General features: G+C 38.1%; 90 protein-coding genes (2 of these 90 running past the window's edge). 43 read left to right on the forward strand and 47 right to left on the reverse strand.

The features are described from left to right. From BUA60_RS17415 to BUA60_RS17430, 4 genes are all read left to right on the forward strand, one after another. Positions 1-806 carry the end of a multicopper oxidase family protein gene (locus BUA60_RS17415; protein WP_245802577.1) on the forward strand. 1,375 nt of this gene lie to the left of the window's left edge, so only the last 806 of its 2,181 coding nucleotides appear in the window; the start codon falls outside the window, past its left edge; it ends in the stop codon at positions 804-806. A gap of 198 nt (positions 807-1,004) precedes the next feature. Beyond that, positions 1,005-1,586 (forward strand): GNAT family N-acetyltransferase, encoded by a 582-nt coding sequence (locus tag BUA60_RS17420; protein WP_072863913.1) that lies wholly within the window; start codon positions 1,005-1,007, stop codon positions 1,584-1,586. 149 nt (positions 1,587-1,735) lie between these two features. Continuing rightward, positions 1,736-2,593 (forward strand): sugar phosphate isomerase/epimerase family protein, encoded by an 858-nt coding sequence (locus BUA60_RS17425; protein WP_072863915.1) that lies wholly within the window; start codon positions 1,736-1,738, stop codon positions 2,591-2,593. A gap of 20 nt (positions 2,594-2,613) precedes the next feature. Further along, a complete protein-coding gene (locus BUA60_RS17430; RefSeq protein ID WP_072864104.1) occupies positions 2,614-3,612 on the forward strand; it encodes a phosphotriesterase family protein in 999 nt (332 codons plus the stop codon). A 102-nt stretch (positions 3,613-3,714) separates the two neighbouring features. Here BUA60_RS17430 and BUA60_RS17435 read toward each other — a convergent pair whose 3' ends face one another. The 4 genes from BUA60_RS17435 to BUA60_RS17450 all read right to left on the reverse strand — a co-directional run bounded on the left by BUA60_RS17435 (position 3,715) and on the right by BUA60_RS17450 (position 7,404). Next, a complete protein-coding gene (locus tag BUA60_RS17435; protein WP_072863917.1) occupies positions 3,715-5,199 on the reverse strand; it encodes a cryptochrome/photolyase family protein in 1,485 nt (494 codons plus the stop codon). Further along, on the reverse strand, positions 5,186-5,332 hold the full coding sequence (locus BUA60_RS17440; protein ID WP_072863919.1) for a DUF2256 domain-containing protein: 147 nt from the start codon (positions 5,330-5,332) through the stop codon (positions 5,186-5,188). The genes BUA60_RS17435 and BUA60_RS17440 overlap by 14 nt, the downstream gene beginning before the upstream one ends. Positions 5,333-5,514: 182 nt before the next feature. Next, entirely contained in the window at positions 5,515-6,603 is a 1,089-nt protein-coding gene (locus tag BUA60_RS17445; RefSeq protein ID WP_245802574.1) for an FAD-binding domain-containing protein, read from the reverse strand. Positions 6,604-6,660: 57 nt separating this feature from the next. Continuing rightward, the gene (locus tag BUA60_RS17450) at positions 6,661-7,404 is read right to left on the reverse strand and encodes an SOS response-associated peptidase (protein WP_072863921.1); all 744 of its coding nucleotides are present in this window, start codon (positions 7,402-7,404) and stop codon (positions 6,661-6,663) included. Between the two features lie 107 nt (positions 7,405-7,511). On the opposite strand from BUA60_RS17450, the gene BUA60_RS17455 reads away from it, so the two are divergent. From BUA60_RS17455 to BUA60_RS17465, 3 genes are all read left to right on the forward strand, one after another. Next, entirely contained in the window at positions 7,512-7,769 is a 258-nt protein-coding gene (locus BUA60_RS17455) for a hypothetical protein (RefSeq protein ID WP_031443259.1), read from the forward strand. Positions 7,770-8,633: 864 nt separating this feature from the next. Further along, complete coding sequence (locus BUA60_RS17460; RefSeq protein WP_072863923.1) at positions 8,634-10,094, forward strand: hypothetical protein; 1,461 nt, start codon at positions 8,634-8,636, stop codon at positions 10,092-10,094. A 943-nt stretch (positions 10,095-11,037) separates the two neighbouring features. Next, entirely contained in the window at positions 11,038-12,276 is a 1,239-nt protein-coding gene (locus tag BUA60_RS17465) for a PAS domain-containing sensor histidine kinase (RefSeq protein WP_218587943.1), read from the forward strand. Between the two features lie 164 nt (positions 12,277-12,440). On the opposite strand, the gene BUA60_RS17470 is transcribed toward BUA60_RS17465, so the two are convergent. From BUA60_RS17470 to BUA60_RS17485, 5 genes are all read right to left on the reverse strand, one after another. After that, positions 12,441-13,163, reverse strand: a complete 723-nt coding sequence (locus tag BUA60_RS17470; RefSeq protein WP_084532658.1) for a head GIN domain-containing protein — start codon at positions 13,161-13,163, stop codon at positions 12,441-12,443. A gap of 159 nt (positions 13,164-13,322) precedes the next feature. Then, on the reverse strand, positions 13,323-13,448 hold the full coding sequence (locus BUA60_RS23405; protein WP_262483043.1) for a hypothetical protein: 126 nt from the start codon (positions 13,446-13,448) through the stop codon (positions 13,323-13,325). A gap of 183 nt (positions 13,449-13,631) precedes the next feature. Further along, positions 13,632-15,713: a right-handed parallel beta-helix repeat-containing protein gene (locus BUA60_RS17475; protein WP_072863927.1), complete on the reverse strand. Its 2,082-nt coding sequence runs from the start codon at positions 15,711-15,713 to the stop codon at positions 13,632-13,634. 121 nt (positions 15,714-15,834) lie between these two features. Continuing rightward, complete coding sequence (locus tag BUA60_RS17480; RefSeq protein WP_072863929.1) at positions 15,835-16,467, reverse strand: response regulator; 633 nt, start codon at positions 16,465-16,467, stop codon at positions 15,835-15,837. Positions 16,468-16,538: 71 nt separating this feature from the next. Continuing rightward, the gene (locus tag BUA60_RS17485) at positions 16,539-19,595 is read right to left on the reverse strand and encodes a ligand-binding sensor domain-containing protein (protein WP_072863931.1); all 3,057 of its coding nucleotides are present in this window, start codon (positions 19,593-19,595) and stop codon (positions 16,539-16,541) included. Positions 19,596-20,141: 546 nt separating this feature from the next. Between BUA60_RS17485 and BUA60_RS17490 the strand changes: the two genes are divergently transcribed. From BUA60_RS17490 to BUA60_RS17545, 12 genes are all read left to right on the forward strand, one after another. Further along, the gene (locus tag BUA60_RS17490; RefSeq protein WP_072863933.1) at positions 20,142-21,563 is read left to right on the forward strand and encodes a S41 family peptidase; all 1,422 of its coding nucleotides are present in this window, start codon (positions 20,142-20,144) and stop codon (positions 21,561-21,563) included. A gap of 61 nt (positions 21,564-21,624) precedes the next feature. After that, entirely contained in the window at positions 21,625-22,182 is a 558-nt protein-coding gene (locus BUA60_RS17495) for a GNAT family N-acetyltransferase (protein WP_084532659.1), read from the forward strand. A gap of 49 nt (positions 22,183-22,231) precedes the next feature. After that, complete coding sequence (locus tag BUA60_RS17500; RefSeq protein ID WP_072863935.1) at positions 22,232-22,774, forward strand: dihydrofolate reductase family protein; 543 nt, start codon at positions 22,232-22,234, stop codon at positions 22,772-22,774. 106 nt (positions 22,775-22,880) lie between these two features. Next, positions 22,881-23,759 carry a hypothetical protein gene (locus BUA60_RS17505; RefSeq protein ID WP_143153222.1) on the forward strand — a complete coding sequence of 293 codons (879 nt, stop codon included), beginning with the start codon at positions 22,881-22,883 and terminating at the stop codon, positions 23,757-23,759. 206 nt (positions 23,760-23,965) lie between these two features. Beyond that, a complete protein-coding gene (locus BUA60_RS17510) occupies positions 23,966-24,811 on the forward strand; it encodes an alpha/beta hydrolase (RefSeq protein WP_072863939.1) in 846 nt (281 codons plus the stop codon). 67 nt (positions 24,812-24,878) lie between these two features. Next, the gene (locus tag BUA60_RS17515; RefSeq protein WP_072863942.1) at positions 24,879-25,205 is read left to right on the forward strand and encodes a DMT family transporter; all 327 of its coding nucleotides are present in this window, start codon (positions 24,879-24,881) and stop codon (positions 25,203-25,205) included. Positions 25,206-25,271: 66 nt separating this feature from the next. Continuing rightward, entirely contained in the window at positions 25,272-25,610 is a 339-nt protein-coding gene (locus BUA60_RS17520) for a hypothetical protein (protein WP_072864109.1), read from the forward strand. A 150-nt stretch (positions 25,611-25,760) separates the two neighbouring features. Next, complete coding sequence (locus tag BUA60_RS17525; protein ID WP_072863943.1) at positions 25,761-26,699, forward strand: SGNH/GDSL hydrolase family protein; 939 nt, start codon at positions 25,761-25,763, stop codon at positions 26,697-26,699. A 21-nt stretch (positions 26,700-26,720) separates the two neighbouring features. After that, on the forward strand, positions 26,721-27,227 hold the full coding sequence (locus BUA60_RS17530) for a YqiA/YcfP family alpha/beta fold hydrolase (protein ID WP_072863945.1): 507 nt from the start codon (positions 26,721-26,723) through the stop codon (positions 27,225-27,227). 100 nt (positions 27,228-27,327) lie between these two features. Then, positions 27,328-28,710, forward strand: a complete 1,383-nt coding sequence (locus tag BUA60_RS17535; protein ID WP_084532660.1) for an exonuclease domain-containing protein — start codon at positions 27,328-27,330, stop codon at positions 28,708-28,710. A 382-nt stretch (positions 28,711-29,092) separates the two neighbouring features. Continuing rightward, on the forward strand, positions 29,093-30,112 hold the full coding sequence (locus BUA60_RS17540) for a zinc-binding dehydrogenase (protein ID WP_072863949.1): 1,020 nt from the start codon (positions 29,093-29,095) through the stop codon (positions 30,110-30,112). 19 nt (positions 30,113-30,131) lie between these two features. Then, positions 30,132-31,010 carry an SDR family oxidoreductase gene (locus BUA60_RS17545; RefSeq protein WP_072863951.1) on the forward strand — a complete coding sequence of 293 codons (879 nt, stop codon included), beginning with the start codon at positions 30,132-30,134 and terminating at the stop codon, positions 31,008-31,010. A gap of 122 nt (positions 31,011-31,132) precedes the next feature. Here the strand turns inward: BUA60_RS17545 and BUA60_RS17550 are convergent, their stop codons facing one another. The 5 genes from BUA60_RS17550 to BUA60_RS17575 form a co-directional block, all read right to left on the reverse strand. Further along, entirely contained in the window at positions 31,133-31,735 is a 603-nt protein-coding gene (locus BUA60_RS17550) for a c-type cytochrome (RefSeq protein ID WP_072863953.1), read from the reverse strand. A gap of 424 nt (positions 31,736-32,159) precedes the next feature. Further along, complete coding sequence (locus BUA60_RS17560) at positions 32,160-33,281, reverse strand: ThuA domain-containing protein (protein WP_072863956.1); 1,122 nt, start codon at positions 33,279-33,281, stop codon at positions 32,160-32,162. Positions 33,282-33,328: 47 nt separating this feature from the next. Continuing rightward, positions 33,329-34,171 (reverse strand): sugar phosphate isomerase/epimerase family protein, encoded by an 843-nt coding sequence (locus BUA60_RS17565; protein ID WP_072863958.1) that lies wholly within the window; start codon positions 34,169-34,171, stop codon positions 33,329-33,331. 20 nt (positions 34,172-34,191) lie between these two features. Then, entirely contained in the window at positions 34,192-35,460 is a 1,269-nt protein-coding gene (locus BUA60_RS17570; protein ID WP_072863960.1) for an MFS transporter, read from the reverse strand. A 537-nt stretch (positions 35,461-35,997) separates the two neighbouring features. Further along, positions 35,998-36,882, reverse strand: coding sequence for an AraC family transcriptional regulator (locus BUA60_RS17575; RefSeq protein ID WP_072863962.1), 885 nt, complete (start codon positions 36,880-36,882; stop codon positions 35,998-36,000). A gap of 308 nt (positions 36,883-37,190) precedes the next feature. Here BUA60_RS17575 and BUA60_RS17580 point away from each other — a divergent pair, with 308 nt between their 5' ends. The 8 genes from BUA60_RS17580 to BUA60_RS17615 all read left to right on the forward strand — a co-directional run bounded on the left by BUA60_RS17580 (position 37,191) and on the right by BUA60_RS17615 (position 47,767). Beyond that, positions 37,191-38,384, forward strand: coding sequence for a ThuA domain-containing protein (locus tag BUA60_RS17580; protein ID WP_084532661.1), 1,194 nt, complete (start codon positions 37,191-37,193; stop codon positions 38,382-38,384). Between the two features lie 23 nt (positions 38,385-38,407). Beyond that, on the forward strand, positions 38,408-39,457 hold the full coding sequence (locus tag BUA60_RS17585) for a sugar phosphate isomerase/epimerase family protein (RefSeq protein ID WP_072863964.1): 1,050 nt from the start codon (positions 38,408-38,410) through the stop codon (positions 39,455-39,457). 69 nt (positions 39,458-39,526) lie between these two features. Further along, positions 39,527-40,681 carry a Gfo/Idh/MocA family protein gene (locus BUA60_RS17590; protein ID WP_072863966.1) on the forward strand — a complete coding sequence of 385 codons (1,155 nt, stop codon included), beginning with the start codon at positions 39,527-39,529 and terminating at the stop codon, positions 40,679-40,681. A 100-nt stretch (positions 40,682-40,781) separates the two neighbouring features. Continuing rightward, the gene (locus BUA60_RS17595) at positions 40,782-41,894 is read left to right on the forward strand and encodes a zinc-dependent alcohol dehydrogenase (protein ID WP_072863968.1); all 1,113 of its coding nucleotides are present in this window, start codon (positions 40,782-40,784) and stop codon (positions 41,892-41,894) included. Positions 41,895-41,955: 61 nt separating this feature from the next. Then, entirely contained in the window at positions 41,956-42,975 is a 1,020-nt protein-coding gene (locus tag BUA60_RS17600; RefSeq protein WP_072863970.1) for an NAD-dependent epimerase/dehydratase family protein, read from the forward strand. After that, on the forward strand, positions 42,972-43,943 hold the full coding sequence (locus BUA60_RS17605; protein ID WP_072863972.1) for a Gfo/Idh/MocA family protein: 972 nt from the start codon (positions 42,972-42,974) through the stop codon (positions 43,941-43,943). The genes BUA60_RS17600 and BUA60_RS17605 overlap by 4 nt, the downstream gene beginning before the upstream one ends. 18 nt (positions 43,944-43,961) lie before the next feature. Beyond that, positions 43,962-47,168, forward strand: coding sequence for a PVC-type heme-binding CxxCH protein (locus BUA60_RS17610; protein WP_072863974.1), 3,207 nt, complete (start codon positions 43,962-43,964; stop codon positions 47,166-47,168). A 392-nt stretch (positions 47,169-47,560) separates the two neighbouring features. Next, positions 47,561-47,767: a hypothetical protein gene (locus BUA60_RS17615; protein ID WP_031443295.1), complete on the forward strand. Its 207-nt coding sequence runs from the start codon at positions 47,561-47,563 to the stop codon at positions 47,765-47,767. A 238-nt stretch (positions 47,768-48,005) separates the two neighbouring features. On the opposite strand, the gene nhaD is transcribed toward BUA60_RS17615, so the two are convergent. From nhaD to BUA60_RS17665, 10 genes are all read right to left on the reverse strand, one after another. Further along, the gene (nhaD, locus tag BUA60_RS17620; protein ID WP_218587944.1) at positions 48,006-49,271 is read right to left on the reverse strand and encodes a sodium:proton antiporter NhaD; all 1,266 of its coding nucleotides are present in this window, start codon (positions 49,269-49,271) and stop codon (positions 48,006-48,008) included. A gap of 614 nt (positions 49,272-49,885) precedes the next feature. After that, positions 49,886-51,250, reverse strand: coding sequence for an aldehyde dehydrogenase (locus tag BUA60_RS17625; protein ID WP_072863978.1), 1,365 nt, complete (start codon positions 51,248-51,250; stop codon positions 49,886-49,888). Positions 51,251-51,368: 118 nt separating this feature from the next. Next, positions 51,369-52,274 (reverse strand): PKD domain-containing protein, encoded by a 906-nt coding sequence (locus BUA60_RS17630; RefSeq protein ID WP_084532662.1) that lies wholly within the window; start codon positions 52,272-52,274, stop codon positions 51,369-51,371. Positions 52,275-52,292: 18 nt separating this feature from the next. Beyond that, positions 52,293-53,768 carry a SusD/RagB family nutrient-binding outer membrane lipoprotein gene (locus BUA60_RS17635; protein ID WP_178347024.1) on the reverse strand — a complete coding sequence of 492 codons (1,476 nt, stop codon included), beginning with the start codon at positions 53,766-53,768 and terminating at the stop codon, positions 52,293-52,295. Positions 53,769-53,779: 11 nt separating this feature from the next. Next, positions 53,780-56,866: a SusC/RagA family TonB-linked outer membrane protein gene (locus tag BUA60_RS17640; RefSeq protein ID WP_072863983.1), complete on the reverse strand. Its 3,087-nt coding sequence runs from the start codon at positions 56,864-56,866 to the stop codon at positions 53,780-53,782. A gap of 71 nt (positions 56,867-56,937) precedes the next feature. Continuing rightward, positions 56,938-58,446, reverse strand: a complete 1,509-nt coding sequence (locus BUA60_RS17645; protein WP_072863985.1) for a parallel beta-helix domain-containing protein — start codon at positions 58,444-58,446, stop codon at positions 56,938-56,940. A gap of 18 nt (positions 58,447-58,464) precedes the next feature. After that, entirely contained in the window at positions 58,465-59,655 is a 1,191-nt protein-coding gene (locus tag BUA60_RS17650) for a cytochrome-c peroxidase (protein WP_072863987.1), read from the reverse strand. Between the two features lie 235 nt (positions 59,656-59,890). Continuing rightward, a complete protein-coding gene (locus tag BUA60_RS17655) occupies positions 59,891-60,748 on the reverse strand; it encodes a LytR/AlgR family response regulator transcription factor (RefSeq protein WP_072863989.1) in 858 nt (285 codons plus the stop codon). Between the two features lie 437 nt (positions 60,749-61,185). Continuing rightward, positions 61,186-64,194 carry a DNA polymerase III subunit alpha gene (locus BUA60_RS17660; protein WP_072863991.1) on the reverse strand — a complete coding sequence of 1,003 codons (3,009 nt, stop codon included), beginning with the start codon at positions 64,192-64,194 and terminating at the stop codon, positions 61,186-61,188. A gap of 331 nt (positions 64,195-64,525) precedes the next feature. After that, on the reverse strand, positions 64,526-67,231 hold the full coding sequence (locus tag BUA60_RS17665; RefSeq protein WP_072863993.1) for a putative LPS assembly protein LptD: 2,706 nt from the start codon (positions 67,229-67,231) through the stop codon (positions 64,526-64,528). 129 nt (positions 67,232-67,360) lie between these two features. Here BUA60_RS17665 and BUA60_RS17670 point away from each other — a divergent pair, with 129 nt between their 5' ends. The 13 genes from BUA60_RS17670 to BUA60_RS17730 all read left to right on the forward strand — a co-directional run bounded on the left by BUA60_RS17670 (position 67,361) and on the right by BUA60_RS17730 (position 84,091). Then, complete coding sequence (locus tag BUA60_RS17670; RefSeq protein WP_072863995.1) at positions 67,361-68,659, forward strand: N-acetylmuramoyl-L-alanine amidase family protein; 1,299 nt, start codon at positions 67,361-67,363, stop codon at positions 68,657-68,659. A 56-nt stretch (positions 68,660-68,715) separates the two neighbouring features. After that, the gene (locus BUA60_RS17675) at positions 68,716-69,672 is read left to right on the forward strand and encodes an MlaD family protein (protein ID WP_072863997.1); all 957 of its coding nucleotides are present in this window, start codon (positions 68,716-68,718) and stop codon (positions 69,670-69,672) included. Positions 69,673-69,683: 11 nt separating this feature from the next. Next, the gene (locus BUA60_RS17680) at positions 69,684-71,009 is read left to right on the forward strand and encodes a 4Fe-4S dicluster domain-containing protein (protein WP_072863999.1); all 1,326 of its coding nucleotides are present in this window, start codon (positions 69,684-69,686) and stop codon (positions 71,007-71,009) included. A 16-nt stretch (positions 71,010-71,025) separates the two neighbouring features. Then, entirely contained in the window at positions 71,026-71,817 is a 792-nt protein-coding gene (locus BUA60_RS17685; RefSeq protein WP_072864001.1) for a (Fe-S)-binding protein, read from the forward strand. A gap of 181 nt (positions 71,818-71,998) precedes the next feature. Continuing rightward, positions 71,999-72,481 (forward strand): ABC transporter ATPase, encoded by a 483-nt coding sequence (locus BUA60_RS17690; RefSeq protein WP_072864002.1) that lies wholly within the window; start codon positions 71,999-72,001, stop codon positions 72,479-72,481. A 104-nt stretch (positions 72,482-72,585) separates the two neighbouring features. Then, a complete protein-coding gene (locus BUA60_RS17695; protein ID WP_072864113.1) occupies positions 72,586-75,498 on the forward strand; it encodes a serine hydrolase domain-containing protein in 2,913 nt (970 codons plus the stop codon). 176 nt (positions 75,499-75,674) lie between these two features. Next, on the forward strand, positions 75,675-76,823 hold the full coding sequence (gene bshA / locus BUA60_RS17700) for an N-acetyl-alpha-D-glucosaminyl L-malate synthase BshA (RefSeq protein ID WP_072864004.1): 1,149 nt from the start codon (positions 75,675-75,677) through the stop codon (positions 76,821-76,823). Continuing rightward, the gene (locus BUA60_RS17705) at positions 76,823-77,287 is read left to right on the forward strand and encodes a hypothetical protein (protein WP_072864006.1); all 465 of its coding nucleotides are present in this window, start codon (positions 76,823-76,825) and stop codon (positions 77,285-77,287) included. The genes bshA and BUA60_RS17705 overlap by 1 nt, the downstream gene beginning before the upstream one ends. A 289-nt stretch (positions 77,288-77,576) precedes the next feature. Next, the gene (locus tag BUA60_RS17710; RefSeq protein WP_072864008.1) at positions 77,577-78,746 is read left to right on the forward strand and encodes an OmpA family protein; all 1,170 of its coding nucleotides are present in this window, start codon (positions 77,577-77,579) and stop codon (positions 78,744-78,746) included. Between the two features lie 176 nt (positions 78,747-78,922). Continuing rightward, positions 78,923-80,104, forward strand: coding sequence for a GNAT family N-acetyltransferase (locus BUA60_RS17715; RefSeq protein ID WP_072864010.1), 1,182 nt, complete (start codon positions 78,923-78,925; stop codon positions 80,102-80,104). Positions 80,105-80,315: 211 nt separating this feature from the next. Next, positions 80,316-81,485, forward strand: coding sequence for a GNAT family N-acetyltransferase (locus BUA60_RS17720; RefSeq protein WP_072864013.1), 1,170 nt, complete (start codon positions 80,316-80,318; stop codon positions 81,483-81,485). Positions 81,486-81,697: 212 nt separating this feature from the next. Next, positions 81,698-82,876 (forward strand): GNAT family N-acetyltransferase, encoded by a 1,179-nt coding sequence (locus BUA60_RS17725; RefSeq protein ID WP_072864015.1) that lies wholly within the window; start codon positions 81,698-81,700, stop codon positions 82,874-82,876. A gap of 60 nt (positions 82,877-82,936) precedes the next feature. Next, positions 82,937-84,091 carry a GNAT family N-acetyltransferase gene (locus tag BUA60_RS17730; RefSeq protein WP_072864017.1) on the forward strand — a complete coding sequence of 385 codons (1,155 nt, stop codon included), beginning with the start codon at positions 82,937-82,939 and terminating at the stop codon, positions 84,089-84,091. 84 nt (positions 84,092-84,175) lie between these two features. Here BUA60_RS17730 and BUA60_RS17735 read toward each other — a convergent pair whose 3' ends face one another. Together BUA60_RS17735 and BUA60_RS17740 are read right to left on the reverse strand one after the other, a co-directional pair. Next, positions 84,176-85,393 carry a hypothetical protein gene (locus BUA60_RS17735; protein WP_072864019.1) on the reverse strand — a complete coding sequence of 406 codons (1,218 nt, stop codon included), beginning with the start codon at positions 85,391-85,393 and terminating at the stop codon, positions 84,176-84,178. 34 nt (positions 85,394-85,427) lie between these two features. Beyond that, a complete protein-coding gene (locus BUA60_RS17740; protein WP_072864022.1) occupies positions 85,428-86,033 on the reverse strand; it encodes a DUF7151 family protein in 606 nt (201 codons plus the stop codon). Positions 86,034-86,440: 407 nt separating this feature from the next. Between BUA60_RS17740 and BUA60_RS23320 the strand changes: the two genes are divergently transcribed. Further along, on the forward strand, positions 86,441-88,546 hold the full coding sequence (locus tag BUA60_RS23320; RefSeq protein ID WP_084532664.1) for a fibronectin type III domain-containing protein: 2,106 nt from the start codon (positions 86,441-86,443) through the stop codon (positions 88,544-88,546). 16 nt (positions 88,547-88,562) lie between these two features. Further along, positions 88,563-89,981: a tyrosinase family protein gene (locus BUA60_RS17750; RefSeq protein WP_072864025.1), complete on the forward strand. Its 1,419-nt coding sequence runs from the start codon at positions 88,563-88,565 to the stop codon at positions 89,979-89,981. 210 nt (positions 89,982-90,191) lie between these two features. Here BUA60_RS17750 and BUA60_RS17755 read toward each other — a convergent pair whose 3' ends face one another. Both BUA60_RS17755 and BUA60_RS17760 read right to left on the reverse strand, forming a co-directional pair. Then, positions 90,192-90,557: a heavy-metal-associated domain-containing protein gene (locus BUA60_RS17755; RefSeq protein WP_072864027.1), complete on the reverse strand. Its 366-nt coding sequence runs from the start codon at positions 90,555-90,557 to the stop codon at positions 90,192-90,194. Between the two features lie 9 nt (positions 90,558-90,566). After that, on the reverse strand, positions 90,567-92,828 hold the full coding sequence (locus tag BUA60_RS17760) for a TonB-dependent receptor (RefSeq protein ID WP_072864029.1): 2,262 nt from the start codon (positions 92,826-92,828) through the stop codon (positions 90,567-90,569). A gap of 325 nt (positions 92,829-93,153) precedes the next feature. Between BUA60_RS17760 and BUA60_RS17765 the strand changes: the two genes are divergently transcribed. Continuing rightward, a complete protein-coding gene (locus tag BUA60_RS17765; RefSeq protein ID WP_072864031.1) occupies positions 93,154-93,513 on the forward strand; it encodes a hypothetical protein in 360 nt (119 codons plus the stop codon). 116 nt (positions 93,514-93,629) lie between these two features. Here the strand turns inward: BUA60_RS17765 and BUA60_RS17770 are convergent, their stop codons facing one another. The 19 genes from BUA60_RS17770 to BUA60_RS17865 all read right to left on the reverse strand — a co-directional run. Then, positions 93,630-94,637, reverse strand: a complete 1,008-nt coding sequence (locus BUA60_RS17770; RefSeq protein WP_072864032.1) for a GNAT family N-acetyltransferase — start codon at positions 94,635-94,637, stop codon at positions 93,630-93,632. 9 nt (positions 94,638-94,646) lie between these two features. Next, positions 94,647-95,666 carry an ATP-grasp domain-containing protein gene (locus BUA60_RS17775; protein WP_072864034.1) on the reverse strand — a complete coding sequence of 340 codons (1,020 nt, stop codon included), beginning with the start codon at positions 95,664-95,666 and terminating at the stop codon, positions 94,647-94,649. Positions 95,667-95,682: 16 nt separating this feature from the next. Next, on the reverse strand, positions 95,683-96,699 hold the full coding sequence (locus tag BUA60_RS17780; RefSeq protein WP_072864035.1) for a GNAT family N-acetyltransferase: 1,017 nt from the start codon (positions 96,697-96,699) through the stop codon (positions 95,683-95,685). Next, positions 96,699-97,568 (reverse strand): 1-aminocyclopropane-1-carboxylate deaminase/D-cysteine desulfhydrase, encoded by an 870-nt coding sequence (locus BUA60_RS17785; protein ID WP_072864037.1) that lies wholly within the window; start codon positions 97,566-97,568, stop codon positions 96,699-96,701. The genes BUA60_RS17780 and BUA60_RS17785 overlap by 1 nt, the downstream gene beginning before the upstream one ends. Before the next feature lie 79 nt (positions 97,569-97,647). Then, positions 97,648-98,259 carry a sugar transferase gene (locus tag BUA60_RS17790; protein WP_072864039.1) on the reverse strand — a complete coding sequence of 204 codons (612 nt, stop codon included), beginning with the start codon at positions 98,257-98,259 and terminating at the stop codon, positions 97,648-97,650. Positions 98,260-98,473: 214 nt separating this feature from the next. Beyond that, a complete protein-coding gene (locus BUA60_RS17795; RefSeq protein ID WP_072864040.1) occupies positions 98,474-99,631 on the reverse strand; it encodes a glycosyltransferase family 4 protein in 1,158 nt (385 codons plus the stop codon). 212 nt (positions 99,632-99,843) lie between these two features. Beyond that, complete coding sequence (locus BUA60_RS17800; RefSeq protein WP_245802575.1) at positions 99,844-100,692, reverse strand: ATP-grasp fold amidoligase family protein; 849 nt, start codon at positions 100,690-100,692, stop codon at positions 99,844-99,846. Between the two features lie 149 nt (positions 100,693-100,841). After that, entirely contained in the window at positions 100,842-101,963 is a 1,122-nt protein-coding gene (locus tag BUA60_RS17805; protein ID WP_072864044.1) for a glycosyltransferase, read from the reverse strand. Next, positions 101,960-103,030, reverse strand: coding sequence for a glycosyltransferase (locus tag BUA60_RS17810; protein WP_072864045.1), 1,071 nt, complete (start codon positions 103,028-103,030; stop codon positions 101,960-101,962). The genes BUA60_RS17805 and BUA60_RS17810 overlap by 4 nt, the downstream gene beginning before the upstream one ends. After that, positions 103,014-103,973, reverse strand: coding sequence for an ATP-grasp fold amidoligase family protein (locus BUA60_RS17815; protein WP_072864047.1), 960 nt, complete (start codon positions 103,971-103,973; stop codon positions 103,014-103,016). The genes BUA60_RS17810 and BUA60_RS17815 overlap by 17 nt, the downstream gene beginning before the upstream one ends. Before the next feature lie 29 nt (positions 103,974-104,002). After that, positions 104,003-105,085: an O-antigen ligase family protein gene (locus tag BUA60_RS17820; protein ID WP_072864049.1), complete on the reverse strand. Its 1,083-nt coding sequence runs from the start codon at positions 105,083-105,085 to the stop codon at positions 104,003-104,005. 282 nt (positions 105,086-105,367) lie between these two features. Next, positions 105,368-106,771: a murein biosynthesis integral membrane protein MurJ gene (murJ, locus tag BUA60_RS17825; protein WP_245802576.1), complete on the reverse strand. Its 1,404-nt coding sequence runs from the start codon at positions 106,769-106,771 to the stop codon at positions 105,368-105,370. Continuing rightward, entirely contained in the window at positions 106,734-107,837 is a 1,104-nt protein-coding gene (locus BUA60_RS17830; RefSeq protein WP_072864053.1) for a glycosyltransferase family 4 protein, read from the reverse strand. The genes murJ and BUA60_RS17830 overlap by 38 nt, the downstream gene beginning before the upstream one ends. Continuing rightward, on the reverse strand, positions 107,837-109,120 hold the full coding sequence (locus BUA60_RS17835; protein ID WP_072864055.1) for a nucleotide sugar dehydrogenase: 1,284 nt from the start codon (positions 109,118-109,120) through the stop codon (positions 107,837-107,839). Before BUA60_RS17835 ends, BUA60_RS17830 begins: the two co-directional genes overlap by 1 nt. 9 nt (positions 109,121-109,129) lie before the next feature. Beyond that, entirely contained in the window at positions 109,130-110,458 is a 1,329-nt protein-coding gene (locus BUA60_RS17840; RefSeq protein ID WP_072864057.1) for a UDP-glucose dehydrogenase family protein, read from the reverse strand. 13 nt (positions 110,459-110,471) lie between these two features. Continuing rightward, positions 110,472-111,470 (reverse strand): SDR family oxidoreductase, encoded by a 999-nt coding sequence (locus BUA60_RS17845; protein ID WP_072864058.1) that lies wholly within the window; start codon positions 111,468-111,470, stop codon positions 110,472-110,474. Between the two features lie 205 nt (positions 111,471-111,675). After that, the gene (locus BUA60_RS17850) at positions 111,676-112,707 is read right to left on the reverse strand and encodes an NAD-dependent epimerase (protein WP_072864060.1); all 1,032 of its coding nucleotides are present in this window, start codon (positions 112,705-112,707) and stop codon (positions 111,676-111,678) included. 117 nt (positions 112,708-112,824) lie between these two features. Continuing rightward, a complete protein-coding gene (locus BUA60_RS17855; RefSeq protein WP_072864062.1) occupies positions 112,825-113,841 on the reverse strand; it encodes a sulfotransferase in 1,017 nt (338 codons plus the stop codon). Between the two features lie 523 nt (positions 113,842-114,364). Then, positions 114,365-115,343: the 3' portion of an arylsulfotransferase family protein gene (locus BUA60_RS17865; RefSeq protein ID WP_178347025.1), read on the reverse strand. The gene runs 188 nt beyond the window's last position; the window shows 979 of its 1,167 coding nt (coding positions 189-1,167); its start codon lies off the right edge, out of view — the gene reads right to left on this strand; it ends in the stop codon at positions 114,365-114,367.

The following is a 115,343-nucleotide window of genomic DNA, read 5'->3' on the forward strand; positions in this document are numbered from 1 at the left end:
TGATGAGACACCCCATGCACTTGCACGGGCATGATTTTAGAGTGCTGAACGGGCAGGAGGAATATGCGCCTTTAAAGAACGTCCTGGATATTATGCCTATGGAAACGGACACCATAGAGTTTCTGGCAAATGCCGAAGGGGATTGGTTTTTTCACTGCCATATACTTTATCATATGATGGCAGGAATGAATCGCGTTTTTTCATATGAAGAGCAAGAACCCAATCCATATCTACCCAATAAGGCATGGGCCTACAAAAAGTTGCAAAAGGAAAGTAACCAACTCCATTTTATGGCAGAAAACGACTTCGCATCCAATGGCAATGATGGTAGGGCCATGTTGCAAAATACCCGTTGGAGTTTCGGGACGGAATGGCGTTTGGGCTATCATGATGACCATGGCTATGAAAGTGAAACCCATATTGGAAGATACATAGGAAAGAACCAATGGTTTATGCCTTTTGTTGGGTTCGATTGGCGTTATCGAAAAACAGACGGAATTGTTGAGAAGAACATTTTTGGTCAAGGAAATACCAAAGATTCTAGGGCTGTGTTAAGTCTTGGTGCCGAATATACCCTACCTCTGTTGGTAACCTTACAAGGAGAGGTCTTCTCGGATGGGAATGTACGATTTCAATTGATGCGCGAAGACATTCCAATTAGTCCTAGAATACGATGGGCTTTTATGCTAAATACGGATAAGGAATATATGACGGGCCTTAAGTATATTGTAACCCGGAATCTAGGGATTTCTACCCATTATGATAGTGATATGGGATTAGGATTTGGTGCTACCTTAAACTATTGAGTTTAAAAATCGTATTAATAATGAAGATTTTAAAACAAGACTAAGCCCAGTGTTTCTATTAATAAGAGAAGAAGCCCTATTTGCTTTCTGAATGTACCATTGGGAAAAAAATAGGGCTTTTAATGTAGGCTGGCATATCTATAAATTTTCAAATGAGAACGCTGTCCAAATTTGAACGGTTGATCGTATATTTAAGAAATGAACTCAAATGTTAATTTTCAGGAATTGGAAACTGACCGACTCCATTTGCGGTGGTTGGTGGATGCTGATTGGCCTATGATTCTTTACCTGCGTTCAGATAAGGAGGTAAACAAGTTCGTTAAAAGGAAGAGCGCAGAAACCAAAGAAAAGGCACTTGCCTTTATAGCCAAGACCATCAACGATGTAAACAAGGGACAGTTGTACCAATGGTGTATTTCTACAAAAAGTAGTCCTACAATGATTGGAAATATCTGTCTTTGGAATTTTTCCCAAGATTATAAAACGGCGGAAATGGGATACGACCTAAGTCCGGAATTTCAAGGCCAAGGCATTATGAACGAGGCAATGAAAGCTGTGCTCTACTTTGGGTTCAATACATTGCATTTGGATAAAATTGAGGCTTTTACCAATTATCAAAATGAAAGCTCCAAAAGATTGCTGTTGAAAAATCGATTTATTTGGAATGGGCAAAGGAACGATCCGGAAGATATGGAGAATATGATATTTGAGATTTTTAAAGAGAATTACCGGAGTAATACTTCAGTGCCAGATATTACTTTAAATAATAATCCGCTGTGAGATTAACTGATGGGACACTGGGAATGTTCGTAAGTGTTACTTATGTGCAAGCACTTCTTTTTTTTCGCCTTTAAATACGCTAAAGATTTTATATCTTACGGTAATATTAGGGCATGTACTAAAAACCACATTCTTTAAAACCACATCCAATGCAATACTCAAGAAATTCATTTTTAAAAACCCTCGGCCTTGGTGGCTTAATGGCCACAAGTTCGGTTCTGACCGCAAGTCCGTTCAGGGATATTTTAGGGGCAAGTAATCTTGGCACGGAAGCAAGAAGCCTTACACTGGGATTGGCATCCTATTCCACTCGAAAATTTAGTGTGGACGAGACATTGGCAATGGCCAACCGGTTGAATCTAAAACAGATTGCGCTCAAGAGTATGCACATGCCTTTGGAGAGTAGTGACGAAGAGATTCAAGAAATAACAGCAAAATTTGAGAAGGCAGGAATAGGTCTTTATGGTGGAGGGGTCATTTATATGAAAACGGCCCAAGAAGTGGAAAATGCCTTTAGGTATGCCAAAGCGGCCAAAATGAAGGTGATCATAGGGGTGCCCAATCACGACCTATTGCCTTTGGTTGAAAAGAAAGTAAAGGAGACCAATATTAAGTTGGCCATTCATAACCATGGCCCAGGAGATGAGGTATACCCAACACCCGAAGTGGTTTATGATAAAATTAAAGGGCTCGACACCCGCATTGGACTTTGTATAGATATTGGTCATGTACAAAGATTGGGATTGGATCCCGTGAAAAACATTAAGAAATATGCAGACCGCCTTTATGATCTCCACCTTAAGGATGTGGACAAGTCGGAAGCCGATGGAGCGTCGGTCGAGTTTGGCAGAGGGGTCCTGGATATCCCAGCGGTTCTCAAAGCCTTGAAAGCGATTAACTATACCGGTGTAATGGCGATGGAATTTGAAAAGGATACCGAGGATGTTTTTGCTGGCCTTGCGGAATGTGTGGGCTATGTAAACGGGGCATTGGATGCCATAAAATAGGTGATGTAAAAATGGGTGCAATGCTAAGATGTCATTTGTTGCTCTTACTTATAGCGATTATTTACACCGTTACTTTGAGTGGTCAAGAAGCATTTATTCAAGATGTTCAAGGGGGGCACCAAGTGGATGCCGATGGCATTTGGCTGTCCCATGAGCATATTTTGGTCGATTTTATTGGGGCCGATAGTATTCAGCCCCATACTTGGGATCACGATGCCGTAATTGCTGAAGTAACACCTTATTTGGAAGAATTAAAGGCATATAAGGTTGAATATTTTGTGGATGCCACTCCGGCTTTTTTAGGTCGGGATGTATTGCTTTTAGAAAAATTGGCCAATAAAACTGGTTTGAAGATGATTTCCAACACTGGCCTATATGGTGCCCGCAATAATAAGTTCCTCCCTAAATATGTCCAAAATATATCAGCCGAAGATCTGGCGCAAAAGTGGATTGCCGAATTTGAGTATGGCATAGACGGTACCGTCATCAAGCCAGGCTTTATCAAGATTGGAGTTGATACGGCCGACCCTTTGGATATCCTACATCAAAAGTTGGTCAAGGCAGCTGCCATAACTAGTTTAAAAACGGGTTTGACCATTGCCTCACATACTGGAAAAGCTAAGGGCCTATGGCCCCAATTGAAGATTCTTCAAGAAATGGGAGTCTCCCCAAACTCATTTATTTGGGTACACGCCCAGGCGGAGGAGGATAATAACAATTATTTAAAGGCAGCCGAGGCAGGCTGTTGGATTAGTCTGGACGGACTGGGCTGGGATGTGGAAAAACATCTGGGAAAATTGGTGTATGCCAAAGAGCATGGCATTTTGGACCATATACTAATATCGCACGACGCTGGTTGGTACGATCCCCAAAAGGAACAGCAAAACATTACGCCTTATACCGATATTTTTACCAAACTCCTGCCAGAACTCAGGGCCAAAGGTTTTACAGAACATGAAATTAAACTATTGTTGTCCAAAAATCCGGCTAAAGCTTATGCCATATTGGGCAGTAATTAATCCGTTAATTTACCTGTGAGTAATTGTATATGGTTGGAAATTTTTAAATACAATTTCTACGTCCAATGGAAGGCTTTGGTGCAGGAATAACAGTCGGTTTTCCTAATCAGCACTCATTATTTTTTCAATAAATTCTTCGGCATTTTTGATATGAAGGCTTTTTTTATCTTCTGTCATACGGTTATAGGAATGATACAGCATTGAGGTTCGTGGATTTGATTTAAAAAAATCCTGATGTTCAGCTATAAAACGCCAAAATAAGCCATCCCAAATTTTTTCCCAATTACCTTTCGGGTAATTTCCCATTTTGTTGATATAGTTGGAAGCTCCTATATAAGGTTTGGTAGCAAAGGTGCCACCATCTGAAAACTGACTCATACCATATACATTGGGTACCATTACCCAGTCATAGGCATCAATAAATAGTTCCATAAACCATTTGTACACTTCATCTGGATCAAATTCGCACAATAGCATAAAATTACCCAGGATCATCAATCGTTCTATGTGGTGACAATAGCCGGTTTTTAATACTTTTTTAATGGTCTCGTCAATTGGTGCCACCCCAGTGCTTCCATCGTAAAAGCACTTGGGTATTTTTCTTTCAAAACCCCAAAAATTATTAGTTCTGGAGTAACTGCCCTTGCATTCATACATTCCTCGGATAAACTCCCTCCATCCAATGAGTTGCCTTATAAATCCTTCGGTAGAATTAATTGGGATATTCTCTTTTTCGGCATAGGACAGACTTTGGGTAACAACATCTTTTGGTAAAATAAGGCCCACATTTAGAAGTGGTGAGAGAATACTGTGGTTTAAAAACGATTCCTGCCTTACAATGGAATCTTCATAAATACCAAAATCAAAGAATCGATACTCTAAAAATTGAACAAACCAATTCTCGGCTTGATTATGGTTTATGGGATAAATGGGTTCTTTTGATAATAGCCCTGGATTGTTCTTAAAGTGTTTTTCCGTATAGGATACGGACTCGGTCCAAAAAGGGGTGACCTCTGGAAAATGGATGCTCGGGGGTATTTTTTCCTTAGGATATTTTTTTCGGTTATCCTTGTCGTAGGTCCATTTTCCGCCTTTGGGTTGCTTCCCATCCAACAATAGGATATCCAATTTTTTACACTGTTGTTTGTAAAAAGTAGTTTGAAAAAATGATTTTTTATCGGCCCTGAAAAAAGGGGAAAGCTCTTCCTTGCAATTGATAAACAACGGACTGTCAAAGATATTCAGCTTATAGTTTGTGGCAACAGCTTTGATTCTTTTTTCGAGCCAATTATCAACAGGGTCAATAATGTTTATTTCGGTTATTTTTTTATTTTTTATTTCTTCATGAAATAAACTGATGTCGGATAATTTGTTCTTGGATGCTATATAATTGACCTTAATTCCTTTTTTTTCCAAAAAATGCTGATAATATTTCATGGAGGCCCTATGGAAAGCTATTTTCTGTTTGTGGAAGAGGTATTGTTTGAAGAAAAGATATTCTTCAATTAAATAAACTTCATTGCCATTTGTGGTGAGTGTGCTTTCTTCGAAAAGCTGATGTGGAAATATGAGGTTAATGGCTTTCATAATTGTTTTTATTTCGTCTACACCTTTCGCTACAGTATTTTACATCTTCCCAATTTTCTTTCCATTTCTTACGCCAAGCAAATGGTCTTTTGCATACCGGACATATTTTTATGGGCAGATCACTTTTTTTCATTGTAGTAATAGTTCATGTTCTTTTGTTTTCAACGCAAAATCTCCCATAGGCAATGTTCTAGGCTACTAAAAATAGGTCAAAACTCCAAGGGGTGTTGCCTTTCCTCTTTATGAATTCCAGGATCTAAATTATGAAGTCCCGCACACCTATAAACTATGGCTCCGGCAATTATTTTTTGCAGCCTACAATTCCTTTTTGCATTTTTTCCAGAAAGAGAAAAATGAAGGGTAAAAACCTGTAATTGAACTCATCCATTCCCTGGGTACTTCCTTACCTTGGTAATAACGGTTACAAGGGTGTTCTTTAAAAATGATATGGTCGGGATCTACAAACTCGGTTAATTTGGAAAATTCCCCAACAAACATTTTTATGTCCTCTATATTTTTTGTGAGCTGTATGGCAAAATTAATACATTTTTGATTCACCGGGTTCTTGGCGAAAAAGGAGGGTTCCAACAAAAAAATCCGTTGAACCTCCTGGTCTTTATGCCAATAAGGATCAATATTGTAGTAGTTATAGATTAAAGTTGTTTTTTTCTTTTCCAGCTTCGGGTTTCCAGTATCCGGAAGCTTCATATCAAACTCAAAAGGAACGGTTTCCTTTAATATCTCGGGGATGTCAAGGTTTTCAAATGCGCTATATTCAACATCCAAAAAAGTATTTTGCTGTGTACTATTAAAAAAGTTGTTGATGTTGTTTTGGTTGGCATAATATTTTTTGTTGGAAAATGCACCTGACACCCATTGCCAACTTAAAAAATTACTGGCCAGATCACCATCAAGTAGATGACTATACATCCATTTGGCAGGCTCTAACCAATGTGAATTGGCAATGTTGCAACAAATGGATGCCACATACATGCGCATATGGTTATGCATATATCCCAAAGTGTAGAGATGTTTTATGGCAATGTCTATCTCTTCAATACCGGTGTTGGCATGTAGAATAGCCTTTGGTATTTGATAATTTGATATGGGAGTTTGTATGTTTTTTAAATCTTGCCTGATACCCTCTTTTTTTGCTATCCAAACTTGTTGCCAATAATCTCTCCAAGCCAACTCTTGAATTAGTTTTTCCGTTTTGTGCCAAGGTAGATCCAAGGTTTGTATGTGTTGATAGACCTGTCTTGTTGATATTACACCTCTGGAGATATAAGGGCTCAAGTGGGTTACCGCTCCATCTTTATGATTTCGGGTGTTGGAATATTTTACAGGATCTATTTGTCGTATCCTGTTTTCTATTGCCAGTATATCTGTAGGAAAGTTTATCACTGCGGTATTTTGGTTTTTGTAAGATTCAGGTGCCTATCTATCTTTTGTAGAGTAATCCTAATACTCAATCTCCAATTCCTCATATTTTACTTCCTCAATAATATTGGCTCTGTTGGAATCTACTTTTGGATTATATAGGTCCTTGCTTATTGGATAGGCGTTGATGGCTTCATCTTCCATATCGTCTTCCATGACATTACGGATTTCATTTTCGTCGAGTTCGTTGTTCAGCCATAGCTCAATATCCTCATCCCTTAAAATAATGGGTCTCCTATTTTTGGTATTGTGTATTTTTTTAAAAAGGGGAGTAGCTGCCTTGGTCAAGATGGTAAAAGTGTTGTAACCGTCCTTAGTAATCGTATAGAGTCCGGCTAGGCTCATTAGGGCTTCATTTTTTCGTTCAAAATAAAACGGAACCTTAAACTTCTTGGGAGCCGTATGCGGTTCGTAAAATCCGTTTACGGGTATTACACAGCGCTTGGTCATGGCACTGAACCTATAGATAAAATGATCAAAGAGTTTTTCTGACTGGGCGTTGAGTCCCGCCCCAAACTTGGCGGCCTCCTTGTAATAATTTTTGTAATCGGCCCCAATGGAGTTCTGTGGCATTATGCCCCACATGGAAGGGGTAATATGATTGCTTTTTTCTTGTGGAATGATCCATAATAAGGGGTGTGCCCATCCATTGGCGTGGTGATAGGTAAGTTCGCCCTCAATAGGGTTTTTGCCCATTAATTTGGAAACATTGTAAAATTTCTCCACGTCCTTGGCAGAAGTGGTTACCCTAGTACCGAAACACATAATAATAGTTTTACCCTAATTTAAGAATTTAACTTTTTTGGATTGACTTCAAAATCAAAAAATTGTAATTTTGGAAAATATCCATAAAATAGGATTATTTCCAAATAATGAAGAATATTGTGTACAGAAATCATGATCGATATGCCATTAAACGCCTTTTAATGGAGATCGGTGCACACCAATTGAACAAGGAATGTGAGTTGATGAAACTTCCATTTCCAAAACGCCTTGGTCTATTTTATATAGAAAGTTCCGATGACTGTGTGTACCTGGTGTATAAATATTATGATGGGACTAGAAAGATCATGAAATTGGACCGTTATGAACTTCCAGAAGCCGGATGGGAGCGGGTTTCTTTGGAGTAATGCTTACTTGGTGTTGGATGGTATTGAGAAGTGAAAAGTAAAAAAGGGAGAGATTAGAATAGATACTAGAGTCTTGACCAAAGGCTTATGTTGAAAGTGTAAAAGTCGGAAGTTGCCGAAACAGTTATTTCGAACGAACGATAGTGAGGAGAAACCGAAGCTTGAGCGAAGGTTCACGAATACCCGTAAAATAGAAATGTCATGAGCTAAATCACAAAAGTAGCTCCTGCCTATTTTGTGCGACTTATCTCGCCCCGAAAAGGGACTCTGTCGAAGTGACTTACATTGTCCGTTTGAATGCATTCGGATATCTATCGGGAGAGAACTTCCTGGGTGTAAATCCGCTAACGGCTCCCCTCTTGTAAAGAAAGGGGAGTTTGGAATCCCGAACCCTAAACCAATCCTCTATATATTTTCCTAATCCCAAGGCCCGCACTTTCAACCCTTTCCGTCTTCGCTTATGGCGAAGCCACCTTCCCTTAACCAAGGGAAGGAGCCCTTGCTGTCGTCGTTGCGAGCGCAGCGCGGCAATCTGTTTGTTGTCAGAACGCAACAAATTCCACTTTTAATAGAACATGTACCGTTTTTTTAGTGGAACTACCTGCCCCGTATTTTGGCTGGGTTCGGGAGTGTTCAGTAGTCAATATTCTTCTAAGGTATGTTCATAAGTAGTTTTGACCCTTGATGGAAACGATAACTGACTTAAATTTTGTTATACGTTGTTTCACTAAAACAACGTATGTTTACGTTCGTATAAACCGCCATCAACTTTAAACCAAATATGACCCCAATATTCCAGGGATATAATGGAATTAATTCCATTTTCGAAACTATCCCATATAGGGTGACGCACCCACCCTGTCAATGAAAAAACCACTTCTTTGTTTAATTTTTTTATTGATAATTGCCTGTACTTCGGACAATGTTGTTCCAGTAACAAATGTTGAAGTAATTCCAACAGTGGAAGAGACTTTGCCAGAAGTAGTGGAGGAGGAGGAGCCTGTGGAAGAGGTATTAATGCCTGAGGAGGTTTTTCCGGTTGGGAGTTTGAATAGTTTTTTCTCCAACTGTCTAATCTCCGACAGATCCAGTAACATTGCCAGAAAGAATCCGATACAGATCATAGAATATGATCAGGTCAATAACAGGATCAAAACCAATTATTCATATTTGGAAAACCTATTGGTGCAGGGTACCAATAATCAAAGTTGGTTTGTAACCCAAAATGGTGAAGCTTCTACGGTAGTTGAAATTGTAAGTGTTAATATAACTGAGGGTTGGATCTACCTAGGCAATACTTATCTAGGAAGTCTAAATGCCAGAATTGGTGCGACCGTGGAATTTTTTAATCCTTTTATCAACTACGAAATAATCAATGATAGGCCTTTATTTAGTCCTTATCCTACCGTTGCATCCGAAGAAAACCTTCATTATATACAACCAGGCGGTATGATTGAAAAATCTGATGGTACCTTTATTCTATTGACCCCTGTAGTATTCGGTCCACATACCAAAAGAAGTATTTATTATGCCAGCAGTACCAATTTGGAAGATTGGACCTTTCATGATGACTTGGTATTGGAGACCATGACCATTCCCTTTGCCAAAGCAAATGGTAACGTGTTTTCCACGGGGAATCCGTTTAGGTTGGATGATGGTAGTTTACTGGTGTTGCTAGGGGTACAGCAGCCGAACAATAATTATACTTCGGCCTATATGATTTTGGATGAAGATTTGAACATTTTGCAACAGCCAACCGAAATTATGATTCCGGAATGGAACGGCTTGGACCAAAACAGTTTTCCTTTGTCCATAACAAAATTTAACAATCAGTACAGGATATTATTTCACCGAAGAAATCCAAGTTTTATTGATCGGGAAATCCATGAGATCGTAGCTTCAAATTTGTTCGATGCCCTGAATTTTAATCAAAGTATTATCTCTTCCAATATTATCCACAAAGGAAATATCAGTAGTGGCTATTTACGGGGAAAAGCGGATGATGCGGCATATATGGAATTTAATTCGGAACTCTATATACTCCTCGGGGGAGAAGAGTTGGGATCTACCTATTTAACCTCTAGGAACAGGCAATACGGACTGGTGAAATGGAATGGAGGTAGTTGGGACCATGATAGTAGAAGTCCATTATTGGTAAACCCAGTGCAATTGCACAAGAAGTACCCTGAATATGATTGGGCTTGGGATCACTTAGGGGCCTTTGTCTCGCCAATTATCAAGAATAATACGCTATATATTTTTATGGCTTTTGGGACGGATAATCCAGATTATTTTATTTCTGGCATTAAAGTGTCCTTAAATTAATGATTCCAAATAGTTGCTATTTAATTCTTAATAGGTACGCTTCTATAATTAAGTCGTAGGTTCAGTATAGCATAAATCGCAGGTGTGAGGCTTTAGAAAGAAGTAATCAGTGAACAGTTTTTGGCAAGCAGATGCTGAAACAATTTAAAGTTCAAAGTTTAATGTTCAAGGTCGAATGCCCGTTACTTTGAATGATCGGACGAAGGAGGAATGTATAGAAAAGTAGACGGCGTGCACTTGACCAATTCTCGATACAAAATGGCTATCACCATTTCACTCGAATTGACGATTGAAACTAAAGCTTAGAAAATAGAAGTTCAAAAGTTTTTGACTCAGGTCAGTCTCTTTATTCTTTCCTCTTTTTTCTATAGTCTATTCCTTTTACCTTGTGGCTAGTCCGTCATTGCGAGCCTGCCCGGCCGTCAGGCGGGTGCAGCGAAGCAATCTGCCTATTCTTTAATGAGATTGCTTCGTCCCTATAACTTCTCGCAATGACGATTACATCTTAAGACCCTCTCCTCGGGGGAACATCCTGCTTTAAAAATCATCACTAGCCAACAACCAAATGCCCATTTTTAAATTAACTTTTTAACTCTAGACTTTTGGCTATTCTGTCGTTGCGAGCCTGCCCGGCGGTCAGGCGGGCCCAGCGAAGCAATCTGTTTATTCTTGTTTTGAGAATACTATATTGCTATTTCACCTCACATTGTCGAATCCGTTTTAAAGAACTTCCTTAGATCAATGGGACTTTTACGAAGTGATAAGCTTATCCCTGTAATTTGCCCGCCCATTATGGAACCTTTTATTGAATTTAGGAATAACCCCATCCAAAACTTTGAGTTGAACTTATTTTTACTGTTAAAGTAGAAATCTATGATAATTTGGTATCATTATAATTTATGAAAATCGTAGCTTTACAGTCTTAGCCTAAAATAGTAATAATTTGATTTGGTATAGTTTATATAACCGTTTTAAGCGCATTAAAAGAGTTAAGGAAAGGACACGTCGCGAACTGGAAAATCAAATTGCCGAACTTCAAAAACAAAATGAAATCCTTAAATCGCTTTTGGCCTTTCAAAATGGCGAGGAAAAGGATGAAACGGAGAAATATGCCAATACCATTCTCAATAATATGGGGGATGCCGTATTTGTAAAGGATAACGGCAGTAGGTTACTTTTGGTCAACGATGCCTTTTGCAATCTTTTCAATCTTCCAAGAACCAAAATAATAGGCAAAACCCTTGCTGAGAATGTTCCTCCCGATGAGCGGGAAAGTTTTTTGAGAATAGATAAGCAGGTACTGTTGGATGGCATAGATAATATCAATGAAGAGCCCCTAACCTTGGGGGAAGGCCAAAAGAGAATTATCTCAACCAGGAAGTCGAGGTTTATAGATGAAGACGGAAAGAAGTTTTTGGTCGGGGTAATACGCGATATTACCGAACGTATTAAGGCGGAGGAGGATTTAAGGGAGAGTGCAATTCAATTGAGGGAACTGAATGCAACAAAAGACAAGTTGTTTTCTATCATTGCCCATGATCTAAGAAGTCCGTTTAATAATATTTTGGTGTTGATCGATATCTTAAAGGCACAATTATCCAAATCAGAAGATTCAGATACCCAAGTGTATTTGGACCTTATACATTCTACGGCCAAAAACACTTTGGTGTTGCTTGAAAATTTATTGGATTGGGCAAAATCGCAATCCGGTCAAATCAGTTTTAAAAACGAAAAAATAAATATTTCTACTGTTGTCAATGAAATATTGGAACTTTCAATATCCATTGCCCAGACAAAAGGCATTTCAATTAAGGTAAATGTAACAGAGGAAGTTGAAATTAATTCCGACAAGAAAATACTGAAGACCATCATCAGAAACCTTATGTCCAATGCCATTAAGTATAGTAGGCCAGGCGATAAAATAACGATTTCTACAGTTGAGGAAGAGGATCTAGTTAAGGTTGTTATTTCTGATTCAGGTGTGGGAATGGACGATGATACCCTTGAGAATTTGTTCAGTATAACTACCAATACCCCATTGCCCGGCACCCTTAACGAAAAAGGTTCTGGCTTTGGATTGGTATTGTGCAAGGAATTTATTGAAAAACTGGGCGGTAAAATATGGGTTGAAAGCGAGAAAGGAAAGGGAAGCGATTTTATATTTACAATACCAAGGAATTGACTATCAGGTAAATTTGTTAATTGATTTGGAATATTTATCGTCTTGGTAATCTGTCATTTAAAGGAAATACATAAAAGAAGAAGCCTATACACTTAGCTGAAATCAGCAAAATGCATAGGCTTTCTTTTTAGAGAGTTCTATGGGTGTTCTATTGAGCCCACTAATTACCCTTTTTTTACAATTTTGGAACCCGATGAAAGTTTTTGATGTGCAATGGTGGCACTTCCCTTGTACGATAACACACTATTGCCACTAGCATCGATCGAAATGGAATTGTTTACGGTAAGATAAGCATTGCTATTACCGGAAAGGTCAATTTTTAAGGTGTCAACGCTTAGTTCGTAATCCGATAGTTCACAATTGCCGTCAAGTTCTATGTCCATGTTTTTTACAGTCCCAGAGAAATCCAGCATACAATTTCCGCTGGAGACGAGATCTAGCTTCTCAGCGGCCAATTCACCTGAAAAGAAACTATTTCCACTTAGATAGATCTTTAAGTTATCGGTTTCCAAAGGGTCTTCCAGTTCCAATTTGGCATTTCCCTTAACCATAAAATTGTCTATACTTTTGGTGGTAATAAACACATTTAAGGTTTCCTTACCTTTTATCCTCCCAACCTTGTCCAGTTTTACGGTTAACTTATTGCTTTCCTTGTTTACCTTGATATACTCATGGAGGTTATCGTTGGCCTGAACCCTGAATTTTTCTTCAGTGTCCGAGAAGTTAATATAGACCTTAAAATTATCGTTTACCTCAAGGGCAGAGTAGCCAGAGATTTCATGGTCTTTGGTAGTTATATCCTCTGAAGCGGTTATAGTGTCCTTTTCGCAGGACATTAGCAGTATTGTTGAGGCTATTGCTAAACTTATTTTTGATATTTTGTTCATTCTTTTGTTTTTTATTAATGATTATTTTTTCGCTGAGACCAACAGATAAATTAGGAAAATGGTATATATGACATATACACATCTTCTGTAAAATTCAATACCTAGATTTTTCATTTTTCATTTGTTTTAGTGAATTTTAAGATGCCTTGCCTATTCTTTTTATTGGCTTGCCGTAAAGCGTCTCAAGGCCAGCCATTGACTTCTTTTTCCATATTTCATTTGTGAAAAGAAGACATGTTTATTGGATTCTGAAGGTATTCTTCGGTAATTATCAAATGCTTTCATGACTATATTTTTTTTGATTAATAATGGTAACAAAGATCGTTTGGGGATCAACTGCCCACAATCGCATAATTATGTGGAAGTTGATTGCTTCCCCTGTTCCGATTAGATCTTTAATCACATCTTTGGTCAGTTAAATAACTTATGGTTAAAATTATAATAGGATGTTATGCCCATTGTAGTCTTCTAGGGTAGGGAAATGTCTCCAAGACTTAGGTCCTCAAAAAGGTTTACCATGTTAAAATCCGGGTTTATAGAGGTGTTACGGTTTTCAAAAGCAATTCCGTAGCCATGACCATGCGCAATTTTTGAATTTTTAATGGTTAAATTACCCATGTAATCCCCATCCAGTCCAATACTGGTTATTTTCGAAACCCCGGGCATTTCGGTCTTTCCTGCATAAAGTACTTCCGTATATTCCATTATGTTTTTGGCGCTGTCCGATTGAATTCGGATTCCGTTCCAAAATCCCTTGGATGCAGTGGCCCCTGTAAAGACAATCTTATTGTTTGGGGTGCCTTGGGCAATTAAATATCCATATGGAAACACTCCAAACATCTTGTCCTCGGCAAATTTGAAAACCGCTCCGGGAAGTATCTTTAATCCAGATTGGATTCCTAAATTGCCACTTACCAAATAGGTGGCACCAAAATGTAGTGCTGGCCAAGTGGTCTCAACATTGGGCTCGAACAAGGCAGATCCTAAAATTTCAACTCCATTATGTCCGTTGCCTATAAATTCCATTCCTGTGGCATCGTTAAGCTTTTTTACCTGATTGGCGGCCATGGAAATGGCCGAACCTTTGTTTTCATGAAACCTAATTTCGTCTATGCGTACCAGTTCGGCTCCGTTTTCAACGTAAATTCCATTGCCACCACTGCCTACTATTTTGGAACTAAATAACTTTAATTTAGCCTCATTGGCCCCTCCCAAACCGACGGCAGTCTTATTCTGCAATCCGTCCATGATTTCGCTTCCGGCATTATGTATTTCTACGTTGTCCAATTCGTTTTTCATATCGTTGGACATTATGGAAATACCTTTCCAGTACCCTCCGTCAAAGAATTCCCTACTATGGAACTTAATGGGATATTGAGGACTCCCAAGAGCTATTATATAACCCTTTTGTGTAATGTTTATTTCTGAATCCCTGTCCATGTATAATTCAAGGCCTTCCAAAATCCTAAGCCCAGAAACCACCTCTATGGTTCCTTTTACCACATATTTCATGTTTTCTGAGCTATTGTATAGATCGCTCCAAACAGTTTCTTGGGTTGTAGAGATTCGGTCACCTATAACATCGATAATGTTCTCTGCATTATTTTGGAATTCCGATAAACTGGATAAACTCCCCAATTGCGATGCCGGTAACTGAATGCTTTTGTTATTGTTCCTGTACACATTGAAGGATTCCGTATTCCATTTTGCTCCTACTTCAATCGCTACTGCATATGCAGCACTGTTCTGGATAATGGATGAAACTAGGGTAAGTTGTCCTCGTCCATCGTTGTCCAAGCCTAAACTAGTGGCAACTTCCATTCCTTGGGCAATGGCGCCACCTGCATATTCAATGGTTACCCTGTCCAATTTATTTAAAGGACTATTGGAATTTATGATCAAACCCTTCCAATATCCGGGAACCTTATTCTTGCCAGTGAAGGTGATAAAGGAACTGGCGGCGGCTGTGGTAATAATGGCCCCGGGATTGTCTATGTACATGGCCGTATTTTCATCAAAGGCAATAACCACGTTTGGATCTATAGTAAGTAGTGCTGATACGTGAATATCGCCTGTTACCAGATAATCAATTTTACTAGGGTCGTCAAAGACATTGGCCAAGTGGCGACGTGCCGTGATATTTTCAGAAATAATAATGGTTTCCTGTTCAGGTGGGTTTTCATCCTCCTTTACCAAAATGGTCAATTCGTCCGTATCATAGAACTCGGTATTGAAAATCTTTAGTTCCACCGAATAGTTGCCCACCTTATCCGGAGTAAATTTTGGCTTGGCCGTGGTTTCTTCCGTCAATTCGGTTAAACTACCACTGGGTTTGGCCTTGAATCTCCAGAGGTATTGAAAAGGTTTTCCTTCCTTGTCCGTGGATTTGGAACCGTTGAGGATAACAGCTTGACCTGTATAAATATCTCCTTGGTTCTCACAGAAGGCGTCCGCCTCCAAAGTATTGGAGGGAATTTCTGTATTGTCATCATCGGAACATCCAATGAACATTAAGAAGAAGATTGAAAGAATAATAATTTTTGTTTTCATTGCCTGATATTGAGTTTTAGTTTCAAATTTTTCAGGACAAAGGAAGTGCGTTAGGGCAGTTCTTACAATCGCATAAGTATGTGAAATCCGAGGATTTTTAAATGGTTTTGAAGGAAATATGTTATAGCAATTTATCCTTAAAGGCCTTGGCAACGGCTTCGCTCTTGCTGTTTACGTGTAGCTTTTCGTATATTTTTTTGATATGTGATCGAACGGTATCAATAGCAATAAAAAGTTCCGAAGCAATCATTTTATAGCTAAAGCCATCCACAAGAAGTTGTAATACTTCTGTTTCCCTTTCACTTAAGCAATAGTCCTGGTTCTTGGACTGCGGTATAACTTGGAACATTTTTAACACTTGGGTAGCAATCGAAGATGTCATGGGGGCTCCACCCAAGGTGGCGTCTTGTATATATTCCAATAATTTGGCCGGTGGGGTTTTCTTTAGCAAATATCCATTGGCCCCGTTCCTTAGCGCTTCGAAAACATTTTTATTGTCGTCAAAGACGGTAAGCATCAATACTTTGACTTCGGTGTTTACTTCCCTTATTTTCTTTAATCCTTCCAGGCCGTCCGTTCCAGGCATGTTGATATCCATCAGAATGACATCTGGCGACCATTTTTCCACTTCCTCCGCAACATTGTTGCAATTCTTGTACGATGCCAAAACGGAAAATCCATCGCTGCCATTGATCAACATGGTAAGCCCTTCGCGAAATTGGGGATTGTCCTCATATATAACTACCCTAATCATAATTGTCTCTTTTTGTAAAGTTAGATAGGAAATCCATAGGGAAAAATCACATAAATATGTTAAAATGTCCTTTAACGTACAGGGACGTTCAAGCAAATTTCGGTGCCCAGATCTGGATTACTGTCAATTTTTAATTTTCCTTTCATTTTGGAAGCCCTTTTAACCATATTGTCCAGTCCATTGCCACTGTCTACCTTTTCAATATCAAACCCGATCCCGTTGTCCATAATCTGCATTTGGAGCCATTTATCCTTATAGGTTAGTTGCACTTCTGCGCGCTTGGCATGGGAATATTTGGCAATGTTGTTGATCGCTTCCTTGAAAATAAGGAAGAGGTCCCTACGGGCTTCCATATCCGGTTTTAAGTCGTTTATTTTATCCTCTACCTGAAAATCGAACTCTATGTTCTTGGCTTCCAGGATACCGGTAGCGTATTCCCTCATTCTGGCAATAACCCTGTGCATGTTATCGTTGTCCGGTTTAATGCTCCAAACAATATCATCCATTGCCTCCATCATTCTTTGGCTGTAGTCGGTAATCTTGGTAAGGTAGTTACTGCTGGTTACGGTATCACTATTCATTTTACTCTTGGCCATGGAACTAAGAATGTTTATAGTGCTCAGGGTAGAGCCCATATCATCATGCAGGTCCCTGGCCACTTTGATCCTCAAATTTTCAACGGCCAGGATACGGTTTACCTTAAGTCTGTAGATAAAATAGGCCATACCTATCCCGGTAAAGAGAATCAAGGCAATAAACCACCATGTACGATAGAAGGGAGGGCGTATCCTAAAGTCGATACTGGTAATTTCGTCCGGTTCCAGTCCCTGTAGGTTCATGCATTTTACCTGAAAAGTATATTTTCCGGAGGGCATGGTGGTGTAGGTGGCGGCCATATCCCTTTCGGCCTTGACCCAATCTTTGTTCACGCCGGGAATGCGATAGTAGTATTGTAATTTTCTTTGTTGGGAAAAGCTAAGGGCGGAAAAATAAAAAGTAAAGGAGTTTTGATAATGGTTGAATACAATTTCCTTTTGTGCCATGATCGAATCGAGCGGCATATAAGTATTGAAGAGCTTAAAATCTGTAATGTTTACCTTGGGAGGTTTTTGTTTAAAATTTAGTTTTTCGGGCGAAAAGCCAAAAACTACATCCTCACCGCCAAACCATATTTCCCCGTTCTGCATCATCCATTTGGCGCTGTAGGTCTTTTCCGCATAGATAACACCATGTAGGTTGTTGTAGGAGCTTATTATATTCTTGTCATAATTATAACTGCTGAGGCCATTGCTGGTTATCATCCATGCTATTCCTTCCCTATCCATCATTAATTGCAAAACTCTAGACCCATAAAGCCCTTCATAGGAAGTAATTTTTTTTACTTCAGAGGTGTTGATGTTTAGAATGTTCAAAGCTTCGGCACCCACAAAAAAAATACTGTCGTTATATTGCTGAATATCAGAAATGGTATTATCCATTATTCCATAGCTATCATTAAACTCGGTATTAAAATGAAAAAGGATTTCGTTGGTATCCACATCCAATACGTATACCCCTTGCTTATGGGTCCCTACCCATAAACGCCCCTGCAGATCTATATAGAGCCTGTAAATAATGGTGTTGAAATGGTGAATTTCTTCAAAATAGTTATCGTCAATAGGGTTGTTCTTTTTCCATTTAATCAAACGTCCACTTTGCGTACCAAACCAAAGATTTCCATTTTCATCTTCCTTCACCTGACGTACGGTAGATTTTTTAAAGACTGGAGGGTGAAGCCAATGTAATGCCTTTTTCGTATTGGCATCAAAAACGGCCAGTCTGCCCCCCTGACAGGAAGACCATACATTTCCCGATTCACTGTGTTGTTGAAGGTCCCAAATGGAAGTATACAATTTGAAGGAATCGGCCCTCAAACCGGCATAAGGGTTTCCTTCCAATTTTTTGAATTTCTGGTCATAAAATAGAATGCCCTTGCCCCATGTACCAATCCAATTTTCCTTGGTCTTGGTTTCCAGTATGGCATTTACAGGAGAGTCCAGGCCTAGGCCATCTATTACCACAAGGCTATATACGTCCTTTTGGTTGGGATTCATTACAAAAAGTCCATTTTCCGTACTCAACCAAATATTGCCTTCCCTGTCTTCAAAGAGATGTCTGGCTTGATTACATTTTATATCGAATTCCAAAGGGTCGGCTTTGAAATGTTGATAAAAACCTTGAAGATCATTGTCATAGCTCAACAGGGAATTTTCTCCCCCGATCCAGATCTGCCCACTACTGGTTTCCAAAATTTGTCTTAGAACCGTATATTTTTTTGTGGATGAAAGGCTTCTTAGGGTATCTGTCAGAAATTGATTTGATTTGGGGTCATAATGCAGTAGAACCGGATGTTCTTTATGTGGATTATAATCCCAATAGGTTAACCACCAAGTGCCGTTTTTGTCCTTGATAAAATCTCCGGAATTGTTAATGTCCTTGTTGTTCAGCAAGGGAATGTTATCGGGATTGTTGAGCCGGTGAAAGACCTCGCCTTTGGTACTCATATATACTGCCAGCCCCTGTTCACTGCAGATCCAATATTCTCCCGACAGTTTATCTTCATAAAGGGAACTTACGCCCCAACCCCTAGGTATTTTGATAGGTAGATTGGACTCTACAAAAGCATTGGATTTGGCATCGTACCATAATAGACCATATTTGGAAGCGCAGAGAAATACCTGCTTTTTACTATCTATGAACAATTTGAATTCGGACCTTGGGGGTATACTTCCATAACTCCTGATAGGTACAGTTGTATAATGAAAATCCACGGTGTTGAATTTCCCTATTTGGCCTCCCTGCAATAACCAAAGATTGCCATTGCCGGCATCCAAAATTTGGTCAACCCCTATGCTTGGCGGAAGCTGGTAATTTTCGGGACCGACGTAGGAAATGAATTTTCTCCCATCAAAACGTTGTATGCCCACCTCGGTGCCTATCCAAAGAAATCCAGTGGAGTCCTGCCAAACACATTTCACCTTATTGGTATTTAAACCATCCGCGGTAGAAAATCTATTGAAGACGTACGAATTCTGTCCAAATAGATAGGCTTGGAAACATAGCAAACAACAAAGAATCCTTATGCGCATGCAGCCAGGTGGTTTAGATTAAAATTACGCAAAGATTGGACATCCCATGCACTAAAAATTCGAAATTTTAAGTAGCAAAGTAAGTCCTTTCCTAGGGCGTGGATTCCATATGCCCCTTATAATATAACTGTAATCCAAAGCTCTATTAAAAGGTCGATTAGAATTTGAAATAATGTTATCATGATTGATCTTGTTTATTTGATTTTTGTTGATTGATGAATAAACCCTATTTGTTTTTGATTCAGGACCCATTTAGTTCCTAACACCTAAAACTTTGATATTAAATAACAGGACAAATTTAGATATGGACTTTCATCCCTGAAATAGCATAAACATGTGAAAAATTGTGCTTTTATAAAGGTTGGTGGATTTTAAGGATGCAACATGGGCCTTGTGAAAAATATCACATTCTTATGTGATTGTAAGGTTCTTCTAATCACTTGATCTTTGTATTTAAACAATGTCCTTATCGACTTACAAAGTTGAATACAAAAGTTTCCCAGAAGCCATTTGTTAGCTAAGGACCCACTAATTCTTATAAAGACTATGGGATTAAAAACGATGTTACATTTGGGGTTCTATATCATCCAATTTTTAGGTGTCTTTGTTGTCAGTGCCCAAAATACTCTGAACCCTTCAGAATTAAAGGAAGATTTTCAACTCTTCAGAACGGCATTGGAGGAGGCACATCCTGGAATTTACCGATATGCAGCCAAGTCATCTATGGATGGAAGTTTTGAGTCAGTTGGTACGGAACTCGATCAACCACTAACTCAACAGGAGTTTTATAAAATATTGAACCCTGTATTGACTAAAATTGGATGTGGGCATACCAAATTAATGCCCTCTGAGGATAAGGGTTTTATGTATTATTACAATTTGGAGACCCTATTTCCATTAAAACTTTTTCTGGACAAGAACAGGGCCTACGTGCGCTATAGCTATGATACCAGGGTTAAATTGGAACCTGGAACCGAAATTACGGCTATCAATGGTATGGGAATGGATAGGATTATTAACGGTTTATTGAAAAATCTGTTTTCTGACGGACATAACCAAACTTTCAAGTACTACGAACTTAATAGGTATTTTAATGCCTTGTTCTCCAATTTTTATTTGGAGGAAGGTAAGGCCCACAACCAATTTAATATCACTTATAAGCACCGTGGGAGGAAGGGCAGTATGAATTTACCTTCGGTTTCCTACCAAATAGTAATGGAACATGATACTGAAGAACAAAACGGTATACCCTATCAACTGGAATTTAAGAATTCGAAGACGGCCCTATTGACCATACGAACCTTCTGGCCAGACGAGGAAAAATATAATTTTGAGGCCTTTCTTAAAGAATCCTTTGCGCAAATTAACTCCAATAAAATTGAAAATTTAATTTTGGATTTGAGGGGAAACGAAGGAGGTAAGGATGCCTTTGGGTCACTACTATTGTCCTATTTGGTAAATGCCGAATTTAGGTATTATGACAAACTGGTAGTGGCGACCAATGAAAGATTTTCATTTGTGGAGCATGCCCAATTACCTGAGGGTTATGAGCAATTAAGGACATTGATAACCCAAACCGAGGATGGGGAATTTCGTTGGGAGCACAACGGAAACCTGGGTGTACAAACACCACAAGAAAATCCTTTTAAGGGGCGGGTTTACGTATTGATAGACGGTGCTTGTTTCTCTGTTTCTTCTGAGTTTTGTGCCGTGGCAAACCATCTGGATAGGGTTAGCTTTGTAGGGGAGGAAACTGGAGGTGGATATTATGGGAATAATAGTGGTGCCTTTACTATAGTTACCCTCCCCAACTCAAAGATAAAACTGGGGATTCCTTTGATGGCCTATTATACAGCGGTCAAAGATTATGAATTTACAGATAGAGGTGTTGTGCCCCATTACCAGGTGCAACCAACCATTATGGGAGTTTTATCCGGTAGGGATGAAATTATGGAACGAACCATGTAAATTATCAATAAAGGATAAATATGGTTCCTGCCCACCTAAATAGATTGAAATTTATAGAAGTATGGTAGCTGAAAAGGTTGTAGAAACAGGGAATTTAAGGTTGGTCCCTTGTGATGCCCAATTGCTTAAAATGGCAATTAAGGGAAATAAACAACTTTCTGAGTTTCTTGGAGTGTCTTTAGCCGACCATTGGACCCAATTTGGAGTTGGTGCTTTACAGTATGCACTGGACCAAATTTTAGCCAGACCATGGGAATTGGGCTGGTGGACCTATTTTCCAATACATAAATTAGATAATATGCTGATTGGCAGTGGTGGATACAAGGGAAGTCCAACTGAAGAAGGCACCGTTGAATTGGGTTATGAAATTGCTCCAGGGTATTGTAACAGGGGGCTCGCTACTGAAATGACAAGAGGATTAATTATGAAGGCTTTTACGGATAATAGGGTTAAATCCATTTTGGCACATACCTTGGGACAAGCAAATGCCTCCACAACAGTTTTAACAAAATGTGGATTCACTAAAATAGAAGAAATTGAAAGCACTGAAGATGGCCTCATTTGGAAATGGGAATTAATTAGGCCTGAATTGGTTGGTGGGGTTATTACTTTTTGCTAGGAGCCAATTTCTAAATGAAAAATATCTCCTTTAGTTTTAAATTTACCCTATGGAAAAAAGAAATTTGGTCTTTATAGCAACAAGCTTGGATGGATATATCGCGGATAGGAATGGAGGATTGGATTGGCTAACCTCCACTCCCAATCCCGAGCAATCGGATATGGGTTATAATGAATTTATGACCCAGGTAGATGCTCTGGTGATGGGCCGTAAAACTTTTGAAACAGTCTGTGGTTTTGAAGGGGATTGGCCATATGCCAAACCGGTCTTTATAGTAAGCAGGACCTTGGGTACAGTAGCTGAGGAATATAGGGATAAAGCTGAATTGGTTAAAGGAAGCTTAACGGAAATCTTGAAGCAAATACATGATAAGGGGTACCATAAGCTTTATATAGATGGAGGTGTAACCATTCAGAATTTTTTAAAGGAAGATCTCATTGATGAAATAACAATTACAACCATCCCCATAGTTTTGGGAGGAGGAAGTCCCCTGTTCTCAGTACTTCCAAAAGACCTTGAATTTACTTTGGTAACCTCAAAAGTCTTTTTAAATCAGTTGGTGCAGAATCGCTACACCCGAAAACGGAAGTGATGTAAAGGCTCGTGGTTTAGGTGGAGGTAGGGAACAAAAAATCTTCAGTTTAGAAGAAATAGAATTTTATTATAAGGTGATTTGGGATAATTAAAGGTTTTATGCGATGAAGTGTTTCGTTTTAACGCTATTCATTGGATTGTCGGCAATGTTATATGGACAAACCTCTGGTGACTGTAAAGATCTGTTACTGGACTATTCAAATTTTGTTGAGACCGATAGTACTATATGGCAACTAGACCTAAAGGATGCTTCTGGCACAGCAACCTTATTGTTTTACGGGGCCTTTCATTCCAAAGACGAGTCCCATCCTCAATTTGAGGAAATAGAGTATAAATGGAACGCAGATAAATTTGATATTGCACTTTTTGAAGGGCCTAATAGAGGGATTCTTTCTACCAAGGAAGAGACAATTGCCAAATTAGGGGAATCTGGCTATGTTCGTTTTTTGGCCAATGAAAAAAACATTCCGGTGGCCACTCTAGAGCCAAGTCCGATGTCGGAAATAGAATACCTGTCCACTTTATTCCCTATTGACCAGATAAAACTATTTTTTTTATTGCGTGAAGCACAGCGGGTTAGGGAAACTTTGGGAATGGACAAGGACCAGATTATAGATCATATGCAGAAATTACTGGTCAAGGCAAATGCCATATCCCCATTGGAAGGTACCATTACCACATTGGCTGATTTGGAGGAGGCTTATACCCATTATTGGGGGAATGATCGGGAATGGTGGCAAGCCCCCAAAGAATGGTTTACCCCATCTGGAAATTCTTCGGAAACAGGCGGAATTTTTACAAATGAAATTAATAAGCATTCAAGTAGTTTCCGTAACCTACACATGGTTGAACTAATTGCTGGATTTTTAAAGGAAGACAAGAAAATATTCGCAGTAGTGGGAAGAAATCACTTACCCATGCAAGCCGCTGCCTTGGTCTGTGAATGGGAAAAATTGATTGGCATATCCCATGGAGGAAATTAAATTCCAGGTTAATAAATTGAACCATATTAGGAAACAGGTTTAGTAGTGTTTTGGACTACCTTATGGATAAAACCTGCAATCATACAGAAGTTTCCTATCCTCACTATTTTTTGGTTGTATGGTTTACAATGCATTTCCTATCTTAGGACCTTAATTTCAATTATTGAATGTGGCTGTTCTTAAAAAGCCATTCTAAAAAACTGTAAATGCGTTTAAAATTATTTATTGCCCTAATGATTGGTACTTTATTTAGTACCCAAATTTGTAATTCCCAAGAGGAAATTCTTTATAAGAAAGTGGATACTACCCAATTGTTTTTGGAAGTACATTATCCGCCCAACATGGAATCTTCCAAAACTTACCCTGCCATGGTGTTCTTTTTTGGCGGCGGTTGGGTAGGTGGCAAAAGGTCCCAATTTCTACATCAGGCACAATATTTTGCCAAAAGAGGGATAGTCTGTTTTTTGGCCGATTACCGTACTTCAAAAATAAATGGAACAACTCCTTTCGAATCTGTAAAAGATGCTAAGTCGGCCATCAGGTTTATAAGAAAAAATGCGGGCAAGTTTAACATAGACCCTAATAAACTAATTGCTTCCGGAGGCTCTGCAGGCGGGCACCTAGCGGCTGCAACGGCTTTAATAGAAGGATACAATGATCCAGCCGATGATACATCCATTGATTGTATCCCTAATGCCCTGGTACTTTTTAACCCTGTGGTAGATAATGGTCCCGGAGGTTATGGTTATGAAAGAATAGGGGAGGAATATAAAAGTTTTTCACCCCTTCACAATATTCAAAAAGGAGCTCCCCCTACCATCGTTTTCCAGGGAACCACAGATCATTTGATTCCTGTGGTTACTGCCGAGTATTATAAAATGGTAATGGAAAAAGTGGAAAGTAGGTGCGACCTTAAATTGTATGAAGGAGAGGGGCATGGATTTTTTAACTATACCAATCTTAAAGCCTACAAAAGTACTGTTGCCGAGGCCGATCAATTTTTGGTTTCCCTGGGATATTTAAAGAAGGAACCAATAATAAACATTGATTAATAAAATTTTGTTGATGGGAAGGTTGTTGGAAAACATTACTATAAACCACAGGGACTAACGGATATTTATGAATTGGATTTTTCTAATCATTGCGGGCCTGTTTGAAGTGGCTTTTGCGGCCTGTCTTGGCAAGGCAAAAGGGGCTACTGGTGTGGAGGCGACCTATTGGTACATAGGTTTTTTGCTGTGTTTGGCCGTAAGTATGCTACTTTTGGTTAGGGCAACAAGGGAATTGCCTATTGGTACGGCTTATGCCGTATGGACTGGAATTGGAGCGGTGGGGACCGTATTGGTGGGTATTCTGGTGTTTAAAGAGCCTGCTACCTTTTGGAGAATGTTCTTTATAACCACCTTAATATGTTCCATTATTGGACTGAAGTTTGTGTCCAATTAGGTTTGGATGTATTCCCTACTACAAAGTGGGTTGTTGATTGGTCTTAATACATTATACGTTACTAAAATGAATCCAGCAAATAAGCTTCTTGCAATTAAATGGGTACACACCCTGATCTGGATATTTTTTGTAGCCGTGATTATCTATATTTTGTATTCCGGAATTTTCAATGAAATTAATATCTATACTTGGATAGGCATAGGGTTAATTATCCTGGAGGGCATTGTTCTTTTGGTTTTCAAAATGTTTTGTCCCCTTACCATTATGGCACGGAAATATTCAGATTCCGAAAAGGATAATTTTGATATTTTTCTTCCCAATTGGTTGGCTAAATACAATAAACTGATTTTTACCACTCTGTATGTTATTGGGTTGATTCTAGTATTGATACGAACCTTATTTTGAGACCGTTTACTTTAAGGTGTGAGTAGTTATATAGGTTATCTTGGATAGAGGCCATTACAGAAAGAAACAAAAGGCCCTTTCTTAATGATATAGTATTAAGTTGGAATTGATAATAAAAAGGGAGTTTCTAATTATTCAAATTGAACACAAATGATAAATACTAAATTTTCAACAATATTTTTCTCCTTGTTGATGATGTTACAATTCCATGTCAAGGCCCAAAATTCCTATGAAATACCACAGGATGTTAAGCGCATACTTTTTCTTGGGAACAGTATTACCTATTCCGGACAATATGTATCGTACATAGATGTCTATCTTACCTTGCAATATCCGGATCGGGATATTGAAATTATTAATGTGGGCTTACCTAGCGAAACGGTATCCGGCCTTTCGGAACATGGACATGCAGACGGTAAATTTCCACGTCCCGATCTTCATGAGCGTTTAAAGCGTATCCTAGAGCAAACAAAACCGGATCTGATATTTTCCTGTTATGGAATGAATGACGGGATTTATTTGCCCTTTGATGAAGAACGTTTCCAAAGGTACAAGGATGGTATAAATTGGCTGAATCAAGAAGTCCTGAAAAACGGGACCCCAATAGTACATATAACCCCTCCCATATACGATGGACGTAAAGGGGAAGCCTACTCCAATGTCCTGGATATTTATGCAGATTGGATCATAAGTAAAAGATACACGGATGGTTGGAAAGTAATTGATATTCACTGGCCCATGAAGAAATACCTGGAAGATCAGCGCCTTTCCAATGACGATTTTTATTTAGCTAAGGACGGTGTGCACCCTAATGATACAGGACATTGGATAATGGCCAAACAGCTGCTACTGTACCTTGGGGAAGACGAAGTATCCAAAGCCAATGGTATTGAGGAAGTGGTTTCCCAATTTCACCATGGCGTAGCAATATGGAAGCTGGTAGAGGAACGGCAAAAAATAATGAAGGATGCATGGCTTACTTCCATCGGTCACCAAAGGCCTGGAATGAATGTGGGGCTTGCTTTTGGAGAAGCTTTGGACAAGACGGAAATGCTGCGGAAGCAGATACGTAATTTACAGAAGAACTAATTAAGCTAATTTGTCATTTTAATGAACATACTATACATACATGGACTTAACGGTAGTCTCAGCGAAGAAAAACGAACAATTCTTGAGAAGTACGGTACCGTGTATTCCCCATCTATCGACTATGAATCGGACAGTAATAGTATCGAAAATGTTAGTAGGCAATTTGTAAATGGGGATATAGATATTGTAATGGGCAGCAGTATGGGTGGTTTTGTAGGTTATTATTTGTCCATCGCATTTAAAAAACCATCCCTATTGTTCAATCCGGCCTTGGTTTCCCGTTCCGTATTTCAACGTGTGCCTGATTATAGCAATCCAAATCGGTCCTTTATGCAATTGGTACTAGGGGCAAAGGATGAGGTGGTTGACCCAAAGGACACTTTAAAATTTATAGGGGAAAGAATTGCCGAAAATACGGATTACCATATCTTCCTTAGACAGGACTTGGCACATAGGATTCCACTGGATATATTCGAATATGAGGTTAGCTCCTTTTTTAATCAACTATCCACTTGGCGACCAAACTAAGGCCAAGATCTAATTTATATATTCGAAACGTTAAATACATGAAAAGCCATACTGTTGGCTTATTGTTTTTTAATTTTATACTCTAAAATTCATATCGTTAGTGTACGCCATAGTTGAAACAGAAAATACAGGATTACGGGGAGAGGATAATAAGATTACCGAAATCTGTATCTTGATTCACGATGGCCAAAAGGTGGTAAGGGAATTTTCTTCCTTGGTAAATCCCGAAGTATCTATAAAATACAAAGTTACCCGTCGCAATGGGATAAAAGATGATATGTTGCTTGGTGCACCAAAGTTTTATGAGATAGCCAAGGAGGTGGTAGCGTTGACCACGGACTGTATTTTTATTTCACATCATGTTAATTTTAACTTCAACGGTGTAAAAAATGAACTGGCATCACTAGGGGGAGTATACAAACGTAAGAAGATTTCTACCTTAAGATTGTCGCGCAAACTAATACCTGGCCAACAAAGTTATAGTCTTGGAGCCGTCTGCAACCAATTGGGTATTAATGTAGGTCAGGTACAAGGCGCTAAGGAAAAGGCAGAGGCTACGGTAGGTTTACTCGAAAAACTATGGGTCATGGACACGGATGGGGTTTTTAATTTTATGTTGGGGCCAAAATCCGGCCAGGCAGGTTTACCTCCATTATGGCCTAAATCGGTGGTGACCTCCCTGCCCAATGTTACTGGAGTGTATTATTTTAAAAATTCCCAGGGAAAGATCATTTATGTGGGCAAGGCCAAGGATATTAAACAACGGGTTTTGAGCCATGTCTATAGTAAGGCGCATAAAGAAATGCGGCTGTGTTTTGAAACTGCATATATAGATTATACGCATACAGGAAGCGAATTGGTGGCGCTATTGTTGGAGTCCGATGAAATAAAAAAACACCTTCCAAAATTCAATCGTGCACAAAAACGAACTGGATATCGCTATGGCATAGGTACAAGGGTGGATAAAAACGGAATAGCACATCTGTTTTATGATCGATTGGGCAAACTAAAAGCGCCATTGGCCTGTTTTTATAACCAAGGGGAGTGCAGGACTTTTTTGGAGGAATTGTGCGAGACCTATGGACTTTGTCCCCGCTATTGCAGTTTACAGCATATTTCAGGGGCCTGTTTTCATTTTCATATTAAGAAATGTCATGGTATTTGTCGGGAATTGGAAACAGTGGAATCCTATAATGAACGTGTGGAGAAGGCATTAATGCCTATTGCCGATGATAAAAATACCTACCTAATAAAAGCAGAGGGAAGAAACACAAATGAAAAATCGGTTATTGTTGTAGAAAATGGTGTTTATAAGGGATTTGGATTCATTTCAAAGAGAAAAAGGATAAAGACCTTTAAGGAATATGACAAGTATATTAAGCCTATGTCCGATAATAATGACGTTCAAAAAATTCTTAAGCGATATTTACGGACAGGGAATGGGGAGCCAATTTTGATAGATTTCCCAGAAGTACCAATCTAGAGTTAAAACCAGATTTTAAGGCCTAGGCCATTACGTTGGAAGCTTCAAGATTCATTGCTCGCGGACTAAATAACCAGCCTTGGTTTTCAGGTGTGATGGACTATAAGGTGTCATTTTGATTCTTTCTTTGGTATAAGGATAAAAAAGAATCATTATTAGTGAAGACCATAGTTCAAGGCTACAGTTTATGGGAATTTGATAATTGACCCAAACAGACCTTTTTTTGCAAGTTTTAAGTTTAATACTCTTCATGCTTTGATGTGTACTTTAAAGAGGGCAGGGCTTACCAAAGGGCACCATTAATTTCCCAATCTATTGTTGATAAGGTCCCTTTCCATTTTTAATTTGACTACCTTACTACTTATATCCTATAATTTAAGCAATGAAGGCCGTTTATTTGGTGAAATATGGTAAGTCTGATACTGCATTTGAAATTAGGGAAGTAGAAATCCCCGTAGTATCCAATGATCAAGTATTGATAAAGGTTGAAGCATTCGGAATTAATTTTGCGGATGTCATGGCGAGGTTGGGACTTTATAAAGGGGCTCCGCCATTACCTGCATTACTTGGATATGAGGTTGTTGGCCATGTAGAAAAATGTGGGAGCAATGTTCAGGATATAAAAGTGGGGGACAGGGTCAGCGCTATTACCCGCTTTGGAGGGTATGCCGAATATGCAGTGGCCCAAAAAGAAGTAGCCAACATTATCCCGGAATCTATGTCCGTGGGAACAGCTGTTGCCTTGGCGACCCAATACACCACAGCTTATTTTTTATCCCATACTATGGCCAATATTCAAGAGGGGGATAAGGTACTTGTACATGCCGCTGCCGGAGGGGTTGGCACCGCCTTGGTACAAATGGCACTGCACAAAAAATGTCTTGTTTTTGGAACCTGCAGTTCTCTGGATAAAATGGACTACCTAAGAAAAAATGGAGTACATCATCCCATTAACTATTTGGAAAAGGATTTTGCATCTGAAATTAAAACTATCCTGGGAACAGGAGGATTGGATGTGATTTTTGATCCTGTTGGTGGACTTTCAGTTAGTAAAGGGTATAAATTACTAACGGCAGGAGGTAGATTGGTAAGCTATGGAGTTTCTTCCATGAACAAAACAAAATCGATTTTCGGAAAAATAAGGGTTTTGGCCCAATTTGGAATTTATCACCCACTTCAATTTTTGAGCAATTCCAGGGGAATGATCGGGGTAAATATGCTCAAACTGGGGGAGGAAAATCCGGAGAAGGTGGCCAACGCCATGAAGGCCGTTATCAATCTTGCCCAAAAAGGCATTATAAAGCCCTTTGTTGGTGGAGAGTATAAAGTTGATCAAATGGCCGAGGCTCATGAGTATTTGGAATCACGAAAATCCATGGGTAAAATAGTGGTGAAATGGTAAAGCGGAAGGACATGATGACATGAAGAACCATTCATTAAAGGATAAGGTGGCTTTGGTAAGCGGATCTAGTATGGGTATAGGAAAGGCCATAGCCATTGAGCTGGCTCAAAGGGGGGCGAAAGTGGTTTTGAACGGCAGGGAAAAGGATAAACTGGAAAATAGTCGCGAGGAATTGTCCTCAATGGGCTACGATGTAAAAGCCTTTATAGCAGATGTACGTCTTCCGGATCAATGCGCCTACCTTATTGATGAAACCATTCGTAGTTATGGGCAGTTGGATATCTTGGTCAATAATGCGGGTATAAGTAGTAGGGGGTCCTTAGAGGAAATGGCCACTTCCAATTTTATTATGCTTATGGAGACCAATTTTAATGGTTCCGCCTATCTCAGTAAATATGCCCTTGACCATTTAAAAAAGACTCACGGACATGTAGTCTTTATTAATAGTGCCGGTGGTTTCAGGGGAATGCCCTATAATTCGGCCTATACAGCATCCAAATTGGCACAGGCGGCCCTAGTGGATGCTTTACGGATAGAGTGGTATGATTACGGTATTCATGTAGGTATTGCGCATGTAGGCTTTACGGTAAACGATCCCGAGAAAAAAATACTGGACATAGATGGTTCATGGATCTATCTGCCCCAAAGAACCAATGTAAACCTGGCATCCCCCCAATCCGTGGCCAAAAGCGTTTGTGATATGATCGCAAAAAGAAAAAAGAGAATAACCTTAACACGTTTGGGGATGCTGGCCAATTTAATAATTCGCTATTTTCCCATATTAACGGAATGGATTGTTTGGACAAATAGAGAAAAAATCAAGGAGGAATTTACCTTGATAGGGGGGCAAAAAGTGTATGAAAACCCATCATCCTCCACCTTTTCCAAGGAAGATTAGACTTATATCATCCTCAATAACCTCACTGTCAAATAAATCCTAACTAAAATGAAAAGATCATCCGTTCCCAGAGTTGCTGGGAATGGATGTGATAATTAAACCTAAAGTCGTTTAATCAAATCCTATTTGGCTTCCAATGGTTGGGGTGTAGCAAGTATGGCCGCTGGCACTACATTATCAATTGGTTTTATAGTTTTTAAATATGCAAAAATAGCCTTAAGGTCATCATCAGGTAAATTCCTATATTCGGTCCATGGCATGGGTGGTAACAGTGGTCTTGTGTTGTCCATTCCTTTGAATTTCCCTTCTTTTATGGCCTTTAAGAATTGTGCTTCCGACCAGTTGCCGATTCCGGTTTCATCAGGAGTAAGATTGGCGGCAAAAGAGGTTCCCCAAGGTCCTACCGTGGCAGTAAGTCCCATTGTGAACAGCACATATGATTTTGAAGTTTCCTTGTCGTAAGGTGGCAGGTTCTCTTGGGAAGGGTGTCCGGAGAGCCTTCTTTCCGCATCAACCTCCGGACCTCTTTCGGTCATGATTTTAGGGGAATGGCAATCGTTGCAACCAATGGATGCAACTAATTGTTTACCTCTTGTAACCCTGTCTACTACAGTATTAGGTTCTGCTTTTGCCACTATGGCTTTGGCAATTTCTTTTTGCTTGGGGGAATTGCAGGCAATAAGGATAATTCCCAACATGCTAAATACCAGATAACACTTTTTCATAATTTTTTGATTTAATCAATATTGAACAGATTATTTGTAGAATTTTTCTAGATACTTCCAAATAGACATACTTCTCAAGGTTAAGGAGATATGTTAGAACCAACATCCCATTTGTTGCAAGGTGTTGTTGGTTAGGCCAATAAAAAATGAATAAAAAAATGTACAATATAACAGCCTGAAGTGTGCCGTAAAATAAAATCAATATCTAAAAAAAAAGAGGGGGGTAAACTAACTATCCAACTTAAAAAGTTGGATATAAAACACTCACAAAAATTGCCTTGTTCGTAATTGGGCAGTAAGCTAAAATTAATAAAAATTCCAATACGAAATTGAAATATTTTTAGCTGCGTTGAAGCATTAATAATAAAAAAAGCCAATAGAATAAATTCTATTGGCTTGGTAAAGATTGGTTGGTTAATTGGTGTTATTTAAAGTCGGCTACTTTTAGTTGTTTTTGGTCCCAGTATTCGTCTTTCCTGAATTCATAGGTGGTAGGATTATAGGAACCTACCAATTCTACGTTGGTTTCGGCCGGTACAGGTATATCCATGGCCCAATACACGGCATTTACGACTAATCTTCGAGTTCCTTCAATAGTAAAATCTACTGCTGAAAAGGCGGTGGATGTAAAGGCCTTTCCTTTTTTTCCTCCCGGAATTTGATAGGTTCTTGTCCAGGCTACCGGCATTAGTGGGGCACTAACATCTTTTCCTGCCTGGTTGGTTTTAGCAACTTCATCATCAGTGGGGCGCATACCATAAAATATATCATTCTCGTCGAATTCCCCTTTTCTGTTCATTACCTTGCCATAAATTATAGGTTGGGCATCTCCAGACATGGGCAGACGCACTTCATAAACATCGGCCGAGGCCCACACGTCCCCATCTGCAATACTATTTGTAATTCCAGTGGTTTTCCCAGCATCGGTTACAAAACCCTTGGTACTTTGATGTTTGTGATGCCCGTGATGGCTCACCCACTTTTCACCTAGAACAAGTTGACCAAATCCGCCTTCCCATTCCACTATATCGCCTTTATAGGAGTTTCCGTAATGTTTGTAATTGGAGACATCCTCATCCTTAAAGTTGAAGGCATGTGTAGCAGTTCTTAGTCCAATGACTGGTTTACCTGCCATAAGATAATCATCAATATGTTTCATTTGATCATCGGGCAAAGCTCTGAACCTTGTAGAAATAATCATTAGGTCGGCACTGTCAAGGGCTTCCAGACCTGGTATGTTTTTTACATAATTGGCATCTATTACTCCAGGGTTGGCCGGATCTTGTGCGAACAACACAGTACAGTTAAAACCATGGTGTTTGGAAAGGATTTTGGCCAATTGCGGCATAGATTCCTCCGAACGGTATTCTTCATCACCGGAAATCAGGACTATATGCTTTGCATCCTTATCACTACCTTCAAAAGTAAGCCATTGTTCAGGAATATCCGTGGTTATTTCGGTTGCCGTTTCATTTGTTTTGGCCTCTTTTTGATCTTTACAGGCGAACATAAAAAGGCAAATAAGGATGGGTAATAGATTTTTCATTAATTTTTTTTTATTGAATTCATTTTGGATATAAAGAACAGGATTAATTATTTAATCCCCATTCCTTCTTTGATTAATTTCAAGCCTTTGGTGTAGATTTCTTCAGAAGGAGAGTAATCCCGCCAAACATTAATGGCATTGGCAAACTCCGGTATAATAGTACTAAAAGCTTCTATGGTAAGCCAACCGTCATATTTTATCTCCTTCAGGGCGGCAAAGACTTCGTCCCAATGTACTTGTCCACTGCCGGGCGTACCCCTATCGTTCTCGCTAATATGCACGTGCTTTAAATGGGGAGCAATGGTTCTAATGGCCCGGCCCTGACTTTTTTCTTCAATGTTGGCATGGTGTGTATCGAACATAGCGCCTAAATTGGGATGGTTTACCTCCTGGACCATACTACCAAGGTCGGCCATAGTGTTGTACAGGTAACATTCAAATCTGTTCACGGCTTCAGGAGTAAGCATAATATTGGCTTTTTGGGCATATTCAGCAGCTTTATAAAGCATTTCATTGCTCCACTGTTTTTCCTGTAGTGTAGGAGGTTGGCGGGTAAATAGGGCAAAGGTGGAATGAAAAGGACCACATATCACTTCAACATTGGCGGCCTCGGCCATATCAATGGTCCACTTTAAACGTTCCAGGCCTGCCTCCCTTGTCTTTTTATCGGGACTGGCAATATTCTGCTCTGGAGATAAGGCACCTACTGCAGTAACGCCCATATTGATGCTGGAAAAATGCTTACCTAATTTTGTATAATGCTTAAGATCCCCATCGCCTAAGAACAGCTCAATCCCATCATAGCCAGTTTTTTTTAGGGTATCTACAATATCAAAGTGTTGCTCTGTGACATGGTTAGTCCAGAGCAACATATTCATTCCAATTTTCATACTATATATTTATGTATTTACTAATAGTCTGTTACGGGTTGGCCACTAGTAGCTTCAGCGGCATCGGTGTTTTTGCGTTTTTTGACCCAAAACCAAAGTATGGTAAATAGTACGATCAAAATTGCGGGGAAGGCTACCATAGTACCAAGTGTGGCCTGTCCGGATACAAGTTCCAATTCATCACCTGTAAATCCTGCGGCAGCGGCTTCGGCCTTGTCAGAATCGATCCATCCACCAATAATAGGTTGGAATATGGATGAGGAGAACATACCCACAGCACCAATAATGGACATTCCCAAGGCGCCACTTTTTGGTATTTTGTCTGCAATAAAACCAATCATATTTGGCCAGAAATAAGCAATTCCCAATGCAAAGAAGATGGCGGCAACATAGGCCATGGTTCCAGTTTGGGTGCTAAAAAGATAGATGCCTATTGTAGCTAGAACGGCAGAACCCAATAGGACTCCCGTTTGATCAAATTTGTGAACCACTTCGCCGCCAAAATAACGGGCTACGGCCATTAGTCCTGTAACCAGTGCCAATATAATCATAGGTTCTGCACCACTCTTGGCCAAGATAAGGCCTACCCATTGTTGTGGGCCAAATTCCGAGATAGCGGTCAAAGACATACAAACAATCATGAAAATGAATAGAGGGGACACCATGGCTTTCAAATTACCGCTAAGGGTGGCAGCCGCCTCAACTTTGGCTTTAGGCCAAGCCTGTCCAAAGTACAAATAGGCATAGATTAAGGTCGGAATCATTATCACCCAAATTTGTGTTTCCCAACTTAAGCCTGCATCGGTCATAAATTTGGATATAAGACTACCTATAACAATACCTCCTGGAAACCACATATGGAAGCGGTTCATCATTTTGCTCATCCTTGTACCAGAGTAGGCGTCCGCAATCATAGGGTTACAGGCAGCTTCGGTACAACCATTACCAAGACCTATCAATAGGGTGGAAATGAGTAAGCCCACATAACTACCAGAATAAATGGTTAAAATAATCCCTAGGGCATGGGCAAAAAAGGCAAATTGCATAATGGCCTTTCCACCGACCTTATGGTAGATTAATCCCCCGATAACCATGGATATCGGAAAGCCAAAGAACCACATGGAATTGATAAAGCCTAGTTGTTCGGCACTTAAACTTAGTTCTTCTCCCAACTGAGGAAGAATCCCTGCTCTAATACTAAAAGAAAATGCGGTAGTAATTAATGCGAAACAGCTACCGTAAAACAGCCTGTTAGCATTGGTTTTTTGTTGATCATTTGAATTTTCCATTGGATTTAATAGATTTTTAATTAGATGGTGTATAATTTAATTTTTGATTTCAGCGTATAAGTTTAATCTCTTTTTTACAATAATCATAATTTATTTTTATTTGTTTTATCAAATAATAAATTAAAGACAGTCTATTTTACGCTTTTATTACTTGACCTTTTTTTATTTGCTCAAGGCAAATTCATGACTCTAACTAACCAAAAAATTAAAAGCTGATAAATTTAAACTTTAAAGATTTTTTAAAGTTCCTATATCCTACTAAATAATGGTACTTTTTTGTCATTGTAATAAATCAGATCCTTGTCCTAAAAAACTAAATGTGTTGTACCTTATAATATGTATAATATATAATGAAGAACAATTTTGATTTATGTAACCAGAAATCAAAAGCTAATAAGGTAAGGGTAAAATATGCTTATAATTTATTTAGACTGAGTTTTAAACTAAGGTAAACGGGTTGGGGTTGGTTTTTAGCTGCATTTAATCTTCAACTTCTAAATAATTGCATCAAAAGGGTGTGGGCCATGATTTATGCTACTAGGATATGCTTGTTTTGATATTCAAAAACAATTTTCGGTACTCATGGGGGCTCATTTGGACGATTGCCTTGAATTGCCTGTTGAAGTTGGATAAGGCATTAAAACCGCACTCGTAGCTTATCTGGGAAATATTCAAATTATCTTCCAGTAATAATTTTCTTGAATGACCTATCCGGATTTCATTAACAAAACGGGTAAAGGTTTTGTTTGCCCTGGGTTTAAAATACCTGCAGAAGGAGGTAGTGGTCATATTGAGCATTTCCGCTATTTCTTCCAACGATATTTTGGTCTTAAAGTTTGTCATGACATAGTCGTAGACAATTCGCATTTTATCAGCGTCATCCCCCTTAAAGACATTGGTATACCCCGGACTGGACAAAATGTGGTATTCTTCACTATTGGCAAGGATATCTATTATTTCCAATAATTTTATAATTCTTCTAAAGCCCAGTTCATTATTGATCTTGTGAATAAGCTTATTTATTTTATTTCTGGTTTCCCCGTAAAATTCCATGCCCCTTACCGAATTTTCCACGAACTTGTTTATGTTATAAAACTCTTCCTTGCCCAATAAGGATTCACTAAAAAGATCGTGGTCAAAATAAATTACCAGACCTCTGGTAGAGAGTTTGCTGTTCTTGTCAAAATAAGCGTCATCGCTACGCCATAAATGTGGAAGGTTTGGGCCGGTAATGACCAGGTCACCTTTTTCAAAAGATTGGACGTGGTCCCCGACAAATCTTGTCCCTTTGCCCTCTGCAATTAAAGATATTTGGTAGTCAGGATGAAAATGCCAATTTGGATTGAAGTAGGGACCGATGATATCCTTGAAAATAAAAGTTTCCTTTGTTGTTAGTGTTTTTTCAATGTTGGGGGTACTCATAAATTTCCTGATTGAATTTTATTTCGGCTAATTTAAGACAAAAAAGTGTCATCTTTTAGTAAGATATAGGGAATATTCAATCGGATAGTATTTTAGATTTGTAAACCTAAGTTTTTATTGTCAAATTTTATCGGTATAAATTTTAAGAATAGTGTATAAGAATTGATAATATATTTAGATATTGACAAACAATATGGCTTGGTGTGCCCGTAGGTTATCCGTGGAATTTTAAACATTGATCATCTCAAACACTACAAGATTTGTCATTGAAATGGTTCCTGTTACGGGGATATTAGATTTGTATTATTATGTTGGAATCAGTAATTTTCGGATATTCTTTTTTTGGGAAGATCACATGGAATGCCATATGGTCTTTTGCTTTGGTTGGTGTGCTAGTTTCCTGTGGAAATAGGGACGGCAAAACCACTGAAGTTTTAGGTGTGGAATATTCGGAGCAATTGATTGCCCAGTTAGACAGAGTGGAGTTGGACAATGATACTCAATTGTTGAATGTGCAGGGAATTAAAGGTGAAAGGAATCCGGATGAATACCGCATAACATATAAGGGCTTGGAAGGTCCGGGAAAAGGTAAGCATATTGTTTTCATTGCTACCGATCATGAATATAGAGGGGAAGAAACCTTACCGGCATTGGCAAGGATCTTGGCCAAGAGATATGGTTTTAGCTGTACCGTGGTATGGGCATTGGACGATGATGGCAATATCTTGCCTGGAGGGTCCGATCTTAAAGGACTCGATGTTCTTGAAGATGTAGACCTTATGGTAATGTTCATGAGGTTTGCAAATTTTGAAGATGGTCAGATGCAATATATTGATGATTATCTTAAAAGGGGAGGGGCTGTTATAGGATTGCGAACTTCTACCCATGCTTTTAAAAATGCCGATAATCCCAATTGGAGCCATTATGACTATAAATACGAAGGTGAAAAAAAGGCATGGCACGGTGGATTTGGGGAAGTAATTTTAGGGGAGACCTGGGTAGGACACTATGGCAAAAACCATCAGCAGGCTTCCAAACTGATATTGGAAGAAAATAATAGGGAGCACCCAATTATGCGTGGGGTGCAAAGTGCATGGGCGCAATGCGGAGGCTATAATGCCTACCCCCAGGGTAAGGATTTGAAGATATTGGCCAGAGGTAGGGTATTGAACGGCATGACCCCTGATGCTGCACCGGACACCAGCAAGGAAGAACTTCCTGTGGCTTGGGTTAGAACATATCAATTGGAATCAGGCAAGCCTGGGCGGGCATTCACAACTACCCATGGGGCTTCGGAAGATATCCTGAACGAAGGATTTAGAAGAATGCTCATCAACGCCTGTTTCTGGGGATTGGAAATGGAGAAAGAAATTAAAAAGGACAATCCGATAGATTTTGTAGGGGGCTACGAGCCAACTACTTTTAACTTTGAGGGGTATCAGAAAAATGTAAAACCTTCCGATCTTGCAGGTTGGGAGTCTATTATAATGCCAAGAAAATAATAATAACGATTAAATCAACAGTTATGCCAGAAAACAATTTTCCTAAACTCCACAACGCTTCGTGGCCCGGTGTGGTAGGTAAAGGACCTGATTCAGAGCCACCTATTTCTATAGATACCATGATTGAGCTCACTGCCAATGCGGAGGTAGATGGGGTTAAATTTGACGGATTTGACCTTTTTGCCGCCGACCCCCATTTGGATATAGATTCAAACGATGATGGTATTAAAAAAATGGCGGATAAGGCAAGGGCCAAAAACCTTGAAATTGGAAGTTTGGTAGCTCCTGTTTGGGCCGGAACAGGGGGAGGCTCCGCCATGGGGTCCAGGGAAGAACGCAATCAGTTTGTAACCCAGGTTCGCAAGGCTTGTATTATAGGTAAAAAACTACGTGATCTTGGGATTCGTCCCAATGGAGTTATTAGAATAGATTCGTCCGTTGATCCGCATAGTTGGGCCGCCGATCCCGTAGGTAATACCAAATTGATTGCACAGACATTCCGTGAAGCTTGCGACGTGGCCGCCGATTATGGCGAGTCCTTAGCTGCAGAAGGTGAAATATGCTGGGGAGGAATGCACGGTTGGAAGACTATGGTGAACACCCTAGAGGCTGTAGATAGACCTAATATTGGATTTCAAGCCGATATGGCCCATACCTTGTTGTATCTCTTGGGTTATAATAAGGAGGACGAAAGAATTTTGCCTAAAGACTTTGATTGGAGTGACCGGGCAACATTGACCGAAGGTCTTAAGACTGTAACTGCGGCGCTTCGCCCATGGACGATTGATTTTCACGTGGCCCAAAATGATGGTACCGTGTTTGGATCGGGATCCCATGACAAAACGGGAAGGCACTGCCAAGCTACAGATCCCAATGGAAAATTGGATATTGCTGTAGATGCAGGTCATTGGTTGCGCGATGAAAATGGCATCCTTACCAAAAAAATAAGACATATTTGTTGGGACGGATGTATGTTCCCCAATGATGTTATGATGCAGCCCAAAACTTGGAACGACATTTTAGGAGCTATGATAAAAGTGCGTCAACTACACGGTTGGTATGAGGCACCCTAATATAGTGGGTTCCAAAATCAGGTATAATACAAAAAAAGTTTAAATTCAAATAAAAAAAATAGAGTATACATGTCAAGTAAAAAGGAGTTACGAATAGGAATGGTAGGTTACGGATTTATGGGTAGAACCCACTCCAATGCCTATAGGAGGGTAGGTAATTTTTTTCCAGAGCTGGAATATCAACCTGTTTTAAAGGCTATTTGCGGGCGTAACAAAGAACGTACCCAGGCATTTGCTGACCAATGGGGATATGAATCCATAGAAACGGATTGGAAAAAGTTAATTGCCCGTGATGATATTGATGCCATAGATATATGTACTCCCAACAATATGCACGCCGAAATTGCCATTGCAGCGGCAGAAGCCGGGAAAATGGTTTTGTGTGAAAAACCTTTGGCACGTACCGTGGCTGAAGCCCAGCCTATGGTTGATGCCATTGAAAAAGCAGGAGTGCCCAATACCGTTTATTTTAATTACAGGAGATTACCATCGGTAACTTTGGCAAAACAACTTATAGATGCCGGTAAATTGGGTAAGATATTTCATTATCGTGCCAATTTTTTACAGGATTGGACCATTAGCCCAGAACTTCCACAAGGTGGGGAGGGCTTATGGCGCTTGGATAATGATGCGGCCGGATCTGGTGTAACAGGAGATTTGTTGGCACATTGTATAGATACTGCTATGTGGTTGAATGGAGGAATCAAGGATGTTTCCGCCATGACCGAAACTTTTATCAAAGAAAGGGTACATACCGGTACTGGTGAAAAACAAGAGGTAACCATTGATGACGCCTGTATGTTTCATTGCCATTTTGATAATGGCTCTTTGGGTCTTTTTGAATCCACAAGATATGCTAGAGGGCATAAAGCTTTGTATACTTTTGAAATAAATGGTGAACATGCCTCTATAAAATGGAACTTGCATGACCTAAGTCGCTTGGAATATTTTGATCATAGGGATGAATCCCAAGAGAGAGGATGGCGTTCCATCCATGTTACGGATGGCGACCATCCATATATGGACAAATGGTGGGTGCCAGGACTTTCTATTGGGTATGAGCATAGTTTTGTACATCAAATAGCGGATTTCCTTAAGGCTCTAGAGGAGGGCAAGCCTTGCTCGCCTACTTTCAAGGAAGCTCAGGAAACCCAAAAAGTTTGCGAGGCCGTTTTGGAATCTGCTAGAACCAAAAGCTGGAAAGATACTGGAGTTAAATGGTAACTTCCAACTTTTCAGGATAAGGAAGTTCATAGTTTGGAATTGGATTATCAATTTTTAAACTTTATTTAGAACATGAAATTAAAATTAACAAATTATTGCTATGAGTAATTCTATAAAAGGATTTTGTCTTCAGTCCAACGAAAAAATATATCCAAACTCCGGTCAGTCGGTCCTTAGTAATTCAGCGGTTGTAGATATGGAAATCCCTCCCTTGAAGGAAGGTGAAATATTGGCAAAAACACTGTATACAGGAATTTGTGGCTCGGATAATAGTGCAACTATTGGCAAGGCCAATTTTGATTGGGTGCAGCGTCCTAGGGTAATTGGGCACGAGTTTAGTGCCGAGGTTTTGGAGTTGGGTCCTGGTGACCACGGTGACCTGAAGGTTGGGGATATTTTTACGCCCTTGGCCATGTTGGGATGTAGGGAAGAGGATTGCCCGGCATGCAGCGTGTCCAAATGGAATTTATGCCCAAAAAAGGAAATAATCGGTTTTCATAGAAATGGGGGGTTTGGACAACAAGTAGTTTTGGAGTCGGATCGAGTAGTACCTTTAATGAAAGGTCTTACCCCGGCCCAAGGTGCCTTGGTGGAACCTTTGTCTATTATAACCAATGCACTTTATAACAAATGCGACATTAAGCCAGGACAGGACGTGGTTGTAACGGGCTGTGGAATCATAGGTATGATGTCTGCCGAAGTAGCACGTGCGGCAGGAGCAAGAGTGGCCGTAACCGGAATTGCTCACGATCGTGATATCCGTTTAAAAAGGGCAAAAGAAAGAGGTTTTATTACCATAGAGGTGTCACCGGAAAATTCTTTGACCACCCAGTTGCAAAATGGCATCACCGATGATAATGGTATTCCTTTTGGTACTAATGGAAAGGTAGATCTTCTTATAGAATGTTCCGGCGTTCCACCTGTACTTACTGAGGCGGTAGGTGTTGTAAAACCTGAAGGGGACATATGTGTTATTGCCACCTACGGAACTGATGTACAGATCAATGCCACTCACCTTACGCGAACCTCCTTAAACATGAGGGGGTCCATGGGATCTTGCAGGGCAGATTATATGGCCGCACAAAAATTGATGGTAACCGGTATATTTCCTTCAGAACACTACACGGACTACTATGATTTTAAAGACATCAATCAAGCTTTTGAAGATTCGATAAAGGCAAATAATATGAAGGCCGTTGTAAAAATGAACTGATAATACATTGGTTCTTGTACAGGCCTACAACCTAATATTAAAAAAACTAGCATTAAGGATTATGCACAAAATATTTATTACAGGAGGTACCGGCTGTATAGGATCGGTCACGATTTATAAACTTCTACAATCAAAGGAAGTCGGGAAAATTGTTATTGCTACCCGCTCCAATAATGTAGACCCATTAAAATTATGGCTACCGGATGATTTGGATTCCCGACTGGAGTTCGTTACGCTGGATGTTTCCAATTACAAAGAGATTGAAAGGGTGTTGTTTGAAGTGGACCCCACTCACATCATCCATTTAGGGGCCTACCAAAGTCCGGATTGTTCCCGCGATCATATTGGTGGCATGGAAATTAATACTGGAGGCACAATGGCGCTTTTTGATGCTGCTGAAAAACTGACCAACCTCAAGAGATTTGTTTTTGCCAGCTCGGCAGCGGTTTATGGAATGAGGTCCATGTATCCACAAGATATCATTAACGAGGATGTTCCCTTGGCTCCGCCCAATCACTATGGCATTTGGAAATTATCGGGTGAACACCTAGCACGTTTATTTCATGATAACACCAAAATACCTACCGTATGTCTTAGGTTGAACACCACCTATGGAAAGGGTAGGGACAAAGGAAAGACCTCTGCTCCAACGAATGCCTTAAAGGCCATAGTCTTAGGAGCAGTGGATGGAAAAGTAATTCCATTTGAAATGCCTTACCAAGGAAGGGAAAACTATCATTTTGTAGAAGATGTGGGGGCTCAATTCGCAGCCTGTGCACTACAGCCCTATGAAGGCTTTGGGGCCTTTAACATACAGGGAGAGACTATTCCGATTACCTCATTTTTGGATATTATAAAAGAACAAGCTACTGCCTTGGGTATGGGGGAATATGTATCATTAACCGTTATGGATGGTGCTCCGCCCAACCTGTTCGTTTGCGATTTGGACCATAGTAAAATAGCGGGCACATTTAAAGACTTGCCTTTGACCGACATAGCTGAGGGAATACGAAATTCCTTGATAGAGTTCAAGGCTATGGCAGAAAAAGGCACATTAAAATATTCTACTGCTGCCTCATGAAAGAAATAGGAATAGGATTTATTGGAGCTGGAGACATAGCCGATTTACATGCAGAAGCCATAAATAATTTACCTGGTGCCAAACTTGTGGGTCTTTGGAACAGGACTTTTGAGAAAGGGGCAAAAAAGGCAAAAAACTTCGGATGTAAGACCTATAAAACGGAGGATGAATTGTTTCAAGACCCCCAAATCGATGCGGTTTTCATATTGACCAATATGGAAACCCATTGCGATTATACCATTCGGGCGGCTAAGGCAGGAAAACATATATTGGTGGAAAAACCGGCAGCCTCTAGTATTGCTGAGTTGGAGCTGATGCAGGAAGCTGTTAAAACAGCTGGTGTTAAATGTATGCCGGTCCATAACTATATATACGAGGCAGGGATAAAAAGGGCAAAATCCATGATTGAGAGCGGTAAATTGGGCGACATTTCCCAATTCTATATGATGTACAATATACATCATGCCGAGGATATAAGAGCGCGTTATCCTGGAGTCATTAGACAGATATTGACCCATCACAGTTATACTATGTTATATTTGGCAGGACAACCCAAAACAGTTTCTTGTTTAAAACATACTGTAGATACCTCCATTGCCCCACAAGAAAATGTGGCCATGGCCAATATTAAGATGCAAAATGGTACCTTGAGCCATTTATCGGCCAGTTTTGCCAATGATGATCATGCAGGAGATCCTTGGACATGTATAATAAAAGTTATTGGAACAAAAGGAAGTACTCGATACAGCTATCGGGATTGGGTAATTAATGATCGCAATGGCGCCCATTCACAAACGTATCAATGTTATCCTGAATCCATAAAGAATACGGCAACACATTTCATAAACAATGTATTGCGAAACAATGAAGAGGCACTTTCTAGCCTTGAGGATGCCATTACATGCCAACGAATTATAGAGGCTTGTGAAAAATCTGAAAAAGAAGGAATACACGTGAATATCAATTAATTATATACCAAAAAAAAGATGAATATTAACAAAAACGTTGCCGGGGGAAAGTTATTCCTAATGCTTTTCCTAGTCCTTGGCTTCTACAGTTGTAGTAAAGAGGAAGACAACACATTAAAAATTTCCCCTAACTCACATATTGTACTGGTGGGTAATAATTTGGGATCACGTATGATGAACTTTGGGCATTTCGAAGCTGAACTGCAACTTCGCTTTCCCAACGATTCATTGTTTATTCGCAATATGTGCGATGGCGGTAATACACCTGGATTTAGGCCGCATGCATCGCGCAATTCACCATGGGCTTTTCCAGGTGCCGAGAAATTTGAGCATGAGTCGGGACAAGCCATACATTTTGAGGATGATGAAAACGGACGTCGGTCAGGCCCTATAGGGCATTTTCCTTCCCCGGATGAATGGCTTACCAGCCTAAAAGCGGATATCGTCATCGGATTTTTTGGATATCCCGAATCTTTTGAAGGACCAGAGGGTGTGGATAATTACAAGGAGGAATTGCGAGCTTTTATAAAGCACACACTTAGTCAAAAATACAATGGTACAACTCCACCACAATTGGCACTTGTTTCACCAATTGCCTTTGAAGATCTTTCCGATAAGATGGATTTGCCTGATGGAAAAAAGGAAAATGGCAACCTTGAGCTTTATACAGCTGCCATGAAGGAAGTAGCAGCTGAAGAAGGAGTTCTTCTTGTTGATGCTTATGAGCCAACCAAAGAATGGTACCAAACGGAAAGTACCGATTTAACACAAGATGGATTTCAATTGACCGATTATGGCTATCAAAAGTTTGCCAAGCTATTGGCCGATAAAGTTTTTGGAACCGAGGAAAGTAAGGCGGAAGAGAACCGTGAATTGGTACTTGAAGCCGTAAATGAAAAAAACTGGTTCTGGCATAACGATTTTAAGATCCCGAATGGTGTTCACGCCTATGGAAGACGATATGACCCATTTGGACCTGATAATTACCCTTACGAAATTGAGAAAATACGTCAGATGACCGCCATAAGGGATACGGCCATTTGGCAGGCCCTTGAAGGTAAAAAAATGGATTTGGCCAAAAGCGACGCCAAAACCAGAACATTGCCCGCAGTTGAGACCAATTATAAACCTAGCAACAAAAATGGAAGTCCCGAATATTTATATGGAAAGGATGCATTGGACAAGATTAAGCCAGCGCCCGGATACAAGGTAGAACTTTTTGCTTCTGAAGTAGAGTTTCCAGATCTTGCCAATCCGGTACAGGTTTCCTTTGATAACAAGGGAAGGCTTTGGGTGGCGGTAATGCCAAGTTACCCACATTACAAACCCGGAGATAGTAAGCCCAACGATAAATTACTGATACTGGAAGATACGGATGGTGATAATAAGGCCGATAAGCAAACTATTTTTGCAGATGGACTTCATCTGACTATCGGTTTTGAATTTGCTCCTGAAGGGGTTTATCTTTCACAAGGTACAAACTTGGTTCTTCTAAAGGATACGGATGGGGATGATAAGGCCGATGTAAAGGAAATCGTTTTAAGTGGTTTTGATGACCACGATACTCACCATGCCATTAGCGCTTTCACAGCCGACCCGTCTGGGGCAATTTATATGGGAGAAGGGGTGTTTCTCCATACCAATGTGGAAACCGCGTATGGAACCGTTAGGGGTACCAACGGTGGGTTTTACAGGTATAGCCCGCAAAGACATTATTTGGAACGTACGGCACAATTGCCCATTCCAAATCCATGGGGAATTGCATTCGATGATTGGGGGCAACCGTTTTTTGAACATACTTCAGGTCCATCCGCAACCTGGATGATGCCTGGAACCATTGTACCTAGGTATGGTGTAAGTTCACCCTTACCTGAAAACCTTATAGAAAAAGACCATTTGGTGAGACCCACTTCAGGATTGGAATTTGTGTCCAGTAGACATTTTCCTGAAGCGGCACAGGGAAATATGTTGATTGCCAATACCATTGGATTTTTAGGGATCAAAGAGCATTCCATGGTTGATGACACTAAAACAGCTGGTTATGTTAGTAAACACCAGGAGGATCTTATTTCTGCAAGTGACAAGAATTTTAGACCTGTAGATATGGAATTTGCCCCAGATGGCTCCTTGTACTTCATAGATTGGCACAATGTGCTTATTGGTCATATGCAGCACAATGCACGTGATCCGTTACGTGATCATGTCCATGGAAGGGTATACCGAATTACCTATCCATCAAGACCATTGGTAGAACCTGCCAAGATCGCTGATGCCAGCATTGACGAACTATTGGATAATCTTAAGCTTCCAGAGTACCGTACCCGTTACAGGACTAAAAGGGAATTAAGGGCCAGGGATGCCTCTGAAGTATTGTCGAAATTAAATACATGGGTGGCAAACTTGGATGCCAAGGACCCAAAGTACGAGCATCATGTTTTGGAGGCCCTATGGGTTACTTGGGGCTTGAACAAGGTGGACGGACAATTGCTTAAGCAAGTGCTGAATGCCAAGGATTTCAGGGCTCGTTCAGCTGCAGTGGGTGTTCTTCGCTATGCCGGACACCAGATTCCTGATCAGGCCGAACTATTGATGCAGGCGGCCAAAGATGACAATCCAAGAGTAAGGCTGGAAGCCCTGGTTGCGGCTTCATGGTTGGGAAGGGATGTTGGAATTCCTATTATTACCGAAGCTGGTAAAAAAGGTTTGGACAAATGGATGGAAAAACCTTATGAATCCGCGCTAGCCCATTTAAATGGTCACAAAGCCGGTGAAGAACCTAAAGAGGTGATAAAGACCGATCTAAAAGGTAAGGATTTGGAACTATTGGTTGCCGGAAGGGAAATTTACATGAGGGATGGCTATTGTGCCACCTGTCACCAAGCAGACGGTCAAGGACTAGATGCTTCCGGTTTTCCTCCTTTAGCAGGATCCGAATGGGTTACTGGTAATGTGGATAGATTAATAAAACTAACCACTAAAGGTCTTATGGGACCCATAGAGGTAAATGGTAAGACCTATCCCGGTCAGGTACCTATGACACCTTTTGGAAATTTACTTACTGCAGATGAAACTGCGGCTGTATTGACTTATATAAGAAATACCTTTGGTAATAAGGCTTCCCCAATTTCACCGGAGAAGGTGAAAGAGGTACGTGAGCAGATCAAGGATAAGCAAGGTTTTTATTCGCCGGAAGAGTTGTTAAAAGAGCACCCTCACGGCAAATAATTAGGTAAAAAGTCAATTTAACTTTTGGTTAAAGGCTGGTTAAAGGATATTCCTTATACCGGCCTTTTTCCATTTTGCACGGATTTGAACCAATTTTGGCAGACGTTTGGGTATTCTTATAATTGTACTCAAAAAGTAGTTATTTGTAACATAATACAGTCCATTCTAGGTTCCAAAAGAAGAATCGGTATTATTGAATTTAAATTATACTATTGCCAGAAATAGGGTTCTTTTTTGCTAAGTTTTTGTTAAAAATCGTTGTTTTTTAGGTTTATACATTAATTAGCCATATTATTCCTGATTAATGTGTTAAGTTTTCATATGTTTATACGACTAAGGAAATTTAGTACACTTTGAATTAATAGTTGAACAGTAAAAACTAGTTATTAAATATGGGAAGGCCGGCGACAAAACCAACGGAACTTAAGGACGGATATTATATTGAAGTTCGAAATAGAAACCAGAAAACTGGGGGTATAAAAATTAGAAGGGACACAGAGGAGCAAATGCTTCTTGCCCTCGAAGAATATAAGAAGAGCAAGGACGTAACAGTACTTGGGGAATTAAAAAACGGTAAAATGCTGGATTTGGCAGGTTAGCCCGCCAATAATTCGGTATGGTAATAAAAAACCCTGCTTTCCAATGGGCAGGGTTATTTTTTTGTCGAAAGCATTTCTATGTTTTGCCACAAATATTAATGTGGTTTTAAGAACATCACTGTTTAATAATTTATGGGTGATGACTTATCATCTTACTCTTGTAGCCATTAGGGTTTAGAGTATCTTCCAGTACTAACTATTGGCAATTTCTACTAGTAGGTTTGGGTTATACCTGTCCTTAATTGATTAAAATGAAGACCAGGATACCTGAAAAGTATCCGATCAAGGCCAGCCAGGCTATTCGGCGCAAGTACCATAAAAAATCAATCTTCAGAATTCCCATGGCAGCCACTCCTGCGGCAGAGCCTATTACAAGTACGCTACCTCCAGTACCAGCACAATAAGCCAAAAAAGTCCAGAATTCATGATCTTGGGGAAAGGTTTCCATAGAATACATTCCCATGGCACCTGCCACCAATGGTACGTTATCTATTAAGGAGGATAAAAGCCCCAATAAGGTATTGGTGATGTGAAAATCTTTAAAAGTGGTTTCCAGTGCACTTCCCATAAACTCTAGGGAACCATTGGTTTCAATGGCAGCGACCGCTAAGAGGATTCCCAAAAAGAAAAGAATACTTGGGGTGTCAATTCTTTGAACCGTAGCGGCAACGGATAAATGGTGCTTTAATTCAATTGGCTTGTTTTTATGTAGTATTTCTGTAATTAGCCACAAAAGACATAAACTAAATAACATACCCAAAAAAGGTGGTAAATGAGTAATGGCTTTAAATACGGGTACCATTAAAAGTAGGCCTACGCCCAAAAGTAAAATAAAATTACTTTCCTTAGGACTAATTTGTTGGATCTTAGGAGTAGTGGGCACTTCTGCCTCAATGCTTTTGCCCTTAAATTGATATGAGGCAATAAGCAAAGGAACCAACAAACAGACCAAGCTAGGTAAAAAAACCTCGGTGATTATGGTGTTTGTGGAAACTTGACCTCCATTCCATAGCATAATCGTGGTGACATCGCCTATGGGCGACCAGGCACCACCTGCATTGGCCGCAATGATAATAAAACCTGCAAAATACCATAGGTCCGATTTGCTGGTCAAAAATTTCCTTAAAATAGCCATTATTACTATGGTAGTGGTGAGGTTGTCCAATACAGCAGATAGGAAAAAAGTGAGTATACACAATACCCAGAGTAACACAAGCATGCTTCGGGTCTTTATGACTCTGAGGATAATTTCAAAGCCGTTGTGGATGTCTATTAACTCAACTATGGTCATTGCTCCAAGTAGAAAGAAGAGAATTTCGGCGATTTCTTCAAAATGTTCCTTTAGACTTATTAAGGTTTCCGAAAAATCTGTTCCAGTATGGGCAACAATAACCCATAGAACTACCCCTATAAACAGGGCGGTCGCTGCTTTGTCAATTTTAACTACGTGCTCCAGGGCTATGAGCATATAACCGGCAATAAAAAAAAGGGCTGTAATTAGCATGATAGTGTTTTTGGAAATCTATGGTTTGTTCTCATAACATTTTCAGTTTGGCCTGAGTTGGATCAGGCAATTAATTATTGGAAATTATTTTTATTTATTTAGGATTTACTTTCCTAGTTAAATTGACTTATGGTAGAATTATGGCTTTGGAATGGTGCAGTTGCCCATTCTTTTTTCTATAAGGCCGGAAGGCACTTACTAAATGAAATATTATAGAGATACTATGTGCATAGGAGGAAACAGTATTATATATAGGCAAGGGAATAAAAAAGAAAAGGCACTGGCCAAAACCCTATTATATCTAATTGCCAATTCTAAGGTATAAATAATAATCGTTAATAGATTGTTAAAAATCTATCTGGGGATCACTGTAGGGTAGCGCCTACATTTTGTTTTGAGATCCTTGATTTTTAGGTAACCCAATACAATAATGTTGGTTTTCAATTTGTGAAAAAGTGGATCCCTTCTTTTTCTTTAATGGGGATATTTAAAAAATACAAGGGTTGAATATAGAACCGCTTAGAGATATAATTGTTTATGAAGGTGCCTCGAAAATGAAAAAGAAAGACACGGTTCGTTGGGGTGAATTGTTCAATAATGTCGAGGTCAATCGCTTAAAACAAATGTTTTATTTTCTTTACCAACTTCATGGGGAGGTTATAAGGTGGATACCTAAGAGGTGCATCCAACCAATTCGCTTTTTTGATGATGGACTTCTGATGTGAAAAAAGGTCGAAGGATCTTTTGCCATGATAGGCGCCTATTCCACTTGCACCAACCCCGCCGAATGGAAGTTTTTTATTGGTAATTTGGATTACGGTGTCGTTGATAGCTCCCCCGCCAAAACTATACCTATTGATTATTTTTTTTTGGAAAGCTTTGCGGTTGGAGAACACATAAGTGGCCAAGGGTTTGCCATAATTAGTTAAGTGCCTCTCTATATCATCTTCATTGGTGTAAGCTATTATAGGTAGAATGGGCCCGAAAATTTCGCCCTTCATCAATTTACTGTCCAATTTGGGCTCATTGACTAAGGTTGGTGCCAGATAATTATCTTCATCATTGCTATTGCCGCCAAAAAGAATTTCCTGGCCCTCCAACATATTTTTTAAACCTTCGAAATGACCTTTGCTCACCGTTCGTGAAAAATCGGGAGATTGTTCTATATTTTCTCCATAGCACTTGGTTATGTTTTGTTTTAGTGCACCCACAAGACTGTCTTTAACGTCTTTGTGTACAAGGATATAATCTGTGGCAATACAGGTTTGGCCTGCATTTAAAAATTTGCCCCAAACAATTCGTTTTGCGGCCAAATTTATAGACGCTGTTTCGTCCACTATGGTTGGATTTTTGCCTCCTAGTTCCAAGGTTACCGGAGTTAGGTGTTTTGCGGCCGATTCATACACTATTTGCCCAACTCGGGTACTTCCTGTAAAAAATATGTAGTCCCATTTTTCGGCCAAAAGTTCTTGGGATACTTGCACACCTCCCTCTACAACGGTAACATGTTCCGGTACAAAAACTGCACTGATAATTTCGGAAATGATCGATGCCGTATGAGTTGTAACCTCGGAAGGTTTAACCACAACCGTATTCCCTGCCGCAACAGCTGCGATCATAGGGGCAAATGCCAATTGAAATGGATAGTTCCATGGAGCAATTATCAAAACCACACCATATGGCTCTTTGTATATCCAATCTGAAGAGGGCCAATTCATTAAAGTGGCGGATTTTCTTTCAGGACTGGCCCAAAAGCGAATATTTTTCAAAGTCAATTTTAGTTCTGCCAAAACGAATTGCGTTTCCGCTGCCAAGGTCTCAAATTTGGGCTTTTTAAAATCTTTATAAATAGCTTCGGCAATGTCATCCTCACGAGCAATTATTTCTTTATATAACTGCTTCAAGGCTTCTTTTCGAAATGAAACATCCTTGGTCTTTTGTCTGATAAAAAAATCGCGCTGTTTTTCTAAAATCTTCATGGCATTAAATTAATACAAAAAACATCCCCAAATCTATTCATTTGGGGATATTGTTGAATTTATACTTCGAACGTTACATAATATAAATCAATACTTCAATCAATACAATTTTTAGGACTTATAAAGATTCCAAAGTCAAATGAAAGAACAATGTTGGCGTATTATAAAAATCCTGTTCCGTATGTATTCCTAAAGCTACGTTCATGGTAGTTTCGGTAATTTCCTTGAGAATTACAATGTTGGTTGTTTCTTTAAAACCTAAATATTCCCCTAAAATGAGACGTTGTTTCCCCGTAAAATTAATACTAACGGGTCCTACTTGCGGATAAAGTGTATCAATAGTAAAATCTTCCTCGCTGAGTTCCCAAGTTGCATCGGTTACAGGAGTATAGATAGCATGGGCCAAGGGAACGTTGGCTAGATCTGCGGATACGGCAGTAATATTGGCACCATGAAAAGCACTTGCATGTATTATTCCCATAAGGCTTTGGCCGTCAACATTGTTTACTTTATAGGTGCCGTCATGTACAAAGGTAAATGAATCTTCATATGAGGCGCCTAGACCTACGGCTTCCAATAAATTGTCAAAGGATGCTATTAAAAGTCCAAGTTTATTTTCGATTAGTCCTGCACCATCCTTGCCTGCTGTATAGGCTTTTTTCAATTTCCAGGTTTTGCCCTCAGGTTTCGCTGGCCCACCGGTTAGGAGAATATCAAGTGTAGGAAGTATGGTGATAGTTTTGGTTTCTGAGAACGTCCCATTTTCACCACTTACCGTCATGATTACATTATACGTTCCGGGACTGGAATACGCATAGACCGGGTCTTCCTCGGAACTGGTAGCACCGTCGCCAAAATCCCAACTTATGGAAGTTGCATTTTCAACAGTACCGTTGAAAGTTACTACAGAACCATCCACTGCAAATTGAAAATCCGAAAGAGGTAATTTAGGGTCACTATCTTTACTACAATTAACCAATACTACGGCCATTAATAGAAGACTTAAAATCTTTATATTTTTCATCTGTTTATATTTATAGTTTTAGTTTTTATCCCACCATACCGGAGTATCAATCTTGTTTGCCCCCTGTCTCGAAATAGCTTCTTGTACGTTGGAACTATTTGAACCTAATTCAAAGGAAGAGTAATTAAACCTACTAGGCATAATGCCATTGGTTGCCCCGGCCGATAAATTTTCACTTGTTCTTAACGGTATAACAGGATAACCCGTACGACGGATATGGGACCACCCCTCAAAGTAATTAGGGGTTAGTGCCAACCACATTTGGATGCCAATTTGTTCCTCATCGTTCACTCCTGATAAAGTAGCTGTAGGTGAGGCCATAAAACCAATAATTTCTGTATCATCAACTTCCCACTGCTTTAAGGAAATCTCTATGCCCTTTCTATATAGAATGTTGGCCTGCGCGGGATCATTATCATAGGCCAATGCCGCCTCTGCCCTTAACAACCAGGTTTCGGCCGCGGTCATCACATATAACTTACTTTCCGGGGAGGATAAAGCAAGTCCCATATCGGATAAGTTGGCGAAATTGGAATTACCAAATGCCTGATCTGTCAATCCATTTACAATACCGGAATACTCTCCATTAGCATCCTGACTAACGAACACGGACAACCTGGGATCGTTGGTGCTTTGTAATTGATCAATTAAGAATGTAGACATTTTGATGGACGGAAAGCCTGTTCTTCTGGTATACCATGCATTACCTGTCCCTTCCGTTTCAATCATAAAGGCATCATGTTCCGGGCTTTCCATTAAGGGGTCGGACAAACATTGGGCCACAGTTGATTGCGAAAGATCATTATCTGCATATCTCAATCGCATAGCAAGACGCAATCGAACACTATTGGCGAATCGAACCCATTTGCCCAAATCGTTATTGTAGATGGGATCTGAATTGGGATATGCCATGGCAGGATCTGCGGTCTTCAAAATAGCGATACTGTTCGTAAGCCTAATGATCATGTCCTTATAAATACTTTCCTGGGTATCATATTTTGGAAGCAGTATATCTTGTGATTTGCCTTTGCCTCCCTCGGTATAAGGTACATCGCCAAAGGCATCGGTAACCTTGGCATAGCCCAGTACGGCTATAATATGGGCAAGGGCATTCCGTACATTGTTGGGAGTGCTTGAGGTTGAAGTTAATTCCAAAACCTCCTCTATATGACGTATAGATCCACTATAGCCATCATTTAATATACTATTGTAATCCTGGTCATGGCCATCTCCATATTGATCTGGAGCCCTCCAAGTACTTCCTGCCACATAGTAATGGGCATGCATACCGGCAAAATGGGAAGAACCATTGTCCGCAGTCCCTTGAAATAAACTTCTGACCGCCTTGGTAAATAAGGCTGAATCATCTATGTTGGTTACGGCATTTGGGTTATCATATAGGTCTTCCAAATGCCCTTCACATGAAAGGAACAACATTCCTATTCCTACTGCGACAACTATTTTTGTTCTTATCGTATTACATATTGTTTGCATAGTCATCAATATTAAAAGTTGATTTTTAGGTTCATTCCATAACTTCGCGTAGAGGGCAGTGATGAATGTTCGAAGGCCGTACTGGTCGGGCCACTGCTATAGGTTGCCTCAGGATCTATATCGCCAGCGGCGTTGTAAAGGAAGAGTAAATTCCTGCCAACTGCTGATAGGGCGGCCGATTGAATGAAGGTGTTTTTTAGCATTTTTCTGGGTAGATCGAAAGTCAATGCCACCTCTCTAAGTTTTACATTGGTTGCATCTAGAATGAGGTCGGTTGCGATCTCATTGGAGAATATATCTGTAAATTGTTTTAGCATAGCACTGGTTGGGGAGTCGTTTACAAACCCAGTATGCTCATTGATGCCCTCTTCAATAATACCACTTTCCCTACCTACCAGACTGCGGGCGTCCGTTCCGAAAAACAAACGGTATCCTCGACCATAGGAATAATACTCCCCGCCCACCTGAGCGCTGATGAGCGAACTTAAAGTGAAGTTTTTAAAGCGAATCTTACTGGTAAAACCCCCATACCAATCCGGGTTTATATTTCCCAGGGCAATACGATCTCCCCTTTTGGCGAGGCCATCATCGCCAATAATCTTTCTACCAAAATTATCCCTTAAAAAATCATTGCCATAAATGGTGCCAAATTCTTGGCCGGGCCTGGCTTCAACCGAAGCTGTCCAAAGAGATCCAAGGGAAATACTTTCCAATCCTTCATTCAGGGTAATTACCTTAGAGTTACCTTTTGTGAAATTAAATCCTAGGTCCCATGAAAAATTCTCGGAGTCAAATGGAATCAAATTCAATTGTGCTTCAATTCCCTTATTTTCAATTTCCCCTGCATTGATCACTTTTGAGGAATAGGCCGTGGTTCCTGAGATTGGAACCGCCATAATCTGGTCTGTGGTATTCGTCCTATAATAGGTAAAATCCAATGTAATCCGATTTTTCAGAAAACCTAGATCGGCACCAATTTCCCATGACTCTGAAGTTTCAGGTCTTAAATCGAAAGAAGGAAGACTTCCTGAAATAGAGGCCACTGTATAGGGCAATGTAACGGTTTGATCTATGTTGTAGACTGCCTGGGTTCTATAAGGGTTGGTATCGTTCCCAACTTTGGCAAAGGAACCCCTTAATTTACCTGTACTTAAGATGCTGGAATTAATACCCAACAATTTTGTGAACAACAAACTCATGTTCTCCGAATGGTACCAATATGAATTGTTGGCTTGAGGCAAGGCTGAAGAATTATCATTTCTAACGGTAGCGTCAAAATATAAGTAGCCCTTGTAACTAAATTGTCCCAATGCATAGTACGAATAAATGGCCTTTTTCGTGATATTTTCAGAGGAAAAGGAATTCTTATAATTGTCGATTCTATAAAAATTGGGAACTTTGGCATCATTGCCCCAAATATTCTTGTCGCTACTGTACTCATTGCGGTAGTTGGCCCCAAGGCTTAGGCCTATATTGAAATCTGAAATGCTGGTGGAATAGGTTCCTAAAATATCGGAGTTCCAAATACTACTTTTGTTATCATCATGTCTATAGGAACCTAATCCGTTTTCAATGGCCTGGGCTCCTGTTGCCCCATAACTTGTAAAATCGCTAATAATATAATCTATACTCGATTTTGCGGTTATATTGAATTTGTTATCAATATCCCAGTTGGCCGAGATAAAGCCTTGAAAATGATCCTTTTTATCAACATTGCCTGCATTTTCCAAAGCCCAATATGGATTGTTGAAAGTGTTGTCCAAGTTCCATTTTATTTCTTCCCCGTTAGCGTTCACGGTATTGTTTCGGACATCATCCAAACGGATATCCCGAGGCATTAAAGAAAGTTGAAGGGAAGTATTTCCACTACCTTCTGCCAATTGAGGTCTGTTTTTTATTTTGGAAGTGATATAGGTCATTTTTCCGTCAACACTAAATCCATCCGTTAATTTGGTAGATCCCCTTAGATTAAATGTCTGTTTGGACAATGTATTATTGCTGACGATGCCTTGCCCATCCTCATCCGTAATGGCCAGTCTAAAGGAGCCTTTGTCACCTGCACCTTCAAAGGCCAAAGTATTGGATAAAGCAAAGCCGGTTTGATAAAACTCTTGATAGGGATCCTTAATAGGATTGGGGGAATAGGTGTCTTGCCTTCCTAGCCAGTTCGTATAGGTCTGACCTTCCATTTTAGGTCCCCAGCTCCATGAAAAGGGATAGTCCAGAACAGGTCTCCCATTGGCGTTTATCGGGGCAAAATCCCCAAATGCGCCTGCTCCATATTCATTCTGTAAATCAGGAGTTAAGGCAATATCTATAAACGAGAAGGATGAATTGAAAGAAATACCAACACCGTCCTTTTTTATTCCCGATTTGGTGGTGACCAAAATTACCCCGTTCATCCCTAGTGACCCATAGGCCGCAGCGGCACCTGCCCCTTTAAGGACACTAATGGATTCAACGTCATCGGGATTGATATCCGATAGGGCATCGCCACGGTCTATGCCACCGCTTCCGCTAGCTCCACCCGAGCTATTGCTAATGGGAATACCGTCAACGACTACCAATGGTCTATTATTACCGTTAATGGTAGTGATGCCTCTAAGGAGTACCCGGCTGGAACCGTCAACGCCAGTATTGGATTGGGTAATCTGTAATCCGGATACTTTTCCTGAAAGGGAATTCACTATGTTATTTTCCCGCGCTACGTTAACTTCCTCAGAAGATACTTGGGAGATGGAATATCCAAGTGACTCCTTGTCCCTTTGGATGTTTAGTGCAGTAACCACAACCTCGTCTATCTGTTCCGCATTAATATCCATATAGACATTAATTGTTGTTTGGTTCGTGACCGCTATTTCCTTGGTGGAATACCCAATGTAGGAGAATTCCAAAATATCATTATCGCCGATATTTGCCAAGGAATAATTCCCATCAAAATCCGTGGTCGTCCCTTTCTTGGTTCCTTTGACCAATACGCTCACTCCAATGAGCGGGGTATTGGTGTCTTTTTCCAGCACGCGACCGGAAATGGTCTTTTGGGCCTCGGCAGTAATTATGGTACCGAATACGGCCAATATTAGAATTAGTTTGTTCATATAATTGTGTTTGGTGGTTTATTTAAGCTGTTCTCTGGTAACTACCTTTTGTGGCGGACATTTTGAACGATTTAATGCTTCAGTGCCAAGATATATTCGGCAACCGCCATTTTGGCTTCCTCCGATAAATAATTTTGTGGCGGCATTTCCGGGTAGTCTTCCCTTAGGTTTTTTGGTGCCGTGATATAATCTACTATACCTTGGGGATTGTCGTGGTGAATTGCCTGAAGGATTTCGGTTGGCGGACCTATCAATCTGGTGCCAAAAGCGTGACAACCTGCGCATACCCCATAATATGTAAGCTCGCCCAACTCTTCTTTGGATACGGATCTTGGGGGTACGGGTGATGGGGTCATCATAGTTGCTATGTCCTCAGTATCGGTAATTTGGGCTACTCCGTAGCCATCCAATCCAAAGGTTCGGAATTTGTTCTTATCCCTTATGGTACTGCCAGTTCCACCTCCATAGGCAAAAATGTCGGGACCCTTTGTGTCCATTTGGGTAAGCATAATTGCCTTAATTTCACCCGTGGGGTCATTGCCGTTATTGAACATGATATTATCCAGTATAACGACCCTGTCCGGATTTCCTTCGGAATTGGGGTCATTTGCCTTTGGAGCACCGGTAGCGAGATCTACTATGGTAATCCCTGTGTTATTATTTCCTGTAATAATATTGTTCTCTACAATGACATCATCGGCAGCCATAATTAAAATACCCGTACCCGATGGAATTCCGGAAACCGTTGATCCAGGGGCACCAAAGTTTTCATGGTTGTTGTTTACAACAAAGTTATTGCGCAGTATAACATCAAAGGTGGTCTTTATGGGAAGGCCGGGGGTGACAAAAGCTAGGAGTCCCCCTGTATTATTATGGGCATAATTGTTTTCTACCAAGCAGTGCCTGGAATTTTCAATCTCTATTCCCGCAACATTATCAAATACTTCGTTATGTCTTACATCTACATTATCGCACATGCCTATATATATGGCTGCATCCGCAATTTTGCTCAATACGTTATGTTCCACCAGCCCGTTTTTGCCATACTGTGGAAAGATGCCATAAACCCCGGTATCAATAATCCAGTTGTTGCGGATAATAAAATTGTTACCAGCTTGGCCCATTATGCCATTGCCTTTGTAGTTGATTATTTTGAAATTCTCTATAAGAATTCCATTACCGGAATACAGGAAGGCATCGTTTATTTCTTTTTTGCCATCCAAAGTGGGCCATTCTCCTTTGATTACTACGCCTTGTAAGCTAATATCATCCTTATCAATGTATACGTTCTCCGAATACGTTCCTGGATATACGCGTATTAGATCTCCTGGATTTGCCTCTTTTACGGCATCCTGAATGGAGGAGCCCTTTCTTACTTCTATGATTTTTCCTGTAAATTCTCGATTGGAAGCTACTTGTGTAGTGTCGTTTTTGAGCCCTATATTTCTATATTTTATGGTAGAAGGAATAGGAACAGTCTCCACATTATCTTGTCCAAAGAACGATTTTCCTATGAACACCCCAATACCCAATAGTACAATGGAACCGAGGATTTTTAAAAATGGTGATTTTTTCTTCATTTTTTAATTGATTATTAATTAAGAGGATATATGAAGTCCTGAAGGCAGTACCTCTGGAACTTTTGGTTTAAATGATTCGTCGGTCAGGGTTTTGAGAAAATCTACTAAACGGTCCAATTCGTAATCGGTTAAGTTGGGTTCCCATATGTGCCAATGGATCAGTAAGTTCTCGCCATCAGGTGCCGCATGGCCCCGACCGTCCGTATAAAATTGAACGGTTTCACGAAGGGTTTTAAATCTTCCCGAGTGCATATAAGGGGCGGTTTGTGCTATATTTCTTAGACTGGGAACCTTAAAGGCCCCTCTTAAGCTTTTGTCATTAAAGGGAATTTCCGCTCCGGGATCTATTGGTAATCCGTCTGGTTCTGGAGTTCCGATTACAGCAAATTGTTGGTTGGTAAATAGGGGCGGGGTGTGGCACTCTGCACAGCGAGCCACGAAAGATCTAAATATATTAAGTCCTTCTATTTCGTTTTTGTTCAGGGCTCCGTCATAGCCATGTGCATATTGGTCATATTTACTGTTCAAGGAAACCAAGGACGATTGGAAGGCCGCAATGGCGTTGGTGATTTCCTTGAGCAAAATGGGCTCATCCTTAAGCCTGTTGGGATACGCCTCTGCAAATAATTTTTTATAATTTTCAATATCATTGATGGTCCTGAGTAAATTTTCTGGTGTATTTCCCATTTCTATCTCGGAAAACAATGGTTCCAGCATTTGCTCTTCCAAGGTCGAGGCACGACCGTCCCAAAAGAGCTTTTTTAGATAGCCGACATTATAAAGGGACGGTGCGGCCCTTTTCAATTTATTATTATCTATACCACGGCTAACTGCGAGTCCATCACTTAATCCTTTGTTGGGATCGTGACATGAGGCACAGGAGACGGTTTGATCGGCAGACAGAACAGGGTCAAAAAACAAATACCTTCCCAAATCAATTTCCTGTGGAGAAAAACCATCCCTAATTTCCGGTAAGGCCGATTTTAGACCGCCTACACCGGCCTTGTTGGTTGTAGGGTATTGACTATATAGGTTTTTTGCAATGCACTCATTGTTTTCGTTCAGCTTAAATCCAGGTGGACAGGAGCTTTTTAAAAGGGGAACGGGATAATAGCTTGAAGGTCTTTGGCCCGCAAAAAATGCCAATGCCAAGATTCCTAGAATTACCACTGGTAGAATTGCTTTTAAAATGACCTTACTTTTTATCATTTGGTCTTAATTTATACTTCAGTTGTTCAATGATATTTAGGACTGTATATGTGCCAGGTCACATTAGGGTTTAATTACCACATTTGAACTAACAGGTCTCACTTGTATATGGAAACAGATGTGTGATACCCCGTTCATTGGTATAGGCAGATACACTATTGGTACAAATTAACAACGGTGTTTCAACTAACTATTATGTCTACTATACTTTGTGATGAAATATCCCTATTTGGGATTAATGGGACATTTTTTTTGGTTGTAGTATTTTTTCAAACTCGGTCTTGTAACCAAATGAAACAGGAATTTTTTCCTCTGGGATATATTGGATATTAAGGGCGTACCCTTTTTTAGTTTTCTTTGCGGAGTTAATGTATACCGTATTGACCATATAGGACCTATGGACGCGGATTACCTTAGGGTCTGAGATAATTTCATCCAACTCCTTGAAACTCATTCTAATAAGTTCCTTGTTGATTTTTTCTCCCGTAAAGTAAAAGAGTTCCAGATAATTACCTGCAGATTTGATATACAATAATTGGTTGTATTTTATGGCCAATACCACCTTATTGTTTTCTCCATGTAGAATCAATAATTCACTGTTCCCTTCGGTGCCTGTATTTTTTATGTTGTACTGAATTTCTTCTTTGAAGGAGGATAATTTTTGTTTGATTTGGGCATACCACAAAAACAGTGTATAGGGCACCACCACTACTAAACCTATTTGCCAAAAGGTAAGCAGGAATTCCGAAATTTGTTCTTGAAGTGTTCGCATGGGCGGACTATAGGCAATCTCGAATATAATGGCCATTAATCCCATTTCCATAAGTCCCCATGGGAGTAAGCTATAGATTTTAAATCTTTTGGGACCAAAAATTGTACGAAGTATAAACTGGGTAAAAATAAGTACACTAAAGCCTATAAGGATAAACTCCCAATAATAATTTTCGCCCCATTTATTAATGTTGTAAGGTGCATATATATTGATGAAAATGAAAGAATACAGACTAATAAAGCCGATCAATAAAAGTTTGCTTCCAGGGGAATCCAGATAGGGGATTTCCTGTTTTAATATTGCTTCTATACGCTTCCTCATATGTTGGACCGGTTACAAAAACAAGACATGGTAATTAATGGTTTTAATGGTTGGGTTATTTTGCTACTTCGAATCTAATGAAAATAGTTTTTATAGGAATGCCCTCACGAAATTATCTTTTTAAAACGGGTTTTTGATTTTACTCTTTAGTTGGGATTTGAATGCTCTGACGCTTGCCTGCCGTAACGGAACGGGCGGTCCTGCATGTTCTATTAGACGGGTGTTGAAGTGTTTTTAGTAGTTTTCTTCCGATGCTTTATGGGCCAGACATTGCTGGCAAACAGGCTTGAGCCGAGGCAATTGACTTTTAATCAAGCTGTATTCCAGTTTACCAATAATAGGTGAAATTCAGGCTGATCATAAAGCCGAAGGGTGGTGCAGTAAACAATTGAGCACAATTTCATAAATCATCCCTCGACAGATAGAACGATTGTATTTTATTTGTTATCGGAATTCTGTCTCAATACACTCGTTTTCATATCGGCATACCTAGGATCTGGAATATAATCTTGTTTTTGCATTTTTATGACCTCTATGCTCAAGAAGCCAAATTCGCTTACTACTTTTCCATAAAAGCGATAAATACCTCTTCCCCTAAAGAAATATTTAGCGGCTATTGGCGGAAAAAGAACGGTGTCAAATACTTCCCCGTGTTGATCTACCAAGGTGGCAAAATTCATACGGGTTCCCTGATGGGTCCTAGTATTTTTTACGGTCACAAGATATCCGTAAATATCAATATTCTTGCCCAGATAGGCTTCCAGGTCCCTTTTGCCATTGGTGTTGCTGGGTGGCTCTGCCAAAATATTGAACGGACTGCAAAGGGTAAACCCCATTAGTTCCAATTGTGTAAAGGCCATTTCCAAATCGGTGACGTATAATTTAGGGATTTCAAAGTGTTGGTGGGAAGCATTAAATAATTTAGGGTGGTCCAATTTGGTGTTTTTGGATAGTGAAAGATGAGCTTGCCATAACAGTTCGTGTTTATTTATCCCTGTAAATGCAAAGGCGTCTATTCTGATAAGGATACTCAATTGTTCTACGGATATGTAGACTCTATCCAAAAAATTGGTCAAGGATAAAAATGGACCATTGGTTGTCCTTTCAGTTATAATGCGCTCTACCACTTTTCCTTCCAAATCTCTGAGGTACATATACCCCAAGTATATTTCTTTCCCATAAATGCAATTGCCCATAAAGCTTTTGTTTATACAGGGAGAATGAATTTCGGCCCCTAACATGCGTGCTTCGTGTATATAAAATTCGGCACTATAGAAACCACCTCCATTGTTAAGCACGGCTACCATATATTCAAAAGGGTAGTACGCCTTTAGAAATAAGGTCTGATAACTTTCAACTGCATAGGAGGCAGAATGTCCTTTGGCGAAGGCGTATCCTGCAAAACTCGCAACCTGGTCCCATATTTCGAAAATAAGCGGATCGTTATACCCTTTATTTCTGCAATTATCCACGAACTTGTCCTTCACTTTTTGGAATTCCTCCCTGGAACGAAACTTACCGCTCATACCTCGCCTAAGGACATCGGCCTCACCAAGGGTTAGATCGGCAAAATAGTGGGCCACCTTAATTACATCCTCCTGATACACCATCACACCATAGGTTTCCGGCATAATGGACAACATCACCGGATGTGCCCTTTCCTTGGCACGTTGTGGATCCCGATGGCGTAATATGTACTCCCGCATCATACCACTTTTGGCCACTCCGGGGCGTATTATGGAACTGGCGGCTACCAAACCCAAATAATTATCCACCTCCAGTTTCTTTAACAACATTCGCATTGCCGGGGATTCAACATAAAAGCAGCCCATACATTGGGCGCTTTTGACCATTTTGTTGATGTTGGGGTCATTTTTAAAATGGGTAACATCATGTATATCAATGTTGCTAATTTCTTCAGGTTGATTATAGCTTATGATTTCCAAGGTCTCTTCAATTTTGGCCAGACCGCGTTGGGATAGGATGTCGAACTTAAAGAGACCAACATCTTCCGCTATCACCATATCAAATTGTGTAGTAGGATAACCTTTGGGAGGGAGGTGGGTGGCTGAAAAATAATGAATGGGTTTTTCGGTTATGAGGATGCCACCGGCATGGATACTTAAATAATTGGGCATCCCTTTTAACAATTGCCCGTACTTAAGGACCAATAGGGCAACCTTGTCCAATTCCGAAACATTATATTTTCTATCGCATAGAACATCTATTTCCTCTTTGGGTAGTCCAAACACCTTGCCGAGTTCCCGTACAACCCCTTTTTCCTGAAAGGTTACATAGGTTCCCAAGAGTGTAACGTTGGGGAAACGCTCAAAGATATATTGGGTCATGGCCTCGCGGTCTTTCCATGAAAAGTCTATATCAAAATCTGGAGGGTTTACACGGTATAGATTAATAAAACGCTCAAAATACAAGTCTAGTTCAATGGGGTCTACATCGGTAATGTGAAGTAAATAGGCTACTATACTATTGGCCCCACTTCCCCGTCCCACATAAAAAAAGCCCTGTTTTCTGGCATGTGAAACTATATCCCAATTAATTAAAAAGTAGGATACAAATCCCATTTTCTTTATCAAGTCCAATTCCTTTTGGAGACGATCCAGAATTACCTTATCTATTTTGATGTGTTTGTATCTTTCTGGTAATCCTTTTTGACACAATTCTTCCAATAGGGCCTCGTCCTTTTTAGTGTCACCTAGATATGTAACAAGATTTTGGGGCTTTCTGTCTTCTGAGAAATCAAAATAAATATTGCAGGACCCCATTAATCGCTCGGTGTTTTCCAAAATAAATCGATATTCGGAAAAAGCGGATAACAGGTCATCCAAGGGAAGCATTTTCTCATCAGGATCAGCTTCCTCGCTTTGGGACAATTTACTTAAGAGGATGTTGTTGTCTATGGCGCGAAGCAGCCTGTGAGCATTAAAGTCGCGTTTATTTCTGAAAGTAACAGCTTGTTGAACCACCAATTTATCCCTATGATCCAATATTTTGGTAAACGGCAACCTCCTTAGATCTTTGATGGATATGCCTATAAACTCGTGCTCCAAAAAGGAATCCTGTTTATTCTGTAATACTTTTTCGAACGGATATATTACAAATGCATCATTAAAAACAGGAGCTCGGGATTCAATTTTTTTATCATGATGCAAATGTTCGGACAGGAAATTGTTCAACTCTTGGTATCCATTGTTGTTTTTGGCCAAACCAACAAAACAGGGATCTATCCCGTTTCTAAAGTCGATTCCCACGATAGGTTTAATGCCCTTTTCCTGTGCCTTTCTTACAAAGTTCAATCCTGCCGAGGTGTTATTGATATCGGTAAGCGCCAAATGATGTACCTGGTTTTTTTCGGCCAATTCCAAGAGTTCCACTTCGGACATGGTTCCGAAGCGAAGGCTGTAATATGTATGGCAGTTTAGGTACATATTTTGACGTTGAAATGAAAGTCACGGTATTGGACGTTGGAACAAGGATTTTACTTGGAATTTAATACAAATGCCCTGCTGCATATGTCTTTAAAATATAATGGGCATACCGTGTATATAACATGGGCCATTAACAATAAAATTAAGCTTGTGAATCCGCTTAATTCCTAAAGCTAAAGATAAGGCTTATTGAGCCATTTTGTCGTTTGCTTGCGATTTTTAACTCCCTTTTGCGCCTAATCAAATGGCCGTGGATTAACGTTAGGCATATAGAGAAAAGTCGGGGCCCACTGCTTCATGGGCTAGTGGAAAACCAATAGCTTATATTAAATTAGTTCCGTTTGCTCCGGTTTTCCCATTTAAGATCTTGTAGTATGGAGCTTTTTATTCCTATGAAGAAATACCAACGTTTATAGGTTCCGAAGGGAGTCCAGTTAAAGTTCATTCTAAAACTTTTAAGGTCCCTCTCGAACCGTAATTGGGTAAGGGTAAATCCTTTGTTTTTGAAATCATAACCGGAAGAACCACCAATTTTCCACCTCGGGGAAAGTTGTATGTTCCCGGAAAACATTAGGGAATGGCTGCCAATGGTATTTTGTCTATTGGAATTACTGTAATTAACTGCATATGCCAATCTAAGATCCCATGGCAATTTTGTACCATAAACCGGATTTTCCACGTCTTCGGAATCCTTGTCCCTTTCGTCTTCCGGTCTATTTTCGTTAAAGTCGTTGGCCCTTCCAAACAGATCGTCATCCCTACCACCGCTTGCTGCTACATAATCGTATTCATCTTTCTTGTCCTCTTTCTTTTCATCTTTCTTTTTTCCAAAAGTTTCACTACTAAGGGAGTAGCTAAGATTGGCTCTTGCGGTTGTAAGCCTAAACAGGCTTCCTCCGTTGTCCACATTGAAGGTGTTTATACGGGTTCCATTGTTATCTATGGCATAGGGGTCCAAACTGGCACCAAAGTTAATAGCCATTTTATTGTTGAGGATGTTGGTTCCACCACTTAGGTTCAATGGACTTAACTTTAATGAATCTGCTTCAAAATTATATCCGGTCGATAAGTTAAGATTACTTAACAGCGATATTTTTTTCGGTTTGGTAGCCGTGGAATCTTTGTCGCGCACCTTGGCCTCAAATTGATTGCCCAAGGAAAAGCTCATTGAACTGGATTTGTTTAGGCCTGGTGCACCGTTCAATGTACCTTCGAAACGGCTATAGAGCTCCAATTCATCATCGGCACCAATATAGCTGTCATAATATTGATCGAATGAGGGGGTGTAGCCATAACTGACAGATGGCCTCATTACGTGTCTAATGGCCTGTATTTTTTTATCCTCCCCAAAGTTTACCAAACCGTATAAAGTGGTCCCGATACTGGCACTAAAGTTATAGGTGCCATAGCGGTCAAATCCATTGATGGTATCCGTTACAACTTCACTTTTGGTATCCGAGTCATAACCCCTTTCATAAGTTTCAATGGCCCAAACGTCCTCATAGGAACCGCCCACGCTTACGCTAAAATGTTTGGCTACTTTAAAATTGGTACTCAGGGGAATAGTGTTTCGGGCGCCAAAACGTGTATTATCGAACATTCTACCCGTCAAGAAATCATCCTCAGTTGTAGTAATACTATTTCTTGCGTTTAGGTTATATTGAAAGTTTACATTTTGAATGATTCCTTTTTTTATGCCTTCACGTGGTGCGAAAGGAAATATTCGTTCCATACTGGCTTGCAAAGTAGGCAAGGTAACATCAACTACCCCTGTGTTGGTGTTTTGGTTATGCGTGGCCGTTAAGCTTAGGTTTACGGACGGATATTCCGGGAACGTCTTGGAGTATGATATGGAGGATGATAAATTGTTTACCTGGGTATTGGGCAGGTTCTGTTGCAACAGGGAATTCCTGTAATAGGAACTACTACCCAGGTTTACCGAGGCTTGAAACCTGGAATTTGGATTGCTTTTGGCATCCTGGGCATGCGAAACTTGGATATTGTATATGGTAGATCTACTGTAATCGCTAAATCCTTTTTGACTGGTGACCAGGTTTTCGTATCTAAAATTTACATTCCCTCTATACTTATATCTTTTACTGTATACGGATTGGGTTCTAAATCCATAACTACCGTTGGTATATAGATCTCCCGTAAGGGTAAGGTCTACATAATCGTTTATGGGAACATAGTACCCACCGTTTTGCAAGAAATATCCTCGGTCAGGGTCGCTCCCAAAAGTGGGCATCATGACTCCGGCAGTTCTGCCAACAGTCAAAGGGAAATAGGCAAATGGAAGTGCCACGGGGGTAGGTACGTCGGCTATATACAGGTTGCTGAATCCGGCAATTACCTTTTTTTGTGGTACAAATTTGGCCTTTTTTACGCGGATGTAGTAATCAGGATTTACGGTGTCCTTAGAGGTTGTTAACTTGCCCTCACTAAGGAAATAAACGGAATCGTTTTCTTTTTTGGTAATCTCTGCATAGACCTTCATGGCATCACTGCCCAACTGGCCCAAACCTGCCTGTTGTTCCGTTCTGGAGTTCCATATAATAGCCTTTTGGGTGTCAAAATTAAACCTTATGGAGTCTGGAATTACTTCATTTGTACCCTGTTTAAAAAATGGTAATTGGGTATAATTTCCTAAGGAATCTTTTAGGCGTCCTGCATAGACTTCATTCTTTACATAGTCCATAATAATGATTCCAGCCTTTAATTCTGTATCTTGGTAATAGAGCTCGGCTTCGTTATAAAGATAAATTTTTTGATCTTTTTGACTCATCTTCACATAATCCTTGGCCTTGTATTTTATTTTGTCCAGGAGAAGTGGTTTTTTACCGTTTAAAGAGTCTACTTTTGTAGTATCCTTCAGAAGAGTATCCTGCAATTTAGGATCCGGCATAAGGGGCGCTTTTATAGTGTCCCTAAAAGCAACAATAGGTAGGGACTTAATTTGGTCTTCTTGGGCAGATGCAGTAAATGCACCATATAATAGGAGCAATAGGAAAAGTACATGATGTTTATTTGATTGCAAAGCTATATATCCTATTTTTGTAACGGTTTAGCTACATTTTGGGTTCAAACTTACATATATTTTTTGTTCCGCTTGTAGGGTATTGCGATAAATTTAACCTAATTAAAAGATCAAATTATCTCTAGTTATATGAATATGAAACGGTTTTATATCATTCCATTTATAATTTTAACATATTTCCTCACTTCTTTCAGCTCAAATATAACCGCAGATGACAATGATGGAAAATTTGTCGTTGTTTTGGATGCAGGGCATGGCGGTCATGATCCGGGCAATTTGGGGAACGGATATTTGGAAAAAAATATAGCCTTGAAGATTGTATTAAAAGTAGGGGAAATTTTGGAAAGGAACCCCAATATCAAGGTCATTTATACACGTAAGGACGATACCTTTGTAGATTTGTACCGTAGGGGTGAAATAGCTAATAAGGCCAATGCGGATTTGTTTGTTTCGGTTCACTGTGATTCACATAGTTCCGATGCCCATGGGGCAGGCACTTTTGTATTGGGGTTGCACGCCAATAAACAAAACTTTGAAATAGCAAAGAAGGAAAACTCGGTAATATATTTGGAGGATAATTATGAAAGCAGATATGCCGCCTACGACATTAATTCCCCTGAATCAATAATAGGTCTTACCATTATGCAAGAAGAATTTCTGGATCAAAGTATCAATCTTGCAAAATTGATGCAGGATAATTTTTCTAACAAGTTGAAGAGAACTGACAGAAAAGTGAAGCAAGCTGGCTTTATTGTTCTTCATCAGACCTTTATGCCCAGCGTTCTGGTAGAAACCGGATTTTTAACGAACAAGGCTGAAGGTGCCTATTTAAATTCTGCCAAAGGACATAATGAAATGGGCAAGGCCATTGCAGATGCCATTCTGACCTACAAGGGTGAAATGATATCGGGCACGGAGGAGATAGCTATGAACAATACTCCTGTTGCCCCAGAACCAAAGCAGGAAGAGATTAAGAAATCAACCACAACTACGGGGGGAAAGAAGTCTGAACAACTCGTTCTGGAACAAAAACCGGTCAAGAACATTCCTAAGACAGTGCTGGTAGTAAAGAATGAAACGGATAATACTACCAAGGAAATTGTTAAGGAGCCTATAGAGAAAGAAGCGCCCAAAATAGTTGAAAAGGAACCCAAGAAAACCGAAAACATTATTTTTAAGGTACAAATTTTTGCAAGCTCAAAAAATATTCCGTTGGATTCAGAGAATTTTAAAGGGTTGAATACCTTGTCCAAAGAGCCTTATAAGAATCTATATCGTTATATGTATGGCAATACTGATTCCCATTTTCAAGCCACCCTTCTAAAGAGCAACGCAGACGCCAAAGGGTACAATACATCATATATAGTAGCCTATAAGGATGGGGTTCGAATTTCCGAAACGGAAGCTCTTAAATACGTTTCAGAATAATAGTCGCTCATCTAAAAATTATTTCTAATTTTGTTAGGAACTGAAAATAAAAGCTTTTGAAAATATCTAGGGAAATAAAAACGGGTATTATAGTCTTAGGGGGTATCCTTTTATTCATACTTGGTTTTAGTTATTTAAAATCCACACCTCTTTTCGATAATAGCAAAACTTTCTATGCGGTATATCAGCATGTGGGAGGATTGCAATCCGGTACACAGGTTACCATCAATGGCTTTTCCGTAGGGAAGGTTAATGATATTAAATTCAATGATACATCCGGGAATCTATTGGTAACCTTTACGGTAGACAACGGCTTCACTTTTTCCAAAAATAGTAGTGCGGAATTATATGATACCGGAATTATTGGAGGTAAGGGTATACAGATAAAACCCGTTTTTGATGATGCCGAAATGGCAAAATCTGGAGATACCCTTCCTTCCAGTACCAGACCAGGACTTACGGAATTGGTACAGCAACGTTTGACTCCCTTGCAAATGAAAGTGGAAGGTGCGGTAACCAATGCCGACTCTTTGCTGATGAACGTTAATGATATTCTGGACCTGAAAACAAGAAAGGATCTAAGGGAAAGTATAGCAGGATTGAACGAATTGGTAAGAAGTTTTCAGGGAAGCGCTAATTCCCTAAACCAAATTCTAACGGATAACAAGGATGATCTGGACAAGTCAATCACTAATTTAGGTGTCATCACCGATAATTTTAGCAAACTTTCAGATACATTGGCCAATGCCGGACTGGGCGAGACTATAAAAGGTTTGCAATCGACCATGGGGAAAATCAATGATATGATGGGGAAAATTGAAGGAGGAGAGGGTTCTTTGGGTAAATTGGTTAATGACAAAGAACTTTACAACAATCTAGCCGACGCCTCTAGGGAACTGGATTTACTTTTGCAGGATTTTCGCTTAAATCCCAAACGTTATGTGAATGTTTCCGTTTTTGGTAAAAAACAAATAGATTACACCATTCCTGAAGAAGACCCGGCCGACAAATAGAGAACCACAATATGGAATATATTTCTAATATTATTTTTGCAATTATACTTTTTGCGGGAATTGGATTTTTTGCAAAAAATATTAAAAAGCTCTCCCGAAATATAAAATTGGGTAAAGCTGTCGACACCAGTGATAATAAACCCCAAAGGTGGAACAATATGTTCAGGATTGCACTGGGACAGACTAAAATGGTAGTACGTCCTATACCCGGGATTCTTCACATCATAGTCTATCTAGGTTTTATTATTATTAATATCGAGGTCCTCGAAATTATTATAGATGGTCTTCTAGGTTCCCATAGGATATTTGCCTTTTTGGGTAGATTTTACAGTTTTCTAATTGGATCTTTCGAAATACTGGCCTTGTTGGTCATTGTTGCGGTGGTTGTTTTTTGGATCCGCAGGAATCTGATCAAGTTAAAGAGATTCCTGAATCCGGAGATGAAAGGGTGGCCTAAAAAAGATGGAAATTTGATTCTTTACATAGAATTGGTACTGATGATACTTTTTTTGACCATGAATGCCGCTGATTATCAATTACAGCAAATGAACGTGGCCCATTATACCAAGGCAGGGGCTTTTCCCATTAGCCAATTCATTGCCCCCTTATTTCAAGATATGTCGACATCCTCTATCATTTTGATAGAAAGGTCGGCATGGTGGTTGCATATTGTTGGTATTTTAATGTTCCTGAATTATTTATATTATTCCAAGCATTTACATATTTTGTTGGCATTTCCAAACACTTATTTTGGAAGGCTAAAACCTAAGGGACAGTTCGAAAATCTAGAGGCAGTGACCAAGGAAGTAAAGCTCATGATGGATCCGAGTGCCGATCCATTCGCCGCACCGGATGAGCATGCACCCGTACCTGAAAAATTTGGAGCTTCGGATGTTATGGACCTTAAATGGGTGCAATTGCTGAATGCCTATACTTGTACGGAATGTGGTAGATGTACCAGTGAATGCCCAGCCAACCAAACGGGTAAAAAGTTATCCCCCCGTAAAATTATGATGGATACCAGGGATAGGTTGGAAGAAGTTGGCAAGAATATTGATGCCAATAAGGGAGAGTTCGTTGCAGATGGTAAACAGTTGTTGGGAGACTATATAACCCATGAGGAACTTTGGGCATGTACCTCGTGTAATGCTTGTGTAGAGGCCTGTCCCGTTAGTATTGATCCTTTGTCCATTATTATGGATATGAGACAATATTTGGTTATGGAGCAATCTGCCGCACCATCGGACTTAAACAATATGATGGGAAATATTGAAAATAATGGGGCACCTTGGCCATTCAACCAAATGGATAGGCTTAACTGGTCCAAGGAATCATAAAGAAATTACCGTTAACATGGAAAATGAATTGAAAGTACCCACAATGGCAGAACTTTTTGCCGCAGGCCAGCAACCAGAAGTGTTGTTTTGGGTAGGCTGTGCAGGAAGTTTTGATGATCGTGCAAAAAAAATTACGAAAGCCTTTGTCAAGATTTTAAACAAGGCGAATGTTAGTTTTGCCGTTTTGGGTACCGAAGAGAGCTGTACGGGAGATCCTGCAAAAAGGGCGGGGAATGAATTTTTGTTTCAGATGCAGGCAGTGACCAATATTGAGGTTTTAAACGCTTACGAAGTAAAGAAAGTGGTAACGGCTTGCCCTCATTGTTTTAATACCCTGAAAAATGAATATCCCGGCCTTGGAGGTAATTATGAGGTAGTGCACCATACCCAGTTCTTAAAACAGTTGTTGGATGATGGCCGAATTAGTATGGAAGGTGGTCAGTTTAAAGGGAAAAGAATAACTTTTCATGACCCTTGTTATTTGGGAAGGGCCAATAACGTGTATGAAGCTCCTCGCGATTTAATACGCAAGTTGGATGCCGAATTGGTGGAAATGAAAAATTGCAAAAAGCGCGGATTGTGTTGTGGAGCTGGAGGAGCACAAATGTTCAAAGAGCCGGAAAAAGGAAGTAAGGATATTAATATTGAACGCACGGAACAAGCTTTGGATATTAAACCGGAAATAATTGCGGCAGGATGTCCGTTTTGTAACACTATGCTGACCGATGGGGTAAAAAATAAGGAAAAGGAATCCTCCGTGGCAGTAATGGATATTGCCGAGTTGATAGCCAGTGCAGAGGATTTGTAAATTGGACACAACAATAACCATGATATTCTCGTTTGGCTTTGAATAGTTTAAGGAGAATATTAAAATAGAAGTTAATAACCAATCTTTAGAATTAGACAGACCAAGATCAAAACCAGGTAGAATAAAACCGGACGAATACTAAATAATTGAATCGTTTGGGTGAACATTAAAAATTTAATAGATGCTCGTAGAATTTAATACATTACCGGATGAATCTAGAGTTTGGATCTTTCAAGCCAGTAGAAGTTTTTCTGAGGAAGAATTACAGCAGCTAAGGCAGGAACTGGATGCCTTTATAGCAGATTGGACCGCTCATGGCAGCGATTTGCGTGCTGGCTATGAAATTAGATATAACAGGTTTATTATCCTTGCCCTAGATCAAACCCTCAACGCTGCTACCGGATGTTCCATAGACGCTTCGGTACGCTTTATTCAACAGTTGGAACAAAAGTATAAGGTAGAATTGTTGGACAAGATGAACGTGTCTTATAAGCAGGGTGATTTTGTGGCTTACAAATCCTTGGTCGACTTCAAAAAAATGGCCAAGCAGAAAGCCGTTTCTAAAAATACCATTGTCTTTAATAATTTGGTAACCAATAAGCACGAATACCAGAATCATTGGGAGGTGCCTGCGGAAGAAAGCTGGCATGGTCGTTTTATGTAGGCTTCACCGGTTGAAAATACAACTAAACCATGGGTTTGGGTTGTTTTTCGAATAAGTATAATAATTCAAATAATTCTTAGTTACCATCAAAGATGGATCTTTTTATGCGCATTAATTACCTAGTATTACTATTCATATTATCAATTTACACAGTTCAAGGTCAAATAAACCCTTTGGTGACCAAGGATACTTTGGCTCAACGAAACTGGGTGGAGACTACATATAGTCAAATGTCCCTGGATGAAAGATTGGGACAGTTGTTTATGGTGATGGTTACTTCGGACCAGGATAAGGCCAGTACGGAAAGAACAAAAAAGTTGATCAAGGAACATCACATTGGGGGGGTTATTTTTTCTACGGGCGGTCCCGTTCGTCAGGCACAATTGACTAACGATTTTCAAAAGAACTCCAAAGTTCCGTTAATGATAGGTATGGATGCCGAATGGGGTCTGGCAATGAGATTGGATTCTACCTATGCCTTCCCCTGGAATATGACCTTAGGGGCTATTAAGGATAATGCCATAGTGGAAAAAGTAGGACACCGGATAGGCGAACACGCAAAAAGATTGGGAGTGCATATTAATTTTGCCCCTGACATAGATATCAATATAAATCCTCAGAATCCTATAATTGGGAATCGCTCATTTGGAGAGGACCGCGAAAATGTGGCACAAAAAGGGATTGCCTACATGAGAGGTATGGAAAAGGCCGGAGTTTTGTCAAGTGGGAAGCATTTTCCAGGACATGGCGATACCGCTGTGGATTCGCACAAGGCATTGCCGGTAATCGATTTTACAAGGGAGCGTTTGGACAGTATTGAGCTATATCCCTATAGAAAATTGATCAAGGAAGGTCTAAGTAGCGTTATGGTGGCTCATTTAAGCGTACCAAGCCTAGAAATAAAGGAAGGCCATCCTTCGTCCTTATCCGAGCAGATTATTGGGGATGTATTACAGGAACAATTAAACTTTAAGGGATTGGTATTCACCGATGCGCTAAATATGAAGGGTGTATCCAATTTTGCCAAAGAAGGTGAGGTAGAACTATCCGCGTTTTTGGCTGGGAATGATATTCTGTTAATGCCTTTGGATGTTGCCAAGGCCAAGGCCAAACTTTTGGAAGCCTATAATAAAGGTAGGATTACAGAAAACAGACTTGCCACTTCCGTAAAGAAGATTCTGATGGCAAAATATAAGGTGGGTCTTAACGCCTATAAACCTATAGATACCAAAAATCTTTATGAAGAATTAAATTCTTTGGAGGATGATATTTTGTATGAGGAAGCTATAGAGAATGCCATTACCGTAGTTAAAAACGACTTTTCATTGTTGGCCATCAAAAAGTTGGAAAATAAGAAAATTGCCTATGTAAAGTTTGGGGATGCGGAAAGTGACCCCTTTCTGAGGGAATTGAACAAATATGCTACTGTAACACAGATTAATGGTAAGGATATAACCACTTTAAAGCAGAAGCTAAGTGAGTACAATTTAGTGATTATAGGGTTGCACAAAAGTAATGAAAGCCCGTGGAAAGCTTATAAATTTACCAAAAATGAACTTTCATGGTTAGGGGAAATAGCGAAGGAGCGCACCTCCAATCTTATTTTAGCCGTATTTGCAAAACCCTATGCTCTATTGGAGGTGCCCTCTTTTGACAGCATCGACGCCGTGATCGTGGGGTACCAAAATAGTGAATTGGCCCAGGAAAAAACAGCACAGGTAATTTTTGGGGCACTTCCGGCAAAAGGGATTTTGCCAGTTACCTCCCACAGTGACTTTCCTGTTAATACAACTATTCCTTTAGAGTCCTTGATGCGTTTGGGATATAGTTTTCCGGAGAGGGTTGGAATAAGTTCCAGTAAATTGGCCAAAGTGGATGAAATGGTTAAAAATGGGATTGATTCCTTGATGTTTCCAGGAGCACAGATCGTTGTCGCTAGGAAGGGAAAAGTAATCTACAATAAAGGGTTTGGAAAGCCAACCTATGATTCCGACGAAAAAATAACACCGGACCATATTTATGATTTGGCATCCATTACCAAGATATTGGCAACCTTGCCTATGGTAATGAAGATGGAAGAGGAGGGTAAAATTGCTTTGGATAACACCTTTGAGGAACTTATACCGGACTATTCGGATACCGAGTTGAAAAATGTGACTGTTCTAAAGGCGTTATCCCATTATGGTAGATTGCCCGCCTGGATTGCCTTTTACATCAATACCTTGGACGAGAAGAGAAAACCTTCCAATCAGTTTTATAGGTCTCAGCCAACAAATGGTTTTTCTGTTAAGGTGGCCGATCAGTTATTCATATCCGATATGTACAAGGATTCCATTTACAATAGGATTGGTAGACAGCACTTAAAGTCCAATAGGTATCGTTATAGCGACATAGCCTATTACGTAATGAAAAAATATATAGAGGATACGTACAAAACGCGGTTGGATAGTTTGGCCGATGAGTTTTTGTATAAGCCCATAGGTGCCACTCATACCAGTTATAATCCTTTGGACAGATTTTTAAAGGGGGATATAGTTCCATCGGAGGAAGATAATTACTATAGATATCAGACGGTACAGGGTTATGTGCATGATATGGGGGCTGCCATGCAAGGTGGAGTAGGGGGGCATGCCGGACTATTCAGTAATGCCAATGATGTTGCCAAGATTATGCAGATGTATCTTCAAAATGGCTTTTACGGTGGACAACAGTTCTTGGAGGCCAGAACGATCAAGAAGTTTAATACCTGCTACTTTTGTGATAGAAATGTCCGGCGTGGTATAGGTTTCGATAAACCGGAACCAAATGGCGGCGGTCCCGCCTGCAGTTTGGTTTCAAGGAAAAGTTTCGGACATAGTGGATTTACAGGTACTTATACTTGGGCCGATCCCGAAAAGGATTTGGTATATGTTTTTTTGTCCAACAGGACCTACCCATCGGCTTCCAATACCCTTTTAGTTAAATCTGGGTTAAGAACAAGGATTCAGAAGGCCATTTATGAATCGATTATAAATTAAACCTTTACTTTGTATAAATATAAATCAGGGTTTATAGGAGGAATTTATCATTTTGTTTTAGTCATTCTGAAATTTTATCCATTTTCCTTCGACTAATTTTTTTTAGGGCCAAAATTTATGGGATCCTTGAGGCATGGCCAGTATATGCAACCTCTAAATGAATTAAAAATAAATAGATGAAAATAGCAATAGTATGTTATCCTACTTTTGGAGGTAGCGGGGTGGTAGCGACGGAATTGGGAATTGCCTTGGCTAATAGAGGGCACGAAGTTCATTTTATTACTTACCGCCAACCGGTTCGTTTGGAGTTGCTTAGCAATAAGATATACTTTCATGAAGTACATGTGCCTGAGTATCCCCTATTCCATTACCAGCCATATGAATTGGCCCTTTCCAGTAAATTGGTAGATACTATTAAATTGTTTGGAATTGAGTTATTGCATGTGCATTATGCCATTCCTCATGCTTATGCCGGCTATATGGCCAAGAAGATGCTGGAGGAGGAGGGCATTTATATACCAATGGTTACCACCTTGCATGGTACGGATATAACTTTGGTAGGCAAGCACCCCTTTTATAGGCCAGCAGTAAATTTTAGTATCAATCAATCCGATGTGGTTACTTCGGTTTCCCAAAACCTCAAGGAAAGTACCTTGGAGTTGTTCGATATAAAAAATGAAATAGAGGTTATCCCGAATTTTATAGATAAGAGGAAATACAGTATGAACTTCACGGACTGTCAGCGTTCCTTGATGGCCTCTGAGGATGAAAAAATTATCACGCACATCAGTAATTTTAGGAAGGTTAAGCGTATTCCTGATGTGATACAAATTTTTAATAAGATTCAAAAAAAGATTCCGGCCAAGTTGATCATGGTAGGGGAGGGGCCAGAAAAAGAAGGTGCCGAACGTTTGTGCGAGGAGCTTGGGATTGCCAATAAGGTGATCTTTCTTGGCAATAGTAACGAGATCGATAGAATTTTATGCTTTTCAGATCTTTTTCTTTTGCCGTCGCAGACAGAAAGTTTTGGACTTGCCGCTTTGGAAGCAATGATCAATAGGGTAGCTATTATTTCCAGTAATACAGGTGGAATACCTGAGGTTAATCGACAGGGAGTTACCGGCTATTTAAGCGATGTAGGCAATGTAGATGAGATGGCCCAAAATGCACTTAAAATATTGAGTGACGACCAAACTTTGGAAAAGTTCAAAAACAATGCGGCAATAGCAGCTATGGATTTTGATATCTTAAAAGTATTGCCACTGTATGAGGCTGTTTATGAAAAGGCCCTTTTGGCGAGACATGAAAGTTTAGAACAGAATTAATGCGATCCATACAACTCTTCCTATGCCTTTTGGTAATTTCCTGTTCTGGGCAAAAAGGTGTGCCCCAGGATAAAGCTCATAGTTCCGTGCAAAAATCAGGGGAACTTCAACTGATATTGGCGGATAATTATAGCGGAGTGGAACAGTCAGAATTTCAGATAGTAAGGGATGCAAAGACATTAAAGAATTTTTTCCTTCAGATAAACAGGACCAGAAAGCCAGGCCTCCCTATTCCAGAGGTGGATTTTAGCAAGGAGCTACTCTTAATATATTGTGCTGGTACAACTAGGGGTGTCGGAGGAGCGGCGTTGCTACTTATTAAAGATTCCCAGGATAGCATTGTAGTTGGACCAAAGGAGTTAACACCTTCCAAGAAGGAAGTCACTTATGTAACCACCACACCTTTTAGCATTTATAAAATGCTACTTACTCCTAAAGAAATCAGTTTTCAACAATTAAAGTAGGGTCTATAGATCCCTGTCTTCAATAAAAACCGTAACTGAAGATGTTCTAAGTACTCTTATTGAACCTAAGTGGATAGATTTTTACTCCGGTGATATTTCAAGCCCATTCCGTCGGTTAAAATGCCGTTTTCATGGATGAAAAAATATTGGGATTTCGAAATTGCTAATGCAAGTTTTGTAAGAAACCGCTTAACGATTTTTAAGGCTTTTTGTAGAATTTAAATGGTGTCCATTTAACATTGCCATAGCTTTGGACAAAGATTTAAAAGAATCCCAAAATTAAATTGTTATGAAAACCTACGCGTTTGCTATTACCTTTTTAAGTGCTCTTACCTTTAATTTTAGTGGTGCCCAAGAGTTACAACTTACCTCTAAGGATAGTGTAGTTACCAGTTCATGGGTCTTAGGAGTGGGCTACAATATTGTAGACGATTCAGCTACACCTTTTGGTGATGATTTTCTTAATATCAAGGAAACTTGGAATGCACTTCCTTATCCGTCCTCAATAAGTATCGGTAGATTTTTTAAAAATGGTCTGGGAATAAAGGCCATAGGTTCGTACAATAAATATGATGTAGGTAAGAAAGTTGACGGAGTAATTAATACGGTGGAAAGGGATTATTACGCCATTGATGGTATGATCAGTTATGACCTGAACAAGATTTTTGGAGAAACGGGCTGGTTCGATCCATTTCTACAAGCTGGTGCCGGTTACAGTGATATAGGTTCTGTGGGAAGGGCAACCGCAAATGCTGGTTTTGGATTTAATACCTGGTTTAATGATAAATGGGGATTAAACTTTAATACCATGGGCAAATGGGGAATTAAGGAAGGATCCACCAAACAGTTACAACATTCCGCTGGAGTAGTATACAGGTTTGGAATTGAAAAGGAATTGTCCAAAAAGGGATTGGAGAAGTTGGCGTTGATCGAGGAAAACCAAAGGGTTTCGGACTCTATTGCTGCCGCCAAAAAAGCAGAGGAAGAGGCAAGGCTTATGGCTGAGCGTTTGGCCCAAGAAAAGGAGAAGGCACGTTTGGCTGCAGAAGAGCAGGCTAGAATAGATGCAGAAAACAGAAGAAGGGCAGAGTTGGAAAATAAAATTAAGGATCTCGGTAATGTATACTTCAGCCTCAACTCTTCCTACTTGAGCAAGCCTTATAAGGAATTGTTGGATAAGTTGGCTGCGTTAATGGAAGAAAATCCGGCCTTGACACTGAAAGTGGGATCACATGCAGATTCCAGAGGGGCTGAGAAATATAACCAATGGCTATCTGAGAAGAGGGTGAAACAAACCTTGGATTATTTGATCGGTACCAAAGGAATAAGTGCCTCAAGATTAACCGGGGAAGGTTTTGGAGAAACCCAATTAACGAACGAATGTGACAATAACACATACTGTCCAGAATCCAAACACAAACTAAACAGAAGATCTGAGTTTGAGGTGGTGGCATTTTAAAAGTGAATTCTAAGAGCCATATAAAATGTCCCTTAGAAATTAATAATGATTAAAATAACTAATAAGAACATCCGGGATAAGTGTTGAACATTTATCTCGGATTAAATTTTTAACCATAAACACTTTTCAAAAGGGTCAAATTAAATATTATTAACGGTAATTAAATAAACGGAGTTATGATTCACAGAAGACTTCAGAAATTGAATTTTTATTTCGAATTTTTTGAAAAGGATTCTATATTTCCATTTTATGAGAGCGTAAATAATAATACTAATGGCGAGATTAGTGTTAATCAAAGTACAGAGGAAATAGGGAGATTTAAAAATAGGGTAAGTATTGTGAATTTTATTCCACCCTACTTAGATTTAAAAATTAATAAACAAAACGCACCTTATAGGGCATTTCAAGTTAAGCCTAGGACGGGATTTATTATGGATCTTAGCCAATATTCAGCTGCTGATGAATATTTAAAATCACATTTGGGCTCTAAGAATAGAAGGAGTATCTTAAGTAGATTAAAAAAGTTAGAAACCTGTTTTGACATTACTTATAAAAATTATTTTGGTGAAATAGATGAATCGGAGTATGAGTTTTTGTTTCAGGAGTTTGAGCTTATGATTGGCAGTAGGTTCGAGCAAAGAGGGGACGAGCATGTGGGTTTTCAAAGATGGGATGAGTATAAGGAAAGCGTTTATGATTTAATAGTTGAGAATAGAGCTTCTCTTTTTGTAATATATGATAAGAAAAAGCCTATAGCAATAAATCTGAATTATCATTTCGACAATATCCTGGATATTGCCATACCTTCCTATGATATTGATTATTCTAAATTTGGTTTGGGACAAATTGTCCTGGTTAAACAATTGGAGTGGTGTTTTCAAAATGATATTAAGATGGTGGATATGCGATGGGGGGATCTGCCGTATAAACGCCTTTGGTGCAATAAGATCGAAGAGTACAAATGCGACGTAGTTTATAACAAAAATAACCCAACAAATCTAATACTCGCTTTTACTATTGCAAAGTACTTGAACATTAAAAAGTCAATGGGAAAAAGCAAAATACAGCAATTAAGATTAAAGTTTTTACGCAAGAATAGGACAAAAAATGAAACCGTCGACAAAGTTGACGTTGTAGCTGCAATTAGAATTGAAGACTTGGCGGAACTTCCTTCCACTGATCAGATAAGGGCTTTAGACTTAAGTGAGAATGAATATCAGTTTTTACGTAATCCAGTATATAATTATCAATATACCCATTCAGCACATTCGAGCGACATTGATGTTTATAGCCTCGATAATGAGGAAATGAGCTACATTATTGCAGGAAAACGGAAATTGCAAAAACTTATTTTGTAATTTAGCATACTAAACATTGGTATAAGGTTTTGTGAATTATGAAGATCCGATCGCACGGAATTAATCGTACATCCTTAGCGTAGTTCACATTAGTTTTTAGTTTTCATATAGTTGAATTTACTTTTTCTACATGCTTAACTGGTGTTCATTGCCCTATTTGTATCACAAAATGATATGTTAAAAAATTCTTTTCGTCTAAATAAAGTTCCCCATGCTTAAAAGACTCAACTTCTTTTTCGAATTTTTTGAGAAAAATTCGATTTTTCCATTTTATGAAAGTTTAGTTAATAATATTAATAGCCATATCCTCACAAATGAAAATAAAGAGGAATTAAAAAGAAGTATAACTGGACAATGTGTTTGTGTAGTAAACATGATTCCTCCATATGTTGATTTAAAAATAAATCAACAAAAAGCTCCCTATAGGGCATTTCGAATCAAATCTAGAACTGGGTTTATAATTGATCTAAGTCAATATTCAAATGCGGAAGAGTATTTAAAGTTGCATTTAGGATCAAGGCATAGGAAGAATATTTTAAGTAAATTAAGAAGACTTGAATCCTGTTTTGATATTAGATACAAAATTCATTTTGGTGAAATGGATGAAGTTGAGTATGAGAATTTGTTTGAGGAGTTTGAACAAATGATAAGGAATAGGTTCCAGCAAAGGGGGGAAGAACACGTTGGGTTAAAAAGATGGGATTTATATAAGGAAAATGTTCTAGATTTGATTCTAAAGAAGAGAGCTTCTTTATTCGTTATTTATGATGGTAAAAAGCCTATATCAATAAATCTAAATTACCATTTTGAAAATATAATGGATAGCGCCATAACGTCTTATGATATTGATTATGCCAAATTTGGTGTTGGGAATATTGCAGTTTTAAATAAATTGGAGTGGTGTTATCAAAATGATTATATAAGAATTGATATGCGTTGGGGAGAATTACCTTACAAGCGTCTATGGTGCAATGCAATCGAGGATTATAGATGCGATGTAGTTTATGATAACAATAAATTGATAGCTATGCCCTTGGCCTTTTTGGTTTCCAAGTATATCATCCTTAAGAAATTGTTGCTCGAACGTAAAGTAATACCTTTAAATTTTAAATTTTGGGGTAATCAAAAAGCCAAGGAAAATGTCCAAAGTGACGATGCATCAACATTTAAAACTGAAGACTTAGCGCAACTTCCATCTGAGGATGACATAAGCATTGTGGATTTAGGAGAAAAGGAGTTTCATTTTTTGCGTAATCCCGTGTATAATTTTCAATACTCTAATTTTGAGCATAGCAGGGATGTCAATGTCTATGAAGTCAAAAATGAGAAAATGAGCTATATCATCACGGGGAAATCGCAATTGCAAAAGCTTATTTTTTAAGCTAATTTCCTTAAGTGGGAAAGAATTATGGTAATTGTGAACATTCTTGGACTAAAGATTAGGGTTATAGTCTGATTTTAATGACATCAGTTGTTTAGAAGGGTTATCTGGGAATATTGTTTACCTGAAATGTCTTTAAAATTGATTAGAATTACTGATTGTTATAAGAAAACGATATTTTGACAAAATCCAATTAATTTTTTAAGTTCTCCATGTCAAAAAAACTAAATTTTAGTTTTGAATTTTTTGAGAGGAATACAGTTTTTCCTTTTTACCAAGGTGTTTATAATAAAACCAATGGTACTACTCTAATCAATAGTAATTTAGATAGTAGAGGGGAGTATCTTAATAAAATTTGTATCGTTCAATATATTCCGCCCTATTTTGAACTTAAAATGGATAAGGAAAATTCTCCTTTTGATTTATATAAAATCACCGCTATTCCGGGTTTTAGAGCGGATCTGGAGGGTTTTAACAATGTAGAGGAGTACATGAAGGTGCAGTTATCAAAAGGAGTGATGAAAACTATTAAAAGTCGCCTCAGAAGACTGGAGAAATGCTTTGACATCACCTACGAGATGTATTATGGGGCTATAACCAAGGAAAAATATAGTTTCTTGTTCGATCAATTGGAAATAATGATAAATAAGAGGTTCGCACAGAGAAATGAAGGACATTCTGGGTTAAAAAAGTGGGCATTGTACAAGGAAAATGCTTATCAGTTGATTTTGGATAAAAAGGCTACATTTTTTTTAATTTCTGATGGAGAAAAGCCAATTGTGATAGGTCTTAATTTTCTATATCAAAATATTTTCGATAGTGCTATTACTTCCTATGACATTGATTATGCTAAATTCGGACTTGGTAATATAGCTGTATTAAGAAAAATGGAATGGTGTTTTAATAATGGCTTCAGTAGATTTGATATGAGATGGGGAGATTTGGCATATAAGCGATTGTGGTGCAATGCCATTGAGCAGTACGAGTGTCACATATTGTACAACAAAAAAAATATTGGTTATAGGATATCGGCCTATATGGTAATTTTAATTATGAAATTCAAGATATATTTAAGAGAAAAAAATATTTTGCCTATTAAACCAAAGATTAGATCTATATATAAAAGGATAGCTAAAAGATCTGCATCAAAAGAAACTAAAGTTACGAATGTTGAATTGGTCGATTTAAGTGGGAATGAATGTTATTCAGAACACCATAAAGTAGATACTAGTACTGATGAGTATTCTTTTTTACGGAAAATAAGATATGATTTTCAATACATTAATTCTGAGCATTCCAATAGTATCAATATATATAAAATGTTTGACAGAGATAATTCATATATCATTGCTGGAAAAAATAAAACCCAACAAATAATCTTCAAAAACTAAGTACTTGAATCCATTAATTGGCGTTAGTTAAATTAATGGGTTCCAATTTTTTAAAATAGTATGAGTAATAATATAATTTTTGATGCGGTCTTCTATGAAAGAAAGACGGAGTGTTCATTAGTGAACAATGTTTATTTAAAAAACAGTCCAGAAAAATCTATTTATGCTCAAGGGAGCACCGAAAATAATTTTAAATCTGGGATTCGTATTGTGGATGATGTGCCGCCCTATGTAAATATTGAATTTCAAGAAAAATATGACTCTTATCAAATATTGAATAGTAGCGTTTTGGATTTTTATGTAAATCTCGAAGGTTATTCCGATGTTCAAGAATACTTAAAAAGCCAAATGGGAGCAAAGAGTAGATCTAGATTAAGGGGGTTGGTCAATAGATTGGAAAAATGCTTTGATATAACTTATAAAATATATTTTGGAGAAATTACAAAGGAGGAGTACGAGTTGCTGTTTGAATATCTGAAAAAGTTTATCGAGGAAAGATTTTCTCAAAGAGGTGATAAACATCAAGCAATGGAGGAATGGAATTTATATAAGGAACGGACCTTCGAGATGATCTTGAAAAAAGAAGCTTCCCTATATGTCATTTATAATGAAAACAGACCTATTGATATTTGTCTTAACTATCATATTGCCAGTGTTTATGTCAACAAAATAAGGTCATATGATATTGACTATTCTAAATTTAGACTGGGCTATATAGACATTATAAAACAACTGGAATGGTGTCTTGAAAATAATTACGCTATTTTTGATTTAATGAGGGGTGATTTGCGGTACAAGCGGGAGTTTTGCAACAACATTATTAATTTTGATCGGTATATTTTATATAAGAGAAACAGCTTAAGCGGCAAATTAATGGCCTATTTAAAAACTAAGGAGTTGGTGTTAAGGCCAAAATTAAAATTTGTAAAGACAGCTTTCAGAAAAGTATTAAAAAAGAAAGAGTCAGATGTCAATTCGGAGCCGAATGAACCGACAGAAACAATAATTATCAATTTGAGCGAATTTCCTAAGGATATAGAAGTGGAATTGATAGATATAAATCAAAAAGAGTATGCGTTACTTCGAAAAGGAGTATATGATTATCAGTACAGTACTTCTGAGCATTCGAAAGGTATCCAAATTTTTAAAATAAAAGATGTACCCAATTCCTATATAATAAAAGGTCAGTCCAATATGGTACAAATGGAAATTTAAAAAGGTAATTAAAACTAAACTATGTTTTAATTACCTTTTTTATATAAGACCGATCGAAAGATAATTAATCAAATTAGTGTAAAGTTATTTTTCAGAAATGTATTTTTCAAGTTTCTCCAAACGACTTGTCAATATTTTTAAACCATCTTTTTCATTTTCAAATTTAGAGTTGGCATGTTTCAATTCCTCAATTTCTTTTTGTTGATCTATTATGTACAATGTCAGTTCTTCTATTTTTTGAAGCAACTTTGCATTCATTTCCCCCAACATTATACCATTAAGCCTGACTTCTGCGGCACTTGGGATGTTCTCTAAGTGACCTTTTTCTAAAATATGCCTTTCCACTTCTTTTAAAGTAGGGAGATCATAATTTTTTGTAAACACAAAATCGGGCCAATTTTGGGATAATTCCACTCTAATTTCCTCAGCCAGCACATTACCATCCACAGCCAATGCATAACCGTTAGGAACATTGGTTATTCCAATTCCTACTCTACCACCAGCGTTATAATACACATTTGTTCCAGATACCGTCCAAGGAGATGCTGTAATGAGGGTCCCGTTTATGAGAATGCTATTGGCATTTATTGTCCCATCAACATCTAAATCAAAGTTGGGATTGTTGGTGCCTATACCTACATTACCGGAAATGTAGTAGGTTTCTGATCCAGATACTGACCATGGCGATGCCGGGAGCGGAGCTCCATTGATTAATAGATTGGTAGCATTTACAGTTCCGGCTACATCCAAAGCAAATCCAGGGTTGTTGGTTCCTATTCCAACACGTCCCGCATTGTAAAAGGTGTTGACCCCGGACAGGGACCATGGTGATCCTGGGAGTGGGGCTCCATTAATTAATAGATTGGTAGCATTTACAGTTCCGGCTACATCCAAAGCAAATCCAGGGTTGTTGGTTCCTATTCCAACACGTCCCGCATTGTAAAAGGTGTTGGACCCGGATAAGGACCACGGCGATTCTGGCAATGGTGCACCGTTAATCAACAAATTTGAAGCGTTAACCGTTCCAGAAACATCCAAGGCATAGCCTGGATTATTGGTGCCAATTCCTACCCTGCCAGCATTGTAAAATGTGTTGACTCCGCTGAGAGACCAAGGGGAGCTTTGCATTAACGCACCATTTACAAATATTTCAGTGGCACTGAAAGATCCGGCCACTTCAAGGTTATAGTTTGGTGTTAGTGTACCTATACCCACATTTCCTGATGCAGGGTAATAATTTCCTTGGCTATACCCGTAAAGGACAAAGAGGAAGGCTAATGGTGCAATGTATTTTCTTTTCATGATTATTTAATTTTAAAAGCCAATCCCTTCGGGACTATTCGTATTGTCTTAATTCAAAGGATAAATTAGTAAAATTATCCATAAAGGCATTAATGCCATTCTGGAGCTCTATTCTTACCTGGTTATCACCAATTAGTTCACCACGTACTCCCGTATGGGTAGTAGGAGTGGTATAAAAAATGACTGTTTTTCCAAAAGTTATCGTTTTATCAAGAGTGCCTACATATTTTCCTTGAGATTCTCTTATCCAACTGATATTCAGGTCTAAAGTGTTTTCCAGCACGGTGGAGCTTGGGTTTTCCGTACCCGATTGACTGATTAAAGAAACGTATGACTGATATGTAATATTGGAATTGTCCCCATTACAGAGATATTCCGTACTACTGATTTCATTAGAATCCAAAATGCCATTGGCATTGGCGTCAAGGCCAGCCTGAACACTGAAACCTCCATTGGTACAGTTTTCTCCTGGCTGCTCTACCAAGGTTTTGATCAATCCATTGAGGCCGTTATTACCATCAGTACCATCAGCACCATTTGTTCCATTAAGACCGTCTGCACCATCTTCCGGGCTGCAGCCTACAAAAAAAGCCAAAAAAATCAGCACTAAGGCTATTTTTAAATTTTGTGTATTGACCATAAAAAAAGTTAATTGAGAAAGATTAAATTGTTTAAAGGTACTAATAGGGAATACCAATATATTGAACTTTAGTTAAAAGAATGTATTTAATCGACAAATGTAACATATTTGCTTGTGTTATTACTTGATCAACAAGCTTGTGTGATTAAATCAAATAAAAGCCTGTGTTTTTATTTGGATCAAGCGCCACATGGGGCAATTGGTTTTAAAACTACCTAGATTAAAATACTGACTTTTGTCAGGTTTTAACCAATATACCAATAGTTCATCGTAGAATTTAAGATAAATAATACCATTTATAGGAATTTAAGTGCAGTTCATAGATTATTATGATATACGGTCTAAAAAAATGTTAATTTTGCTATAAATTCCCTCCTTATGTTTTTTCAATTTTAACAAGCTTTTATATGAAAAAAGTACTACTATTATTATTGTCAATTTCTATGATGTTTTTGGAGGGAGTTATTGGTCAGGATTTGCATATTCAGTCCAATGCGGCATCTATTGCAAATGAGTCTAATTCTACAGCAGGCTGGTCTGGTACGGCTGTGATTACTTCAAGTACTACCAATCCGCAGCTAGGAAACTTTGCTATAAGTATGGTTTCGAATACTGGCAACAGATATAGAATGGACTATTTTTATAATGCTACGGTAGGTACGGATTATGTTATACGGATTTGGGCGAGGCAAGGTCCCCAAGTTACAACTCCAGCAGCTCCGGCTTTTGCTAATTGGTCTGGGGTAACAGGATTTTCTACAACTGTTATTGAAAATACAAATTGGACCGAATATGTCTTTAATGTTACCGCTACTTCCACTAATCCACGGATTACTATTTACAATGGAACGTCTAGTTCAGGCAATACTGCAGGAAATACAGTATTTGTAGATAACGTTTCTATACTCCCCGCAGGAAGTGATGCAACACCACCAACCGCACCTACGAACCTAGTGGCGAGTGGCACTACAGCTACGGGGACTACTTTGAATTGGACACCGTCTACAGACAATGTTGGGGTTACGGGATACACCATACTACAGAATGGTACTAGTATCGGGACTACAAATGGCGCCACTACCTTTAACGTAACGGGCCTTTTCCAAAATACTACCTATGCCTTTACGGTAACCGCAAGGGATGCGGCGGGAAATGTTTCGCCGGTAAGTAATGCGGCAAATGTCACTACCTTAACAGCACCGGATAACCAGCCACCATCGGCACCAAGTAATTTGGCGGCCAATGGAACCACAACAACGGCAACAAACCTCTCCTGGACAGCTTCTACAGATAATATTGAGGTTACGGGATATACGATATTGCAGAACGGTACCAGTATAGGAACCACCACAGGAGCCCTTAATTTTAATGTGACCGGACTTACCCAAAATACCACTTATGCCTTTACCGTAACTGCAAGGGATGCTGCTGGCAATGTTTCGCCTGTTAGTAATACGGCGAATGTAACAACCTTAACGGCGGCGGATGGCCAGGCACCAACTGCACCAAGTAATTTGGCGGCCAATGGAACCACAACAACCACAACAAACCTCTCTTGGACAGCTTCTACAGATAATGTTGGGGTAACCGGATATACCATATTACAGGACGGTACCAGTATAGGAACCACCACAGGAGCTCTTAATTTTAATGTGACCGGACTTACCCAAAATACCACTTATGCCTTTACCGTAACTGCAAGGGATGCTGCTGGCAATGTTTCGCCTGTTAGTAATACGGCAAATGTAACAACCTTAACGGCGGCGGATGGCCAGGCACCTTCTGCACCAGGTAATTTGACTGCCAGTGGAACTACAACGACCACTACGAACTTATCTTGGACCGCTTCAACGGACAATGTTGGGGTAACTGGATATACCATATTACAGGATGGTACCAGTGTAGGAACAACTACTGGTGCCTTGACATTTAATGTGACCGGACTTGCCCAGAACACATCCTATGCTTTCACCGTAACTGCTAGGGATGCAGCTGGGAATATTTCGGCAGCCAGTAATACTGCAAACGTTACTACTGGTGGAAGTGGTATAATCGACTATACTTCTGCGAACGCAAATTTGCCTACCATTGACTGGACAGGAAGGGACTTGTTTGCGAGTAGAAATGTTGGTATTGGAACAACCAATACACAAGGTTATAGGTTGGCTATAGATGGCAATGTGATTGCAGAGGAAATAAAAGTTGAATTATCCCAAAATTGGCCAGATTTTGTGTTTACAAAAAATTATGGTCTCCCTACTTTAGAGGAAGTGGAGAGGCATATTTTAGATAAGGGACATTTACAGAATATACCTAGCGCTATGGAAGTAGAACTAAACGGCATAATGTTAGGGGAGATGAATGCGAAGTTGCTTCAGAAGATAGAAGAATTAACTTTATATGCTATTCAACAAGAGAAGAAAATATTGAAGTTAGAAAACGAGAATAAGAAAATCCAGCTATTGTCCGATAAATTATTGGAATTGGAGGGATTAGTAAAGGGAAATAATTAGAAAATTATAATGTAATATGAATAAATATTATGCATTATTTGTTTTTTCAATTTTGTTTTTTCAAGTTGGAGCCCAAAGTATCCGTAAAAATTTTACGGAGATGTCCCAATATGAGAAAATAGAATTGGTGAACGGTTTTTATGCTTTAAGATCAGGGGGGGATTTAATAAATGATTTAGCTACCTTTCACAACGACTTCTTCAATTTTGACAATACTATTGATCCAACGCGGTTGGATTTACATTTTAATCTTCCAGATGAACCGGAGCGTGATATATTTCTTGCCTGGCATAGAAGACAAATGTTCGAAGTGGAACAGGCATTGCAAAATGTAAATCCAAGAATTAGTTTGGTTTATTGGGATAGTTCTGTGGAGAGGTCTGTAAACTCAACATTGTGGAACCAAGACCTAATGGGGAGCTTTGATGCCAATTGGAGCCTGGGCAGAGCCTTGGGTGCAGAAGGTTCTTTGCCAATTACAACTGGTGGTGGGGACAATAATGTAAATGTGATACAAGGGATAAGTGGAACAAGTTGGCCGGCACCGGATTCCCAGACAGTAGGATTTTATGCCTATTCTAATCGTTTGGAACGGGGTAGGGTACATGCTGGTGCGCATCAATGGACTGGAGGAATGATGCCTACAGGAGCTTCACCAAGAGATCCTGTCTTTTATTTGCACCATACTAATGTTGATAGACTTTGGCAAGAATGGGAAACAAATAATCCTGGTTCCTCAGGTTTTATTCGGACCTCAATGTTACGTTATGACGGGACTTATGTTTTTAACGGACAGACGTTGCCTTCGGTAAACCCAAATAGTATTATTGATAGTAGGGTATTGGGTGTTTTTTATGCCAGAAATGGACTTGCAGTTTTGGATAACTATATAGTTAGTAATACTTACAATCCTGAAGAGGTATTTTATTATCAGTTTGTGATAGAAGCGGGTAACAATGGTTTTATTGTGCCTTCTGGTAGAGTTGCCAGAATGGAATCATTAAATACTATTGAGTTAAAGCCAGGTTTTATGGCTCAAAGTGGTTCCACTTTTACAGCGAGGATAGATGTTGCCAATTCTGGTCTTACCGGAAAATCCAATCGTACATTAGTGGTTAATGATAAACCATTTGATGATCTTGATATTAAAAATATTGTGGAATGGGAGGAAGACAATAAGGATGACAGCCCTGTTTTTTTGACTACATTTCCCAACCCTTTCATCAACAAAATTACTATCAAGCTAAATAAGAAAACCGATTGTTCCATAGAAGTATTTAATATGATGGGCATGTCCATTAGAAAAGAATCCTTTCAAAACACAGATACTTTGGAAATTAATAATCTCTATGGACTATCTTCTGGTATTTATGTCATTCAAGTAGTAAATGGCCAAGGTGAATTATTATTGGCCAAAAGGGTTGTTAAACTTTAATTGTTTTGTTTCAGTAATAATAGTTATAGTGTGCAAATAGAAGCAAGCTGGGGAATTCGCCAGCTTTTTTTTCAATATATCAAATTATTGTTACGTATGGCATAGCAACGCCAATGACAGTTTGGGAGACAAATTGCAAATACTATGGGTGGTCCCCATTATTCAATAAATATTAGCACAGCTACCCGATTTATACGGAAGCCTTATTGCTCAATGTTTAACATTATGGTCCATAAGAACACTTGCTGGATCTCTGAATTTACAGCATGGAGGTAAGTTATTATATGTCTTATCATCTGCCTGAGCAGAATCGGTATCGTGACCAACCCTAGCAATAGCCTTTTTAACATCTAGGGGTGTGCATTTATTTTCGTCCAATATTAGAGTCAGTTGTTTGGAGGGGATATCCCAATTTACATATTTTACTCCTTTAACCTTAAGGGACGCCTTCTCTATTCTTGCTTTGCACATTGCACAATTTCCCTTTACCTCAAAAGAGACCTTCTTATTTTTGTCCTGTGCATGGGCCTGTACTGACGTAATAATCAATAGTAAGCAAATAATTAATTTTTTCATATCAATAATTTATAATTTATATCTTAAGCCAATGTAATAGGTGCTTCCTAAGACAGGGGCATATAGGATGGTACTATCAAAATACGGTCCAAATGGATCATCACTTCCTAAAATTGCCATTTCCTGGGTATAATTTGCGATATTCTCCCCACCTATATAGACTTCAAATTTCTTTGAAAACACTCTTGTTACCTGGGTATTCATTAATCCATATGAGGGTGAAAATGATGCAAATTGGTAATTATTAGGGTTTGACGCTGTATTGGGCAATCGCTGTTCACCTTGCCAATGAAGGGTATAATCGAATCGCCATTGAGATCCATTAGATTTTCTATGGGTTTCATAACTAAGATTTGCGAAAAAACGATGTTTGGGTTGTAAAGGTTTTGTTAAACTACCCGAGCGGTAATCAACCCTAATATCATAATATTTGTAGGTTGCCCTGAAGTCAAGATTTTGAACTATTTCATAATTTAGATCCATTTGCAAACTATTGGAATAACTTTTACCGTCCAAATTATAAAATGATATTTTTCTAGGATCCTCCCAATCAATTACCACCTGATCTTGAAACTGTGTACTGTAAAAATCAGCAGAAAAATCCAAGACTCTATTCCAGAGATATAATTTTTGGATAAAACTTATTCCAAAATTCCAGGCAACTTCCGGTTTAAGACCGTATATTTTACCTGAGTTTTCAGTGATTTCCAAACTTCGGGAAGACGCGAAAAATTGTTGATTTTCGGCAAATATATTCGCACCTTTTACACCCTTGCCGAAAGAACCCCTTAGACTAGCCTTATCCCAAAGTGAGTATCTTATATGGAAACGTGGGGTAATAAAGTGGCCCAGTTTATTGTGGTGATCCATTCTAATTCCGGCTACTAAACTTAATTTCTCTAGGCTATCATAACTATATTCAAAAAATGATCCTATAGTATTGTCATTTCTTCCTAGGACTTGCCCATTTACCTGTTCGTCATAATAATCATTACTATAATTGATGCCAGCTTTAATTTTATTTTGGGTGTTATTAATGATGCTGTTAAAAATTAAGTTGGTGTAAAATGAGTTTTGTTTTATATTATATTGATTTAGGCCATAATATGAATTTTGATCGTGAATGTTATATGAGGTCTGTATTCCTATACTTTGATAAGGCAGTTCCGGGAAAACATAACCTACTTTTGAAGAAATGTCCAAACGGTTGCTTAGTACCTCGCTTCCCCAATAATTAGTAGATAATTTATCCCGTTCAGGCACAAAATTTAGCTGCCCAGTGTTTTTTTTGTCCTTTAAATAATGAAGGGTTAGAAAGCTCACCCAGCCCTTTTCACTGTCCATATATTGCCACCTGTTCATAAAATTTATTTGTTCGGCCAACGGGGTATCCAAGAAGCCATCATCATTGTTGTCAATGTTGCCATTTCTTAAATTGCCATGGACATAAATTCCGGTTCCTAGATTTTCGGATATTTTCTTGTTGTATCTTCCGTTAAACTCATACCGTTCATAATTATTGGAATAGACGTTCAAAAATAAAAGCTTGTCACTAAGTGGTTTCACCAATTCCGAATTTATTTGTCCGGAAATGCTTTCATATCCATTTTGAACCCCACCAGCGCCTTTGGTAATTTGTATGCTTTCAATCCAGGATCCGGGAATAAACGAAAGCCCATAAATTTGGGAGGCGCCTCTTATAGAAGGAATGTTTTCTTGGGTAAATAAGAGATAGGGACTATTTAAGCCTAGCATCTGAATTTGTTTGGCACCAGAAACTGCGTCTGAAATGTTAACATCTACGGTAGGGTTGGTTTCAAAGCTTTCCGAAAGATTGCAGCAGGCGGCTTTTAGCATTTCCCTGCTGTCCACTGTAACAACATTTTGTACTTCGAACAAGGACTTTTGCAGCGGCTTAATGTTATTCCTTACTACTACCTCTTCCAGGCTAATTTCTTTCTGTAGCAATATTTTGCCAATATTAGGCCTATTTACATTTATAGTATCTGTTTGGTACTCTGGATGGCTAAATACCAGTTTTTTACTGTTTTTATTAAATGGTATTTGGAAATTACCATCCTTATTGGTCACCTGTATGGCTGTACTGTCCTGCCAATAGACATTGACCCCTGGCTGCGCTATAGCTTCCCCTTTACCGTTATTTACAACAACCGTTCCTGTAATAGTAATCTGACTTGTAGCAGCCAAAGGAATTATAAGGAGAATTGCAAATAAAATAAGCTTATTAAACGGATTTTTTAACAAATGCATATGAAGAAATTTTCTTTGGCTTTATAATTGCTATATCTCATTTATTAACCAGGAATTATAGTATAATGATGGCCGCCTCAGGTAGAAATAATGATTAAAGTTTATTGATTAGTTAATAATATGGAACAAATTATTTAAAGTTAATAGGTTCTTTAGCTGCTGTTAATTTACTAACTTTAATTTTATTTTACTCTCCCCTTGGTTAGAATGTTTTAATAGTTGTTATATAACTAGAGTAACGGCTAATGGACCCTAAATATTGGAATTGGTTACTAATATTTAAGTAATATTGGAAAAGAAATAATTAAGAATTAAAATCAAAATTATGAAAACTTCATTTTTTTTACTTCTATGTTCTATTCTCATTTTCTGCGAAAGTCATACCGTACTTGAGAAGCAGGAGCAGACTAAAATTAGGGTGATAAACAATAGCTCATATGAGCTTACAAATTTGGCCTTATTTTCTATGAGGTTTAATAATTTATTACCAGGTGATACCACTGCATATCAGGTAATGGACTTTGATGAATTAAAGGACGATCCAATGATATATTGTATCGTAGATCAGAATAATTTGTCATTATTTTTAAAAAAGCCTGAAAACGAGGGTAATTTCACCTATTCTATTGATAGTTTGGATTTGACTATGAAAAGAATTTACTTTAATATGACAACAGATAATTAAATAAGGCAACAATTGTTAGTATTAGGTTCCTTAAGTTACTAAGATTGATAATTCCTGACAGTTGCCAAATTGCCCTAGGGTATGGATCGATAAGTAAAACTCCAAAAAAATAGGCTTTATTCTATTTGTACATTCTGATTCTTTACAAATATATTTTTAACCCCCTTCTTTTTCAGTTCAAGTTTTGTTTGGAAGTATTTCTGCATGCCTTTCGCCAAGGTTCTGGAAATGATAGAATTTTTATTGTAGAATACATGATGGTCCAAGGTGTAAGTGTCAGTGCTCCAACGATTTTTATAACCGTAATTTCCTAGCCCTAAATCGAAAATTCTAATGTTGTTTTCAAAACATATTTCGAATTGATTGGTTAAGTACATATTACCTATTTCATATTTGGCAAAATCAATATCGAATACCGAGATAGCTCCCTTAATACTATCCGGTGTATTGTAGTTAAAACAAATTGAAATAGGCTCAGAGCCGTTATAAATAATGTAAAAAGAAGCATTTTTGGTGTTAATTAGCGGGAAAAATAGTTCATGATAAAAATTCCAGATGTGATCATTCAAATGTCGATTGTATTCTTGTTTATCGTCATATCTTTTTTCCAATAACTTTCGAAATGATTCAAATACTTTTTCATATTCAGTTTCCGAGATTTCTCCATAATACCATTTATAGGAAATATCATGCCTAGATTCCAAAAGCCTTTTGTTCCTCTGTATTTTTTTAATCCGGCTTTGGCTTAGGGTTGTTTTAAGGTAGCTATCTAAACTATCAAAAGATTTGAAATCGATCAAATACCCAGTTGAATCGTATATTTTGTGTAGTCCGATTGCATTGTTATGGTTTAAAAAATCAGGACTGTAATAAGTAGGTACGTGATAAATAAGAATTACACCATTCTTTAATTTTTTTGCATTTTCTATTGGTCCATTCAAGGGTTTTGAATATGAAATACCTAACGATAAATTTTTGCCAATATTGATGTAGATTGGAAGGATCTTGTTTTTGACAAATGATATATGATCAATAAAATTGAACTTATTTTCTATTAATCCATTACCAAAATGTTTCAACCAGGTTGATGAATATATTTTGGAATTAGCAGCAATATCTTTCATTGGGTATTCTTAATAATTATTTGGGATTTTCATTAACATATCACATTTTGAAAATAATTGACCCGGCTTAAACTTGTTAAATTTACTTACATCCTTGTTATTTTTCAGCCATGAAATATAAATGGCCGGCGTGTTTATACCTGCTTCATGTGAAAAAGGATAGCCTCCTCCAAATCGTGGATTTAATTCTAAAATGTAAATTTTGTCTTTCACAACAAAAAAGTCGCAATCCATATTACCAATGTGCTTTGTATGGTTTCCAATTAATTCGCCAAATCTGGAGAATTCATCGTCTATGACAGAAACGGCCTTATCTGTCTCACCAGATCTCATGGATAATTTTTTTCTAACGAAACAACCGTAATAATCCCCATTAAAATCGTTTAAGATGTCCATTCCATATTCCTCACCATCTAATTTCTCCTGTATGATAATACTATGGTCAATATCACCGGAGCTCACAGTTTTAAGAATTGATTTTTCTATTCTTAATTTTTGTAATTCATAGGCGAGTAAAAGCTCTTTCTCATTTTCGGCAACATCTACCCCTATAGAGGCACTTCCCCATCTTGGTTTAACAATCAACGGGTACTGTAGAGTATTGTTTTTAATAGCTTCCAAAACACTCTCTATTGTAATAAATGTTTTGGGTGTGGGTATGTTTAATTTACTGAAGAAATTATAGGTTTTCCATTTGTCGGACGACATGTCTATTACGTTTTCATCCGAAATAATGACTTTGGTACCCATATCCTCAAATTCTTTTTTATGTATGGAAAGTATGGGAAGTTCCAGATCATTCAATGAAATAATTGCCTTAACATTATTGTCTTTAACAATAGATTTCAAGGAATCTATATATTCAGGATCATATATGGACGGTACCCTAAATGCTAAATGCGCGTCTACCAGGGCAGGAGCGGTTAATTGAGTGTCAACGGCTATTATTTGGCCATTATTACCTAAGGCTTCTTTAAAGTAATTAATTAAATAATTTCTTCTTCCGGCACAAGTAAATAATATATTCACGTTTCGTATTTAAGGGTTAAAGATTTAATCTATATTTAGGAAAGAAATTTGACTCCGCATTTTTTTGGTCCAAAGTTTGGAGTTCATCGTATTCATCCGGCATGGCTATTAATTTCCAAATATTGAAATCAACATAATTTTGGGCAAAACAAGATTTGAACTTCATTAGAGAACCTTCTCGCCCTCCGCTTCCACCGCCCATATCCAAATAGTTCATTTCATCTTTATGGCATAATTCCCTTATCTGGTCATATAAATATCTTACTGGACTTATATTGTAGTATTTATCATTGGTACATGCTAATTCAATATGCGAAATATGTTTTGTGCCAAAATAAAAAACACCTGCCATAATTTCATTGGTTTCATTATGTATGGCCAAAATGATATTGGCATCCGCCATATCGGAATTTAAAAGTGAATTGAAATAGTCTTTTTTATAATAAAATGATTTATTTGCATTTAGTCTGTCCAAATTGCTGTAATAAATTTCCACAAAGGCCTCTATATCCTCGGAATTAGTAGCCATTCTATAACTGGAAATTGGTTTTAATTTCTTTATTAACCTTATAGTATCCTTTTTGTAGCAAAGAATTTGATCATTTACATCCATTTGCTGGTCAAAATATACCAATTCACCTATATTTTCTATAGTTCCGAGTTTGGCTAATGCTTTACTTTGATTGCTCAAATAGGGATTCAGTTTTGAAAATGCCGAAACAATCTTTTCTGTTTGCAACAACTTAAGAAATTCTTTTGAAAAATTATCTGAATCAAATGAATCATCAACATTAATGGATACGGGACCTAAATAACCATGTACGGAAACCAAATCAGATAATTCGTCATTTATTTTTCGTTTTAAAAAAGGAAACCCAATCTCAGTGTTCTTGTTTTTGTAAGTTATAAGAATGGGTTCTTCCCCGGTCTTCTTCATAACTTTATGATATTCAAAGGTATGGTATAGATCGTAGGATTCCATTCTTATGAGAAAGTTATTCCAATCTTCTTTGTTTTTTAAAATTTCCATCATTAGTTAAAATAGTTAAATATTCCTCCTGTGTTCCAGAAAAGTATATTTCCAGTAATCATCTGTTTTTTAATAATTTGTTGCATTCCATAGAACGCTTTGGCCGTATATGTTGTATCCAAGGGGATCCCGTATTTTGTGTACGAATTATTGGATATTTGCAATATTTCATCATTAAACTTTTCGTAGCCGCCACACAAAAATTCATCAGCCACTGTTATATTATTAACATTTTCAGGGATTGAATAACGATAACATAATTCTGAATAGAATTCCTTTATTATTTTTTCGGATCTTTTTTTTTCTCTACCAACGGAAATTCCTATAACCTTGGTCTTTAATTGATATTTTGATATCCCCGCCAATAGACCGGCCTGCGTTGAACCTGTACCGCTGGCCAAGAAAATATAGTCAGGAGCAAAACCGCTTTTTTTTATTTCTTCGATAATGTCGATATAAGCCTTGCCACCTTCCAATGTATGCCCCCCCCCATATAGATAGAATGGCTTTTGGCCGAGAGCTTTGTAATTGAGCATGGCCTTGTCCATTTCAAGGGAGATTTCGTCGGAATTGCAAAAAACCACATTGGCATTGGTGTTTCTAATTAATCTGGCATTGCCATTTTCGGTTAGAAATTTTTCCTTATTGCCGTGTAACACCAAAGTACAGTCCAAATCGTATTTGGAACAGTACAAGGCAGTGGCCCTACAATGATTGGATTGTATTCCGCCTGTTGTCACTATTGAAGTATGCTGGCCTTCCTGTATTGTATTGTGTAGCGCCATCATTTTGCGGGCTTTGTTTCCCCCTCCCAAGAGAGGAAATAGATCATCTCTAAAGATTGCAAAAGACTGGTTTATAGATTCAATCATAGGTAATAAAACTTAAACTATATTTAAATAACTTTAGATAAGGCTATTATAATAATCTAATATTTATTAATAAGTTAAGCTAATTTTTTTTCGTGCGATGTTCCACAAGGGTCAACATATTATCATCCAAAATTACATCTGAAGGCCTAATTACCTTTAAAATAGTTTTATAAATCAAAATTACATCGTTTTTAAATGATAAATTTTCCACATATTGTACATCCAGTTCCAATTTTTCATCCCAACCAACTGCATTTCTTCCCGAAACCTGGGCAAGTCCAGTGATTCCTGGTCTAACGGTGTGCCTAATAGCTTCCCGAGGGGTGTAGTAAGGTAAATAGTGGGTTCTGAGTGGTCGTGGCCCTACAAGGCTCATATCACCTCTAATTACATTTATTAGTTGAGGAAGTTCGTCGAGCGATGTTTTTCTAAGGATATTCCCCAATTTTGTTAATCGAACTTCATCAGGCAATAACTTGCCATTCTCATCTTTTTTGTCTGTCATACTTTTAAATTTGTACATTTTAAAGACAACTTCATTTTTTCCTGGCCGTTCCTGGGAAAAAAAAGGATTGGACTTATTGACGATTAAAGAAATAAACGCGACGATGAGAATAATGGGCAATAGGATTACAAAGGCTAACAAGGCAGCAATTAAATCTATTAATCTTTTGAATGTTGACTTATACATTATTAGTTTTCCTTAGCTAGATTTATGCTTCTATCGTAGTCGATTAATTTTTGAAAGTTAATTTCGGAACAAAAATATAGTTTGATGAATTTGTTGCCAATTAATTGTGTTTAACTATAAATTAAATCGGATTAATTGTAGGATAAAGATCAAAACGTTACGACTATCCAAATAAAACAAACCTTATAAATTTAAGGTTTGTAGTTTTAATAAATTATTTTTTTTGGGGGTTTGGTGTTAATGAATCGTATTCTGCTAAAATTGCATTCCAAATTACAGATCTATCAAACCTGGCCGCTATAGATTCTCTAACATTTTTGAATTTTGAAGTCCCATTTTTAAGGGAGTCAACCATTGAGTTGTAAAGGTGCTCCGTACTTTTAGGAGGAATAATACATCCATTCTGCCCATTTATTATTATTTCGTTGCATCCGTTGATGTCAGAGACAATACTAGGAAGTCCCATAGCACCTGCTTGCATAACTACATTAGGAAATCCTTCCCGGTAACTGGGAAAGGCCAGCATATTGGAAATAGCGAAATAGGGACGTACATCCCATTGCCACCCTAAATAATTTATATTAGGATTGTTTTTTATCTTTTCCATAGTGTCAGGCAATAATGGATCAAGTTTTTCTTCAAATTCTCCTAGTAAAAGAAGCTTGGTATCGCTATATGTTTCCTGAATTTTGCAAAAAGCCTCTACCAGTTCATTTATTCCTTTATCCGTTACCATTCGGCCCACATTTATGAAGACAAAGTCATTTTCCCCTATATTCAATTCTTTGCGCAACGCATGATTATCTTCCTGGGAAAACAAATTAGGGTCGAAATGAGCTAAATCTATTCCATTGGAACTCCCATTTCCAATAACTTTCAATTTGTCCTTGTTAATGAAATTATGGTCCAGTATTATTTTTTCCAGACCAAAGGAGTTTGGATAGACCCTGGTTGAAAAAGCGTAGGTCAACTTTTCAACAAAATTCAAAATTTGTCTTTTTATTCCTGTTGTTTCCAAAAGAGGTAGTCCAGCAACGGTATGCAATCTATGTGGAACTTTTGCAAAATATGATGCTATCATACTTAACAACCCAGCCTTTGGTGTGTGAGAATGAACTATAAAGGGCTTTTCTTTCCTAAAAATAGTGTATAACTTATATAATGCAACCAAATCTTTAAAAGGGGAAATACTTCGGGACATTTGTACAGGAATAACCCTTACGCCTTGTTCTTTCCTTACATTGTCCAAGCGGATTCCTTTAGATGAGATTCCAATGACCTCAAAATAATCGCTCATAAATTTGAGTTGGTTTTGAAGTAGGCCATCTAAAGAACCAGATGTTGTGGTTACCCGGATAAGTTTTTTTTGCATTATTGTAAGTGTTTTTGTGTGGCAAAAGTATTGCTAAAAAATTTTAGGAGTTGATTTTAATACTATTTTATCTTAAAACAGTTGAAGTGTTTTGACATTGTTCTGTCTATGAAAAGAACAATAATTAAAAAATTGATAGTTTAGTTGGAATGTAGAATTTAGAGCAGACCTAAAATGTATAAAGGTGTTTATTATTTAAAATAATATTTGGACTAACCTTGGTTAATTGGAATTTGCAGGCCATCTCCATAAAAGCTATCCCATTTTTTTGGAAAAATAATTTCAGTTCCCCCCCCATGGTGAAACGTTATTTCTCCGAAATATATTTCTTTATCCACCACATAGAAATCAATGCGGGAATAGTAAAAATCTTTGGATAAAGTTTTGGCTAAATCTATCAGAGTGCTCAATGATTCCGGTTTTGGTATGGTTGTACCGTTATCCCAAACCGGTTTGTTATTTTTCCAAATACTCCAAGTAAATGGAAGCAATTCCCAATTTGCATTGTATAAATTTCTCTTGTGATTGGAAAAGCGATCACTATCAACTTGAATAATTTTTGGGTCACCATTAAAGCAATGAATTTTATAATCATTGGGTATATTTCCAACCTTGTCAATCAATAATTTTTCAACAATTATCCTAGGCTTAATATCCTTATATTGTTTTTCTTTGGAATGGTGGTAATAATTTTTTTTTAATCTTCTACTTAAAGATTGTTGTATTTCGATCCAATTAATTTTGGTTTTGTCCTTGACAATTATTCCTCCAGAACTATCATGGTTCGTTTTAATTATAAATGGAAATTCTGGGAGCCGTTCCGGTGTTATCTCTTTTGGGTCGGTTGTGGATAAATATAGTGGGACCAAATACTTTTCACCAATTTTATTTTTCACATAATCCCTTACGGCATATTTATCAGCGCATTGTGTATGTAATGGAGTATTGTGATATAATTTGAGCCATTGAATCTTTTCGTTTAATGTTCTCGGATTATTTAAATCAAGATTATATCCCATTACCCTTTTAAATCTTTTCAGAATATATGTTTTATCGGACATTATATAATTTCTATAATAGATAAGTGGGGATAGCAGTAATTTACCTATTGAATTTTCATGGTAAAAACTCTTCATTATGTTTCTAATACTCGACATATTATTTTTAGTATGTTATGTTAATACAATGTCTCTAGTAAAATTTGGGCTATTTAACTAACAACTTTAGGTTGATTAACCTCTGTAATTATTTTCTCTACAAAACTGTGCATTGTTCTTTTTTCTAGATATTGATTAAATACGGCTCTATTATTATCGGTTTCTGCAATAAGGCATTGTTGTACTGTAACGGCTAATTTTTTAGCATCATTTATTTCACATGTAAAAATGCCTGGAATTTCGTCTATTCCGCCGGCACTTAGCGTACTAACAACTTTGGTGTTTTGTGACATCATTTGCAAGAGTACATTAGGGAACCCTTCAATTCTTGAAGACATAACACATAATTTAGCCACCTTAAAATATGGGTAAACGTTTTTAACGAATCCAATTAAGTTTACCTTGTGGGTCAAATTCAAATGGTCTATTTTTTTTTGTAAATTAATTCTTTCTTTTCCCTCGCCTAAAATTATCAATTTTAGGTTGGGATATAGTTTTTGCAGTTCAAAAAATGATTCAATTAAAAGGTCAAATCCTTTTACGGGAACTAACCTTCCGGCAGCTACCATAACATCACTATCATACTTTTCCTGAAGTTCTATTTTTGATTTTTGATTTATCATATCCAAATCAACAGGATTGCTCATTACGATTACCTTAAGTTTCTTGTTCATCCAAGGATTTGCCTCCAACAGTTGGGTTCTCATAAAATTGGTCTGACAAATTACAAGGTTTATCTTCGAGTAGCCAATTTTATAGGCCAATGCATATATCTTTAGTTTTTTCCCTTTTAGCAGATGAAAGATGGAATTGGACTCTCTAACAATAATCTTGGTATTTTTAAGAATGCCAAATTTCTTCATTAACCCAAGTAGTGCATTGATGAGTGTTTGCGAAGAAAATGTATTTTTTATACGGGAAGCATTGCGCAACCCAATCAAATAAGGAATGAATAATAAATAACCTAGGTATAAATTCTTGGTTGGTAAATATTTTATTTTGCATTTATTTTCTAGAACTTCCCACATTCCAGATCGTTTTTTACTGAGAAAAACAATTTGGCATTTTTCATTCTTATTACTGAGATAGCTTGCGACATTAAATAACAGTTGCTCAGCGCCACCGCCTAAACTATCAGTAGGAATTACAATAAGCCAATCAATATCCTTTTTCATGCTATAAGTTCTCTAAAAAATGCTTCATAATTTTTGAGTATTTCTTTTTCATTGTATTTTTTTAAGACAGAATTACTAATAATTTTTGGATTCCATAATCCAATATCTATCATTTTTAAAATTGAATTAAAATATTCATCTTCGGTCTTAGCGATATAGCCGTTTATTCCGTTTTCAACAATTTCATTAATTCCGCCCGGAGCTTCAAATACGACTACCGGGGTGCCAATAGCACAACTTTCCAAGAGCGCGTTTGGAAACCCTTCTACGTATGAACCTTGAAGGTATATGTCACTTGAAGCAAGATAACTTGGTATTTCTTTAGTAAATGGAATAAATGTGATCTTTTTATCTAAATTAAGTTTTGTGATCAGTTTTTTAATATTTTCTTCCTCTGGACCTGAGCCTATAATCGTGTAATGAAAAGGAAACTTCAGCTTAGCTAGAGAATTTAAAATACGTTTGTGGCCCTTTGGCTTGGCTAAGCGCCCAACTGTTATGAAGTTGATTAACTCTTTTGATTTAAAGTTGTGAACCTCAGTTTTCGCTTCAAAGTCGGAGGTTACAGGATTATTGATAACAATTAATTTCTCTTGTTTAAATCCATAATTTGTAATTAAATCATCCTTCATGTCATTAGACTGACAGATTATTTTTTTAATCGTATATTTTTTAAGCCAATCGAGATTAAGAAATTTTCTATTTTTGGGATTGTTACTGCCTTTCACTACAGTTTCTCTAGCAACAAAAATAACTCCTCTAAAAAATATGGCAAAAATAGCCATCATTGTATTTAAATGACCAATTGAACTAACTACGATATCATTTTTTTCAAATAAAAGATATTTGAATATTTTAAAAAACGCCAATCTAATTTTATCTTTATTTAGATAAATTACCCGAATGTTGGTGATTTCATAAGCCTTGTCAGTTTCACCGCCAATAACCAAGAGAGTGGCATTAAATAAATTCTGGTTTAGGTTAGAAGAAATAAATGACATTACCCTTTCTGCTCCTCCAGCCCTTAAAGACGGAATAATAAAGGTTATATTAATCTTTTGCGACATCCTGCAATTTTAGTTTTGTAAGAATAAGTTCATTACCAAGTATTAAATCCCATTGTTCAGGTAATATTGGTTTATTGCCCCCGTCATGATGAAAGGTAACTTCACCAAAATATAACTTGCCATCTACATCGTACCAATCTACACGGACATAATCAAAATGTGCAGCTATAAGTTCGGAAAGAGATATCATTTTATTCAGGGTTTTAGGCCTTGGTACATCATCTGGACTAGGATCTGTATATTTCCCAGGACCTTTCGGGGAAGACCATTTGTAAGGCTCACGTTGCCAATCAGTATTGTACCAGTTTCTATAGTGATTTGATGTTCCTCTACCCATATCTACTTGAATCATTCTAACCTTTCCATTAAAACAATGAAGCTTATAATCTTCTGGAATATCTCCCTTACTGTTTTGTAATAATTTTTCTATGATAACTCTGGGGATTATATTTTTGTACTGCCATTCTTTGGATTTCAGATAGTAATTTTTTTCCATCCTTTGTTTTAATTTCTGTTGAATGTCTTCCCAATTCATTTTTGTTTTATCCAAAACAAAAATTCCACCACCACTGTCGTGATTGGTTTTTATAATACATTGGGCATCAGGTAAATTATCCGCAATGATCTCATTAACATCTTGGGTTTGAAAATATATTGGGACTAAATATTCCTCTCCAATCTTTTCTTTTATAAACCCCCGAACTTCATATTTATCCGCGCATCGTGTATGCAGGGGTGTTCTGTCATGTAATTTTAGCCAGATGATTTTTTCATTTAAAGTTTTGGGTTTTTTTAAGTCAGGAAACTGTCCAAAGTGCTTTTTATACTTGTATTTCAGGTAAATTCGTTCCGGGACTATTTTTTTATTGAAATAGTGATATAAATTCATCACTATTTTACCAACTAAGGTTCTGTGATAGATATATTTTAATGGTTGTTTCATAGTTGAAGTATAACGATAGGAAACTAGTTCTATTTTAAAATTAAAGAAGAACTTTCAGATAATTTTTTAAACTGTATCAAGAGGTACATTGAAATAAGTACATTGTAATAATTTGAAAAATAAGTGTGTCCTACCATTAGGCTAATGGTTAGTACACAACTCAAATAAAAATATTCTGGATTCGACCTAAAAAGCGAGTAACTTCGAATAAGCAAAAAAATATAAATTCCGACTATTAACAAAAACGGAATTATACCGGCCTCACCAAGGACCATTAAAAAGGTATTATGTACACCAGGAAGGCCTGGAAGTTTTTTTTGCATATATTCATATCCATTGCCCCAAAAAGGTTTGTCAAATATAATGTCTGTATATAGAGCCCAAGTACCGGTTCTGGAATCCTTTTGTATGGTTTCGGATTGTATTTGTTCATCACTAAAAATGCTCTTTAAGGCCGAAAATCGAGCAGTATTCAGGGTTAGGAAACTGGAAACGGCAAATAACACTACAAGTACCAAAGCACCAATGGCTGGAGCAATAACGTTCTTTCTATTATGATATATCGCAATTATATTTATCAACAACCATATTACTATAAAGGAGCGCGAAAAAGTTAGGATACCGGCCAATGTAAAAATTAATTGACCACCTAATCTAAACCATTTATTGCCCATGGAATAACTTAAGGCAAAGCCAATTAGGCATATGGAGCCGGCAAAGTTGGGATTCAAATAAAAACCGCTGAAACGCCCATAAGTAGGGTAGAAGTTGGCATTGGCCAATGGGAATATGACGGCGTTAATAATAATACTTAAGGCGCCTATGACCAATATTATATATATGTCTTTATTGTTTGTTTTATATAAGAGGTCACCAGCGCAAACAACTACGATCATGAACCGAATAAAATCCTTAAAGTACCACTCTGGATCAATTTCTGAAAAATTCAGGCCACTTAAGGTGTAGTAAAGTATTCCCAATAAAATAAATGGAAAAATTAATTCATGCTTTTCTCGTGAAAGAAAATAATACGCTAATAGCAATAGAGAAGAGGCATAACTACTTAAGGACCCCAATGTGCTGCCAAAATAAGCTAGCAGGTAGCTGGGCATATTACACAAAATTAAAAACAAGATAATATAACGTAGTAAATTCATTATCAATAAATTGGATATAGTTTTTATCTACTATTAAGTTTAAGTTTTTGTAAATACAATGAAAAAGAATTATTTAGTCCAACATTAAACATTCAATTTTGTAAAAAAATATAGGTGAATATTCCCGCTAATTGTTTTTATATCGTTAAAAGCATTTTAAAATACTGTGAACATTTCCCACAATTTTATGGGACAAAAAAAGTGCAATTACTTTTAGGGTCGCAAAATACATAATATCTAAGTTTTCAGTATTTCTTCCTGTCGACTTAATTTTACTGTATATCCAAATAAGACGATATTTTTTAAGATAACCACTATTGTGGTACAAATTGCGATACCAAAAATACCATAATATTGCATTAAGATATAATCTAGAATGATATTTATAACCAATGCACCAAAAGATACATAGGCCATAATTGCGTTTTTATTGATGCTGGTTAAAAAATTAACATTTACCATTCCTGCAATTGTAAAGGGTATGTAGGCCAAAATAATTTTTTGTATTATGGATACCAATGCAGAGTCCTCAGCTGTAAATTCATTACGTTCAAAAAATAATTGCACAAAAAAATCTGTTGTAAATATGGCAATTATAGAAAATATGGCTGCTCCAATAAATAGAGACTTTAATATCTTAAACAGAAGTTTAAAGGTCTTTTTCTTGTTCTCTATTACTGCCTTTGAAAAATAAGGTAATAAAACGCTGTTAATACCAATAATCAAAATACCAGATAAGAAGGCCGGCATTTTAAGGCCGTAATTTAAAGCAGCTATTGAGCCTACAGCTAATTGAGCTGCAAAATACTGGTCTACCACGCCGTTCATACCAGTTAAAAAGCCTGAAGATACTTTAGCAGGTAATTGGTAGAACATTTCTTTGGCATTTTTATTGCTAAAATTTGGCAAGGAAACGCTAAGAACTTTCCTGTGCAAGCTAATCATTAGCAGATATAGAAACCCTAGGACAGCACCTATTAGGGTTCCAATTGCCAATACTGAATCTCCTAATAACTTTTGAAATAGCCAGAGGCAAATAATAATGGAAACAGGGGTAAATATGGATGTAAATGATGTATATCTAAATTCCCCATTAATATTCAACAATCCACTTAATATTGATGAAAACCCCCATAAAAGAATACATGGGAGAACATAATGAAATTGTAATTTTACTAAGTCGTAAAAGGCTTGATCATGCCCTGCGAAAAAATTCTCTAAGTATACATCAGTAAATAAATAGGCTACAACTAAAAATAGAAAGGACACCAACCCAGTTATAAAGAAACCAGTTCCTTGGAATGAGGCAATGTTATTTCCAGTTTTCAATTCGGCGACATAGTTAGGTATAAAAACATTTCTAAATGCTCCTAGGAACACACTATTTATAAAACCAGGCACCAACATGGCAATAAAAAAGGTATCCAATAATTCGGATAGACCAAAGGTCGCTGCTACCACTGATTCCTTGTAAAAACCAACACCTTTCATGAGCAGGGTAATGCTCATAACCAACATGATATTTTTAAATACCGGTTGCTTGATTAGGTGTTTGATATTTAATTTTCGGAGATATTCTCTTATATAATTAATCATTTTTAAATTATATACAGCGCTTAATAATTTTATTCCATCGCTCAACGACAGAATCCACCTTGAATTTATCTACGGTCTTTTGACCATTTTTACCGAAGGATAATCTTAAATCTTCTTTTGAAATGAGTTGATTAATTTTCTCAGTTAAAACTTGTTCCTTGTTCATAGGGATTAGAAAACCATTAATTCCATCTTTGATCAATTCGGATGGTCCTGTTGGACAATCTGTAGAAATGCAGGGAATGCCAAAATGCATGGCTTCAATAAGGGCATTGGGGAAACCTTCAAATATAGAGGAGAACGCAAAAATTCTAGAAGAATTATAGTACTTATCTATATTTTTAGTTTTACTTTTTATTATTACTCTGTCCTTAAGATCTAGCTTTTCAATCAATTTCTGGTATTCTTTCTTCTTTGGTCCTTCACCTATAATTAAAAGTTTCCAGTTTTTGTCTTCTATTTGAGAGAACGACTTTATTAAAACATCCTGAGCTTTTTGATTGGTTAATCTTCCAACATTTAGTATTACATTTTCTTTGAAAGCCTCATTATCCCGCTTTGCCGACAATTCCGCAGAAATTGGATTAGGTAGAATTATTAATTTTTTTTCATCTACACTTGAAGTGTAATATTCTTTGATTTTATTTGTTTGAACGACTAAATAGTTTGCTTTAGGGTAACTGAAATTCTTAAGTAATTTCCAAAATTTGTTGGTATTATTCTTGTTTGGATTATTCCTTTCACTAATAATAGAAGGGATTGAATTGCTTTTTGCTGCTAGAACAGATAGTACATTAGCGCTAGTTAAAAAACCAATCAATAATTGAATCTTTTCCGTTTTAATGATTGCGTTGATTTTTTTTAGTAAAATATAATTACTTTTTAAAGCATTAAAAATATTTCTACTAGGAGGAACATTATCAACACAATACATTAATTGGACATCCTTGTGTAATTTATAAAAAGGGACTACTTTAATAAATGTTATGATATAAACTTCATAATCGTTTATAAGTGCGTTAGCTAAAGTAGAAACTACTCGCTCTGCACCACCAGCCCCAAGTGAGGGTATAACAAAGGCAATTTTTTGCTTTTCAACTTTGTTATGCATTACAATTTGCCGTTTGCTATTTCAGGTATAAAACCTTTAACATCATAAACTACCCCATTGTGATTTAGAAGTGACTTGAAATCAAGAGACAGAAATTGTTTGTGCGCCACAGTGAGCACAATAGCATCGAATTTTTTGTCCGCCAATTCTTTAGAAGCTGTCAACTTATATTCATGCATAACTTCTTCCGCCGATGCCCAAGGATCATAAATGTCTACCTCTGCTCCGTAGGAGCTTAGGTTGTTTATAACATCAACCGCTTTAGTGTTACGGACATCGGGGCAATTTTCCTTAAAGGTTATTCCCAATACCAATATACTAGCTCCTTTTACCTTAATGTCATTTTGTACCATCAATTTAACGACTTCTGAGGCTACATACTTGCCCATACCGTCGTTCATTCGTCTTCCGGCCAAAATAATCTCCGGATGGTAGCCATACTCCTGTGCTTTCTGGGCTAAATAATAGGGGTCTACGCCGATACAGTGCCCCCCAACTAATCCTGGTTTAAAGGGTAGGAAGTTCCATTTGGTACCTGCAGCCTCTAAAACATCATGGGTGTCAATACCCATTAAATTGAAAATCTTGGCCAATTCATTAACAAAAGCGATATTAATATCACGTTGTGAGTTTTCAATAACCTTGGCCGCCTCGGCAACCCTGATGTTAGGAGCCAAGTGCGTTCCGGCCGTAATTACAGAGGCATAGAGCTTATTTACTTTTTTGCCTATTTCTGGAGTTGAACCAGATGTGACTTTTAAGATTTTTTCAACGGTATGTTCTTTGTCCCCCGGATTGATTCTTTCTGGCGAATATCCTGCAAAAAAATCTAGGTTATACTTTAACCCACTTATATTTTCCAAAACCGGAATACATTCATCTTCGGTAACCCCAGGATAAACGGTAGACTCATATACTACGATATCTCCCTTTTTTAGTACTTGGCCTACCGTTTCACTAGCTTTGTATAGTGGCGTTAAAATGGGCCTATTGGTACTGTCAACTGGAGTAGGTACAGTAACTATGTAGTAATTACAGTCCGCAATATCCTCTAGCTTATTTGTGCAATACAGTCCTGTATTGTCCATTTTTGAGGTATCGGACAAAACGGCTTGTAAGATATCGTCTTCTACTTCTAGGGTATTATCCTTCCCTGCTTGTAATTCTCTAATTCTCCTTTCGTTAATATCAAATCCTATCACGGGGTATTTGGTGGCAAATAAACGGGCCAATGGAAGGCCAACATATCCCAATCCAATGATTGCAATTTTTATTGAATTCATATGTGTTAATTATTTTTTTCCGATTTGGTAGTATTCAATACCCCTCTCCGTCATTAATACATCATTATATTGGTTACGGCCATCAAAAATTATCGGGGTATTTAATTGTACCTTTAATTCTTCAAAATCAGGAGACCTAAATTCTTTCCATTCCGTTAGTAGAATCATGGCATCGGCATTTTTAAGAGTGTCGTACTTGGACTTGCAATAAGTAACACCTTTCATATCTTTTAAATAAAAATGTTCTGCCTCTTCCATGGCCTTTGGATCATAGGCCTGTATTTTAGCTCCCCGCTTCACCAATTCCTTAATGATATAAATGGCAGGGGCTTCCCGCATATCATCGGTCTCAGGTTTGAAGGCCAAGCCCCATATGGCAAAGGTTTTTCCTTTTAAATCTTCCCCAAAGCGGTTGATTACTTTATGGGCTATTACCAGTTTTTGCCGGTCGTTAACATCCTCCACGGAGGTAATCAAACTGGCTTTATAGCCATGTTCCTCAGCCGTTTTTTTCAATGCCTTAACGTCTTTAGGAAAACAAGACCCTCCATATCCTGAACCTGGATAGATAAAGCTATAACCAATTCTACTGTCGGACCCAATACCAATTCTTACCTTATTCACATCGGCACCTACCAATTCACAAATATTGGCAATTTCATTCATAAACGAAATCTTGGTAGCCAGCATGGCATTCGCCACATATTTCGTCATTTCTGCGGAACGCACGTCCATTGTTATCAATCGGTCCTGACTACTTCTAAAAAATGGGGAATACAAGGTTCTCATTTTTTCGGTCGACTTTTGATCGTCGGATCCAATAACCACCCTATCTGGTTTCATGAAGTCGTTTATCGCATCCCCTTCCTTTAAAAATTCAGGGTTGGAGACTACATGAAATTCTATGTCTACATTTCGTTTTTCCAATTCTTTTTGAATAGTGGCCGAAACTTTATCAGCAGTGCCTACAGGAACGGTAGATTTGTCAACAATAATCAAGGGATTGGTCATATGCAGTCCTATCTCTTTGGCCACTTGAAGCACATATTTTAAATCGGCAGAACCATCATCCCCCATAGGGGTACCAACGGCAATGAAAGCTATATCGCATTTCTGAAGGTGATTATTTAAATTGGTACTAAAGCGCAAGGTTTTGTTCTCAATATTTCTTCTTACCATGGCTTCTAAGCCCGGTTCGTAGATTGGGATAATACCCCCTTTTAAATTTTCTATTTTTTTGGTGTCAACATCAATACAGGTTACCGTATTTCCCATCTCGGCAAAACAAGTACCACTTACCAGACCTACATAGCCGGTTCCAATAACAGTTAAATTCATTTTAGATTATATTTTATTTTAAATTTTTCCAATACCATGTTACTGCCTCTTTCAACCCAGCCTCAATATTGAATTCTGGATCATAATCCAGCAAATTTTTTGCTTTTTGGATAGACGCCAAAGAATGTGGTACATCTCCCTGCCTGTTGGGGCCATATTTTATATCTACTTGAGCAATTTTTGGATCGTAAACACTTAGATATTCTTTTAATAGTGATACCAACTCCTTTAAATCTGTCCGTTCGCCGTAGGCTACATTATAAACGGTATTTATGGCCTCTTTATTATTACTGCTTATGGCCCTTAAGTTCATTTGAATTACATTGTCTATATAGGTAAAATCCCTAGAATAGCTACCATCTCCATTTATAACAGGGGATTCGTATTTCATCAACTGCATTACAAACTTCGGAATCACTGCGGCATAAGCACCGTTCGGGTCTTGTTTTCTTCCAAAAACATTAAAATAACGCAAGCCGATAGTCTCTAATCCATAGGTTTTGCTGAAAATATCAGCATAGAGCTCGTTTACATACTTGGTAATGGCATAGGGGGAGAGAGGTTTCCCAATTACATCTTCCACTTTGGGCATTGATTCGGAATCCCCATAGGTAGAGGAACTGGCCGCATAGACAAAGCGCTTTACCTTGGCATCTCTTGCGGCTACCAACATATTTAAAAATCCGGATACGTTAACATCGTTGCTTGTTATAGGGTCATTGATCGATCTAGGGACAGATCCCAATGCGGCCTGATGCAAAATATAATCTACACCCGTACAGGCTTTTTGGCATTCGCTTAAATTTCGTATATCACCTTCAATTAGCAGGAAATTTGGATTTGACCCTAAGTGTGCAATGTTTTCTCGTTTTCCTGTTGCAAAATTATCCAAACAAGTTACTGGATTGCCGTTTTCTAAAAGTGCTTCACACAAATTGGAACCAATAAATCCTGCTCCTCCCGTGACTAATACATGGTATGAAGAATTTAAACCAATTGAGGTAAAATTCATATTGAAATATTTTTAAGCCACAAAGATGATTAAAAGAAACTTAAATTGACGTCAATATTATTTTAAGTCGCAATAAACTCGATGAAATGATATTTTACTTTCTAATATTATGAGCCGGTTGGTATTATTTCTTTATTCGATAATAGCCATTTTATTGTACTTACATTAACAATTTCATATAAAGACAGAGATAAGTTAGGATAGTTTAACTTAAATGATAATATTCTTTATACCAAGAGATAAAATCTGACACTCCTTTCTTTATTGGTGTATTTGGAGAATATTCATAATCGGTAATTAGGTCATCTACATTTGCCCATGTTTTTTCTACATCTCCAGGTTGCATAGGAAGGAGATTCCTTTTTGCTTTTATTCCTAAATTTTCCTCAATCGCTTGGATAAAGTCGAGCAGTTTAACGGAATTATTATTTCCGATATTGTAAATTTTGTATTTTTCCCCTTTGTCCATTCGAGGTTTTATATTTTTTTCCAAAATGCGGACCACCCCCTCAGTAATATCGTCAATATAGGTGAAATCGCGCTCCATAAGGCCATTGTTGAAGACCTTTATGGGGTTGCCCTGTACCATGGCATCTGTAAAAAGAAACATGGCCATATCCGGCCTTCCCCATGGGCCATAGACCGTAAAAAAACGCAAACCTGTGGTAGCAAAACCATATAAATGACTATAAGTATGGGCCATAAGTTCATTACTCTTTTTAGTCGCGGCATAAAGGCTTATAGGATGGTCCACATTATCAGTGGTTTCAAAGGGGACCTTTTTGTTGAGGCCGTAGACACTGGAGCTGCTGGCGTACACCAGATGTTTGATTTTGTAATTTCGGCAACATTCCAAGATATTCATAAACCCTACAATATTGCTGTCAACATAAGCTTTTGGATTTTCAAGGCTATAGCGTACTCCTGCCTGGGCAGCCAGATTGCACACGACATCAAAGTTTTGATCTTTGAATAATATAGGCATAGCCTCGAAATCCTCTAGGTTCAGACGGATAAATGAAAAAGAGTTGGGATGTGTATCACTTTTGATTTTTTGGCCGAATTTTTCAGCATTTTCCCTGGATATGCCCAATTCCTTTAAGCGGGCGTATTTTAGATTAACATCGTAATAGTCATTGATATTATCAAGTCCAACAACAATGTGACCTTGGGTTATTAACATTTTGGACACAAAAAATCCAATGAAGCCGGCTGCCCCTGTTACAAGTATTTTCATTAATTTAATGGATTTCTTTCTAATTAATAATTGCGAGATAATTATTTTGTTCAAAAATAATGGAACAATCTAAAAAAATGTTTTTATAATAAACATTTTTTTAGATTGTAATAAGTTTTAGTACTTTATTAAAGAAAGTAATTTATTATAGACTTGTTTGGCCCGGTTTTGTAGTTCTAGATTACATGGAACGGGCTGATAAATCATTGGTTTATGTTTTTTAATGCTGTTGGGAAAGGGCTTAACTTGAAGGTTTTTGCTTACATATTCAAAAACGCTGTCAGGTTCATTAACCAGGCTTTCAAATGAAATAAGCATATAAGAATCGTCGAAAGTATCTAGTACATATTCATAATAATTGATCCATAGGATTAGCCAATAATTTATATCTTCAAGATCATACTGTGATTTTGTTTCTATAAAATTTGAGGTCAATAGAAAAGGTTTATGATTAAGGCCAAATTCGTGATGCCCCAAATAGTTAAAATAATCCAGTACAAATGGATCTTCACGTTGGCTATCAGAAAAACTACGGTGCAACTTCATTAGGGATGAAGCATGGGAAATGGGTTCTCTAAATAAAATAAATATTTTACTATTATTAATTTTTTTTAAGGTAGATAGCCTTAAAATGTTGTTGTTGTTTTTGGATATATATTTTTGTTTTTGTTTTGAAAGACAAATCAAAGATATATAGGTCAAATATTTGTTTACAATTTCTTCTTCCACTATATGTGGTAATAGTCCATCTTTAATGTAAGAATCCTTCATAAAGGCCTTCCAGAAATATTCGTCAAATTCTTCAGGTGAATTGCCGTCGATTATAATACCATCTTTGTGAGCTCTCTCGTGGGCAGCAATCTTAAGCTTTTTATTCCATAAGTTTGGGGAGAGCAAAATTGGCATATTGGAATATTGCAAGGAAGCGTATTCATTTGTGCCAAATATCTTATTCATTAAGGCTGTTGTGCCAGATCTAGCCAAGCCAGTTATAAATACGTACTCCTTTACTAGAATATTTTTAGCCTTAGGGCCAAAAATAATTTCTTCCAGTTCCAGAGACGACTTAGATAGAAAATAATTTGATAAGTATAATTTATGTAGTATTTTTTCGCTTTTTGAATAACTTGACATATTGTTTTTTTAAAATGATATAGAGCACCACTGCAATCAAAGAAGCTAAAATTCCAACTAAACTATATAGGGTTTCCGAGTATGTTGTTTTAAATAGTTCATCTATAATGAATATGGAAAGAAAAGGACTGATAAACAAAATAATACTTCCAATGAGCTTTAACAGATATATGATTTGTTTAGAAATCTGACGCAATAATTCCTTTTGTTTCTCCTCATCAGTTTTGGTTTTATCCTGTAATACCTTTAATTGTAATTTATAGGAGTTGGTCAGGTTTTTTACAAGTGTTATTATCCCAAGATTATCAAAGATGATACAAGAGAGTATGGTTATAATGAAAATAAGTGAATAAATCAAATTAGCCTTTATTTAGTTTCATCTTAATGAAATTAATAAACCGTTTAAGAGGCAACCAGAAAATGGCTACCAAAAAAGCGAAAAAAGTCAAAAAAACTCCTGAAATAATAGCAATTATTCCGGCTCCAAGTCCGGGTCCTAGATATAAAAACATAGTTATGATATTTAGTTAATTATTCGGCTCCAAAAAAGACTCGAAATATGATTGTCATCAAGTCTTTTTACAAATTTAATTTTTTTATGGATACTATCCCCAATTATTATTTTTCCATTATTTGTTTCTTCTATAAATATGTCACCATTAGGCAAGATATCGCATCTTCCTGAGGTAATGGTCCTTACGTTTTCATTTTTTAATAATCTACTATATGGGGTAGTAATAGTGTCTTTTTCAAAGTCATAAATATAAACTTCATTGTTTTTCCTTTTGGAACTGAAGAAAAGATTTTGGGAAGTTAATTTAGGGTCTATTCTACTTTCTTCACGAATAACATCATTTCCATAGACGACTACTTTATTATTATCCAGAAAATCTACATCATGTTGATTATACCAAGGACCGTGTTTTATCCAAATTATTTTTGAGGTACTGGGTCTGTATAAAAATATTGTACTAAGATTTCTACAGGATATTAAAAGGTCTCCTTTATTCCAATATTCCGAATTGGTAAGAGCCGGTTGTATATCATTTAAATGAATGGGGTCACTTATAAATTGACCTTTAGATAACAGTAAATCCTCATATCCATTTTCCAACAATATTTCAATTACTGATTTACTGTTGATTATTTCACCATTCTTAGGGTTTATTTTGGTGATTTCATCGTCCAAAAGAATTGTTTTATATGCATCGTAATCTTCAGGTAACATGTCATATTTCCCTGATATGAAGGGTTGTGTTGTTGCGTAAATATATCCTTCATGGTCTTCTTCCAGGGTATGATGGTAATTCCTATCGTTTTTTAGCCAAACTGTTTTACCGTTTTTATCAATTTTAACCAATAAACTTGTAAGTTGGGAATTCAGTATTAATGAACTATCCTGGGAGAAGAAAGGATGCATGAAATACAAATCACTACCCTTTTCCTGTTTTCTGGGGTTCATTTGATTGTACGCTTGATCAAACAGGCTTTTATTGTCCGGT

The sequence above is a fragment of the Arenibacter palladensis genome (genome assembly GCF_900129275.1).
Taxonomy (GTDB): Bacteria; Bacteroidota; Bacteroidia; order Flavobacteriales; family Flavobacteriaceae; genus Arenibacter; species Arenibacter palladensis.

Excerpts from the sequence above, each read along its gene's own strand:
- BUA60_RS17600 (WP_072863970.1), top strand. The coding sequence starts at position 41,956 with ATGCACAAAATATTTATTACAGGAGGTACCGGCTGTATAGGATCGGTC.
- BUA60_RS17420 (WP_072863913.1), top strand. The coding sequence starts at position 1,005 with ATGAACTCAAATGTTAATTTTCAGGAATTGGAAACTGACCGACTCCAT.
- BUA60_RS17610 (WP_072863974.1), top strand. The coding sequence starts at position 43,962 with ATGAATATTAACAAAAACGTTGCCGGGGGAAAGTTATTCCTAATGCTT.
- BUA60_RS17515 (WP_072863942.1), top strand. The coding sequence starts at position 24,879 with ATGAATTGGATTTTTCTAATCATTGCGGGCCTGTTTGAAGTGGCTTTT.
- BUA60_RS17545 (WP_072863951.1), top strand. The coding sequence starts at position 30,132 with ATGAAGAACCATTCATTAAAGGATAAGGTGGCTTTGGTAAGCGGATCT.
- BUA60_RS17430 (WP_072864104.1), top strand. The coding sequence starts at position 2,614 with ATGCTAAGATGTCATTTGTTGCTCTTACTTATAGCGATTATTTACACC.
- BUA60_RS17760 (WP_072864029.1), bottom strand. The coding sequence starts at position 92,828 with ATGCATTTGTTAAAAAATCCGTTTAATAAGCTTATTTTATTTGCAATT.
- BUA60_RS17730 (WP_072864017.1), top strand. The coding sequence starts at position 82,937 with ATGAGTAATAATATAATTTTTGATGCGGTCTTCTATGAAAGAAAGACG.
- BUA60_RS17650 (WP_072863987.1), bottom strand. The coding sequence starts at position 59,655 with ATGATAAAAAGTAAGGTCATTTTAAAAGCAATTCTACCAGTGGTAATT.
- BUA60_RS17495 (WP_084532659.1), top strand. The coding sequence starts at position 21,625 with ATGGTAGCTGAAAAGGTTGTAGAAACAGGGAATTTAAGGTTGGTCCCT.
- BUA60_RS17500 (WP_072863935.1), top strand. The coding sequence starts at position 22,232 with ATGGAAAAAAGAAATTTGGTCTTTATAGCAACAAGCTTGGATGGATAT.
- BUA60_RS17750 (WP_072864025.1), top strand. The coding sequence starts at position 88,563 with ATGAATAAATATTATGCATTATTTGTTTTTTCAATTTTGTTTTTTCAA.
- BUA60_RS17455 (WP_031443259.1), top strand. The coding sequence starts at position 7,512 with ATGAAGAATATTGTGTACAGAAATCATGATCGATATGCCATTAAACGC.
- BUA60_RS17525 (WP_072863943.1), top strand. The coding sequence starts at position 25,761 with ATGATAAATACTAAATTTTCAACAATATTTTTCTCCTTGTTGATGATG.
- BUA60_RS17605 (WP_072863972.1), top strand. The coding sequence starts at position 42,972 with ATGAAAGAAATAGGAATAGGATTTATTGGAGCTGGAGACATAGCCGAT.
- BUA60_RS17830 (WP_072864053.1), bottom strand. The coding sequence starts at position 107,837 with ATGCATAACAAAGTTGAAAAGCAAAAAATTGCCTTTGTTATACCCTCA.
- BUA60_RS23405 (WP_262483043.1), bottom strand. The coding sequence starts at position 13,448 with ATGAAAGCATTTGATAATTACCGAAGAATACCTTCAGAATCCAATAAA.
- BUA60_RS17670 (WP_072863995.1), top strand. The coding sequence starts at position 67,361 with ATGAATATGAAACGGTTTTATATCATTCCATTTATAATTTTAACATAT.
- BUA60_RS17695 (WP_072864113.1), top strand. The coding sequence starts at position 72,586 with ATGCGCATTAATTACCTAGTATTACTATTCATATTATCAATTTACACA.
- BUA60_RS17715 (WP_072864010.1), top strand. The coding sequence starts at position 78,923 with ATGATTCACAGAAGACTTCAGAAATTGAATTTTTATTTCGAATTTTTT.
- BUA60_RS17585 (WP_072863964.1), top strand. The coding sequence starts at position 38,408 with ATGCCAGAAAACAATTTTCCTAAACTCCACAACGCTTCGTGGCCCGGT.
- BUA60_RS17590 (WP_072863966.1), top strand. The coding sequence starts at position 39,527 with ATGTCAAGTAAAAAGGAGTTACGAATAGGAATGGTAGGTTACGGATTT.
- BUA60_RS17735 (WP_072864019.1), bottom strand. The coding sequence starts at position 85,393 with ATGAAAAGAAAATACATTGCACCATTAGCCTTCCTCTTTGTCCTTTAC.
- BUA60_RS17575 (WP_072863962.1), bottom strand. The coding sequence starts at position 36,882 with ATGAGTACCCCCAACATTGAAAAAACACTAACAACAAAGGAAACTTTT.
- BUA60_RS17435 (WP_072863917.1), bottom strand. The coding sequence starts at position 5,199 with ATGAAAGCCATTAACCTCATATTTCCACATCAGCTTTTCGAAGAAAGC.
- BUA60_RS17510 (WP_072863939.1), top strand. The coding sequence starts at position 23,966 with ATGCGTTTAAAATTATTTATTGCCCTAATGATTGGTACTTTATTTAGT.
- BUA60_RS17570 (WP_072863960.1), bottom strand. The coding sequence starts at position 35,460 with ATGGAAAATTCAAATGATCAACAAAAAACCAATGCTAACAGGCTGTTT.
- BUA60_RS17480 (WP_072863929.1), bottom strand. The coding sequence starts at position 16,467 with ATGATTAGGGTAGTTATATATGAGGACAATCCCCAATTTCGCGAAGGG.
- BUA60_RS17595 (WP_072863968.1), top strand. The coding sequence starts at position 40,782 with ATGAGTAATTCTATAAAAGGATTTTGTCTTCAGTCCAACGAAAAAATA.
- BUA60_RS17850 (WP_072864060.1), bottom strand. The coding sequence starts at position 112,707 with ATGAAAATACTTGTAACAGGGGCAGCCGGCTTCATTGGATTTTTTGTG.
- BUA60_RS17470 (WP_084532658.1), bottom strand. The coding sequence starts at position 13,163 with ATGAACAAAATATCAAAAATAAGTTTAGCAATAGCCTCAACAATACTG.
- BUA60_RS17505 (WP_143153222.1), top strand. The coding sequence starts at position 22,881 with ATGAAGTGTTTCGTTTTAACGCTATTCATTGGATTGTCGGCAATGTTA.
- bshA (WP_072864004.1), top strand. The coding sequence starts at position 75,675 with ATGAAAATAGCAATAGTATGTTATCCTACTTTTGGAGGTAGCGGGGTG.
- BUA60_RS17840 (WP_072864057.1), bottom strand. The coding sequence starts at position 110,458 with ATGAATTTAACTGTTATTGGAACCGGCTATGTAGGTCTGGTAAGTGGT.
- BUA60_RS17640 (WP_072863983.1), bottom strand. The coding sequence starts at position 56,866 with ATGAACAAACTAATTCTAATATTGGCCGTATTCGGTACCATAATTACT.
- BUA60_RS17450 (WP_072863921.1), bottom strand. The coding sequence starts at position 7,404 with ATGTGTTTCGGTACTAGGGTAACCACTTCTGCCAAGGACGTGGAGAAA.
- BUA60_RS17520 (WP_072864109.1), top strand. The coding sequence starts at position 25,272 with ATGAATCCAGCAAATAAGCTTCTTGCAATTAAATGGGTACACACCCTG.
- BUA60_RS17460 (WP_072863923.1), top strand. The coding sequence starts at position 8,634 with ATGAAAAAACCACTTCTTTGTTTAATTTTTTTATTGATAATTGCCTGT.
- BUA60_RS17725 (WP_072864015.1), top strand. The coding sequence starts at position 81,698 with ATGTCAAAAAAACTAAATTTTAGTTTTGAATTTTTTGAGAGGAATACA.
- nhaD (WP_218587944.1), bottom strand. The coding sequence starts at position 49,271 with ATGCTAATTACAGCCCTTTTTTTTATTGCCGGTTATATGCTCATAGCC.
- BUA60_RS17565 (WP_072863958.1), bottom strand. The coding sequence starts at position 34,171 with ATGAAAATTGGAATGAATATGTTGCTCTGGACTAACCATGTCACAGAG.
- BUA60_RS17440 (WP_072863919.1), bottom strand. The coding sequence starts at position 5,332 with ATGAAAAAAAGTGATCTGCCCATAAAAATATGTCCGGTATGCAAAAGA.
- BUA60_RS17550 (WP_072863953.1), bottom strand. The coding sequence starts at position 31,735 with ATGAAAAAGTGTTATCTGGTATTTAGCATGTTGGGAATTATCCTTATT.
- BUA60_RS17540 (WP_072863949.1), top strand. The coding sequence starts at position 29,093 with ATGAAGGCCGTTTATTTGGTGAAATATGGTAAGTCTGATACTGCATTT.
- BUA60_RS17530 (WP_072863945.1), top strand. The coding sequence starts at position 26,721 with ATGAACATACTATACATACATGGACTTAACGGTAGTCTCAGCGAAGAA.
- BUA60_RS17560 (WP_072863956.1), bottom strand. The coding sequence starts at position 33,281 with ATGAAAAATCTATTACCCATCCTTATTTGCCTTTTTATGTTCGCCTGT.
- BUA60_RS17655 (WP_072863989.1), bottom strand. The coding sequence starts at position 60,748 with ATGAGGAAGCGTATAGAAGCAATATTAAAACAGGAAATCCCCTATCTG.
- BUA60_RS17635 (WP_178347024.1), bottom strand. The coding sequence starts at position 53,768 with ATGCAAACAATATGTAATACGATAAGAACAAAAATAGTTGTCGCAGTA.
- BUA60_RS17625 (WP_072863978.1), bottom strand. The coding sequence starts at position 51,250 with ATGAAGATTTTAGAAAAACAGCGCGATTTTTTTATCAGACAAAAGACC.
- BUA60_RS17785 (WP_072864037.1), bottom strand. The coding sequence starts at position 97,568 with ATGATTGAATCTATAAACCAGTCTTTTGCAATCTTTAGAGATGATCTA.
- BUA60_RS17425 (WP_072863915.1), top strand. The coding sequence starts at position 1,736 with ATGCAATACTCAAGAAATTCATTTTTAAAAACCCTCGGCCTTGGTGGC.
- BUA60_RS17780 (WP_072864035.1), bottom strand. The coding sequence starts at position 96,699 with ATGATGGAAATTTTAAAAAACAAAGAAGATTGGAATAACTTTCTCATA.
- BUA60_RS17580 (WP_084532661.1), top strand. The coding sequence starts at position 37,191 with ATGTTGGAATCAGTAATTTTCGGATATTCTTTTTTTGGGAAGATCACA.
- BUA60_RS17485 (WP_072863931.1), bottom strand. The coding sequence starts at position 19,595 with ATGCGCATAAGGATTCTTTGTTGTTTGCTATGTTTCCAAGCCTATCTA.
- BUA60_RS17820 (WP_072864049.1), bottom strand. The coding sequence starts at position 105,085 with ATGCCCAGCTACCTGCTAGCTTATTTTGGCAGCACATTGGGGTCCTTA.
- BUA60_RS17845 (WP_072864058.1), bottom strand. The coding sequence starts at position 111,470 with ATGAATTTTACCTCAATTGGTTTAAATTCTTCATACCATGTATTAGTC.
- BUA60_RS17755 (WP_072864027.1), bottom strand. The coding sequence starts at position 90,557 with ATGAAAAAATTAATTATTTGCTTACTATTGATTATTACGTCAGTACAG.
- BUA60_RS17795 (WP_072864040.1), bottom strand. The coding sequence starts at position 99,631 with ATGCAAAAAAAACTTATCCGGGTAACCACAACATCTGGTTCTTTAGAT.
- BUA60_RS17705 (WP_072864006.1), top strand. The coding sequence starts at position 76,823 with ATGCGATCCATACAACTCTTCCTATGCCTTTTGGTAATTTCCTGTTCT.
- BUA60_RS17680 (WP_072863999.1), top strand. The coding sequence starts at position 69,684 with ATGGAATATATTTCTAATATTATTTTTGCAATTATACTTTTTGCGGGA.
- BUA60_RS17770 (WP_072864032.1), bottom strand. The coding sequence starts at position 94,637 with ATGAAAGATATTGCTGCTAATTCCAAAATATATTCATCAACCTGGTTG.
- BUA60_RS17615 (WP_031443295.1), top strand. The coding sequence starts at position 47,561 with ATGGGAAGGCCGGCGACAAAACCAACGGAACTTAAGGACGGATATTAT.
- BUA60_RS17490 (WP_072863933.1), top strand. The coding sequence starts at position 20,142 with ATGGGATTAAAAACGATGTTACATTTGGGGTTCTATATCATCCAATTT.
- BUA60_RS17685 (WP_072864001.1), top strand. The coding sequence starts at position 71,026 with ATGGAAAATGAATTGAAAGTACCCACAATGGCAGAACTTTTTGCCGCA.
- BUA60_RS17765 (WP_072864031.1), top strand. The coding sequence starts at position 93,154 with ATGAAAACTTCATTTTTTTTACTTCTATGTTCTATTCTCATTTTCTGC.
- BUA60_RS17805 (WP_072864044.1), bottom strand. The coding sequence starts at position 101,963 with ATGAAAAAGGATATTGATTGGCTTATTGTAATTCCTACTGATAGTTTA.
- BUA60_RS17835 (WP_072864055.1), bottom strand. The coding sequence starts at position 109,120 with ATGAATTCAATAAAAATTGCAATCATTGGATTGGGATATGTTGGCCTT.
- BUA60_RS23320 (WP_084532664.1), top strand. The coding sequence starts at position 86,441 with ATGAAAAAAGTACTACTATTATTATTGTCAATTTCTATGATGTTTTTG.
- BUA60_RS17810 (WP_072864045.1), bottom strand. The coding sequence starts at position 103,030 with ATGTCGCAAAAGATTAATATAACCTTTATTATTCCGTCTTTAAGGGCT.
- BUA60_RS17790 (WP_072864039.1), bottom strand. The coding sequence starts at position 98,259 with ATGTATAAGTCAACATTCAAAAGATTAATAGATTTAATTGCTGCCTTG.
- BUA60_RS17800 (WP_245802575.1), bottom strand. The coding sequence starts at position 100,692 with ATGTCCGATAAAACATATATTCTGAAAAGATTTAAAAGGGTAATGGGA.
- BUA60_RS17720 (WP_072864013.1), top strand. The coding sequence starts at position 80,316 with ATGCTTAAAAGACTCAACTTCTTTTTCGAATTTTTTGAGAAAAATTCG.
- BUA60_RS17475 (WP_072863927.1), bottom strand. The coding sequence starts at position 15,713 with ATGAAAACAAAAATTATTATTCTTTCAATCTTCTTCTTAATGTTCATT.
- BUA60_RS17690 (WP_072864002.1), top strand. The coding sequence starts at position 71,999 with ATGCTCGTAGAATTTAATACATTACCGGATGAATCTAGAGTTTGGATC.
- BUA60_RS17630 (WP_084532662.1), bottom strand. The coding sequence starts at position 52,274 with ATGAAAAATATAAAGATTTTAAGTCTTCTATTAATGGCCGTAGTATTG.
- BUA60_RS17645 (WP_072863985.1), bottom strand. The coding sequence starts at position 58,446 with ATGAAGAAAAAATCACCATTTTTAAAAATCCTCGGTTCCATTGTACTA.
- BUA60_RS17815 (WP_072864047.1), bottom strand. The coding sequence starts at position 103,973 with ATGAAACAACCATTAAAATATATCTATCACAGAACCTTAGTTGGTAAA.
- BUA60_RS17710 (WP_072864008.1), top strand. The coding sequence starts at position 77,577 with ATGAAAACCTACGCGTTTGCTATTACCTTTTTAAGTGCTCTTACCTTT.
- BUA60_RS17660 (WP_072863991.1), bottom strand. The coding sequence starts at position 64,194 with ATGTACCTAAACTGCCATACATATTACAGCCTTCGCTTCGGAACCATG.
- BUA60_RS17855 (WP_072864062.1), bottom strand. The coding sequence starts at position 113,841 with ATGTCAAGTTATTCAAAAAGCGAAAAAATACTACATAAATTATACTTA.
- BUA60_RS17740 (WP_072864022.1), bottom strand. The coding sequence starts at position 86,033 with ATGGTCAATACACAAAATTTAAAAATAGCCTTAGTGCTGATTTTTTTG.